Source organism: Sphingomonas sp. GV3 (genome assembly GCF_031082075.1).
GTDB lineage: Bacteria > Pseudomonadota > Alphaproteobacteria > Sphingomonadales > Sphingomonadaceae > Sphingomonas > Sphingomonas beigongshangi.
In genome coordinates, this window is sequence record NZ_JARWLE010000001.1 from 1,843,945 (window position 1) to 1,958,376 (window position 114,432).

A 114,432-nucleotide genomic window follows, 5' to 3' on the forward strand; every position below is an offset into this window, starting at 1 on the left:
ATCGCAGCTTCCGTTGTGGGAGACATCACATGGGCATGTTGGACGGCATTCTGGGTCAGGTCGCGGGCAATCCCGCCATCACCAATCTGGCGGAAAAGGTCGGCCTGTCGCCGGAACAGGTCAGCGCGGCGATCGGCGCGCTGGGCGCGGCGCATGGCCAGGAGGGCGACACCGTCGCAGCCGCGGCGGACTCGACCGGCCTGCCGCACGACGTGCTGAACCAGATCTTGGCCCATGTCGGCGGCGAGGGCGCGCTGGGCGACATCGGCCGCGTGCTGGGCAGCGGCGAAGGCGGCATCGGCGGCATGCTGGGTGGCCTGTTCGGCAAGGACTGAGGTCCTATCATCACCTGCCGCCGCGGTGATAGGGCTGCCGCCGGCGGCCCTTTCGCCGGGACGAGGACGAACGGTTGCACATCCATCATCATCACGACGGCCACGGCCATGGCGGCGGTCACGCCCACCAGGGCCATGGCCATCATCACGGCCACGGTCACGGTCACCATGGTCACAGCCACGCTCCCGCCAGCTTCGACCGCGCCTTCGCGATCGGCATCGGGCTCAACATCGCCTATGTGCTGGCGGAAGCGGGTGCAGGGCTGTGGACCGGGTCCGTCGCGCTGCTGGCGGATGCGGGACACAATCTCTCCGACGTCCTCGGCCTCGCGGTCGCCTGGGGCGGTGCGACGCTGGCGAAGCGCGGGCCGACCAAGCGCTTCACCTATGGCTTCAAGGGATCGACGATCCTCGCCGCGCTGCTCAACGCGCTGCTGCTGCTCGTGGCGCTCGGCGCGATCGCGCTGGAGGCGGTGCAGCGGATCGGTCACCCGCCGCCGCTCGCCGGGCTGACCGTATCGGCCGTCGCCGGCATCGGCATCCTGGTCAACGCCTTCACCGCCTGGCTGTTCGCGAGCGGCCGCAAAGGCGACGTCAACGTCCGTGCCGCCTATCTCCACATGCTCAGCGACGCCGCGGTATCGGCGGCGGTGGTCGTCGCGGGCGCGGTGATCTGGGCGACGGGTATCGGCTGGATCGATCCCGTCATCAGCCTCGTCATCGCCGCGCTGATCTTCTGGCAGACCTGGGGCCTGCTGCGCGAGACGGTCGAAATGTCGCTGTCCGCCGTGCCGCGCGGCATCGACTATGACGCGGTCGAGCAGGCGCTCGCCGCCCTGCCCGGGGTCACCGGCATCCACGATCTGCACATCTGGCCGATGTCGACGACGGAGCCGGTGCTCACCGCGCATCTGCTGATGCCGCTCGGCCTGCCGCACGACGATTTCCTCGCCCGGGCGCAGGCGATGCTGCACGACCGCTTCGGGATCGGGCACACGACGCTGCAGGTGGAAACGGCCGGCGACTGCGGCGGCTGCTAGTTCGCCATCCAGCAAGGCGGGATCGGGGCTGGATCGGGGGCCGGCCCCCTTCCGCAGGTGGATCAGACTTTAGTAGGCGCGCGCTACCGCGAAGGCGACGGCTTCGACCATCGCATCCTTCGCCTTGCCGGCGGGGAAGCCGGCGATCGCATCGATCGCGCGCTGACCATAATGGCGCGCGCGCGCCAATGTATCGTCCACCGCGCGCGTCTTGCGGACCAGTTCGATCGCATGCGCGAAATCGGCGTCCGACGCCCGGCGCCCTTCCACCGCGTCCTTCCAGAAGGCCCGGTCCATCGCGTCGCCGCGCGCCAGCGCGAGGATGACGGGGAGCGTCATCTTGCCCTCGCGGAAGTCGTCGCCCGCGTCCTTGCCCATCGTGCCGGCGTCCGAGACATAGTCGATCGCGTCGTCGACCAGCTGGAAGGCGATGCCGAGGTTGCGGCCATAGGCATCCAGCGCCGCCTCATCCGCCTCGGGCCGTTCCGCGACCACGGCGGCGATGCGACAGGCGGCCGCGAACAGCGCCGCGGTCTTGGCATCGATGATGTCGAGGTAGCGTTCCTCGGGCAGGTCGATGCGGCGGGCGGCGGTGAGCTGGTTGACCTCGCCCTCCGCGATCACCGCCGATGCATTCGACAGGATGCGGAGCACCTTGAGCGATTCGGCCTCGACCATCAGCTCGAAGCTGCGGCTGAACAGGAAGTCGCCGACCAGCACGCTGGCGGGGTTGCCCCAGATGATGTTCGCCGTACGCTTGCCCCGGCGCAGGTCCGATCCATCGACCACGTCGTCGTGCAGCAGCGTCGCGGTGTGGATGAACTCGACCGCGGCGGCGAGCATGTGGTGCCGCGTCCCCTCATAGCCGAGCAGCCGCGCGCTCGCGAGCGTCAGCATCGGCCGCATCCGCTTGCCGCCGCCCGCGATGAGATGGCCGGCGAGTTCCGGGATCAGCGGGATGTCGGACCGCATCCGGTCGAGGATCACCGCATTCACATGTTCCATGTCGCCCGCCACCAGCCGGAGCATCGGCTCGAGCGAGGGGGCGTGGGTGTCGAGGCGCTGGACGGTGGCGGTCATCTCCCGCGCGCTGTGGCGGTTGGCGCGCGCGAAGGCAAGCCTTGCCCGCCGCGCGACTTGCGATCATGGAGCAAGCCGCCGGGCAAATCGGCCACGCATCGGGAGGCGGCGGGTGAGCGACGAGACACTGCAGGGCTATCGCAAGAGCATCGACAACATCGATGCCGCGCTCGTCCATCTGCTCGCCGAGCGCTTCAAGGTGACGCAGGCGGTCGGCCGGTACAAGGCGACGAGCGGGCTGCCCCCGGCCGATCCCGGCCGCGAGGAACGCCAGATCGCGCGGCTGCGTCGCCTCGCCGAGGAGGCGGAACTCGATCCGGAATTCACCGAGAAGTTCCTGCGCTTCATCATCGACGAGGTGATCCGCCACCACGAGCGCCTGCGCGCGTGACGCGCGGCGGTTTCCCTGCGGGCGTGACCCGCGGTTTTTTCATCGCGGTCGAGGGCGTCGATGGGTCCGGCAAGAGCGGCGTCGTGCGCGGGCTGGTCGCCGCGCTGACGGCGCGCGCCCTACCGGTACGCGCCACGCGCGAGCCGGGCGGTACGCCGGAGGGCGAGCAACTGCGCGCGTTGCTCCTGTCGGGCGGCGGTGAGGGCTGGGCGCCGCGCGCGGAGCTGCTGCTGATGACCGCGGCGCGCGTGCAGCATGTCGAACGCATCGTGCGCCCGGCGGTGGCGGCGGGCGAGATACTGGTGTCGGACCGCTACGTCGGATCGACAATCGCCTATCAGGGCGCGGGCCGCGGCATGGACGAGGGCCTGATCCGCGATCTGCATGCGACGATGTGCGACGATCTGTGGCCGGACCTGACGCTGGTGCTGGACGTGGACGCGGCGACCGGCCTGTCGCGTTCCAGACGGCGGCTGGCGGCGGACGCACTGGACGAGGGACGGTTCGAGGCGCTCGACCTCGCCTTCCACGAGCGGATCCGGGCGTCCTTCCGTGCCCAGGCTGCGGCGGCGCCCGCGCGCCACATCGTGATAGACGCAAGCGGCGCGCCGGATGACGTACAAGCAGCGGCGATCGGCGCCGTCGCTGACTTTTTGCAGCGGTCGGTCGACCACGGCTCGTGATCTGCCGGGCCGAATATTACAAAATCAAAATCGATTGACCCTCTTTTGCCCGCGTAGCATAATCTTCGTCTCGATCGTCGAAGGAGAGACGCGTGATGTTCAAACGCAGTGTTCTGCTGGCCGCGGCACCGATGATTTTGCTGGCGGCGAAAGACGATCCGATGGCGGGCCGGGTCGCGGGCTCGCCGGCGAAATGCCTGTCGTCCATCGATGCCACCGCGCGGGCCGAGATCGTCGACGCTCGGACGATTACCTATTCGCGTACGGCGAAACGCACATGGGTCGTGCATCCACGCGGCACGTGCCTGGGATTGCAGCCCGGCCGGACGCTGGTCGTCGAGCAGCGCGGCGCGCAATTGTGCGAGGGCGACCGCTTCAGGACGGTCCAGTCGACGTCGTCCGTGCCTTCGGCCGCTTGTACCTTCGATGCGTTCGTCCCGTATGACCTGAAGGACACGCGTCGGTAAGCGACGCATCCCATGGCGGGCATGGCCCGGCGGCTGGCGCCGGCCGCGGCGATCGCCGTTGCTGCCTGCGGCGCAGCGACGGCGAACATATTCGCGGCCGACGGTGCCGATCCGCGCCGCTTCGTCGCGGCCGACTCTCCCGAGGCGCGCCGGCTGGCACCGGTCGGCGCGATCGCTTCGGAGTATGTCCTGCTCGATAAGCGCGGTTTCGGGCACGTGCCGCCGGGTGCCGGAACGGCATTCCTGGTATCGCCTTGCTATGCGATGACCAATTATCACGTCCTTTTCGGCGACCAGACCCTGACCCCCGACCCGATGAGCGCCTATACGCTCGAGGTACGCTTCGCGATCGGGGATGCGCGCGGCGTGCCCGCCGGCGCGGCGGACAAGGGCCCGATGAGGGCGCGCGGGCGGGTGCGTTATGCGGGCAGCCTTGATGGATCGGCACCGGACATCGCGCTCGTCCGGCTGGATGGCTGCCCCGGCCGGCGCCTCGGCTGGTATGAACTCGCCGCGGCCACGGGCGACGATATCGACGGTGTTGCGGTGGATCAGGCCGGCTATTCGCAGGACCGCGGCATGCGCCGGCTCAGCGTACAGCATGGATGCCATATTCGCGCCGCGGCACCGCGACAGGGGTGGCTACTGCATGATTGCGCGAGCCGCGACGGCGCGTCGGGCTCGCCGCTAATCGACCGGACGCCGGGTGGCGTGCCGCGCGTCGTGGCGATCAACGTCGGCGAACTGGCGCCTACGCGCACGATCCAGCCGGCCTTCGACAAACGCCGGGCGAACGTCGCGATCGATCTCGCCACGCTTGCCAAGATGCCGCTGGTCGCCGACGCCGTCGCCCGGGATCGCGCAGGCGCTCGCAACCCGATCACGGGGGATTAGAGTCTGATCCACCTGCGTGGAAGCGGCACCGTCCCGATCCAGCAAGGCTGGATCGTCGCGGCCGCGGAGTCTTTCTATCGTCCCGTCCAGTTGCCCGGCCGCTTCTCGACAAAGGCAGCCATGCCTTCCTTCTGGTCGGCGGTGCCGAACAGGCCGTTGAACAGGCGCCGCTCGAACTGGATACCCTGCGCCAGCCCGGTCTCGAAGGCGAGGTCGACCATCTCCTTGTTCGCCTTGACCGCCAGCGGCGCCATCGCGGCGATCGTCTGCGCGGTCTTTACCGCTTCCTCGATCAGCGCGTCGGCAGGGACGATCCGGCTGACGAGGCCGGCGCGCTCCGCCTCGGCCGCATCCATCATCCGGCCGGTGAGGCACATCTCCATCGCCTTGGCCTTGCCCACCGCGCGGGCCAGCCGCTGCGAACCGCCCATGCCGGGAGTGACGCCGAGCTTGATCTCGGGCTGGCCGAACCGGGCCGTATCCGCGGCAAGGATGAAGTCGCACATCATCGCCAGCTCGCAGCCGCCGCCGAGCGCATAGCCCGCGACCGCCGCGATGATCGGCTTGCGGGTGCGCGTCAGCGTCTCATAGCCCGCGAAATGGTTGGTGGCGTACATGTCCGCAAAGGACATGGCCTGCATTTCCTTGATGTCCGCGCCGGCGGCGAACGCCTTCGCGCTGCCGGTCAATACCGCGCAGCCCTGGCCATCGTCCGCATCGAAGGCTGCCAGCGCGGCAAGGAGGTCCGCGAGCACCTGCGCATTGAGCGCGTTCAGCGCCTCCGGCCGGTTCAGCGTGATTAGGGTGACGGGGCCGCGCTGATCGACCAGGATGGTATCGTAGGTTGCCATGCTATCCTCTTTCAATCGTGCTCCGCGGGTCGCGGCGTCGTCTCAGTCGTGCGGCGTCCAGGCTTCCGCCTCCGGAAGCGGGGCGAAGATCTGGTCGAGGACGTGGTCCGTCACACCCTCCGGCGTCGCGGGGTTCCAGCGCGGCGCGTGATCCTTGTCGACGATCACCGCGCGTACCCCCTCGAGGAAGTCGTGGCGCTGCACCATCCGTCCCGCGACGGCATATTCCTGACGCATCTCGTCGGCGAAGCTCTGCAGCCCCGCGCCCTCGTGTACCAGGCGCAGGCCGACCTTCATCGCCAGCGGCGACTTGGTGCGCACGACCGCAAGCTGCTCGCGCGCGAAGGCGCCATCGTCGGCCTCGAGCGCGGCGACGATCTCTTCCAGCACGTCCGACGCGAAGAGGCGATCGATCTCGGCCCGGTGCGCGGCGATCGTGCCCTCCCCCGACCCTGACGCCAACCGATCGAGAATCGCCCCGATCCCCGCGGGATCGGCGATGATCGCCGCCTTTGCCTCCTCGAGGCGATCCGCCGACAGAAAGTGCGTCGCGAGGCCAAGCGCCGCGCAGTCCGCGCCGTCCAGTCGATGGCCGGTGACGGCCAGAAAGGCGCCGACGCGCCCCGGCAGGCGCGAGAGATACCAGCCGCCGCCGACGTCGGGAAACAGGCCGATGCCCGATTCCGGCATGGCGAACCGCGTCCGCTCCGTCGCGACGCGATAGCGGCAGGGCATGGCGATGCCGACGCCGCCGCCCATCGTCACGCCGTCCATGAACGCTACTATCGGCTTCGCATAGGTGAACAGCGCGTGGTTGAGCCGGTATTCGAGGTGGAAGAAGGCGCGCGCCGCCTCACCATCGGTGGCGCCGCTGTCGGCGAGCAGGCGGATGTCGCCCCCGGCGCAGAAGCCGCGCGACAATTTGGGGTCGCCATCGGGCGCGGGCGCATGATCGAGCATCACCGCGGCCACGCCCGGATCGCCACGCCATGCGTCGAGCGCGTCCAGCATCGATGCGCACATCGCCACGTTGAGTGCGTGCAGCGCCCGCGGGCGGTTGAGGCGCAGGCGGCCGACTTTTCCTGCCGTGTCGATGATCACGTCCGTCATGCGGACCTTCTACCCTCGTTGTCTCGATCGTCCATACCCGAGGATGGAAAGGCTTGTGTCAACTGTTGACGCAGACCGGGCCCGGGGTCATTTCGCATGTCATGGCCATCCGTCAGTCGCGCAACATCTCGCTCACCGCCGAACTCGATCGGTTCATCGATGCCCAGCTCGCCTCTGGCGATTACGGCAACGCCAGCGAGGTGGTGCGGACCGCGCTGAAACTGCTCCGCGATCGCGGCGAATCGGGGCGCACGCCGACCCGGCGCAGCGCCTTCCCGATCGGCGGCGGCATCTGCGGTCAAATGATCCGCGAGCGCGACTGGAGCCGGACGCCGCTCGGCCCGATCGAGGACTGGTCCGACTCGCTGCGCTGCACGGTGTCCAACATCGTCAACTCACCCGTGCCGAAGGTTCTGATGTGGGGCCCGGACCATGTCATGCTCTACAACGACGGCTATATGGCCATCGCCGGGGCGCACCACCCGAAGGCACTGGGCGGACTCGTACCGGATATCTGGCCGGAGATCTGGGATTGGAACCGCGAGATCCTGCGCCGCGGCTTCGCGGGGGAGGTCATCGCCTATCACGACCAGCCGATGACGCTGACGCGCGACGGGCAGACACCCGAGCATCTGCGATTCGATCTGTTCTACACGCCTATCTTCCAGAGTGACGGGTCGATCGGCGGCGTGATGTGCACCGTGATCGACAATACGGCCCGCGTCGCCGCAGAGGCCGCGGCGACCGCCAGCGCGGCGGAACTCCGCGCCATCACCGACGCGCTGCCGGTGCTGATCTCCTATGTCGACCGCGACCAGATCTATCGCTTCGCCAATCGTTACTATGAGGATTGGATGGGCCTCGACGCCGGCCAGGTGGTCGGACGCTCGCTGCGCGAGGTGATCGGCGACGACGTCTATGCGGAGCGGCTGCCGCTGATCGAACGCGCGCTATCAGGCGAGCCGATCGTGGCGGAAGGGTTGATGCACCATCGCGACGGCACCCCGCGCCGGTCGGAGATCCGCTACCTGCCCCGCATCGACGCGGAGGGCAACGTCGCCGGATTCCACGTCCTCGTCTCCGACATCGAAGAACGGGCGCGCCGCGAGGCGGAGGTGCGCGTCAGCAACGGTCGGTTCCGCGCTGCGATGGAGGCGGTGCACGGCGTCCTGTGGACCAATACGGCGGACGGCCGGATGCAGGGCGCGCAGCCCGGCTGGCAGGCGCTGACCGGCCAGACGGAGGAGGAATATTCCGGCTATGGCTGGAGCGCGGCGGTACATCCGGACGACGCGCAGCCGACCGTGATCGCCTGGGAAGCGGCGGTGGCGGCGCGGTCGATCTTCGTGTTCGAGCATCGCGTGCGGCGACACGACGGCGCCTGGCGCAACTGCCTGATCCGCGCGCTGCCGATCAAGGATGCCGACGGCAGCATCGTCGAATGGGTCGGCGTCCATACCGACATCACCGAGCAGCGCGCCGCGGAGCAGGCGCTGCGCGATCATGCCGACGCGCTGGCGCGGCAGGTCCGCCATCGCGAGCGCGCCGAGGAACAGCTGCGCCAGCTCAACGAAAATCTGGAAGCGCGCGTGATCGCCGAGATCGGTGAGCGTCGCGCCGCGGAAGCCGCGCTGGCGCAGGCGCAAAAAATGGAGACGATCGGCAAGCTGACCGGCGGCGTCGCGCACGATTTCAACAACCTGTTGCAGGTCGTGTCGGGCAACCTCCAGCTGCTGGCCAAGGACATCGCCGGCAACGAGCGCGCCGAACGCCGCGTCGCCAATGCCATGGCGGGCGTGTCGCGCGGGTCGAAGCTCGCCGCGCAGCTGCTCGCCTTCGGGCGACGGCAGGCGCTGGAGCCCAAGGTCGTCAACGTCACCCGATTCGTGCAGGGCATGGACGACCTGCTGCGCCGCGCGATCGGCGAGGCGATCGAGGTGGAGACGGTGTTCGGCGGCGGCCTGTGGAACTGCTTCATCGATCCGGTGCAGATCGAGAATGCGCTGCTCAACCTCGCGATCAACGCGCGCGATGCGATGAGCGGCCAGGGAAAGCTGACGATCGAGCTCGCCAATGCCCATCTCGACGACGATTACGCGCGGCTGCACGACGAGGTCGAGCCGGGGCAATATGTCATGCTGGCGGTCAGCGACACGGGCACGGGCATGAGCCCGGAGATCATCGACAAGGTGTTCGAGCCGTTCTTCTCGACCAAGAGCGAGGGCAAGGGCTCGGGCCTCGGCCTGTCGATGGTCTATGGCTTCGTCAAACAGTCCGGCGGCCATGTGAAGATCTATTCGGAGGTCGGCGAGGGCACCACGATCAAGCTGTACCTGCCCCGCTCCGCCCAGTCGGAGGACGTCGAGGTCGTGACCGACATCGGCCCGGCGATCGGCGGCACCGAGACGGTACTGGTCGTGGAGGACGATGACGAGGTGCGCGCCACGGTCGTGGAGATGCTGGGCGATCTGGGTTACCGCGTGCTCAAGGCGGTGGACGCGCAAAGCGCGCTCAACGTCATCGAGAGCGGCATTCCGATCGACATCCTGTTCACCGACGTGGTGATGCCGGGCACGCTCAAGAGCCCCGAACTGGCGCGCAAGGCGAAGGAGCGGCTGCCCGACCTCGCCGTCCTCTTCACCAGCGGCTATACCGAGAATTCGATCGTGCATGGCGGCCGTCTGGATGCGGGCGTCGAATTGCTCTCCAAGCCCTATACGCGCGAGGCGCTGGCGCGGAAATTCCGCCACGTGCTCGCCAACCAGCGGCAGCGGACGCAAAGCCTGGAGGCCCGCGCGCTGGCCAGCCCTCCTGCCCCGCTGAGGCCGCAGCCCGCCGGGCGCGGCCAGGTGACGGTGCTGCTGGTCGAGGACGACGAGGTAATCCGCGGCACTACCGCCGAATTGCTGCAGCAGGGCGGCTATGTCGTCGTCGACGCCGCCAGCGCGGAAGATGCGATGACCGCGCTGCAGACGGTGCCGATCGACGTGCTCGTCACCGACGTCAACCTGCCCGGCATCTCCGGCCCGGAATTCGCCACCAAGGCACGCGCGCTGCGCAGCGGCATCGGCATCGTCTTCGCGACGGGCGACGTCGGCGCGGTGCCGGTCGAGACGGGGGCCGTCCTGCTGGCCAAGCCCTATGGCCTGGAAACGCTGCAGGCGGCGATCGCCGGGGCGATCGGCCGTCCGGCCGAGGCGGCGGCAACGCCGGTTGGCGAAGCACGGGACGCGCCGAGGCTGGAGCGCGAGGCCGACTGACCCCCCTCGTCGGTCCCGCTCAGAACCTGAAGCTGACCCACCCGGCCAGGAAGTCGCTGCTCTTGAAGCCCGCCTCCGTCAGCGCGGGGCCGGCGGCGAGGTGCTCGTAGCGCCCCGTTACCGAGACGCGCGGGCTGAGCGTCCACACGGCCTGAAGCCGCGCGACGTCGGCGACCTTGCGCGCGCGGACGTTCTGCGTGCCCGCGAAGGGCTGTCCATTGGCGCGATAGACCGCGTCGGTGACGCTGTCGCGCCAGGTGAACTGATATTCCGCCGTCACGCGCACTTGCCGGAGCGGTGAGACGGTGACGTTCGGCGCCAATGCGACGAGGTTGGAGGGGGTCAGGAAGAGGGCGTAGCTATAGTAGATGTTGTTGCCGAACGGCGCATAGGCGTCGCGCAGCTTTCCGTCGCCATAACCGCCGCCCCCGGACGCGTAATCGGCGTGGAATCCGATGCGCGGCGCCGTGGCGGCCTTGCCGAGGCGCAGCGTCTGCGCGGCGAAGACCTGCCAGGCGTCGATGCGCTGGGCGATATAGGTGCCGTATTGGTGGTTGACGGTCCAGTCGATCGTCAGCGGCCCGGCGTCGCCCCACACGCGCGTGCCGACATAATAGCGCGTCGCCGGACCGATCCGCCCGCCCCAGGCGCCGACCATGTTGCGCCGCCGCCAGAAGAAGGGATCGACATAGAGCTTCGACCCGCCGAACCAGTCCCGCGGCACGACGAAGCCCAGCGTCACGCCCGAAAAGCGCCGCGCCGGATCGCTGACATCGTCCTCCGTGCCGAGGTCGCCATAGGCGGTCGGCTTGAGGTCGAACAGGTCGGCGCGCACCGCCCTGCCGCGCGCCCAGAGCCTCAGACCGTTGAGCGTGTAGCGGATCGTGTTGTTGTCGCGCTGCGAGACGAGCAGATTGGGTCCGTCGGTGAATTCCTGCCGGCCGTAACGGGCACCAAGGGCGATGCCGGCGACATCGACATCGCCCTCGACGAAGGCCTGCTGGACGACCAGATCGTTGCGCAGGGTCGCCGCAGGCGCGCCGAGCTCGACGCCGGAGATGCCGCCATGCGCGACCTCGGCAAAGGCGCGCAGGTGCGGCCCGACGTGCAGGTCGGCGCCGGCCACGATCCGGTTGATGTCCTGCCGCTGAGCCCGCGCATCGCGCAGGTTCGGGTTGGTGGTGTGGTTGACGCGCAGGCGGAATTCGCCCGACAGCGTCAGATAGACGTCCCCGTCGCCGTCGAGCGGCAGGAACTTCAGCCTGTCGAGCGGATCGTCGCGCTTTTTCGCATCGCGATAGCCGCTCCAGTCCTCCGCCCAGCGCGACAGGTTGAAGCCGTTGGCAGTCGCGCCGTCCCCCGCCGCCGCCGCGGGATAGGACTGGGCCATCGGCGCGGCAGGATTGCGGGTCTGGCCGGCCTCGCTGGGCGCCGCGGTCTGGGCGCGCGCGGCGGTCGCGAGAACGAGCAGGGCGGTGGCGCCGCCGAGGGCGCAGGCGATACGGGACATGGAGGCTCCCTTCCGGGTCGAGGCCTGGCCCGTCCCCGATCAGGGCGACGGGCGGGCGAAGCGTGGCGGCCTATTCTGCCGCGATGGCGTCGGCGGGCAGTTGGTCGACGCGCGGCATCTCGCCGCGCATCGCCGCATCCAGCCGGTCGCGGTCGAGCGCGCCTTCCCAGCGCGACACGACGATGGTGGCGACCGCGTTGCCGATGAAGTTGGTGAGGCTGCGGCATTCGCTCATGAACCGGTCGACGCCGAGGATCAGCGCCATGCCCGCGACCGGAACGCTCGGTACGATCGACAGCGTGGCGGCGAGCGTGATGAAGCCCGCGCCGGTGACCCCGGCCGCGCCCTTCGACGACAGCATCGCGACGCCGAGCAGCAGCAATTGCTGGCCGAGGGTCAGGTCGACGTTGCACGCCTGCGCGATGAACAGCGCCGCCAGCGTCATGTAGATGTTGGTGCCGTCGAGGTTGAAGCTGTAGCCGGTCGGTACGACGAGCCCCACGATCGACTTGGGACAACCGGCGCGTTCCATCTTCTCGATCAGCGCGGGCAGCGCGCTTTCGGACGAGGAAGTGCCGAGCACGAGCAGCAGCTCCGCCTTGAGATAGGCGATTAGGCGGAAGATCGAGAAGCCCGCGAGATGCGCGGTGACGCCCAGGACCACCAGCACGAACAGCAGCGACGTGAGGTAGAAGGTGCCGACCAGCGCCGCGAGATTGGCGAGCGTGCCGACGCCATATTTGCCGATGGTGAAGGCCATCGCGCCGAACGCACCGATCGGCGCGGCCTTCATCACGATGGAGACGAGCTTGAAGAAGGCGACGGACGCCTGTTCGAGCAGCGCAAGCACCGGCTGTCCGCGCTCGCCGATCAGCGCCAGGCTGATCCCGAACAGGATCGCGACGAACAGCGTCTGCAGGATGTTACCCTCGGTCAGCGCCGAGAGGAAGGTGTCGGGAATGATGCCTGTCAGGAAGCCCGTGATCGTCGTGTCATGCGCCTTCTCGGCGAATTCGGCGACCTTCTTCGTGTCGAGCGTCGCGGGGTCGATGTTGAGCCCCGCGCCGGGCCGGACCACATTGGCGACGATCAGTCCGACGATCAGCGCCAGCGTCGAGAAGAACAGGAAGTAGAGGAACGCCTTGCCCGCGACGCGGCCGACCGAACCCAGGTCGCGCATGCCGGCGATACCGGTGACGATCGTCAGGAAGATTACCGGCGCGATCACCATCTTCACCAGCTTGATGAAGGCGTCGCCGACCGGCTTCAGCGCCTCTCCGCTCGCGGGGGCGAAATGCCCCAGCAACACGCCCGCGATGATCGCGACGAGCACCTGGGCATAGAGATGCGCATACCACGGTCGGGCAGAGGATGGGGGTCGGGCGGAGGATGGGATCGCGGGTTGTACGGCGGGATCGATCGTCATGGGCCTCTCCTCTCGCGCTGGCCGACTGTCGCGGTCGCTGCGTCTGAACCCGAAGCCTGCCACTCCACCAGACATCCGAAAAGCGCCTGTTGCATTTTGTTTTTATCGTTACTTTTCAGTTTCTTGAACAAAGCGGTCGAATGCCTTCCGGCAGATTTCGGCGCATCCTTCGTCCGCAATGTGCAGAAACTTGCCCATGATCCGGCCCCGGGTTATGCCCGATCCATGTCGTCCACCACCCGCCGGGTCGCCGCGGCCGTCGCCGCGATGCTGGTCGCGGGTCTCGTCGCCTGGGCGGCGGGCGCGATCGCCGGCAGCCGTGCCCGCGGCGCGTTCATCGCCAGCCTGTCGGCGGATGCGCGGCTGCGCCAGGCGCTGCTGACGAGCGAACTGGAGCGGTTCCAGCTGCTTCCCATCGCCTTGGCGGACGATGTCGATGTCCGCGCCGCACTGGCGGGAACGCCGGGCGCCGCGCCGCGGCTCGACGAGAAGCTGGCCATGCTGTCCCGCGAAACCGGCGCGGCCGCCATCTACCTGATCGCGCCGTCCGGGCATGCGATCGCGGCGAACAACGCGGGCACGGCGCACAGCTTCGTGGGGCAGGACTATCGCTTCCGCCGCTATTACGCCCAGGCGCAACGCACCGGCGCGGCACGGCAGTTCGCACTCGGCACGGTCAGCCGCCGTCCCGGCCTGTACCTGTCGCGCCGCACGCCGGGCGGCGGCGTGGTGGTGGTCAAGCTGGAGTTCGACCGGATCGAGCAGGCCTGGCGCGCCGCCGGCGGCGAGACGTTCGTGACCGACCGCGACGGGATCGTGCGCGTGACCAGTCATCCGGCATGGCGCTTCGCCGCGATGCGGCCGTTGCCCGCCGCACGTGCCGCCGCGGTGCTCGCCGACAGCGGCGTCACCGCGTTGCGCCCGTCCCCGGTCCGCGCCGACGATCGCGGCCGCACCCGCGTCGCGGGGATCGACGGCCCGGTCGCGCTGGTCGATGCGCCGCCCGATGCACGCGGCTGGCGCCTGCATCTCGCGATGGCCGCCGCGCCGGCGGTGCAACCCATCGTCCGCGCCGCCCAGGCGGCCGCCGCCCTGCTGACGCTGATGCTGGCGGGCATCGCCTGGACATGGCGCGCACGGGTCCGGCGGCGCGCGGAGCGCACGCTCGCGCTCGAGGCGGCGGTCAGCGAACGCACGGCGGCCCTGCGTCGCGAGATCGAGGACCGGACCGCGGCGGAGGCGCGCGCGGCCGACCTTCGCGAAAGCCTGCGCCAGGCCAATCGGTTGGCGGCGCTGGGCCAGATCACCGCGAGCGTCGCGCATGAGACGGCACAACCGGTCGCGGCCATCCGGACCTATGCCGCCTCCGGCGAACGACTGCTCGACCGCGGCGAGACCGAGGAAGTTCGCGGCAACCTGCAGGCGATCGCGCGTCTGACCGAGCGGATCGGCGCGGTGACGGCGGAACTACGCGGCTTCGCGCGCAAGGGCAGCGGCGCAATCCAGCCCGTGTCGCTGGTGGAGGTCGTCGACGGCGCGCGCCTGATCCTGAAGGAGCGGCTGCGCGCGATCCGCGTGGACGTGGCGCCCATCCCGCAGGACCTGCGCGTTCTCGCCGGCCGCGTGCGACTGGAACAGGTGCTGGTCAATCTGCTGCAGAACGCGATCGAGGCGCTGGACGGACGGCCTGACCCGCACATCGCACTGGACCTCGCCTGCGATGCGCAGACCGTCCTGCTGACTGTGCGCGACAATGGCCCCGGCATCGCGCCGGACATCGCCGGCCGCATCTTCACGCCCTTCGCGACCAGCCGCCCGACCGGACTCGGCCTGGGGCTCGTCATCGCGCAGGACATCATGACCGATCTCGGCGGCGCGCTGCACCTGACACCTCCGGACGGCAGCGGCGCGGCGTTCCGCATCACGTTGCGACGCGCGGCATGAGCGAGCCCGCCGTCCGCGTCGCGCTGGTCGAGGACGACGACGACCTGCGCGCGTCGCTGTCGCAGGCGCTGCGGCTCGCGGATGTCGCGGTGGACGCTTTTGCCGCCGCCGCGCCCGCACTCGCCGCGCTCGACGCGGACTATCCGGGCGTCGTCGTCACCGACCTGCGCATGCCGTCGGTGTCGGGACTGGAACTGTTCGCGACGCTGGCGCAGCGCGATCCGTCGCTGCCGGTCATCCTGATGACGGGTCATGGCGACGTCGCCACCGCGGTCGACGCGCTCAAGCGCGGCGCCTGGGATTTCCTGACCAAGCCGTTCGACCCCGAGCGACTGACGGCGAGCGTGGCGCGCGCCGCCCAGACGCGCGCGCTCGCGCTCGAGAACCGCCGGCTGCGCCTGGCCGCCGAGGCGGACGCCGGCGACGGGCTGATCGGCGAATCGGCCGCGATCCGGCGCCTGCGGACGATGATCCCGGCGCTGGCGGACGCGGACATCGACCTGCTGATCGAAGGCGAGACGGGGACGGGCAAGGAGATGCTTGCCCGCCTGATCCACCAGGCGGGCAAGCGGCGCCGCAAGCGTTTCGTCGCGATCGGCTGCGCTGCCCTTCCCGAGGCCCTCGTCGACGGCGAATTGTTCGCGAGCGTCGGCGCGGGCAGCGTCACCACGGCGGACGGCGGCACCCTGTTCCTCGACGACATCGACCGCGCGACGCAGCGACTGCAGGACCGGCTGGCGGCGCTCGTCGAGACCCGCACGGTGCCGGGTCGCGGGCGCGATCCGGTGCCAGTCGACCTGCGCATCATCGCCACCGCGCGCGAGGCCGGGCAGCGCGGCGACCAGGCGATCGATCCCGCCCTGCTCTATCGCCTCGCGGCGGTGCGGCTGCGCCTGCCACCGCTGCGCGAGCGGCGCGAGGACATTTCCCTGCTGTTCGCGCATCTGCTGGCGCGCGCTGCGGCGAGACTGCGCGCGCCCCTGCCCATGCTGAGCGATGCCGCACGCGCACACCTGCTCGGCCACGACTGGCCCGGTAACGTGCGGGAGCTCGCGCATTTCGCCGACCGGCTGGTGCTGGGACTCGACCCGCTCGCGGACGGCGCGCCGAGCCTGGCGTCGGCGGCGACGCTGCCGGAGCGGCTCGACGCCTTCGAGCGCGCGGCGATCGTCGAGGCGCTGGGGGCGACGGACGGGGAAGTCGGCGCGGCGATCCAGCGTCTCGGCATCCCGCGCAAGACCTTCTATTACAAGGTGCAGCGGCTGGGCATCGACCTGCCCGCATTGCGCCGGCGGCGGGCGGGCTGAGGTTCGATTCACCGACGCGGGTGCGGGCCGGCATCGCCGCGCAGCGGTTCCGTCAGAAGCCGAAGCCGCCCTGCGCGCTTTCGAAGGCGAGCAAATGCCGCTTGGCGGCGAGGCCGCCCGCGAAGCCGGTCAGCGCGCCGCCGCTGCCGACGACCCGGTGGCAGGGGATGACGATCGAAATGGGATTGCGTCCGTTCGCGGCACCGACCGCACGGACGGCGACGGGCGACCCGATCGCGGCGGCGATATCGGCATAGCTGCGCGTCGCGCCGAAGGGGATAGCGGCGAGGGCATCCCATACGCGTCGCTGGAAGGCCGTGCCCCGCGGGGCGAGCGGCAGGTCGAAGCGACGCCGCGTCCCGGCGAAATAGGCGTCGAGCTGCGCCGCGGCCTCGCGCAGCACCGGATGTGACGCATCGTCGTGTGTGTCCGGCAGCGGCACCCTCGTCGCCTCGCCCGTGTCCGGCCACAGGATCGCGACCAGACCGGCGTCCTCCGCCACCAGCGTCAGCGCGCCGACCGGGGAGGCGACGACATGACGCGCCAGCGCCGTCATCCGAGGATGTGCATCCACAGCGGCGCGCCCGCCAGGCTCGACGAGCCGCGCAGCTTTTCCAGCGCCTGCGCGACGCAACGTTCCGGCCCTTCGTGCGTGACGATCGCGACCAGGGCCTTGCCATCGGCGGTGGTGCCGCGCTGTATCAGGCTTTCGATCGAGACGCCGGCATCGCGCATCGCCGCGGCGATCTCGGCGAGCACGCCGACCCGATCCTCGACGGTGAAGCGCAGGTAGGCGCGACCACGGCGCGCGCCGCTGTCCGCCCGATCCTGCTCGATGAGCGCGGCGGCCGGCATGGCGTAGGGCGGCCCGAACTCGCCGCGCGCGATGTCGATCAGGTCGGCGACGACGGCGCTCGCGGTCGGCCCGTCGCCGGCGCCCGCGCCCTGGAAGAACAGCCTCCCGACGAAATTGCCCTCCGCCACCACCGCGTTGAGCGAGCCGGTGACATGCGCCAGCGGATGGTCGATCGGCACCAGATGCGGATGAACGCGCTGGAACAGGCCGTGCGGCCCGGATTCCGCGACGCCGACGAGGCGGACCTTGTAGCCGAGCGCGGCGGCTTCCGCGATGTCGGCGGCGATGACATGGCGGATACCGCCGGTGGCAACGTCCGCGAAGGCCGGCCGGGTGCCGAAGGCGATACTGGCGAGAATCGACAATTTGTGCGCCGCGTCGACGCCGTCGATGTCGAAGCTCGGATCGGCCTCCGCATAGCCCAGCGCCTGCGCCTCGGCGAGGACATCGGCAAAGTCGCGGCCCTCCGCCTCCATCTTGGACAGGATGAAATTGCAGGTTCCGTTGAGGATGCCGTAGACGCGGCCGATCGCATTCGCCGCCGCGCCTTCGCGCAGGCCCTTGATGACGGGAATGCCGCCCGCCACCGCCGCCTCGAACTTCAAGGGCACGCTCGCCGCTTCCGCCGCGGCGGCGAGCTCGAGGCCGTGGTGCGCGAGCATCGCCTTGTTCGCGGTGACGAAGCCACGCCCCGCGCCCAGCGTGCGCCGCGCGAGCGTCAGCGCCGGCCCATCGGAGCCCCCGATCAGCTCCACGACCACGTCCGCCCCTTCGAAGGCGGCGAGTTCGGCCGTGTCGTCCACCCAGGCGAAGCGCGACAGGTCGACGCCCCGGTCCTTTGTCCTGTCGCGCGCGGAAACCGCCACGATCTCGATCGCGCGGCCGGCGCGGCGGGCAATGAGGTCGCGATTGGCGTCGAGCAGCCGGATGACGCCGCCGCCGACGGTGCCGAGACCAGCGAGGGCGACGCGCAAGGGTTGATGATCGGTCATTGCGGCCGCCTAGCGGAAAACAACGCCAGATGTCGAGACGGCGCAACCTTGTTTCGTGGGCAACCCGGGTGCGGCGGACCTCGTCCCTTTCCGCCCTCTCTCTCCGCAAGAACGAAACCGGGTGGTGCCGCTCGCTTCCCCAATCCCGTCACCCCCGCCCGTGCGGGAATCCAGACGCGGAACGTCCGTTGGAGTCCACATGCGACGGCAGCGTTTCTGGATCCCCGCCCGCGCGGGAATGACGGCAGGGGTATTGGCGCTGGCATCGCCGGCGATGGCGAATGCCATCGTACGCGCGACGCCCGACCCCATGACAAAACCACGCGCGCCCTTGTCGGCACGGCGGCATTCGTGCCACGCTTTGCCGCATGACCGACACCCGAACCGCCCCAGAGCGGCCGATCGCCGAGCTCACCGTCCGCGGAATCCTGCTCGGCGGCCTCATCACGTTGCTGTTCACCGCCGCCAACGTCTATCTCGGGCTGAAGGTCGGGCTGACCTTCGCCACCTCGATCCCCGCCGCGGTGATCTCGATGGCGGTGCTGCGCTATCTGCCGGGTGCGACGATCCTCGAGAACAACATCGTCCAGACCGTCGCCTCGGCGGCGGGAACGCTGGCGGCGATCATCTTCGTGCTGCCCGGCCTCGTCATGATCGGATGGTGGAGCGGCTTCCCCTATCTGCTCACCGCGGGCATCACCGCGACGGGCGGCATCCTGGGCGTGATGTTCTCGGTGCCGCTGCGCCGCGCGCTCGTCGTCGACACCGACCTTCCCTATCCCGAGGGGCGCGCCGCCGCCGAGGTGCTGATGGTCGGCGCGGGCAGCCGCGCGGGCGAGGCGGAAAGCGCGCGCGGCCTGAAGCTGATCGTCGTCAACGCGATCGCCTCCGCGGGCTTCGCGATCCTGACGCAGACCCGCATCGTCGCGGCGGAAGCGGCGCACTATTTCCGCGTCGGCGCGGGCGCGACCGGGATCTCGGGCGGCCTGTCCTTCGCGCTGATCGGCGCGGGGCATCTGGTCGGCATCTCCGTCGGCATGGCGATGCTGGTCGGCGTGGTAATCGGCTGGTGGGTCGCCCTGCCCTATCTGACCGCGCTGTCCCCCGCCGCGGTCGGCGTCACCGTAGAAGCCTGGGCAGGCGGCGTGTTCCGCAGCGACGTGCGCTTCCTCGGCGCGGGCGTGATCGGCGTCGCGGCGATCTGGACGCTGCTGAAGATCATCGGTCCCGTGCTCGCCGGCATCCGCTCGTCGATCGCGGCGAGCCAGGCAAAACGCGGCGGCGCGGTCCTCGAACTCGGCGAGCGCGACCTGCCGATCGGGCTCGTCGGCATCGTCAGCCTGGCGGTGCTGGTGCCGATCGCCGGCCTGCTCTGGTCGGTGATCGCGGGCGGGCCGCTGGCCGGATCGGCGGTCGCGCTGATCGCGGGCGCGCTCGTCTTCATTCTCGTCCTCGGCCTCGTGATCGCGGCGGTATGCGGCTATATGGCGGGCCTGATCGGCGCGTCCAACAGCCCCGTCTCCGGCATCGGCATCCTCTCCGTTCTCGCCGCCAGCCTGATGCTGGTCGGCCTGTTCGGACGCGGCACGCCGCCCGAGACGACGCAGGCGCTCGTCGCCTATGCGCTGATCGTCACCGGCATCGTGTTCGGCGTCGCGACCATCTCCAACGACAATCTGCAGGACCTGAAGACCGGCCAGCTGGTCGGCGCGACGCCGTGGAAGCAGCAGGTCGCGCTCGTCTTCGGCGTGATCTTCGGCAGCCTGGTCGTGCCCCCCGTGCTCGAACTGCTCGCCACCACGCTCGGCTTCCAGGGCGCGCCCGGCGCAGGTCCCAACGCGCTCGCCGCGCCGCAGGCGGCGCTGATCTCCGCGCTGGCCAAGGGCGTTCTGGGCGGCGACCTCAACTGGGGGATGATCGGCGTCGGCGCGCTGGTCGGCGTCGCGGTGATCGCCCTCGACGAGGTGCTGGGCCGAATGGGCAAGCTGCGCCTGCCGCCGCTCGGCATCGGCCTCGGCGTCTATCTGCCGATGGCGGTAACGCTGCCGGTCGTGATCGGCGCGATCATCGGCTTCTTCTACGATCGCTGGGCGGACACCCATGTCGACGCGGAGGGTGCGAAGCGCATGGGCGTGCTGACCGCGACCGGCATGATCGTCGGCGAAAGCCTGTGGGGCGTCGCCTTCGCGGTCATCGTCTACCTGACCAATTCCGACGCGCCGCTCGCGCTGGTCGGCGACGGCTTCGCGACGATCGCGCTGGTCGGCGGCACCATCGCCTTCCTCCTGCTCGTCGCCGCGCTCTATCGCTACACGCGGCGGATGGTGACGGCCCACTGAGCGTCTTTATGCGACGAACGGTGCGGTAGCGCGCGGAACGCCTGCACGGTTTCGCCGTTCTGCCTGACGAACCCGGTGATCGCCTGCCCTCCCCCCCCCCGGACGGCGACCACCGGGTTCTATCGTATGCGTAGGATCAGGTTCGGACGTGACGTCGCAAGAAGAAGACCGTCGTCGCCTTGCCGCCATTGGGGAGGCGCTGCGCGAGGGCGTGGCCGTACCGACCGACACCTATATCACCGAAGACATCCCGCTTCTCCTCACGCTGCTGTCGAAGGTTGACCGTTTGCCACCGGTGCGTCGCCCCCGGCGCAAGGCGGATAACGCGGATGTGCCGCAGGTCAGTGACGACGACCGCCCGAACGCTCCTTGAGCGCCGGAGCGTACGCGCGCGTTATCCCCCGAACGGACGCCCGAATTATCCACCGAGCGAACGCGCGAATTATCCATAGTGAATGGTTCGTGGACTTGGTCTAAGACCGCCCGATCTATGACCGACGCATCCGCTGCTCCCGGCGCCGCACAAGACTGGCGCGACACCGTCTTCCTGCCCAAGACCGACTTCCCGATGAAGGCGGGGCTGGCCGCGAAGGAACCTGCGATCCTGGAGCGCTGGCAGCGGATCGGCCTCTACGACCGGCTGCGCGAAATCCGCAAAGGCCGCGAGCTGTTCATCCTTCACGACGGCCCGCCCTACGCCAACGGCGACATCCACATGGGCCATGCGATGAACAAGGTGCTCAAGGACATCATCGTCCGCACCCAGTCGCTGATGGGCAAGGACGCGCCCTATGTGCCCGGCTGGGACTGCCACGGCCTGCCGATCGAGTGGAAGGTCGAGGAGGCTTATCGCGCCAAGAAGCAGAACAAGGACGAGGTGCCGGTCGCACAGTTCCGGGCGGAATGCCGCGCCTATGCCGATCGCTGGGTCGACGTACAGCGCGGCCAGTTCCAGCGGCTGGGCGTCATGGGTGACTGGGCCGATCCCTATCTGACCATGAACTATGGCGCGGAAGCGGCGATCGTCGGCGAATTGCTGAAGTTCGCGGAGAGCGGCCAGCTGTACCGCGGCGCCAAGCCCGTCATGTGGTCGCCGGTCGAGAAGACCGCGCTGGCCGAGGCGGAGGTCGAGTATGAGGACATCGTCTCGACCCAGATCGACGTCGGCTTCGAGATCGACCATGCACCGGAAGCGGACATACTGGTCGGCACGACCGCGGTGATCTGGACGACGACGCCGTGGACGATCCCCGTCAACCAGGCGCTCGCCTACAATCCGGCGCTCGACTACATCCTGTTCGCCTGCGGCGGCCGGCGGTTCCTGGTCGAGGAAAACCTGATGCCCGCGTTCATGAAGCGCACGGGCATCAAGATGGAGGAATTCGTCGCGCTGGTGAAGGGCGCGGTGCTGGAGGGGGCGACCGCGCGGCATCCGATGCACGCGCTGGGCGGCTTCTTCGCCAGGCCGCGGCCGTTCCTGGCGGGCGACTTCGTGACGCGCGAGGCAGGTACCGGCCTCGTCCACATGGCGCCGGATCACGGCGAGGACGACTTCCTGCTGTGCAAGGCGCATGGCATCGACCCCGTCTTCGCGGTCGACGGCGCCGGCTTCTACCGGCCCGACTGGGCGTGGCTGGGCGGTCAGGGCAGCGTCATCAACAAGAAGTTCGTCGGCGCGGACGGTCCGATCTGCAACGATCTGCGCGAGGTCGGGGCATTGCTGTCCGCCTCCGACGATTTCGCGCACAGCTATCCGCATTCGTGGCGGTCGAAGGCGAAGGTGATCTTCCGCGCCACCCCGCAATGGTTCATCCCGATGGACCGCGCGATCCTGGGCGACGGTCCGGACACGCCGAGCAACGGCGCAACGCTGCGCGAAACGGCGCTCGACGCGATCGAGCATACCCGCTGGGTGCCGGAGCGCAGCCGCAACCGCATCCGTTCGATGGTGGAGGGGCGGCCCGACTGGGTGATCAGCCGGCAGCGCGCCTGGGGCGTGCCGATCGCGCTTTACGTCCATCGCCAGACCGGTGAGTATCTGGTCGACCCGGCGGTGAACGCGCGCATCGTCGCAGCCTTCGAGGCGGGCGGCGCGGACGCCTGGTTCACGGCGGACCATCAGGCGCTTCTTGGCCCCGACCATGATCTGGCGGAATACGAGGTGGTCGAGGACATCCTCGACGTCTGGTTCGATTCGGGATCGACGCACGTCTTCACAGTGGAGGCGCGCTATGGCGAGGACGTGCGCGCGAACCTCTATCTCGAAGGGTCAGACCAGCATCGCGGATGGTTCCAGTCGTCGCTGCTGGAAAGTTGCGGCACGCGCGGGCGCGCGCCCTATGACGCGGTGCTGACGCACGGATTCGCGCTCGACGACAAGGGGCGCAAGATGTCGAAGAGCCTCGGCAATGTCGTCGACCCACTGAAGGTGATCGGGGAAAGCGGCGCCGACATCCTGCGCATGTGGGTCGCCTCAACCGACTATTTCGACGACGTGCGGATCGGCAAGGAAGTGCTGGCGACCGCGTCGGACGCCTATCGCAAGCTGCGCAACACCTTCCGCTATCTGCTCGGCGCGCTCGACGGGTTCACCGATGCCGAGGCGGTCCCGGTCGCCAAGATGCCGGAGCTGGAGCGCTACATCTTGACGCTGCTGGGCCAGCTCGACGCCGACCTGCGCGAAGCGGCGGAAGGCTATGAGCTCAACCGCTACTTGCGTCGGCTGACCGACTTCGCCAACGAGGACCTGTCGGCCTTCTTCTTCGATATCCGCAAGGACTCGCTCTATTGCGATGCCGCGGACGATCCGAAGCGGCGTGCGTACCGCACCGTGCTCGACGTGCTCTTCCATGCGCTGGTCCGCTATGCCGCGCCGGTGCTCTGCTTCACCGCGGAAGAGGTGTGGCAGGCGCGCTTCCCGAGCGACGACCAGTCGGTGCATTTCCTGGAATGGCCGGACCTGCCCGCGGTGGCCGGGGACGAACCCCTGTCCACCGACTGGGCGGACGTCCGCGCTCTGCGCCAGACGGTGACCGAGGCGATCGAGCCGCTGCGCCGCGAAAAGACCGTGCGCTCCAGCCTGGAGGCGGAGGTGACGGTGCCTGATCTGCCACTGTCCGCCGAGGCGCTGGCCGAAACCTTCATCGTCGCCAAGGTGGCCGAGGCGGACGGCGTGTCGGTCGCGCGCACGGCCTATCACAAATGTGGGCGGTGCTGGCGGCACCTTCCGGAGGTCGGCGCGGACGGGGCGCTGTGCGACCGCTGCGCGACCGTCGTGGGAAAGGATGCCCCCTCGCATGCGTAAGCCGCCCTTGATCGGCCTCGCCGCGGCGGGATTGCTGTTCGTCGTCGACCAGCTCACCAAGATCGGCGTCACCCAGGGCCTGGGCCTCGACGCGCTGTCCGACGCGCGCGAGGTGACGCCCTTTTTCAACCTCCGCTTCGTGGCGAACCACGGCGTGTCGCTCGGCCTGCTGCATGCGGATACCGACCGGATGCGCTGGGCGCTCGTCGCGATGACCGGCGCGATCGCGGTCGCCGTGGCCATATGGATGACGCGCGAGACCCACCGTGCCGACAGGATCGCGCTGGGTGCGATCCTCGGCGGAGCGATCGGGAATATCGTCGATCGCGTCCGGCTGGGCTATGTCGTCGACTTCGCCGACCTGCATTTCGGCGACTGGCGGCCGTTCCTCGTCTTCAACGTCGCGGATGCGGCGATCACCCTTGGCGTGCTGGTGCTGCTTGTCCGCGCGCTCCTGATGCGCGACAAGCGCGACGCTGTTTCGGAGAATCCCCATGCGTAAGTTCGTTGCCGTTGCCACTGGCCTCGCCTGCGTCGCCCTTCTGTCCGGTTGCGGCAAGCGCGGCTACGACCGCGCGCGGCCCGACGAATTCGCCGTGGCGCGTCAGGCGCCGCTGGTGATCCCGCCGGATTATTCGCTGGTGCCGCCGCAGCCGGGCGCCGCGCGTCCGCAGGACAATGCCAATACCGCCCAGACGCTCGACGCGCTGTTCGGCGGCAATACGCAGCGCAGCCAGGGCGAGAATGGCGTGCTGCAGCAGGCGGGCGGCGATACGGCGGATGCCGGCATCCGCTCGTCCGTCGGCGACCCCGACACGAACGTCGTCGACAAGGGCGCGACGACCCGCGACATCGTCGCCGCGCCGCAGGGCGACGGCCAGGATGCGCGCGCCGCGGCGAAGTAAGCACCTGCTGAGCCTCTCCCCTTCGGGGGAGGGTTCTGGGGGAGAGGCGCGTCTCACCGAGACCGGCGCCCGGGTCTCCCCCACCTTGCCCCACCCTCTCAAGGGGAGGGGCGTTCCACGACGATCAGAAGCTCGTCCCGATATACGCCAACACGGTCGAACCACGCCCCAGACGCTGTGCGAAGCGGTTCTGGTTGCTGATGTCGGTCCCGACATAGCTGACACCGACCTTCAGCGGTCCACCCACCGCCTCTGCCGTCGCGGACCAGTCGAAATAATCGTCGTCGCGGCTGCCCGGGATGTTGAGCGAACCGAGCGATCCCTTCGAATAGCCCAGATGTCCCTTCAGCGTCACCGGCGTCGTCGGGATTCCGACGGACGCTTCGCCGTAGGCGTAGATGTTGCTGTCGTTGGTCGAGCGCACGTCGAAGCCCGACAGGCCCTTTTGCCCGTCCCAGGCATAAGCGACGCCCGCCTTGGTGGCGACCGGCCCGACCGTATAGGTGATCGAGGCATAGGGTTCGAAGAAGTCGGTCTTCTGCCCGCTGACGTGGCCGACGTAATAATAATAGAGCAGGCCGGCATCGACGCCGAAGCCGCCCTTCAGCGTCTTGGTGAAACCGCCGTAGAGGTCGACTTCCGCCTGGCCGTAGCCGGTTAGTGCGGGCGTGCGGCCCGAGCCGTCGATCGTCGACATGAAGGTGCCGACATAGAAGCCCGACTTGTGATTGAGGTTGAGCGTCGTCTGCAACGCGGGCCCGCTGTCGGTCTGCGTGGCGCCGCGGAAGCGATAGTCGCTGATCAACGTCGTGCCGCCCGACAGCTTGAGCGCGGGCGGTGGCGCGGTCTCGTCCTGAGCGAAGGCCGGCGCGGCGCTCGCCAGCGCAAGGCCGCCGAGCAGGATCGTGGTGAAGCGCATCGTGTCCCCTTTCGAATGGAAGATCGATGTCCCCGCCTGCATGGCCCGCCGGCTCGCGTCTGTCCGCCCCGCTGGGCGCGCACGATACTCGTCCGGGCTGTGTCGTGATGCGCTTTTATGGCGCGATGCACAACAATTTGTGAACATCATGCGACTTTTTCGTAACGCAATGTTGCCGAAAAGCCGCGCATGACGGGCAGTCGTGCCCCAAGGCGCGCGTTCCATCATGTAGAATAGGCTGGGAAAGCGGGTCGTTGCGGTGGTCCGGGAGCCGTCGTGGCAGCCGGCCCGCGATCAGGTCAGCGCGCGATAGGCCGCCAGGCCGCGTTCGAGATCGGCGATCAGGTCGCCCGGTGCCTCCAGGCCGATCTGGAGCCGTACGAGTGGGCCGGGAAACGCGCGACGCGCCACCGAGCGGATCCGCGCGACATCGACCGGGATCACGAGGCTCTCGTATCCGCCCCAGCTGTAGCCGATGCCGAACAGCGACAATGCGTCGATGAACGCGGCGCGTGCCGCCTCGTCGCCGCCGTTCAGCACGAACGAGAAGAGGCCGCTCGATCCCTTGAAGTCGCGCTGCCACAGCTCGTGGCCGGGGCAGCCAGGCAGCGCGGGATGCAGCACCTCCGCGACTTCCGGGCGCGCTTGCAGCCAACGGGCGATCTCCAGCGCGGACTGCTGATGCCGGTCGAGCCGCACCGCCATGGTGCGCAGGCCGCGGCTGCCGAGCCAGGCATCGTCGGGGCTCGTCACCTGCCCCAGCTGGTAGCTCGTGTCGCGCAGCGCGGCGTAACGGCCCTGCGAGGCGGTGACCGACCCCATCATCACGTCGGAATGACCGACGATATATTTGGTCGCGGCGAGGATCGAATAATCAACGCCATGCGCGATCGCCGGGAAAAAGAGCGGCGTCGCCCAGGTGTTGTCAAGCAGCGTCACGACCCCGCGCGCCCGGGCTGCCGCGACGATCGCGGGCACGTCCTGCACCTCGAACGTCAGGCTGCCCGGACTTTCCATGAAGATCGCGCGCGTGCGCTCGCCGATCATGTCCGCGATGCCGCCGCCGATCAGCGGGTCGTAGAAGCGTGTCGTGATCCCGAACCGCTTGAGCAGGCCGCTCGCGAGCCCCCGCGTCGGTTCGTAGGCGCTGTCGACCAGCAGCAGCTCGTCGCCCGGCGACAGCACCGCGAGCAGCGCGGCGGCGACCGCCGCGACGCCGGAGGGATAGAGGAAGGTCGCCTCCGCCCCCGGCTCCAGGCTCGTCAGGGCGTCCGCGAGGCTCCATTGCGTCGGCGTGCCGCGCCGGCCGTAATAGAGACGGTGATGCGTGTCCCCGTGGCCGTTGGCGCGCAGGTCCGCGATCGAATCGTAGAGGATGGTGGATGCGCGCCAGACCGGCGGGTTGACGATCCCGCCGGTCCATTCGGGGCGCCGCCCGGCCTGGACGACGCGGGTCGCATCGTCCAGCGGGCGGTCGGTATCATGCTCGTTCAAGGTCCCGTGCGGCTCCCATCGCCTTTGGTGTGGATCGGTCCGCGCCCCATTCCGACCAGCTGCCGTCATAGAGCGCCGCGTCGCGGCCGAGCAGGTGCAGCCCGAACGCGAGCGTGGAGGCGGTAATGCCCGACCCGCAGGTCAGCGCGATCGGCCTGTCGATATCGACGCCCGCACCCTCGAACGCGCTTTTGAGCGCGTCGCCCTGCTTCCAGGTGCCGTCCGCGTTGAACAGACCGGTGTAGGGCAGGTTGCGCGATCCCGGGATATGGCCCGCGTGCGTCGCCGGGCGCGGATCGGGTTCCTCGCCCGTGAAGCGGGCCGCGGAGCGCGCGTCGACCACCTGTTCGGCCCCGGTATCCAGGTTCGCCTTCATCTCGTCGAGCGTGCGCACGCCCTTTCGATCCTGCCAGGCGGTGAAATGGCGATGTCGCAGCGTCTCCTTGCCGGTCGCGACCTCGCGACCCTCCGCCTGCCACTTGGCGAGGCCGCCATCGAGGATCGCGACGTCGTGCGCCCCGAAGGTGCGCAGCATCCACCAGGCGCGCGCCGCCGTATGCCACGGCGAAGTGTCGTAGAGGACGATGCGGCTGCCGTCGCCGAGGCCGAGGCTCTGCATGCGGCTCGCGAACTTCTCCGCGCTCGGCAGCATCATTGGCAGATCGCTGTCGGTATCGCGCAGCTCGCCGAGGTTCATGAACACGGCGCCGGGAATGTGCGCCACTTCATATTCCGCCGCCGGATCGCGACCGAGCGCCGCGTCGACGTAGGTCGCATCGACGATGCGCAGGTCGCTCGCCCCCAGTTCGTTGGCCAGCCATTCGGTGGTCACCAATGCGTCCATGTCTCTCTCCATCCGTTACAAGCGTACAAGCGTCGGGCAGAAAACGCCTGGGGAGGAGGCCCGCGACGACATTAGTAGCCTGTGTCGCCGCTCGCGTCGAGGGATCGGAGAAAACCGTCAGCCTGGGTGCGCGTCGCCGCGCGGTCCTGTTCGCTCATCCGCGACCAGGTGCGGTACGGCATGCGCATCCGGGGATTGTCGCCGAGCCTGCCCTCGTGGCGGGCGATGAAATCCCAATACAGCGCGTTGAACGGGCAGGCGTCCGCACCGATCCGCTTCTTCACGTCGTAGCGGCAATGACCGCAATAATCGGACATGCGATCGATATAGGCCCCCGAGGACACATAGGGCTTGGTGCCGACGAGGCCGCCGTCGCCGAACTGGCTCATGCCCAGCGTATTGGGCAATTCCACCCATTCATAGGCGTCGACATAGACCTCCAGATACCAGCGATGCACCGCGGCCGGGTCGGCGCCGATCAGCAGGGCGAAATTGCCGGTGACCATCAGGCGCTGGATGTGATGCGCGTGCGCGGTGGCGAGCGTCTGGCCGATCGCCTCCCTCAGGCAATGCATGTCGGTGTCGCCCGTCCAGTACCAGCCCGGCAGCGCACGGTCGTGGCGCAGGAAATTGCGCGTCACATAGTCTGGCCCCTCGCGCCAGTAGATGCCGCGCATGAACTCGCGCCAGCCGATGATCTGGCGGATGTAGCCCTCCACCGCGTTGAGCGGCGCGCGACCGGCGCGATATTCGGCCTCCGCGCGGCGACACAGGTCGAGCGGATCGAGCAGGCCGGCGTTGATATAGGGCGACAGGATCGAGTGCCACAGATGCCGCTCTCCGGTCAGCATCGCATCCTCATAGTCGCCGAACTTCGGCAGGGCTTCCGCGAAGAAATGCGCGGCCTGCGCTTCCGCATCGGCCGCGGTGACTCCCCAGGCAAAGCCGTCGAGACTGCCCGGATGGTTGCCGAAGCGGCGCTCGACCAGCGCGATGACGTCGCGGGTGATCGCATCGGGCCGGAACGCCAGCGCTTTCGGCACGAACAGGCCACCGCCGGGCGCAGGCTTTCGGTTTTCCTTGTCGAAATTCCATTGCCCCCCTTCCGGCTTGCCGTCCGTCATCAGCAGGCCGGTGCGGCGGCGCATGTCGCGATAGAAGAATTCCATCGTCAGCTGGCTGCGTCCGTCCGCCCAGGCGGCGAAGTCGGCGTGGGTGCACAGGAACCGGTCGTCGATGCGAATGTCGACGGGCACGTCGAACCGGGTCGCCCAGCTTTCCAGCATCGCGGCGACGCGCCATTCGCCCGCTTCGGTCACGACGATTCGCGCCGCGTCGTGCCGATGCAGGGCGCGTGCGACCTCGGCGGTAAAGCTGCCGCCGTTTTCGGGGTCGTCGAGCGCGACGTAATCGACCGTCCAGCCCGCCTCGCGGAGCGCGGCGGCGTGATGGCGCATCGCGGACAGGATGTAGGCGAGCTTCTGCTTGTGATGGCGGACGTAGCCGGTCTCCTCCGCCACCTCCATCATCAGCACCACGGTCCGTGCCGGATCGGCGCCGGCCAGCGACGAAATCTGCGGACTGAGCTGGTCGCCAAGGATCGGAACGAGCGTTTTCATTGCGGCACGAAGCTCCTACATGCGCGGCCATGACCCCGATGCATCTCGGCCAGACGAGCCACCTACCCGCCTCCCCGGAAGAGGCCATCCTGGATTATGTTCCCAATCCGCGCCCCGGCACGCTCTATTGCGTCCGGTTCGTCGCGCCCGAGTTCACCTCCCTGTGCCCCGTCACCGGCCAGCCCGACTTCGCGCACCTGGTCATCGACTATGCGCCGGACGCGACGATCGTCGAATCCAAATCGCTCAAGCTGTTCCTGGGATCGTTCCGCAACCACGCCGCCTTCCATGAGGACTGCACCGTCGGCATCGGCCAGCGCCTGTTCGAAGAGATGAAGCCGACATGGCTACGCATCGGTGGCTATTGGTATCCGCGCGGCGGCATCCCCATCGACGTCTTCTGGCAGAGCGGCCAGCCGCCGGCCGCGCTCTGGCTCCCCGACCAAGGTGTCGCGCCTTATCGTGGAAGGGGTTGATCTGCCTCAACATTGTAGCTGCCGCTGCATTGCAGCAATACTGCAACTTTTGCCCCCCTCGCGTGTTCAGCTTTTCGTAAGGTTCACGGCAGGTCCGGGAGCCTTTTTGCGGTAGCGAAGGGTTTGGCATGGCGGGCAACGCGGCGACGGGCGATATCAAACATCTGGCGATGATCGGCAATTTCCTGCCGCGCCAATGTGGCCTGGCAACGTTCACGACCGACGTGTGGCAGGCGATGCACGATCGTTTTCCCGACGTGCAGGTCGACGTCTATGCGATGGACGATCACCCCGGCCGCTACGCCTATCCCCCCGCCGTCACTGCCGCGATCCCGCAGAACGAGCTTTCCTGCTATATCGAGACCGCCCGCCGTATCGAGACGAGCGGCGCGCAGGCGATCTGGGTCCAGCACGAATATGGCATCTACGGCGGGCCGGCGGGCGAGCACCTGCTGTCGCTGCTCGACCGCACCACCCTGCCCGTCATCGCGACGCTGCATACCGTGCTGGAGAAGCCGAACGCCGACGAGCGGCGTGTCATGGAGGGGCTGCTGCGCCGCTGCGCCAAGGTCGTCGTGATGGCCGAGCGCGGGCGCGAAATCCTGCGTCGCGTCTATGGCGCCAACCCGCGCCAGATCGCCATGATTCCGCACGGCGTGCCCGACCGCGCCTTCGTCGATCCCGATCAGCTCAAACCGCGGTTTGGCTGGGAAGGCCGCGAGGTCGTGCTGACCTTTGGTCTCCTCGCGCCAAACAAGGGCATCGAGACGATGATCGAGGCACTGCCCGCCGTCGCCGAGAAGCACCCCGATCTGCTCTACGTCGTGCTGGGCGCCACGCACCCCAATCTCGTCGCGCATGAGGGCGAGGCGTATCGCGATCGGCTGAAGGCCCTGGCCGCCGACCTGGGGATCAGCAAGAACGTCGCCTTCATCGACGGATTCGTCGAGCACGACGAACTGATCGAGTACCTGCAGGCGGCCGATATCTACGCGACGCCGTACCTGAACCCGGCGCAGATCACGAGCGGGACGCTGTCCTACGCGGTCGGGGTCGGCAAGGCCGTGATCTCGACGCCCTACGTCCATGCCACGGAAATCCTTGCCGACGGTCATGGCATCCTGGTCGATTTCCGCGACGTCGCCGCCTTCTCGCGCGAGATCGAGCGGCTGCTGGCCAACAGCCGCGACCGCATGCGGCTCGCGCGGCGTGCCTATGACCGGGGGCGGACGATGATCTGGCCGCGCCTCGCCGAGGCGACGCTGGCGCAGGTGGAGGCATCGGTTGCCGCCCACCCTCGCAAACTCAATCAGGCGCAGCCCAAGCTTCGTCCGCTCGCGCCGAACTTCGCCGCGGTCGAGCGGATGAGTGATGCCACGGGCATGCTCCAGCACTCGATCTATTCGGTACCCGACCGCCGCCACGGATATTGCATCGACGACAATGCGCGCGCGCTGATGCTGATGAGCGCGATCGACGACATCGATCCGGTGACGCGTGACAAGTGGACGACGGTGTATGCCTCGTTCCTGCAATATGCCTGGAACCCCGAGGCACGCCGCTTCCGCAACTTCATGAACTTCGACCGCACGTGGTGCGAGGACGTGGGCAGTGAGGATTCGAACGGCCGCACGGTTTGGGCGCTGGGGGTCACCGCGCGCGATGCCCGCGAGCCGAAGCACCGCGACTGGGCGAAGGCCATGTTCGACGCAACCGCCAGTTGCGCGCTCGACCTCGGCTCGCTGCGGGCGCAGTCGTTCGCGATGCTGGGCGCGGCGGCGATGCTGGAGGCCTCGCCGGGCCACGAACTGGCGCGGACCATCCTGGAACGTTTCCCCGATGATCAGCTCGCGCTGCTCGAAGAGGCCCGCCGTCCGGAATGGCAGTGGTTCGAGATCGTGCTCGCCTACGACAATGCGCGACTGCCGCAGGGTCTGATCCAGGCCGGCATGGCGCTGGGCCGGCAGGAGCTGGTCGCGTGCGGACTGGAGACGCTCGACTGGATCGTGGCGAAGCAGACCTCGCCCGAGGGGCGCTTCCGCGCCGTCGGTACCGAGAGCTTCCACCGTCCTTATGCGGAACCGCTGCAGTTCGATCAGCAGCCGCTGGAGGCGCAGGCTACCGTCGACGCCTGTGCCACCGCCTATGCGGCGACGGGCGACGGGCGGTGGCTGGTCGAGGCCGAGCGCGCCTATGCCTGGTATCTCGGGCAGAACGACCTCGACCTGCCGCTGGCGACGAGCGCCGATGGCGGCTGCTTCGACGGGCTGATGCCGACGGGTCTCAATCGCAACCAGGGCGCCGAGTCCATTTTGGCGCTGCAACTGGCGAATTGTGCGATTTCGGCTCTTGGAAAGTCTGCCCAAGGCGTGGCAGGGACCGGCCGCGTCGTCGCGTGATCGATCCTGCGGCGACGGCCTGTAACGACCGGTGAGGCTGTACCCCGCGATGGAGTTGTTCAACCACGAGCTGCGGCTGCACGCGGATCCCTCGCGCGTCGTCGTGCGTCCCTTCCACATCGCCTGGGGCGGCAAGGGCGGTGCGCCGAACCGGACCGAGCGTCTGGTCGGCGAAGTGCTGAAGATGATGCCGCAGCAGGCGCGCGACGAACTCGAGGTCGTGCTGAAGGATTTCGAGGCGCGCCACTGGCAGACGCGGCGCGTGTTCATGACGCGCTACGACGAGATCGCGGACCTGCTCGGTCTCGACGGCAGCGAGATCGGCGACGAGAAGCGCCAGCTGATCGGCGCCTATTTCTGTCACGAATACAGCTATGCCGCCGCGGCGCTGATGAACCCCAGCGCCGTGCCGCATTTTGACCAGTCGGGCATGCCGGCCGGATCGATGCGCATCCTCATGTCGCTGCGTTCGGTCGGCGAGGGTCACATCAGTTCGGTCGCCTTTCGCGAAGGCATCATCACCGACCAGAACCAGCTGAAGCTGGCGCCCGAGCCGCCCTTCGCCACCGCCGCGGACGTCGCGGAAGCGATGGAAGACGAGATGCCGGAAGGCCCCGTCACCGTCTATCGCCATCGCGACTCGACGCTGTCGGGCACGGTGATCTTCCCGATCACCAGCGCGCAGTCGAAGGGGCTGGAGGATCTGCGCATCGTGCATTTCCAGCACGACGACGGCAGCTTCGAGTGGATCGGCACCTACACCGCCTACAACGGGTCGGTGATCCAGTCCGAGCTTATGCGCACGCGTGATTTTCGTGCGTTCGATCTGGTGCCGATGTCCGGCCCGGCGGCGCGCAACAAGGGCATGGCGCTCTTCCCGCGCAAGGTCGGCGGCCAGTATATGATGATCGGGCGGCAGGACGGTGAAAACCTGTTCCTGCTCAAATCGGACAGTCTCGAGCATTGGGACGAGGGCGAGAAGATCCTGACGCCCGTCTATCCCTGGGAATTGGTGCAGATCGGCAATTGCGGGCCGCCGATCGAGCTCGACGAGGGCTGGCTGCTGCTGACGCACGGTGTCGGCGCTATGCGCAAATATTCGATCGGCGCGGTCCTGCTCGACAAGGACGATCCCGCCAAGGTGATCGGCCGCACCGTAGAACCCATACTGGCGGCGAAGGATCAGGATCGGGAGGGCTATGTGCCCAACGTCGTCTATTCGTGCGGCGCGATCCGCCACGGCGACACGTTGTTCCTGCCCTATGGCATCGCCGACAGCTCCGTCGGCTTTGCGTTCGTCAAGATCACGGAGATGCTCGCCGCCATGGCGTGATCGCGCCGGCGTGTCGGACCGGGTGACCAGGGGCGGATGCCGCGTCCCTGGCTCGCGCCCCGACACCGGCGCCGCGCGTCAGGCGCCCAATATCGTCCTGGCGCGCTCGCAATCCGCGTCCATCTGGCGGACGAGCGCGTCGAGATCGTCGAATTTTGCCTCTGGCCGAAGATAATCCACGAGCGCGACCTCGATCGTCTGGCCATACAGGTCGCCCGCGAAGTCGAAGAAATGGGGCTCGAGCAGTTCCTTCGGCGGATCGAACGTGGGGCGGATGCCAAGGTTCGCCGCGCCCTTCAGCATGGTTCCGTCCTGCAGTCGTCCCGTCACCGCATAGATGCCGTAGGCCGGCCGCAGATATTTGCCCATGTCCAGGTTTGCGGTCGGATAGCCGATCGTCCGGCCGAGTTTGTCGCCGTGCTGGACGACACCCTCGATCGCGAACGGCCGGGTGAGCAGCCGTGCCGCGCCGCGCATGTCGCCCGCGCGGAGTGCCTCACGGATGCGGCTGGACGAGACCGCGGCGCCCTCCAGCATGACGGGCGCGACCGTCTCGGCGGCGAATCCCAAGGCGTCACCGAAGATCGCGAGATCGGCCACGGTGCCGCGCTTGCCCCTGCCAAAGGTGAAATCCTCGCCCGTGACGACGCCCTTGACCCGAAGCAGGTCGAACAGGCGCAGCATGACGAAGTCCTCGGCCGACAGCGACGCGAGCGCGGCGTCGAAATGGAAGACGATCATCGCATCCACACCGGCGGCCGCGAACAGCCGCCCGCGCTGGTCGAGCGTGGTCAGCCTGAACGGCGGCGTCTCGGGCCGGAAGTGCCGTACGGGATGCGGATCGAACGTCGCGACCAGCGCCGGGCGGCCTTCTGCGCGCGCGCGCGCGACGGCCCGGCCGACAACCGCCTGGTGACCGAGGTGAAATCCGTCGAAATTGCCGAGCGCGACGATGCCGCCGGCCAGATGCGGCGGAATGGCCGAGCCGCCGTCAAGCCGCTCCATGACGGCGCGTCCTAGGGGAGGACGGCGGGCGACTCAATGCCCGGCGGCGCCCCCGCGGCCACCGAACGTCGGACGGGAAAGGCGCGGCCTCATTCCCGCGCCAGCGTCACGAAACTATAGGCCGGCCGTCCCTCCGACGCGGGATGATCCTCGCGCGCTACCTCACGAAAACCGGTGAAGGGGGGCACCACGGCGTCCCCCTCGAAGTCGCCATGCACCTCCGTCAGCGCGATGCGATCGGGCGCGAACAGCGCGAATATCTCCGCGCCGCCGATCACGGCGATGTCACCCTCGCCCGCCAGCGCGAGCGCCTCCTGCGTGCCGTGCGCCACCTCGGCGCCAGGCCGTACCCAGCGGCGATCGCGCGTCAGCACGATGTGCCGCCGGCCCGGCAGCGGCGCCGGAAAGCTCTCGAACGTCTTGCGGCCCATGATCATCGGCTTGCCCATCGTCATCACCTTGAAATGCCTGAGGTCGGCCGGAAGGTGCCAGGGCAGCTGGCCATCGCGGCCGATGACGCCATTGGCGGCGCGGGCGAGCACGAACAGGATCGTCATGACGTCGCCCCGCACAGCACCTGCCTCGCGGCATGCGATGCCGCGGCGTCGATCGCGCTGCTTCTCATAGGTCCTCCTGCGACCTCCATGAATCCGACGAACCGTCGTGATCGGCTAGACGGCGACATCGCCGTGGATCGGCGGGTGGGGCAGATATCCGTCGACCGCGAAATCCGCGAACCGGTATCCGTCGATCGATCCGGGATTGCGCAGAAGCCGCATCGTGGGGAATTCCCTCGGCTCCCGGCCCAGTTGCGCGCGCACCTGATCCTGATGGTTGAGATAGACGTGCACGTCGCCGCCCACCCAGACCAGCTCGCCGGGGGTCAGGCCGGCCTGCTGCGCGAGCATGTGGACCAGCGCCGCCGCGCCGAAGAAATTGAACGCGGCCCCCAGGAACAGATCGCACGACCGCTGGAAGAGCAGACAGTTGAGCTCGCCGCGCGAGGTGACGTGAAATTGATAGACCATGTGGCATGGCGGCAGCGCCATCTGGTCGAGTTCGCCGACGTTCCAGGCGTGGAACAGCATGCGGCGGCTGGACGGATTCGTCTTCAGCGTCTCGACCAGGTCGCCGATCTGATCGTGCTCCCTGCCCGACGCGTCGAGCCATCGCCGCCACTGCTTGCCATATACCGGCCCGAGGTCACCCCATGCGTGCGCGAACGCGTCATCGGCGAGTATCCGCTCCTCGAATTCGGCTTGCGTGATCGACGCGCCGGTCTCTCGTCGATAGCGCGCCAGCGGCCAATCGCTCCAGATACGGACGTTCTCGCGGAGCAGATCCTGTATGTTGGTCCCGCCGGTCAGGAACCAGAGCATCTCCTTGAGCGCGGTCTTCCAATAGACGCGCTTGGTCGTGAGAATGGGTACCTGGCCCCCGCTCAGGTCGAACCGGATGAGCGCGCCGAAGAGCGACCTGGTCCCCACCCCCGTGCGGTCCATGCGTTCGTCCCCCTTGGTGAGGACGCGATCAAGTAGAGCAAGATACTGGCTCTCCGCGTGATTCATGCACAACACTCCACCATCGACCCTCGTCCCGCCAGGCTCCCACGTGAAAAGCCGCCGGCCGGAGGCTTTGTCGCGACCGTCCGCCGGTGCCCTGCTGCCGAGGATGGCCGCCTGACCGAGCCTGGCGCGGGGACCATAGCCGGTCACGCTACGCCACGCACCTTTTCCCGCCCGCGTTTCCGCGCGACACGACGCACGGCACGCCCCGGCTACCCGCATCGATCGTCCCGTACAAAGCCGTTCTGTCGGCGGCACGCACGCGGGAATTCCGCGAACGCGATGCTCGGGTAGATCCTAGCCACGGCCCTTGTCGCAACCGCAGCATGCACCCGCCGCCGCGACGGTTTCCGCCGAAGCGGACGCACTTTGCCGTGCAGGGATCGGGATCGCGCGTCAGGGTGGACCGTGCATCCCGCCCCTGTCCTGCCCCGCATCGCCGATGTCCCGAGCGCAGCCGCGCTGTTCGCCGATCTGCGCCACGCCCCGGCGGAGCGCGCGGCGGTCGCGCTACTCGATCCGGAATGGAGGCTTCTCGCCATGCTTGATTTCGAGGGCCGCAGGGGCTCCGTGTCGCCGTCGCTGCGCGACATCGTCCGCGTCGCCTTGGTGCAGGATGCCGCCGCACTGATCCTGGCCCACAACCATCCCAGCGGTCTTCCAACGCCGAGCGCCGCGGATCTCGCCTTTACGCGTGCCCTCGCCCGCGTCTCGCAGCCCCTTGGCCTGGTGCTCGCCGATCATCTGATCCTGACCGACTCGACAACGGTCAGCTTTCGCGACCTGGGTATCCTGTAACCGAAAGCCTTACCGCCGCGGCACGCGAACGGGACGGCATACCGATCCGGTACGCTATCCCCTGCCGATCATTTTCCCCCATTCAGGACGGACACAGCGACCGATACCGCTGCGCCCGTCTTTGCGGCATTGGCGGCGGCTTCCGCGGCGGCTGCCGCGCGCGCCTGCTCCGCCTGGAGGAACGCGGCCAATGCCTGACCGTCGGAAGACGTCGGATCGATGCCGCCACTGCCCGCGCGTTTCGCCTCCGTGACGATACCGCGTCGATCCTCGGCTGCGTCGCGTTCGGCGGCCAGGCGCTGCTCCGGAGACAGATCACGGCGTTCGGTTGCGAAACTGTCTGCCCGGGTCTCGATCACCGTCTTGCAGGATGGAGCGACCGTATTCCTCGCACCTTGCGGATCGCAGCGGTCATGGCCGGCGATACGCGCCACGGCCAGCGCGCGACTGTCACCGGCCTGTGCCAGCGGCGGTCCGGCCTGTGTGCCGAGATCGCGCTGCGCTGCCGATGGCGTCGAGGCGATCGCTCGGTCGGCCGATCCGATCTGCGCGACCGCCGGCGCCCGCACCGGCGGGTCGAGCCGCATATCCGCGACGGGGTCCGGGCGCTGCCGCTCGTTGACCTGCGCGATCCCGGCCGCATCGGCGCCGGCGGGCGCATTCGGAGGGCCGCCGTCCTGCACCGCGTCGACGCGCTGACCGGCCGCCGCGGTCGGCATGATCGCCGGGAATGCCAGCACGAGCGCGAGCGCCATTCGCCACCGGTGACCGATCGACGACGGAGCGTCGTCGGCAACGCACGGACGGCCCGTCACCGGCGGGCCGTCATTGGCGGATCGTCGCGGACGCGCCGCCGGATTGCACGACCTTGATATCCATCGCATTGTTCCCCTGTTGCTGCCAATCGAGGGTATTGCGATTGCCGCTTTGCGCCGCGGTCATCACATTGTCGTTGCCGACCTGGACGAGCTTGGCGACGTTGGACGCACCGGACTGATCGAGCGTGATGACGTTGCGCGCGCCGATCTGGCTGAGCGCTGCGATATTGTTGCCGCCCGCGCCCAATTGGCGCGCAGCCGCCAGATTGTCATTGCCCCGCTGCTGAACCACGAGATCCTGTTCGCCCGGCCCGCCCTGCCAGGCGAGCGCGGTATTCGCCCGACCCGACTGATCGATCAGCGCCACCGCGCTGCCGGCGCCGGTGGTCGTCACCGCGGCGACGTTGCCGGTCCCGGCTTGATGGACCACGGTCTGGCTGCTCGCCGCGTTCTGCGTCACCTTTGCGCTCTGCACGTCGCCCACCTGCGCGATAAAGGCACTGGACGACGCGCCGATCGGGTCGGCAAGCTGTTGCGCCGAAGCACCGCCGCAGGCGACACAGGTCGCGAGGACGGCGAGCATGGTTAGTCGGACACCATTCATTTGCCTGATCCTTCTACTCCCGTCCGTCAACGCGGAAGGCAAAAGACCGGGACGTGGGCGGGGATTGCGACGAAGCCGTCGAACCCCCGCCATCCTGTCCGGTTACTTCTGGGTGACCGAAGCGACGTTGCCGTATCCGCTCTGGGCGAGCACCGAATAGTTGTTCCAGCCGATCTGGAAGATATTGGCCTTGTTGTAATCGCCGGTCTCGGTGACGACCGACGCGTTCGACGTGTCGCCGTTCGAGATGATCGCGCTGTTCCCGGTGCCGCCCTGCGTCAGCAGCGAATAGGCATTGGTCGAACCCGGCGAGAAGGTGACGTTGGCGTAGTTGCTGGTGCCAAGCTGCTGGACGGAGCTCTTACCGTTCGTGCCCGACTGGAGGACTACGGCGCGGTTCGCGCTGCTGCCGCCGGCGCCAACGCCCTGCGAGATCTGCGAATAGTTGGTCGCACCGCTCTGCTCGACCTGAACGGACTCGAGCGAACCCTGCTGCGCGACCAGCGAGATCGCGTTGTCGGTGCTCTGCAGCAGGGTGGCGTTGTTCGCATTGCCGACCTGCTCGATGTACGAGACGTTGCTGGGGAAGCCGCTCTGCGCGGCGGCCGGCGCGGCGAAGGCGAGGACGGAGGCCGAAGCCAAAACGAGAATCTTCATGGTTGTCATTCCTTAAGGTGTGAGATGATAACCATGCGGCCCCGCCGGCACGCCGGCGCGGTGCATGATCGTTGTTTCCATGGCAACGCTCCTTCACGACGGGGTTGCCGCCCCGTCGTGAAGACCCCCATTTCGTACAATCGCCGCGGGGGGGACGGCCGTACGACCGGCATCTCTCCATCCGGGAGGACGCCGGCCGACGTTCCTTATGGCGACCCCTTCTTGTTGCCGGCGTCCGGGCCGTCGTCGCCCTTCAACCGGTCACGTGTCGCCAAAACCTTGAGCGGCGGCGCCGAATTTGCCGCTTTCATCGCGGTCTCGACCTTATCGGGCGCGAACTTGCCGTCGCGCTCCGCCTTATAGGCCTCGAGAAGCGGCGCGCCCGCCTCCGGGGCCTTGAAAGCCCACAGCTTCAGGTCGACGCCTTCGAGGACCAGGCCGTAGACCGCTTTCTCGATCGCCTGACGCAGTGCGAGCTGGTCCGGCTCGTTGGTCGTGATCCCCATCTCCGCCTCGAGCAGTTCCTTGAACGCGACGTAGCGGAACGTGCTCGCGTTCAGGGACCGCGAGGCGATCGTCTTGGAGGCGGTTACCGTCGTCAGCACCTCCCCCGTCCGGACCGATACCGCGCGCAGATACACGGTCACCGTGTCCTGCCGATATTGCGTGCTCGCGCCCAGGCCCAGGAACGCCGCGCCCGCACCGCCGGTGACCGTGTTGGTGTCGTAACCGATGACGCCGCCCTCGAGCAGCACGCCGGCGAACAGCAGCGACGGCAGCGCCTGGGCATTGACGTTCGTCTCCCCCAGGTAGCGCTCGCGCATCTCGCGGATCACCTGCCGCTCGTTGAGCAGGTTCTTGAACTGCTCGCGCTCCACGACGGTGAACCACTGGCGGTTGCCCGCATCCTGGAGCGCCTTGACCAGGATCGATCCGGCGCCCTGGGTGACCGCGCGGGACAGGGTCTGCCCCTGTTCGCTCGGCTTGAACTGCCCGGTCTGGTCGCCGAAGCCATAGACCGCGACCGACAGCGGCCGCGCAGGCGGCGGCAGCTGATTCAGACGCACCTCCGTCGGCGTCTTCGCCGGGATGAAGGCGGCCGTGCTGAAGCGCGAAGGGCCGACGTTATAGGCCGCGCAACCCGACAGACCGACGGATGCGAGAAGGGCGAGAGCGGTCCGCATCTCAACTCGCCTTGACCAGCGTGGGCACGGTGATGACCGTCGTCTTGCCCGTCGTCGTGTCGGTGATGGTCAGCGTCACGCTGTCCAGCCCACGGACGAACTGGATGGTCTGCGACCCGAAGGTGATCGTACCGCTCTGCTGCGGGTTCGCGCCGAAGATCGCGTTGGTGACCTGCGTGGAAAGCGACGACAGCAGCTGCGACTGCAATTGCCGTGCGAACAGCTCCGCCTGCGACTGGTTCGACGGGTCGTTGGGATCCTGATATTTGTTCTGCCCGTTAGCTTCGGCGAACAAGTGATTTGAATTGAATGGGTTTCCGCCAAATCTCGGATTGACCGGCTGATACGTCAGGTCTTGCGCCACGGCAATCGTGGGCAATGTCAGCATCACAGCTGCCAGACTCGCCATGGTCTTACGCCAGGCCATGTATCCAAACCCCCTGATCGTTAAGTTCTTGATAACCGATTACGCCGGCACCTCCAGATTGCCAACGATTATCTGTGGTTAATCAGGGCTAGGATGTCCCTAAATGATCTCGTCTTCGACAAGTAGGTGAATCAAAAGGCATATTATCAAGCACAAAATCGCGTTCCGATAAGATCTTCTTTAGATCGTCTGCCGCCTTTCCAGAGAACAGGACTCCACGTTCACCGCTATCGCGCAAAAATAATCTTTATTTTCAACGTCAAGGCCATTTTGGACATGATTCGTTCACACGGCGGTCGCATCCAAGTCCGGTTCGGATGCCCTTGGTCTGCAGACGCACATCATGACCGTGCGGCTTGGATCCCGAAGGGCATCGGGATCGACCGCGTCCTGCCCGCGCGCCGCCGCTTCCTCCTGCGGTGCCGGGTCGCGCCGGTGCAGGCGTTCTAGGGCGCCGTACCGGAACGCGGCGCGCCGACGACCCTGTTCGTGTTCGATGGCATCGACAGGAAGGACGGCCGACGCGACGCCGGCGCGCATCCACCGTCCGATCGACGCCGCGGCATCGGTCAGTGTGCGATCGAGCAAGGCCGGATCGGCGCGGTACCGACCCTCACCCACATGGACCAGCCTCTAGCGGAGACGGCAGGCCTTGATCTGCGCGGGCTCCGGACGCGCGCCGACGGGCTGGAACGTCGCCATGTAGCCACCCGCGGATGGCATCTGCGCCTGCGACACCTGGCGATACCCGACCGCCTCGAACTCGCAGCGGAGCAGTTCGGGCGGCGTGCCGTGATTCTGGGGACGGCGGTCCGCGTCGACGACGACGACCAGGCCGTCCGGCTTTACCGACGGACGCAGCCGCCAGAGGAACTCGTAGGGCTGCGCGATCTCATGATACATGTGCACCATCAGCACGCGGTCGAAACTATGTTCCGGAAGCTTGGGATCGGCCGGCTCGCCCAGCCGGACCGAGACGTTCTCGAGATCCTCGCGCGCCACGCGGTCGGCCAGGGCATCGCGGACGCTGGCGACGATATCCTCCGCCAGCACGCGCCCCGTCTTGCCGACCCGCTGGGCAAGGCGGATGGTGTAATAGCCCTCGCCCGCACCGATGTCCGCGACGGTCATGCCGCGGCGGATCTTCGCCTTGTCCATCACCTCCGTCGCCTCGTTCAGGCGGTCGCGCGCCTCCTCGCTCGACCAGCGGGAGGAGACGATGCTGGCGACCGGCCTGTCGGCGGCGGGGAAGGGGCCGGGTTCGGCCGGATCGCGGCGGATCAACGGCTTCGACCCGTCGCAGGCGGCAAGCAGCAGCAGCGCACACAGCACGCCGTCCACCATCCCCCGCCCCCTGCGACGCGTCGCGGCCATCAGTCGACATCCTCCACATCGACCTTCTCGCCCGTCACCCGCTGCGACAGCGCCGCCGCCATGAACGGGTCGAGCGCGCCGTCGAGCACGTCGCCGGGCGCGGTGGAGGTGACGCCGGTGCGCAGGTCCTTCACCAGCTGATAGGGCTGCAGCACATAGGAGCGGATCTGGTGGCCCCAGCCGATGTCGGTCTTGGTGGCGTTCTCCGCATTGGCGACCGCCTCGCGCTTCTGCAGCTCCAGCTCGTACAGCCGCGCGCGCAGCTGGTTGTACGCCTCCGCCTTGTTCTTGTGCTGCGAACGCTGGTTCTGGCACTGCACAACGATGCCGGTCGGGATGTGGGTGATGCGCACCGCCGAATCGGTAGTGTTGATGTGCTGGCCGCCGGCGCCGGATGCACGATACGTGTCGATGCGCAGGTCGCTCTCGTTATACTCGACCTCGATATTGTCATCGATGACCGGATAGACCCAGACGCTCGAGAAGCTGGTGTGGCGCCGCGCGGCACTGTCATAGGGGCTGATCCGCACCAGGCGATGCACGCCGCTTTCGGTCTTGGCGAAGCCATAGGCGTTCTCGCCTTTGACCAGCAGCGTCGCGGACTTGATCCCGGCCTGCTCGCCCGCGTGATAGTCGATGAGCTCGACCTTCATGCCGCGGCGTTCGGCCCAGCGCGTGTACATGCGCTGGAGCATGCCCGCCCAGTCCTGGCTCTCGGTGCCGCCGGCGCCCGAATTGATCTCGATATAGGTGTCGTTCGCGTCCGCCTCGCCCGCGAGCAGCGCCTGGACCTTGTCATGCTCGGCGCGCACGGCGAGCTGGGCGAGCGCCTCGACGCCCTCGGCCTCCATCTCCGTATCGCCCTCGGCTTCGGCCATCTCGATCAGCTCGACGGTGTCGTCGAGTTCCGACTGGATCGCCTTCGTGGCGGTGATCGCCTCGTCGAGTCGGCGACGCTCGCGCATCACCTCCTGCGCGGCCTTGGGGTCGTTCCACAGCGCCTGGTCCTCGACCCGTGCGTTGAGTTCGTCGAGCCGGCGCAGCGCGCGGTCCCAATCGAGGAAGCGGCGGAGCAACGCCAGCGCGTCCTTGATGCGGTCGACATGGGATTGCGCTTCGGCGCGCATGGAAGATCTCCGGAAAATGCAAGAATGGCGGACGGGCCGCGGATATGGAAGCGGCGCTAGTAGATTCCGCCTTCCCTTTGCAAGAAGTCGCTGTCGCGCGGCGCCTGCGTCTTCGCCGCGGCGGGGGTCGCGGCGGCGGCAGGCGTGGGCCCCGCATGGCGCGCCGCACGGCGCGGCTCGCTCTCCGGCTTGAACGCTTCCCAGATCACCGCCGGCTTGGGGTCGGTGTCGGTCGGGAAGGTGCCGTAGACCGGCCGACCGCTCGCGCGATCGATCCGGACCATGCGGATGCCCGGCGCGGCGCGGAAGGGCAGCTTGTCGAGCCCCTCATAGGCCTTGACCGCGAACTCCTTGAAGATCGGCGCGGCGACGGTGCCGCCCTCCGCCGCGCCCAGGCGCCGCGGACTGTCGTAGCCGAGATAGAGACCGCCGATGAACTGCGGCGTGCCGCCGATGAACCAGACGTCGGTCGGACCGGTCGTCGTGCCCGTCTTGCCCATCATCGGCCGGTCGAGATCGCGCAAAACGGTCGCCGTCCCGCGCTGGATGACGCCTTCGGTGATGTGCACCATCTGATAGGCGGTCATCGCGTCGATCGCCTGCCGCGTCCGGTCCCGCGGGCGCGGCATCGCCTTGCCGTTCCAGTCGGGCGCGTTGCAGCCGTCGCAGGCACGCCAATTCTCCGGCCAGATCACCTTGCCGTGGCGGTCCTGCACGAAATCGATCAGGCTCGGATCATGCGCGCGCCCCTGGTTGGCGATCGTCGCATAGGCGTTGACCATGCGGCTGACGGTCGTCTCGCCCGCGCCAAGCGCGATCGCGAGATAGGGCGAATAGGTGCCGACGCCCAGCCGCTTCATCACGTCCACTACCTTGGGCATGCCCGTCGTTGCCGCGGCGCGGACCGTCATCAGGTTGCGCGACTGCTCGATGCCCCAGCGCATCGTGTGAGGACCCGCCGCGCGCATGTTGGCAAAGTTGCGGAAGCATTTCTGGCCGAGCCGTGCCCCCTGGTAGACGCAATAGGGCGCATCAAGAATAATCGTCGCGGGCGTCATCCCGTTTTCCAGCGCGGCAGAATAGACGATGGGTTTGATCGTCGACCCCGGCTGGCGCAGCGCCTGTGTCGCGCGATTGAACGCCTGGATGCGGCTGTCGAAGCCCCCCTGCATCGCGAGCACGCGGCCGGTCGCCGGCTCCTCGACGACGAAACCGCCCGAAACCTTGGGGATCGACCGGATCGCCCAGCTGCCGCCTTCGGGCGCGACCGCGATGATGTCGCCGGGCTTCAGCGCCGAGAAGCTGGTCGCCGCGCTGCCGCGCACCGGCATGAGGGCCCGCGACCGCGGCAGTTCGCCCGTCTTGCCGTCGCCGAAGCCGATCCGCCACGCGTCACCGTCGCGGGCGATGACGATCGCGGCGCGCCAATCGGCATAGTCGAGCGCGATGTTGGTGTTGATCAGCGCGCCGAGCCAATTGTCGTCCTCGATCTCGACATGACGGATCGGGCCGGACCAGCCGCGTCCGCGATCGTACCGGATCAGTCCGTCGCGCAGCGCCTGGGTCGCCAGGTCCTGCAATCGCGTGTCGAGGCTGGTGCGCACCCACAGGCCGCCCGCATAGACGCTATACGGGCCGTCCTGCGAATTCTCGCCGAACTTATCGATCAGCTGCCGGCGCACCTCCTCGACGAAATAGCCGCCGACGCGCTCGAACTTGGGCGTGCGGCGCAGGATCGTGCCGAGCGGCTCCGCCACCGCCTGATCGTGCTGCGCCTGCGTGATGAAGCCGTTCTTCAGCATTTCGCCCAACACCCAGTTGCGGCGTTCCATGGCGCGGTCTGGGTGGCGGACCGGATCGTAGTTCGACGGCCCCTTCGGCAGGATGGCGAGATAGGCGAGCTGCGCGAGATCGAGCTCGGGCAGCTCCTTGTCGAAATAGGCGTGGCTCGCCGCTTCGACCCCGAAGGCGTTCCGGCCGAGCGCGATCTGGTTGAGGTAGAGTTCCAGGATCTGCGGCTTTTGCAGCGTGTCCTCGATCCGGAAGGCGAGAATCGCCTCCTTCAGCTTGCGCGTGGGCGAATATTCGTTGCCGATCAGCAGGTTCTTGGCGACCTGCTGCGTGATCGTCGAGCCGCCGCGGGCGCGCTTGCCGCTGCCGAACTTGCGGGCGTAATCGATGACCGCGCCGGCAAGTCCGGGGTAATCGACGCCGTGATGCTCGAAGAAGGTCTTGTCCTCCGCCGCCAGGAAGGCGCGGACCAGCAGCGGCGGATATTCGCTGTAAGACAGCTCGACGCGCCGTTCCCGCGCATAGGACTGGATGGGATTGCCGTCGTTGCCGCGAACGTTCGTCGGCAGCGGCGGCTCATAGGTGCGCAACTGGGCGACGGAGGGCAGATCGCGCAGGATCGTGATCCACAACACGCCATAGCCGATCGCGGCCAGCACCGCGAGAACCGCGAGCGCCTTGACCCACCACCGCCCCCAGGCGGCTCGCACCACGCCGCGCACACCGCCTGCGTCGCGATACCGGGTCATGCGGGTGGTGCTGGGGGGATCGGACGCCATAGACTTGCGGCTCGCGTGTAGCAGGTTCACAGCCGGTTGCCAGCCGATTGCGGCGTGCCGCGCCGTGTTGCGGCCGCGAACCGCGATGCCGCATGGCCTTTAACGCACGATTCAGCGAGGCTGGATCGGGACTGTTCCGGCCCTCACCCCCACCCGGCCGCCCCTACAGCGTATCGTGGATGGGCGGCCGGGTGGGGGTGAGGGTCTGAACCGCGTCCATGCACGGGAATCGGGCCCTAGCGGCTCACCATCTGACGGGCGAAGTGTACCTCGACCGCGCGCGTCACGCTTTCCGCGATCTTCTCGCGCCCCTCGCGGCTGTCCAGGAAGGCGGCGTCGCGCGCGTTCGAGATATAGCCCGTTTCAAACAGGATCGACGGCATGTCGGGTGCCTTGAGCACCATCAGCGACGCCATGCGGTGGAAGACGTCTTTCGTCGGGATCAGGGGCTTCGCCTCGCGCCCCAGCAGCCGGGCGAAATTGGCGGACGTGTTCATCGTCTCGCGCTGGGTCAGGTCGATCAGGATCGACGACACGTCCGCACCGGCGTCGCCGAGGTTGATGCCGCTGATCACGTCCGCCTTGTTCTCCCGCGCCGCGAGCCGTGCGGCCTCCTTGTCCGATGCCACTTCCGACAGCGTGTAGACCGAGGCGCCGCTCGCCTCGCCGCTGCCGACGCTGTCGCAATGGATCGAAATGAACAGATTGGCGTGCAGCCGCCGCGCGATGCCGAACCGCTCGCGCAGGACGAGGTAGCGGTCGTCGTCGCGGGTCAGCGCGACGCGCACGCGACCACTGGCGAGCAACTGGTCGCGGATCGCCTTCGCAATGCGCAGCGTCACGTCCTTCTCGCGCAGCCCCGTCTCGGCGTTGATCGCGCCGGGATCGACACCGCCATGGCCCGCATCGATCACCACCAGCGGCCGGTCGTCCTCGCCCTCGACGCGCGGCAGCTTCACGCCGCGCGCCGGCGGCGGCACCGGCACGGACACCTTGTACTTCGGCCGCGCGGTCAGCGTGCCGAGATCGAAGGGGAAAAAGCTGAGTGGGCCCGCCGCGCTCGCGGCGGCGAATCGCGCCACGTCGACCGCCTGGAGCGACAGCGTCAGGCGCCGTCCGTCGGGATCGAAGCCGCCGTCGTCGATAACCGCCGGGCGCGCGAGGTCGAACAGCAGCCGCGTGCCGCCGGCATGCGCGATCTGGCGGATGCCGGCCACCGGCCCCCCGCCGATCGCATGCGCGCCGGGCATCGCCCCCGCGACGTCGACCGCGATCTGCCGCGTGCCCTTTAGGATGAGGCCGGTCGCATCGCCGACCGGGCCGTCGAAGCGGATGTCGATCCGGCCGTCGACCACCGACACGCTACGCACCGCGGTCGCCGCGGCGGCGGGACCGCCGACGAGCCATCCGGCGAAAAGGGCCAGGAACGCGAACACGGCACGTATTTGCCGCTTCACCCGGCCGCGGGTCCAGCGAAAAACCATCCATACCCCTTTGGCGATCCCCTTGTGATCGCGAGAAGTTCCGATAGGAGCCAAGCTCCTGCCACCGGGTTGCCCGGCAGGGTTAATTGTCCGTTGGGCACGATTTTGCCGCCGAAACCGGCAATTTACCGCCGGTTGCGATGCGGCTCTCGCAATGCTACCTAATCAAATGTACCCGTGCGTCGCGACCAAGGTCGGCGACACATCGGTCCGCCGTGCCGTTCTGGCGCGGGACATAACCAGGTTGACGCTCGCATGACGCATTTCTCCACGTTCCGACACCGCCCGGCAGTTGCCGGCGGATGCGCGGGCGTGTGGGCGGGCCGTGCCCCCCAGATTGCCGGGCGAGCAGACGCATCTTTGCCAAACACCCGCGCCGACGTGATCGGCGCGCTTCATCGTCGCGCGCCCCGCCCTGCTGCCGGCCCTGCCGCACCACCGGGACGCGCGTGGAGACTATTCAATGACCACGCGTATGCTGATCGACGCACGCCACCGGGAAGAGACCCGGGTCGCCGTCGTCAAGAACAACCGTATTGAAGAATTCGACTTCGAGAGCGCAGAGCGCAAGCAGCTCAAGGGAAACATCTATCTCGCCAAGGTGACGCGCGTCGAGCCGTCGCTGCAGGCGGCGTTCGTCGACTATGGCGGCAACCGCCACGGCTTCCTGGCGTTCAGCGAGATCCACCCCGATTATTACCAGATCCCCAAGGAGGATCGCGACGCGCTGCTGCGTGAAGAGGCGGAGCATGCCGCCGAAGAGGCCGCGCTGCGCGCCGAACATGACGGCGACGACGAGGAGTTCGAGGGCGATCACGACGCCGCGGACGACCACGGCGACGACGATCACGACGACCATGCCGACGATGCGGAGGCGACCGGCACGTCGAAGCGTCCGCGCGGCAACGGCAACGACGACCAGGTCGAAGCACTGCGCCAGCGCCGCATGAATCTGCGCCGCCGCTACAAGATCCAGGACGTGATCCGCCGCCGTCAGGTGCTGCTGGTTCAGGTCGTCAAGGAAGAGCGCGGCAACAAGGGCGCGGCGCTGACCACCTATCTGTCGCTGGCCGGCCGATATTGCGTGCTGATGCCCAATACGTCGCACGGCGGCGGTATCTCGCGGAAGATCAGCAATGCGGCCGACCGCAAGCGGCTGAAGTCGATCATGGCGGACATGCAGCTGCCGTCGTCGATGGGCTGCATCGTCCGCACGGCGGGCCTGCAGCGCACCAAGACCGAGATCAAACGCGACTTCGACTATCTGGCGCGCCTGTGGGACGGCATCCGCGAAACGACGCTGCATTCGTCGGCGCCGGCGCTGATCTATGGCGACAGCGACCTGATAAAGCGCGCGATCCGCGACATCTATAATCGCGAGATCGACGAGGTGATCGTCGAGGGCGAGGACGGCTATCGCCACGCCAAGGATTTCATGAAGCTGCTGATGCCCAGCCACGCGCGCCGGGTAAAGCAATATGCCGACGCGGTGCCGCTGTTCCAGCGCGCGCACGTCGAGGACCAGCTCGCGGCGATGTACAACCCCGTCGTGCAGCTGAAGTCGGGTGGCTATCTGGTCATCAACCCGACCGAGGCTTTGGTGTCGATCGACATCAACTCCGGCCGCTCGACGCGCGAGCACAATATCGAGCAGACCGCGACCGCGACCAACCTGGAGGCGGCCAAGGAGATCGCCCGCCAGCTGCGCCTGCGCGACATGGCAGGCCTGGTCGTCATCGACTTCATCGACATGGACAACGGCTCGAACGTCCGCAAGGTCGAGAAGGCGATGAAGGAGGCGCTGAAGGACGATCGCGCTCGCATCCAGGTCGGCCGCATCAGCAGCTTCGGCCTGATGGAAATGAGCCGCCAGCGCCTGCGTACCGGCGTGCTGGAGGCGTCGACCCGCCAGTGCCCGCATTGCGAAGGTACCGGCCTGGTCCGCACCGCCTCGTCCGCCGGCCTGTCGGCGCTGCGCCTGATCGAGGACGAGGCCGCACGCGGCCGCGGGTCGATCCTGACGCTGCGCGCCAGCCAGGAAGCCGCCGTCTACGTGCTCAACAAGAAGCGCGCCGACATCGCGGAGATCGAGGATCGCTATGGCGTGACCGTCGAGATCCTGCCGGATCGCGAAGAGGAAGGCGCGCGCATGTCCGTCGAGGCGAGCGGACCGCCGCCGACGCACGCCCCCAAGATCGAGCCGCTGGTCGAGGATCTCGACGACGACCTGCCCGAGGATATCGAGGAGGAGTTCGACGAGGAGGAAGAGGTCGAGGCGGAAGCCGAAACCCGTGCACCGCGCGAGGATCGCGCCGAGGGCGAAGACGGCGATGGCCGTCGCGGCCGTCGCCGTCGTCGTCGCGGCCGGGGCCGTGGTCGCCGCGACGAGCAGGGCGAGCAGCAGGACGATGGCGTCGGCGCCACGCCCGCGACGGGCGACGCCGAGCAGGACGCCGATGACGCCGGTGACGACGAGGCCGAGACCCTTGCCCGCGAGGACGTCGAAGACGCCGCCGTCGCCGAGGGCCAGGGCGAGAAGCGCCGCCGTCGCGGTCGTCGCGGCCGCCGTGGTGGTCGTCGGAGCGCCGAAGGCACGGTCGAGGCGAACGAGAACGCCGAGGCCGCCGAGGCCGCTGCGCCGGAACTGGAGCCGATCGTCGAGGCCGGCGATGCCGGCCCCGTGACCACCGGGCTGGACGCGCCCGCGACCGAACCGGTCGAGGATGCGCCCGCCGAGGCGCCGCGCACCCGCCGCCGCCCGCGCGCCCGCAAGGCCGCCGCGCCGGCGACCGAGCCTGCGACGACCGAGCAGCCGGTGGCCGAGCCGGCGCCCGCGACGCTCGAGGTCGGGGCCGAAGCCGAAGCGCCCGCCAAGCCGAAGCGCACCCGGAAGAAGGCCGCCCCGGCGGCCGCCGAACCCGTTGCCGACGCCCCCGCAGAGGCGGCGACGGAAGCGGCTCCCAAGCCCAAGCGCACGCGTCGCAAGGCCGCGCCCGCTGCCGTGACGGAAGAATCCTCGTCGGCAGAGGCCGTCGCCGCACCGGCCGACGCTCCGGCGGCGGAACCGGCGGCCGATGCGGCCGCGGCGGATGCGGAGGCTGCCGCCGGCGAATCCACCGACACGCCGCGCCGCGGCTGGTGGCAGCGCACCTTCGGCGGCTGACCCTTCACCGCAAGGCTGAGCGAACTAAAGGCCCTTCCGCCTCGTGGCGGGAGGGCCTTTTGCCGTCCGCGCCAGCGAAAGGACACGTGCGCGGTCGCGCACCGGCAAGCCGCAGGCGGCGCGATGACCTGCGGAAATTGTCCCATGACGCTCCCGTAAGCGACCTGTAAGCCATCGCACCTAAGGTCCGCCGTCACGCGCGGCGCGGCGCGAGCGAAGGAAATACGCATGCGGTGGCCGACCGGATCGATCCTGCCCTTTGTCCTGTTCGCGGGCATGTCCCTCACCCCGCATGCCGATGCCCGACCGCGCCACGTGCCGCTCACGCCGGCGGGCATCCGCGATGCTGTCCGACACGAGGGCGCGACGCGCGTGGTGGACCGACTCGCGGCGAACAATCTGTGGTTCGATGTCGTCGAAGCCGAGATCGACGCCGCCGCCCCAGGCTGGATCGAACTTGCGCCGCTGCTTGCCCCCGGCACGGATGCCGCGACGGCCGAGGGACTGGGGCTCAGCCTCGCCGGCGCGCTGCCGCATGCACCGGATCGCGTGCTCGCCGTCCTCGACCTCACCGGCGTATCGCCCGTGCTCCGGCCGGCGACGGTCTGCAGCGCGGGGTTCATCGAAGTTCCCGCTGCCGAGATCGCCGCCTATCGCAGCCGAACCCTCGTCGCCGTCCGGCGCGTTCGCAACGCAGCGCTCGCCCGCGCCCGGGCCGCCTGCATCGCCAGCCTGACCCGCGGCTGAAGACGCACCGCCACGACGGTCACGGCCGCCTTCGCTTTCAGCCGCGGTTCACCTCGGCTTCGCGATAGGCGCGGCGATGAGCCGTTCGCCGCGTTTCGCCGTGACCTTCCCCCGCGGCGCGCCTATGGTGGGCGCCATGCCACCGGCCGGGGACCGATAGCGCATGAAGCGCCTGCTTGCCGTCGCCGCCGCGGCGATCCTGCTCGCCGCCCAGCCTGCGGCGGCGCAGTCGATCCTGCGCGACGCGGAGACGGAGGCGATGTTCGCCGACATGTCGACGCCGCTGATCAAGGCGGCAGGCCTCAGCCCGCGCGACGTCAAGGTCGTGCTGATCAACGACGATTCGATCAACGCCTTCGTCGCCGGCGGTCAGACCGTCTACGTCCATTCCGGCCTGCTCCAGGCGGCGGACAATGCCAACCAGGTGCAGGGCGTGATCGCGCACGAACTGGGCCATATCGCCGACGGGCATGTCGTCCTCGCCGACCGCGGCATGAAGCCCGCGATGGGCATCACCCTGCTGTCGATGGTTCTCGGCCTGGCCGCGATCGCGGCGGGCAGCGGCGAGGCGGGGGCGGGCCTCATGGCGCTGGGGCAGCAGGCCGGGCTCGGCAAATATCTCGCCTTCAGCCGCACGCAGGAATCGACCGCCGACGCGGCGGGCGCCAGATATCTCAGCACCGCCGGCATCACCGGCAAGGGCATGCTGAGCTTCTTCAAGAAGCTTCAGCAGCAGGAATATCGTTATGGCGTCGAGAACATCGACCCATTCATGCAGACGCATCCCCTGTCCGGCGAGCGCATCGCGCATCTGACCGCCGATCTGCAGGCGTCGCCGGCCTGGAACACGCCCTCCGATCCCGCGCTGGAGGAACGGTTCCGCCGGGTGAAGGCGAAGCTGGAGGGCTATGTGATGCCCGCCGAGCGCACGCTGGCCGACTTCCCGGACACCGACAACACGGTCTATGCGCATTACGCACGCGCCTATGCCTATCACAAGGCCGGCTATCCCGACAAAGCCGATGCAGAATCGGCGGCGCTGCTCAAGGCGAAGCCGAACGATCCCTATTTCCTCGAGATTCGCGGACAGATCCTGCTGGAAGCGGGGCGACCCGCCGATGCTTTGGTGCCGCTGCGCCGCGCGACCGAGGGGTCGGGCAACAATCCGCTGATCGCGACGACGTTCGGCCATGCGCTGATCGCGACCGAGGACAAGATCAATTACCCCGAGGCGATCAAGGTGTTGCGCATCGCGACGCAGCGCGACGACGACAATCCCTTCGCCTGGTACCAGCTCGGCACTGCCTATGAGCTGACCGGCGACACCGCGCGCGCGGCGCTGGCTACCGCGGAGCGCGCGAGCATGACCGGCGACCATCGCACCGCCGCGCAAAGCGCGCGCTATGCGATGGCGCGCATTCCCGCCAACACCGCGGACTGGATTCGCGCGCAGGACATCGCCATGGCCGCGCAGAACGACATGGACGACAATCCGAAGAAGTATAAGCGCAAGTGAAGACCATGCATCTGCTGGGCGTCGCCGCGCTCGGCGCCCTGATCGGCGCCGGCGCGGTGTGGAGCGCCGATCGCCTCGTCGCCCCCGGCGGCGCGGACCGCCTGCGCATCGAGCGCGTCGTCCATGACTATATGCTCTCGCACCCGGAGATAATCCCCCAGGCGATGCAGGCGCTGCAGGCGCGCGAATCGGGCAAGGCGGTGGCGGCCAATCGCGACGCGATCACGACGCCGTTCGCCAGCGCCTGGGCGGGAAATCCCAAGGGCGACGTCACCCTGGTCGAATATTACGATTACAACTGCGGCTATTGCCGCGCGTCGCTGCCGATGATCGCGGACCTGATCCGCCGCGATCCCAACCTGCGCGTGGTCTATCGCGAACTGCCGATCCTGGGGCCTTCCAGCCGACCGGCGGCCCGCGCCAGCCTGGCGGCGGCACAACAGGGGAAGTTCGCCGCCTTCCACGACGCGCTCTACGCCGCCGGGCCGGTCAGCGACGCGACGATCCGCGCGGCGGCGGCGAAGACGGGCGTCAGCTTGCCGCCTGCCAGTGCACCGGCGCTCGACGGAGAGATCGCCAGGAACATGGAGACGGCGGCGAAGCTGGGCATGACCGGCACGCCGACCTGGGTAGTCGGCGACCAGATGCTCGCCGGCGCGCTGCCGGTGGAGGAGCTGGAAAAGGCGATCGCGGCGGCGCGCGGCCACTAAGGCGGGCGTCCGCGCGCTCCCCGCGCCGGCCACGGGCCGCCGACCAGGCCGACCGGGGCCGGACGTGCCCGATACCGCAACCCGGTACCCTTTCGCCCGGCCTCCCGCCGCCCTATCTCCCGGGGCAACAAGGGGGCATTGCATGGCCGAACCGATCCTCGCGCTTTCCGGCGTGTCGAAGACCTACAAGAGCGGCACCACGGCGCTGCACAGCGTCGACCTGACGATCAACAAGGGCGAGATCTTCGCGTTGCTCGGCCCCAACGGCGCGGGCAAGACGACGCTGATCAGCATCGTCTGCGGCATCGTCACGCCGTCGACCGGCAGCATCTCGGTCGGCGGCCACGATGCATTGCGTGCGTTCAAACGGGCCCGCCGGATGATCGGACTGGTACCGCAGGAACTGTCGGTCGACATGTTCGAGACCGTGCTGGCGACGGTCAGCTATTCGCGGCGGCTGTTCGGCTATGGCGCCGACCCCCAGCATGTCGAGCAGGTGCTGCGCGACCTGTCGCTGTGGGACAAGCGCGACGCCAAGGTGATGGAGCTTTCCGGCGGCATGAAGCGCCGCGTACTGATCGCCAAGGCGCTGGCGCACGAGCCTGACATCCTGTTCCTCGACGAACCGACCGCTGGCGTCGACGTCGCGCTGCGCCGCGACATGTGGAAGCTGGTTCACAAGCTACGCGCGCGCGGCGTCACGATCATCCTCACCACCCATTATATCGAGGAGGCGGAGGAGATGGCGGATCGGGTCGGCGTCATCACCGGCGGTAAGCTGCTGCTGGTCGAGGAGAAGGCGACGCTGATGCGCAAGCTCGGCAAGCGCGAGATGGACCTGACCCTCGTAGAGCCGATGACGCAGATACCGGCGGGGCTGGAACGCTGGCACCTCGCGCTGGAGAACGAGGGCAAGACGCTGCGCTACGTCTTCGACGCGACGGAGGAACATACGGGCATCCCCTCGCTGCTGCGCGCGCTGGCCGAACAGGGCATCGCGTTCAAGGACCTCGAAACGTCGAAGTCGAGCCTCGAGGACATTTTCGTCGACCTGGTGGGAGGCCGCGCGGCATGAACCTGAACGGCATCTGGGCGATCTATCGCTTCGAAATGGCGCGCGCGCTGCGCACCGTGTGGCAGAGCCTGATCACGCCGGTCCTGCTCACCAGCCTCAACTTCATCATCTTCGGCGGCGCGCTGGGCGGCCGGATCCAGGAAGTGGGCGGCGTGCCCTATGGCAGCTTCCTCGTCCCGGGCCTCATCATGTCGTCGCTGCTGGTGCAGAGCGTCAGCAACGCGTCCATCGGCATCTACTTCCCCAAGTTCACCGGCACGGTGTTCGAGCTGCTATCCGCGCCGATATCCGCGATGGAGATGGTGATCGGCTTCGTCGGTGCGGCGACCACCAAGTCGGTGGCGATCGGCCTGGTCATTCTCGCGACCGCCACCGCCTTCGTCACGGTACGTATCGACCATCCATTCGCGATGGCCGCGCTGCTGATCCTGACCAGCCTCGCCTTCTCGCTGTTCGGCTTCATCATCGGCATCTGGGCCAAGAATTTCGAACAGCTCAATTTCGTCCCGACGCTGGTGGTGACGCCGCTGACCTTCCTCGGCGGAGTCTTCTATTCGATCGACATGCTGCCGCAGCCATGGCGGACGGTCACGCTGTTCAACCCCGTCGTCTATCTGGTCAGCGCGTTCCGCTGGAGCTTCTTCGGGACGGGCGACGTGCCGGTGCTGATCAGCCTGGGCGTCACGGCGGGCTTCCTGCTGCTGTGCCTCGCGGTGGTCGGCTGGATCTTCCGCACCGGCTGGCGGCTGAAGAATTGAACCCGGCCGACGCCACGGCCCCCGGCGGACGCGCGTCCGATGCCGGGCAGCCCGGGGCGTCGGAAAGCTTCATCGGCTTCGATTCCGCTTGGACCGACAATCCGCGCGCGCCCGGCGCGATCGCGGCGCTCGTCGTCGCGAGCGACGGCACCGCGACCTTCCACCCGCCCCGCCTCTCGCGCTTCGCCGAGGCGCTCGCCTTCATCGACGAGGTCGCTACGGGCTACACGTTGATCGCGCTGGATCAGCCGACGATCGTCCGCAACGCCGCCGGCATGCGCCCGGCGGAACGCGTTGCGGCGGCGGCGATCAGCTGGCTCGGCGGCGGCGTGCAGCCCGCGAGCCGGAGCAAGACCGGCATGTTCTGCGACGCTGCGCCGATCTGGCCGTTCCTCGCGGCACTGGGCGCCGCCGACGATCCGATGGCCGCGCGTGCCGCGTCCAATGGCCGTCATGTCATGGAGGTGTTTCCCGCCCTCGCCATCCCCGCCTTCGACGCGGGCTGCGCGGCGCGCAAGGCCGCGGCCAAGTACAATCCGGCGAACCCGCGCTTCCGGCCCGACGATTGGCGCCGCGTCGCGCGCGCCGCCGCCGCGCAGTTCGACCGCTGGCAACTGGCCGAGCCGGCCTGCTGGTGCCGTGACGCCGCGGCCCTTCTCCGCCCGCGCAAGGCCGATCAGGATAGGCTCGATGCGATGCTCTGCCTCGCCATCGCGCTGCACTGGCGGCTCGCGCCCTCAGCCGAATCGATCATGATCGGCGATCTCGACGACGGCTATATCGTCGCGCCGCTCGCCCCCGCACTGCGGGATCGGCTGACCGCCGCCGCTGCGCTGCGTGGCGTCGCTATCGACGGACGGCCCGCCGCCGTATCCGGCCGCTGAAAGCGGGACGCAGAACGAGGGCGTTGAGGTCGGTCAGCGCATGCGCGGCGATCGGCAGCCACAGGGCGCCGCTGCCGAGATAGAGCACCGTCATCAGCGCCCCCCCGATCGCGGTCGCGACGACACCGACCCGGCCCTGGTAGCGATGCATCGCCGCGAAACAGGCGATCCCGAGGCCGCAGCCGATCGCCGGCACCCCCGTCAGCAGCGTGAGTGCAAGCGGTAGCGCCAGGCGAAAGAACAATTCCTCGGTCACGCCCGCGCTGATCGCGAGCGCGGTCGCCGGCAGCAGTTCGGCATCGCTCGTCGGCATGATCGCGCGCGCGTCGCCCGCGGTCCAAGGCGGGCGCCCGCGCCGCGCCCGCCACCACGTCGCGAACAGCCCGAGCACCGAGCCGCCGGCAAGCCCGGTCGCGACGGTTCCGAAACCGATATCGCCGGGCCGAAGATCGAGCGAGGCGGAAAGCGGCAGGAAGGCGGGGGGAAGCGAAAGCAGCGCATCCCATTGTCCCGCAAGGGCCAGGAACATCAGCGCCGGCAGGCCATAGCCGAGCCACAGGCCGATCGCCCAGCGACCATGCCGTGCGGCGATCGGCACAGGAACCGGCAGCCACAATCGCCCGCGCCACAGCAGGACGACTGCATAGGCGCTCACCAGCGCGGCGAGCGCCAGGATCGTCATCCGTCGAGGCGATGCTCGCCCTTCACCCACCGCACCGTGCCCGACGAGGCGCGCATCACGACGCTTTCGGTCGTCATCTTGCCCTTGCGGCGCTTGACGCCTTCGAGCAGCGACCCGTCGGTCACGCCGGTCGCCGCGAAGATGCAGTCGCCGCGCGCCAGTTCCTTGAGGTCATACTGCTTGTCGAGATCGTCGATCCCCCACTTGCGGGCACGGGCGCGCTCGTCATCGTTGCGGAACAGCAGGCGGCCCTTGAACTGACCACCGACGCAGCGCAGCGCGGCGCAGGCGAGCACGCCCTCCGGCGCGCCGCCCGATCCCATATAGACGTCGATCGTGGTTTCCGGATCGGCGGTGGCGATCACGCCGGCGACGTCGCCATCGCCGATCAGCATGACGCCGACGCCGAGCGCGCGAAGCTCCGCGATCAGGGCCTCGTGCCGCGGGCGGTCGAGCACGCAGGCGATGATGTCGGAGGGCTTGACCCCCTTGGCCGCCGCGATCGCGCGGACATTGTCCGTCGGCGATCGGTCGAGGTCGATGACGCCGTCGGGCAGGCCGGGGCCTACCGCTATCTTGTCCATATAGACATCGGGGGCGTTGAGCAGGCCGCCCTTTTCGGCGATCGCCAGCACCGCGAGGCTGTTCGGTCCGGCCTTGGCGCAGATCGTCGTGCCTTCCAGCGGATCGAGCGCGATGTCGATCTCCGGCCCCTTCCCCAGTCCGACCTTCTCGCCGATGAACAGCATCGGCGCCTCGTCGCGCTCGCCTTCGCCGATGACGACGGTACCGTCCATGTAGAGTTCGTTGAGCGCGCCGCGCATCGCCTCGACGGCGGCGGCATCCGCCGCCTTCTCGTCCCCGCGACCGACCAGCGTGGAGGCGGCGATCGCCGCTGCTTCGGTGACGCGCACCATCTCGAGGACGAGGACGCGGTCGAGGACCTGGCTGGCGGCGGTCATATCTTCCCCTTGGATGTCGATAGCTTTGCGGGCGGCGATAGGCGGGCGCGTTCATCGTGTCGAGGGCATGCGTGGCGGGACGAGGCGGTGCTGTCGTCCCATCCGGCCGACGCGCGCCTTGGCCAGTCATGGATACGCCCGCATTCCGATAAGCCAGGCGGAATGGTCGAGCGCCCACCGCTCGCCGGGCGCGGCAGGCGCCGACGTTTCACGCGACGGTCTGACCGGTCGAATCCAAGAAACACCCATTTTGAGCAATAACCATTGTGGACCTTTTTAATCTCTTTTTCATTCTTTTCCTGATACTTCCAGGACGAAAGGAATTGGGGGGAGCGTCGACACTCGCCCCGGTTTTTCCCTCCGGGCACAGGGCATCTGCACGCGGGAGGGGGGACTGCCGCCCCGTCGACGGCAGTCGGTCATCGTGCGCGATGATCGGGGTTCGGCGGAATCGGGGCGGTGCGGGGGTACCGCCCATAGCTCGGGACGTGCCTCTGTGAAAAACTTGAAGATCGCGGGTAAATTATCTGTCGCATTCGCTATCGCCATTGCCGCACTGGTCGGCCTTGGCGGTTTTTCCATCTACCGATTGTCGGTCGCCGCGGAGCGCGCCGACTATCTCGGTCGCGACCAGGCCACGAAGCTTGGCCTGGAGGACGACGTCAACACCGCAACGTCCGACTTCGGCGCCTATCAGGCGGTTCATCTGCTCGCCAACACACCCGCTCTTCAGCAGGAATATCTCAAGCGCATGAACGAGCGCGCCGCGCTCATCGACACGCGACTGAAGTGGTTGGGCGACAACGTCGTCGCCCCGGGGCCGAAGGAAAAGCTGGACGCCCTGCGGCTGCGCTGGGCCGAGTTCATGAAGACCGTGCCGGCGGGCGTCGCGCTCGTTCAGGCCGGTCGCCACGACGATGCGCTACGCCACTTCCTGAACAATCGCGACGTCTACAATCGCGGCAACACGGCGGCGAGCGAACTCATGGATGCGCAGCGGGCCAATACCGCCAGGATCGCCGAAGAGGCGCAAGCGTCGTACAACACATCGCGGATGCTCCTGATCGTCTCGATAATCGGCGTCGTCGCGCTGCTGGTCGGCTTGATGATGATGCTGATCCGATCGATCGCCGCGCCGCTGCGCACGGTCACGGAAGGGCTGACCGCCCTCGGCGCCGGCAACATGGACGTCGCGATCCCCGATGCGGATCGCACGGACGAGGTCGGCGATCTGGTCACGGCGATGAAGAACCTGCGCGACCAGCTGGCGGCGGCAGAGCGGGCCAAGGCCGAGCAGGCGACGCTGATCGTCGAAAGCGTCGGCAAGGGTCTGGAGGCGCTTGCCACGGGCGACCTGACCACGCGGATCGAAACCCAGCTGACGGGGCCGTTCGCCAAGCTGCGCGAGGACTTCAATCGCGCATTGTCCGCGATGGGCGATGCGATGACCGCGGTGACCGAGGCGACCAGCGGCATCAACAGCGGTGCCAGCGACATCCGCCAGGCGTCGGACGACCTGTCGCAGCGTACCGAGCAGCAGGCCGCCAGCCTGGAAGAGACCGCCGCCGCGATGGACGAGATCACGACCACGGTGCGCCAGACCGCCGCGGGTGCGGTGAAGGCGAACACCGCGGTGGAGGAAGCGCGCGTCGAGGCGGAACAGTCGGGCCGCATCGTCGGCAAGGCGGTCGAGGCGATGGGCGGCATCGAACGCGCGTCGAACGAGATTTCCGAGATCATCAGCGTGATCGACGGCATCGCCTTCCAGACCAACCTGCTCGCGCTCAACGCGGGGGTCGAGGCGGCGCGTGCCGGCGACGCGGGCAAGGGCTTCGCGGTCGTCGCCTCGGAGGTGCGCGCGCTCGCCCAGCGGTCCGCCGACGCCGCCAAGGACGTCAAGACCAAGATCACCGCGTCGACCGAACAGGTCGAGGCCGGCGTCCAGCTGGTCAGCGAGACGGGTGCTGCGCTCAACCGCATCATCGGGCGGATCGGGGAGATCAGCGCGCTGGTCGGCGAGATCGCCAAGGCGGCGGAGAGCCAGGCGACAGGCCTGCAGCAGGTCAACACCGCCGTCAGCGAGATGGACGGCGTGACGCAGCAGAATGCCGCGATGGTCGAGGAAGCCACCGCCGCCGCCCGCTCGCTGTCGGCCGAGGCCGACCAGCTCGCCCGGCAGGTGACGCGGTTCAGGGTCTCGAACGATCGTCAGCCGGCGCCGCCGCCGGTGGTCCACCAGCTGCAGCAGCGCGCCGCCGACGCAGGCCGCAGGATCGCTCGCGCCGCGGGTTCCGGTCGCCGGAGCGGCGGCCAGACGGCTGCCGTCGCAGTGGCACAGGACGACTGGTCGGAATTCTGACCGGCAGCAGGGGCGGCGATCCACGATGGAGCGCCGCCCCGTCCCGTTTCAGAGCGTGATCGCCGCCTTCATGCCGACCACGCCCACGTCCGCCGCCTCACGAATGCCACCTGGCTGGTGGATGTATTGTAGGTTGGGCCTGAGCTCGAGCCAGTCGGTCGGGTGGATGGCGTAATAGACCTCCGCCGCATATTCCGCATCGCGGATCGCCGTGCCCAGGACGGCCCGGTCGGCGGCCGCCGCACGGCCGTTGACGTTGGTGCGCGCAAGTCCGAATCCGAGCACGTCGCCGGGGATCCAGGGCACCAACCCCTTGTAGAACAGCCCTACCGCCACCTGATTGTCGGTCACGGACGTCTTGCGATCGGCCTGCGTGACGTTCGCGAACATCGACAGGCCGGTCAGCGCCTTGCCGTCTTTCGACCTACCGGTCAGCTGCTGCTGCATGGTGAAATAGACGCCATAGCGGCTGTCGTGCCGCAGCGGCGCGAGCCCGGTCACCGCCGCGACATTGCGGTTGAGGTCGAGCAGCACGTCGTCGCCCGCCGCCGTACCGATCCAGCCGCCGATCTTGTACGAGCCGACGTGACCATCGTCGCCACCGTGTGACCAGCCCGTTTCGATCGGGATCAATGTGCCGGTCGCCCCCTGCACATGGGCCACGAAGAAATGCGGATCGAGGTTGCGCGGATTGATCTGATAGGCACCGCCCTGCACGTAGACTCCGCGCGGCAGGTCAATCCGCACCCGCGCGCCCCATTGGCTGACGGGCCAGTTGTACCAGTAATCGCCCGCGAGATTGCCGGGCTGCGCCCCACAGAAGCTGAGGTTCATGAAGTGGCAGGAGAAGACGGCGAAGTCCTCGCCCGGGTTGGTTAGCCCGAGTTTCACCTCCACCGACGGGCCGAGCTTCTGCTCGTACCATAATTGCGTCATGCGCACCGTCTGGCCCCGTCCGTAGATCTCCTGCACCTGCTGCAGCGCGTTGATACCCGCGTCCGCCGTCAGGTTGCTGCCACGCCGCCAGGTCACGGTCGCCTGGAACGCCCCGCCCTTGAGCCCCGCCAACTTTTCCAAGTCGAGCAGCGCGCCGACGTCGAACTGGCCCGTTTCCCGGAACAGCTGCCGCTCGCCGCCGGCAATGTTATAGCCACTTTCGGAGGCGTAGCGTGCACTCAGCCCGATGCCGCGCCGGCCGAGCCGCGTGCGGATTTCCTGCCAGTCGCCGATCAGGCCCGGCGGCGGTGAACTCTGCGTGTCGCCGATCAGCGCCGACGGCGAGGTATCACGCTGCCGGCTGCGCGACACCGCCGTCTGCGGCCGATGCTGCGTGTCGCCGGTGGTCGTGTCGGGATTCTGCTGGCGCGTCTCGGGGGCGGGCGTCTGCTGCGTATCGGCGGGAGCCGGCGCCGGCGCGCCGACATCGACCTGCTGCGCCGACGCGCCGCCGCACCAGGTCGCCGCCGCCAGCGTCATGCCCGCGACCCGCCACAACCGCCTGTCCATCATGCCGCCCCTTCTCCAGCGCCTTTACGCTTGCGTCAGAAGGATAACGGACGATGCCGTAATTGGTTCGCCGGCCGGAACGATCAGTCGCGCAGCAGGTCGTTGATGCTGGTCTTGCTGCGCGTTTGCGCGTCGACGCGCTTGACGATCACCGCGCAGTAAAGGCCGAGGTTGCCGCCGGTCGAGCCGGGTACGACGACGGCATAGGGCGGCACCTCGCCGCGGAACACCTCACCCGTCTCGCGGTCGATGATCTTGGTCGACTTGCCGAGGTAGACGCCCATCGAGAGCACCGCGCCCTCACCGACGCGAACGCCCTCGGCGACTTCCGACCGCGCGCCGATGAACGCACCGTCGCCGATGATCACCGGGTCCGCCTGCAGCGGCTCGAGCACCCCGCCGATCCCCGCGCCGCCGGACAGGTGGACGTTCCTGCCGATCTGCGCACAACTGCCGACGGTCGCCCAGGTATCGACCATCGTTCCCTCGCCGACATAGGCGCCGATGTTGACGAAGCTCGGCATCAGAATCGCGCCCGGTGCCACATAGGCGCCACGGCGCACGACGCTGCCGGGCACGGCGCGAAAGCCCGCGGCGCGGAATTCCGCCTCGCTCCAGCCGGAGAATTTGCTCGGCACCTTGTCGAACCAGTGGCCCGCACCCGGGCCATTGTCGATCAGGGCATTGTCGTTGAGGCGGAAGCTCAGCAGCACTGCCTTCTTGAGCCATTGATTGACGCGCCAGCCGCCCTCTCCATCAGGCTCCGCCACGCGCGCCTCGCCGGAGTCCAGCAACGCGAGCGCGCGGTCGACCGCGCGCCGCGTATCGCCGCCCGTGCCGAAGCCCAGCTGGGTGCGATCCTCCCACGCCGCCTCGATCGTGGTTTCCAGTTCCCGGGTCATAGTGCCTCCGTGACGTGGGTGAGCCACGACGTCAGGTCGTGGACGGTGTAATCGATATGGTCGCGCGCGGCCTCGGGACCCTGTTCGGAGCCGTTGTCGACCCACACCGTGGTCATGCCGATCGCCTTGGCGGGCACGAGGTTGCGCGCCATGTCCTCCGCGAACAGCGCGCGGGTCGGATCGATGCCGAAGGCGGCGCACAGACCGGCGTAGGCGCTGGGGTGCGGCTTGGGCACCAGATCCATCGCGTGGATATCGTGGATCGCCTCGAAGCTTTCGCCCAGCCCCAGCCGGTCGAGCACCTTGAGCGCATAGGGCTTGTCGCCGTTGGTGAAGACGAGCTTGCGGCCGGGGAGTCTGGCGATCGCGGCGGCGAGCGGCGCATCCTGCTCCAGCACGTCCATCTCCACGTCGTGAACGTCGGCAAGGAAGTCGTGCGGATCGACACCGTGTTCCGCCATCAGCCCGGTCAGGGTCGTGCCATGCTGATGAAAATACGCCTTCTGGATGCGCAACGCTTCCGTCGGACCGACGCCGAGCCGGCGGGCGACATAAGCAGTCATGCGCGCGTCAATCCGCGCGAACAGATTGGCACGCGCGGGATACAGCGTGTTATCCAGATCGAAGATCCAGGTGTCGATCGAGGCGAGGCGTGCGAGCATCGCCGCGGCGTCTACGGGGCAGGCGGTCGCCGGGCAAGCGGGCCTTCGCATGAAGTTCCGTCAATGCGCTGTAAACCCCTGCACAGCCATGATAGTAGGCTGTCGACAAGCGTAAGTGGAGTGATGGGGATGCGGGCGGGGTTGCTGCGGTCGGCGGCACTGGGCGGCGCGTTGGCGCTGGGCGCCTGCGGCGGCGGTGGTGGCGGAGGGGTGAACACGATCCCGGCGCCGCCGAGCGCGACGCTGCCGACGCCGACACCCTCGCCCACCCCGGCGCCTACCCCCGCGCCGGCCCCGACGCCCTCACCGTCGCCCACGCCGACCGCGACGAATTATGATACCGCGGAATATCGCGCGACGGTCGGCGCCGTCTCGATGAACGCGCTGGCCGCCTACAACCGGGGCGCGACCGGATTGGGCGTCAATCTCGCGATCATCGACAGCGGGATCGACACGAGCAGCGCGGAATTCGGCAATCGCATCAGCGCCGCGTCGCAGGACGTCGCTGGCAATACCAGCATCAAGGATCAGGCGGGTCACGGCACCGCGGTCGCGTTCACCGCCGCGGGCCGCCGCAACGATACCGGCTCGCAGGGCGTGGCGTTCGACGCGACGCTGACCGTGTTGCGCGCCGACACGCCTGGCAGTTGCACCGCGACGACGACGGGAACGGACTCGCCGTGCAAGTTCAACACGGACGCCATCACGCGCGGCGTCGATGCCGCCCGCGTCGCCGGCGCGCGCGTCATCAACATGTCGCTCGGCGGATCGGCGATGCCGCAGAACCTGATCGATGCGATCGGTCGCGCGACCGCGCAAGGCATCATCATCGTCATCGCCGCGGGCAACGACGGCAGCGACAATCCCGACCCGTTCACCTCGGTCGCGTCCAACCCCGCGGCGCGCAATCTCGTCATCATCGCCGGGTCCGTCGGATCGAACGACGTGCTCTCCACCTTCAGCGACAAGGCCGGCACGGGCGCCACGCATTACCTGGCCGCCGTCGGCGAGCGGGTACGCGCGCCCGATCAGAACAACACGGCCTATCTGTGGTCCGGCACCTCGTTCGCCGCGCCGCAGATTTCGGGCGCGATCGCGCTCCTTGCACAGGCCTTTCCCAATCTCAGCGGTGCGCAGATCGTCGACCTGCTCTTCCGGACCGCGCGCGACGCCGGTGCGGCGGGCGTGGACAGCATCTATGGCAATGGCGTCCTCGACCTGACGCGCGCCTTCCAGCCCGTCGGCACCACCGCGCTTGCGGGGTCGAAGGTCGCCGTCTCCACGACGAGCAACGCGACGCTGTCCGCGCCGATGGGCGATGCGCAGGTCGGAACGCTCGGGGCGGTGATCCTCGACAGCTATGCGCGCGCCTTTGCGATCGACCTTGCTCATACCGTGCAGCGCGGCGCGCCGACCCCGATGCTGACCGGTGCCCTGCAGATGCCGATGCGCAGCCTGTCGCTCGCCAACGCCGGCACGACCGTGTCGTTGACGCTGGCCCCGCGGCGCGACGGATCGGTCGCGGTGCAACGCAGCCTGCTCAGCCAGGACCAGGCGGATACCGCACGGGCGATCGCCGGGTCGGTGACGCAGGCGCTGGGTCGCAACACGCAATTCGGCTTCGCCTTCTCGCAAGGGTCAAACGTGCTGAGCGCGCAGATGGCGGGCAGACGGGAGCCCGCCTTTTTGGTCGCGGGCCAGGGCGGGCTCGGCTTCGAAAGCATGGCCCATGCCGCCGGCTCGCTGCGCCAGCAGTTCGGCCCCGTCGGCATCAGCGCGGGGATCGAGAATGGCGACGTCATCGGCCGCCGCGACCCGTTGCTCGCGGGGCTGCAGGGCTATCGCCGGTCCGGATACGATCGCGCCACGCTGGGCGTCGACGCGCGCTGGCGGGGCGTGACCGCCGGTGTGGCGGCAAGCCGCCTGGCGGAGCGCGACACGCTGCTCGGCGCGCGCTTCGACGGTTCGCTCGGCGCCCCGCAGGCAAAGAGCTGGTTCGTCGACATGGACGCACGCGCCGATCTAGGCGGTGGCTGGACGATCGGCGGCAGCTGGCGTCGGGGTTGGACAACCGCGCGTATGCAGAGCGGGCTTTCCGGCACCGGACAGCTCGCCACGACGGCCTTTGCGGTGGACGCCGGCAAGGACGGCGTGTTCGGCACGGACAGCGTCGGCCTGCGGTTCGCGCAGCCGCTGCGCGTGTCGCGCGGCGGCATCGACTATCGGCTGCCGACGAATTGGGACTATGCCACGCTCACGGTCAGCGACTGGACGATGCAGCGGATGAACCTGGCACCGACCGGTCGGGAACTGGACGTGGAGGCGCGCTATCGCGTGCTGCTCGGCCTCGGCGACGTGCAGGCCAACCTGTTCTGGCGGCGCGATCCCGGCAATGTCGCCAGCCTGCCCGACGATCGCGGCGGAGCGATCCGCTACGCGATCGGTTTCTGATCGGGACCGATTGCAGCCGGCGAACGGCTCCCCATCTTGCCGATCATGACCCGCTTCGCCCTGCTCGATCTGGTGCCCGTCGTCGAAGGCGGCACCGTGTCCCAATCGCTCGCCAATGCCGCCGACCTTGCGCGCCACGCGGAATCGCTCGGCTTCAACCGCTATTGGGTGGCGGAGCATCACGGCATGCGCGGCATCGCCAGTGCGGCGACCGCGGTTGTCATCGCGCACGTCGCCGCCGCCACGCGCTCGATCCGCGTCGGCGCGGGCGGGATCATGCTGCCCAACCATGCGCCGCTAGTGATCGCGGAGCAGTTCGGCACGCTCGACGCGCTGTTCCCGGGACGTATCGACCTTGGCCTCGGTCGGGCGCCGGGCAGCGACCAGCGGGTCGCGCGCGCCATGCGCCGTACGCTCGACAGCGATCCCAACGCCTTTCCGCAGGACGTGCTGGAGCTGCAAAGCTATTTCGCCGACGACGGCCAGACCGGCATCGTCGCCACGCCCGGCGCGGGCGCGAACGTGCCCTTGTGGATCCTGGGGTCGAGCACCTTCGGGGCGCAGCTCGCCGCCGCGCTCGGCCTGCCCTATGCCTTCGCTTCGCATTTCGCGCCGGACGCGCTGGATCAGGCGCTAGCGATCTATCGCCGTGACTTCCGCCCCTCGGCCCAGCTCGCCCAGCCCTATGCGATGGCGGGGTTCAACGTCTTCGCCGCGGAGACAGACGCCGAGGCCGAGCTGCTGGCCAGTTCGCAGCAGCAGTCGTTCGTTGCGCTGCGCACGGGCAATCCGCGCCAGCTGCCGCCGCCGGTCGAGGGCTATCGCGCCAGCCTTGGGCCGCAGGGCAATCAGATCCTCGACCATGTCCTGCAATGTTCCGCGGTCGGATCCCTGGCGACGGTGGCGCGCCAGACCGCTGCGTTCATCGAACGGACGGGGGTGGACGAGATCATGGTGACGAGCGCGATCTACGACCATGCGGCGCGCAAGCGCAGCCTGGCGATCACTGCGGAGGTGATGAGCGGATTGGCGCTGGCGCCGGCGTGACCCGGCCGCCGGCCTAATTGGCGGCCGGTAGCCGCAGCCGGACGAGCAGGCCGCCCAGGTCCTCGCTTTCCTCGAGGCTGACGGTGCCGCCGTAGATTTCGGCCACGTCGCGCACGATGGCGAGGCCCAGGCCCGTGCCCGGCTTGCCCGTGTCGAGCCGCACGCCGCGATCGAAGATGCGGACGCGATCCTCTTCGGGAATGCCGGTGCCGTCGTCCTCGATCATCAGCTCGACGAAGCCGGCCTGCGCGGCGACGGTGACGAATACGCTGCCGCCCCCGTATTTCGCCGCATTCTCGATCAGATTGCCGAGCATCTCGTCGAGATCCTGGCGCTCGACATGGACCTGCAGGTCCTTTGGACCGGTTACGTCGATCCGTACGTGGCGATAGAGGCGCGCTACCGCGCGCTCGACCGATTCGAGGCTCGGCCAGACGTCGGCGCGGCTGTGCGCGGAGCCGCGGCGCCCGACCGCCCGTGCGCGCGCGAGGTGATGGTCGACCTGTCGCCGCATCGTGCGCGCCTCGCGAATGACGGTATCGGCCAGGTCGTCCGCCTGCGCCGTGGCGGCGTTCATGATGACGGTGAGCGGCGTCTTCAGGGCGTGCGCGAGGTTGCCCGCGTGCCGCCGCGCCTCCTCCGCCTGGCGCTCGTTGTGCTCGATCAGCGCGTTGAGTTCCTCCACCATCGGCGCGACTTCGATCGGCATCGCGCTGGAGACGCGGCTCGACTGGCCGGCGCGCATCCGCGCGATCTCCTCCCGCACGCGGCGCAGCGGCCACAGGCCATAAAAGGTCTGCAATGCGGCAAGCACGATCAGGCCAAGCCCGAGCAGCAGGAAGCTGCGCACCAGCGTACGCCGGAGGATCGCGATCTGGGCGTCCAGCCCCGTGCGCGCCTGCGCGACCTGAAAGCGCCAATGGACGTCGGAACCGGGCAATTGCACGTCGCGCTCCACGATGCGGAGCTTCTCGTCCGGGAACTGCGTGCTGTCGTAGACATGCTCGCTGCGATCGTCGTGGTCCGCGCCATAGGCGAGCCGGCGATCCCATAGCGAGCGCGAGGCAAAGGCTTCGCCGATCGGCCGGCGCGGCGCCGAGACCTGCCAATAGAGCCCGGAATTCGGCTCCAGAAACTGCTGGTCCGCGGTGGCATTGCGGCTGAACGCGACTTCGCCGTCAGGATCGATGTAGGCCGACACCAGTAGCGATTTCATGATGTAGGACATGTTCTGGTCGAAGTTGCGCGTCACCGCGTCGCGCAACACCTTGTCCAGCGCATAACCCCCGCCGAGCAGCAGCAATCCGATCCACGCCGCCGCGATCAGGATCATCCGTCGCGACAGCGACCCTGTCGTCCGCGCCCGGCGACGCGGCGGCTCTTCGGCGAGCGGCGGTGACTCGGACATGGAGGTGCCGTCAGGCGTCCGGGTCTTCGAGGCTGTAGCCGAGGCCGCGGATCGTCGTGATCACGTCCTGGCCCAGCTTCTTGCGGATGCGCGTCACGAACACCTCGATCGTGTTCGAATCGCGATCGAAATCCTGGTCGTAGATATGTTCGATCAGCTCGGTCCGGCTGACCACCTTGCCCTTGTGGTGGAGAAGGTAGGAGAGGAGCTTGTATTCCTGCGCGGTCAGCTTCACCGCCTCGCCGGCCTTTGTCACCTTGCCCGACCGCGTGTCGAGCCGGACGTCGCCCGCGGTCAGCTCGCTCGACGCATTGCCCGACGCGCGGCGGATCAGCGCGCGCAGGCGGGCGATCAGCTCCTCGGTCTGGAACGGCTTGGCGACATAGTCGTCGGCGCCCGCGTCGAGCCCGGCGACCTTGTCGGACCAGCTGTCGCGCGCGGTCAGGACCAGGACGGGCGTCGTCTTGCCCTCCTTGCGCCAGCGGTCGAGCACGGTCAGCCCGTCGATCTCGGGCAGGCCGAGGTCGAGGACGATCGCGTCATAGCTTTCGGTGCTGCCGAGGAAGTGGCCTTCCTCGCCATCGGTGGCGAGGTCGATGGCATAGCCCGCGCCCTCCAGCGTATTCTTCAGCTGCTGGCCGAGATTCGGTTCGTCCTCGACGATCAGAACGCGCATGTGATCCCCTGTTCCTAGCGGCCGGTGCGGCCGATGATTTGGCCGGTGCGGCCATCGACGTCGACCCAGACGACGGTTCCATCGCGCAGGAACTTCAGCGTGTAAACGCCACTCGAAAAGTCGAGGTCGAAGCCGAGATACTCATAGCCCTTCATCTGCGGCAGCACGCGCGCCTCGATCACCTTGTTGGGCAACAGGTCGCCACGCCGCCGCGCGTCATAGGCGCGCTCCTGGTCGCTGCGCCGCTGCGGATCGGGCGCCTCGGCGACCGCGGGCGCGGCCGCGAAAAAGAGGAGGGAAGCAAGCATCGACATGAGGGGTGGCATAGGCGGATGGCATTGAACAGCCTGTGAATGGGCCGGGCGAGGTAGGTTCAGGTTGGGGGTGAGCACGATCCAGCAAGATTGACACCGGAAAAGGGAAAAATTGCCGTCCGCCGTTTTGGTTGCGTGGAGCTTCGCGCGCATCCGGGACAAGCCTCCTCGATGCTCCCGTCCCCTGCATGTGCCGGGGTGGATTTCGGCGACCCGCGCTTGCCCCCCTCGCCTGCACCGCCTACCTCGCGCGGCCATGGCTGCCCCTATCCTATCCTACGAAGACCTCGGCCTGATCCAGGGCTCGGGCTGGCTGTTCCGCCATCTCGACATCCATGTCGGCGCGCGCGACCGGCTGGCGCTGATCGGCCGCAACGGGGCCGGCAAGACGACGCTGCTCAAGCTGCTCGCCGGAACCATCGACAGCGACGAGGGGCGCCGCACCATCGTGCCGGGCACCCGCGTCGTGCTGCTGGAACAGGAACCCGACCTGCGCCAGTGCCCGACGCTGGCCGATTACGTGCTGGGCGGCGCGGACGCGCCCGAGCGGCACGAGGCGGATGCGATCGCTGACCAGCTCGGCATCGACCTGTCGCGCGACTCCGCGACCGCGAGCGGCGGCGAGCGGCGCCGCGCCGCGATCGTCCGCGCACTGGCGCAGGACCCCGACGTCCTGCTGCTCGACGAGCCCACCAACCACCTCGACATCGCCGCGATCGACTGGCTGGAAGACTGGCTGAACCGCTGGCGCGGCGCGTTCGTCGTGATCAGCCACGACCGCACCTTTTTGACCCGGCTGACCAAGCAGACCTTGTGGCTGGACCGCGGCCAGATGCGGCGCAACGAAGTCGGCTTCGGCGGATTCGAAGCCTGGACGGAGGCGGTCTATGCCGAGGAACAGCGCGCCGCCGAAAAGCTCGACGCCAAGCTGAAGATCGAGGAGCATTGGCTGCAGCGCGGCGTCACCGGCCGCCGTCGCCGCAACCAGGGCCGTCTCGCCAAGCTCAAGGAGATGCGCGCCACCCGCGCCGCGATGATCGGGCCGCAGGGTGCGGCGAACCTCGTCACCGGGTCCGACGACGCGAAGACGAAGGTGGTGATCGACGCGCTCCACGTCACCAAGGGCTATGGCCCGCGCACCGTCATCCGCGACCTCAACCTGCGCGTCACGCGCGGCGACCGGATCGGCATCGTCGGCCATAACGGTGCCGGCAAGACGACGCTGCTGCGCCTGCTGACCGGCGAGCTCCAGCCCGACAGCGGCGAGGTGAAGCTCGCCAAAACGCTGGACGGCGTCGTGATCGATCAACAACGCAGCCTGATGGCGCCGGACAAGACGGTGCGCGACGTGCTCGCCGATGGCGGCGACTGGATCGACGTGCTCGGCGTGCGCAAGCATGTCCACGGCTATCTGAAGGAATTCCTGTTCGACCCAAGCCTCGCGGAGGCGAAGGTCGGCACGCTGTCGGGCGGCGAACGATCGCGCCTGCTGCTGGCGCGCGAATTCGCGCGGCGGTCAAACCTGCTGGTGCTCGACGAGCCGACCAACGACCTCGACCTCGAGACGCTCGACCTGTTGCAGGAGGTGATCGCCGATTACGACGGCACCGTCCTGATCGTCAGCCACGATCGCGACTTCCTCGACCGAACGGTGACGGTCACCCTCGGCCTGGACGGATCCGGGACGGTCGACGTCGTTGCCGGCGGCTACGAAGACTGGGAACGCAAGCGCAAGCCCAAGGCGGAGCCCAGGAAGGCGAAGGCCGAGGCGCCGCCGCCGCCGCCCCCGCCGCAGGCGCGGACCAAGCTGAGCTACAAGGATCAGCGCGACTACGACCTCTTGCCCAAGCGGATCGAGGAGATCGACCGCATCATCGCCAAAAACGAGGCGACGATGGGCGATCCGGGCCTGTATGCGCGTGACGCCACGGCCTTCGACCGGCTGGGCAAGGAGATCGCGGCACTGCGCGACGAGAAGGACGCGGCGGAGATGCGATGGCTGGAACTGGCCGAGATGGTCGAGGGTATGGGCTGAGAACGCGGTGGCGCCCCTCCCTGTCCGAGGGGCCATCCGGCGATCAGCTTTCCGCACTCCCTTCGATATCGAACAGGTGTCGATACTGGCGCGGCTGCGAGCGGAGGTACTGGTCGGGCGCCTTGACTCGCGCGCCCAGATGCGCTGCCGCGTGCCATGGCCAGCGCGGGTCGTAGAGGATCGTCCGCGCGAGCGCGATCAGGTCGGCGTCGCCCGTGCCGACGATCGCCTCCGCCTGTTCATACTCGGTGATCAGGCCGACCGCGACGACCGGGATCGACACCGCCTGCCTGACCGTGCGGGCGAGTGGCACCTGATAGCTGGGACCGACCGGGATCGCCTGCTTTGGATCGAGACCGCCGCTCGATACATGGATCGCCGCGCAGCCCCGTGCCTCCAGCGCCCGCGCGAACGCGACCGTCTGTTCGACGTCCCAGCCGCCTTCGACCCAGTCCGTCCCCGAGACGCGGACCGTCACCGGCTTTTCGGCGGGGAATGCCGCCCGCACCGCGTCGAACACCGCCAGCGGGAACCGCATCCGGTTCTCGAGGCTGCCGCCGTATTCGTCATCGCGCCTGTTCGACAGCGGCGAGAGGAACTGGTGCAGCAGGTAGCCGTGCGCGGCGTGGATCTGCACCGCATCGAGGCCGAGCCGCGCCGCGCGCCGCGCGCTCTGTGCGAAGGCTTCGACGAGTTCGTCCATGCGCGCCTGCGACAGCGCCGTCGGTGTTTTCTCGCCCGCCGAGAACGGCTGCGCGCTCGGCGCCTCCGTCTGCCAGCCACCGGCGGCATCGGGTGCGATCTGCGCGCCGCCCTTCCACGGCAATTCGGTCGACGCCTTGCGCCCGGCGTGCGCGAGCTGAATCGCGATCGGCATGGCGGAATGGCGGCGGACGGTCTCGAGCACGCGCGCCATCGCGCTCTCGGTCTCCTCGTCCCACAAGCCGACATCGCCGTAGGTGATCCGTCCTTCCGGCACGACGGCGGTCGCCTCGATCGTCAACAGCGCCGCGCCGGACAGCGCGAGCTGACCCAGATGGATCACATGCCAATCCGTCATGCGCCCCTCCTCCGCCGAATATTGGCACATGGGCGCGATGACGATCCGGTTTGCGAGGGAAAGACCCCCGACGGCGAGCGGTTCGAATAATTTGGACATGGCTGCCTCTACGTTCGATACGCGATCCGGTGCCACGGCACGCAAGCGACAAAGCCCGCCAAAGCGGACCATGGATGGTCCGCCCCCGGATGCGGGACCCCTGGAGCCGGAAACGGCATCCGCCGCTCATACCCTTCTTGCGCGGACGGCGGCTGCCGACCCTCGCCAGGCTGCGCCGAGCGGGACATGTTCGATACGCCCTTGGCATCGATCACGTGCCGCGGGGGCGTACCTTACTCCGTTTCCAGCTTCATGCCGTGCGGCGTCGGTTCCGCGTGAACTTGGTCGAGCTGGGCAAGCAGGTCGTCGAACGCACGATCGTCCGCGAGCGGCACGATGCGCCGGAAGCCGGAACCCAGGACATCCAGATCGCGCTGAGTCAGAAAGCCGACAGCCACTATCCGATCATTCGCCATCGTCATCTCCTTTCTCGCAGGAAGGGAACACCTGCCGGGGCGAAACGGCCTTCGCCCCGTCAAAAAAAGTAGCTTCGGCGCCCGCGCGACCGTGGTCCCGGTCGGCCTGTCGCGTGGGCGGATGAAATTCGCGTCATGCCGCCGCCGATGGCTCGACGCTGTCCGGACGCATTCCTAACTTGGATCGATGAGCGCAACGACGTACCGGCGGGTGGTGTATCGCAGCAGGGCGCGGGACGGCGCAGGCAACCGCGATCTGGCTGGCATCCTTACCCAGTCCCGCAGCAACAACGGCATCGATGGTCTTTCGGGTTTGCTCTGGACCGACGGCACGCACTACGTCCAGTTGCTCGAAGGGCCGCCCGAAAGCGTCGCGACGACGTTACGGCGCATCCTCGCCGATCCGCGCCATGAACAGATCCGTTTCCTCAGCGACGCGATCGTGGACGTGCGTGCTTTCGGGGACTGGACGATGGCCAATCTGCCCGGAGACAGGGAGACCGTGCCGGCCGAGCGGATGCGGATCGCGCTCGACGGTGCGCCGCCCGACGTACAGGCGCTGTTCGTGCCGCTGGCCGCCGCCTGACGCAAAGCCTCGCATCCGCGGCCGCGACGACGGCGGGCGCCGCCGATCGCCGGCGTCGGGAGTCAGAAGCTGCGGGGATCCGGGCCGATGCGCTCCTGCCGGTCGAGCGCGTCGATCGCGGCGATGTCGTCTTCATCCAGGGCCAGTCCCGCCGCCGCGACATTGTCGGCGAGATGGTCCGGGTCCGCCGCCTTGGGAATGACGGACAGGCCGTGCGCGAGATGCCACGCCAGAATGACCTGCGCCGGCGATCGGCCGTGCTTCCCCGCGACGGCCGCGATCGCCGGATCGCGCAACAGGTCGCCGCCCTGGCCGAGCGGGCTCCAGCTTTGCGTGACGATGCCATGCTTCTCGTGAAACGCGCGCTCCTCCCGCCGCTGGTGACGCGGATGGAGTTCGATCTGATTGACGGCGGGCATGACCCCGGTGGCGTCGGCGATCTGCTCGAGATGCTCGGGCAGGAAATTGGACACACCGATGGAGCGTGTCCTGCCCGCGTCGCGCAAGTCGACCAGCGCCTTCCACGCATCGACATACCGGTCTTGCGCAGGCGAGGGCCAATGGATCAGGTACAGGTCGACATGGTCGCGCCCGAGCAGCGCTAGGCTCTCGTCCAGCGCCGCCTGCGCGTCGCCCTGGCGATCGTTCCACAATTTGGTGGTGAGGAAGGCGTCCGAACCCAGCATCCCTTCGCCGACGCCGCGCTCGTTGTGGTAGATGGCGGCCGTATCGATCAGCCGAACGCCGGCATCGAGCGCGCGGCGCACCGCCGCCGCTGCCTGGGTGTCGGGGATCTGATAGGTACCGAAGCCGAGCCGCGGCATGGTGCGGCCGTCGTTGAGCTGGAAATCGTCCATGTGCGGCCAAGCGCGCCAGTCGCGCCGCGGTTCCCCCGCGCCGGACGGCGGCCACCGCCATGCCCCGTGCCGTTCTCCCCTTTCCTTCGATCGCGCGATCGGCCAAGCCCCACGCCCATGTTCGAGAAGATACTGGGCGTCCTCGCCACCTTCACCATCGGCGTGATCTCCGGCGGCGGCTATGTCGGCATCGCGCTGCTCATGGCGATCGAGAGCGCGTGCATCCCGCTGCCGTCCGAAATCATCATGCCGTTCGCCGGGTACCTCGTCTCAACGGGGCGGTTCGACCTCTATCTGGCCGCGACCGCCGGCGCGATCGGCTGCAACCTGGGGTCGATCGTCGCCTATGAGATCGGCAAGCGCGGCGGACGCACGGTGGCCGAGCGCTGGGGCCGATATCTGCTGATCGGACCGGGCGAACTCGACGCGGCGGACCGCTTCTTCGCACGCTGGGGCGGGATCGCGGTGCTGATCGGCCGGCTGCTGCCGGTGATCCGCAGCTTCATCGCCTTCCCCGCCGGCGTCGCGCGGATGCGGCTGGTGCCGTTCCACGTCTACACGTTCATTGGGTCATGGCCGTGGTGCTTCGGCCTCGCCTGGGTCGGTATGCAGCTCGGCGACAAGTGGAACAGCGACCCGCGCGTCAAGGCGGCCTTCCACCGCGCCGACCTGCTGATCGGCATCATCCTCGTCGTGCTGGTTGCCTTCTACATCTGGCACCGCATCCGCGGCCTCAGGCGCGCCTGACGCGGTCGGCAAGCCAGCCGAGCATCGGCAGCGCGAGCGTCGCCCAAAGGGCGAATCCGTACCAGGGGCGCCAGCCGAACCACTCGCTCGCGACGGTGCGCAGGTCACCGTGCGCGAAGCGATCGGCGAGCACGCCGTCCCACACTGGAAAGGGCGTCGTCGGCGGCGCGAATATCTCCGCGGACGCGATCGCGGCGTTAAGCGCGATCGACACTGCGAGTAGCGCCGCAGCGGCTCCACGCATCCAGCCGCGGGGCAGCGCCGCCCACAGCGCCGCGAGACCGATGGCGAGCGGGCCGGCCGCCGGTATGGCGAGGCGGGGTCCCGTGGTATTGCCGCCCTGCCAATAGACATAGGCGGCGTTGACGAGCAGCGCGATCGCCGCGCTAGCGAGACAGGCGACCGCCAGCGCGCGCTGGCGGGGCGACGCGGTCATCAGCGCCAGCCCTGCCGGCGCGATCACCAACAGCGGCGCGACCCAGATCAGGCCGATCTGCCGGCCGAACAGGATCAAGGCCAGCGCGCGCGGCTGGGGCCAGCCGAGCCCGAACAGGCCGCTATGCATCCCGTCCCATCCGACGACGCCCGCATAGCCCACCCGGAACGGATCGCCGAGGACGAGCGCGTTGTACGCGATCAGCGGCAGCAGGGCGGCAACACCGCTGAGCACGAAGGTCGCCGTCCACGCGATCGTGTCGACGCGCAGGCGCGCGCGCCACAAGGCGGGCACCGCGATGGGCAAGCCGGCGAGGATGGCCTGATGCTCGATCCCCACCGCCCAGCCGAGCGCGAGACCCGCCAGCGCCGCATGGATCCTGCCACCGTCGGTGCCGCGCACGATCGCCCACACGGCGATCGCGTATAAGGCCGCAACAGGCGCGTGGCCCATCACCGTCGTCGACCAGCCCCAGATCGGCGTCCCGAGCGCGAAGCCCAGGCTGGCGAACAGCGCCGCCGCCGCGCTGCCTGTCAGGATCAGGCCCATGTCGAACAGCGCCACCGCCGCCAGCGCGGTGAGCACCGCAGCGCCGCTCGCCGCCGCCAGCCGGGTCCGCAGCCGGAGCATGCGCTCGAAGTCCGGGCCAACCGGAAAGGCGCCGAAGTCGGTGCCCCGCCGGCCCGTCACCGCGTCCGCCACCGTGACCGCGGGGAGCGCCATCACCGTCATGCCCGGCGCCTTGTCGAGGTAGTAATGGCCGTCGAACATCGCCTTGTCGATCGTCAGCGTCTGATAGCGGTCGATCGCGCCGTGCTCGCCCTCGGCCAGGCTCATGGCGGCGAACATGCGCGTCGCGTTGTTGGGGTTGAGCTCCCACGATCCGAACCAGGCGCAACTGAACCAGACCAGCGCGAACAGGACGATACGGACGCCGCGCACGCTCGTGTCAGCCAAACAGCCAATGGCCGAGCATCCGGCCGAAGGGGAAGGTGAAGACCCCGGCGATCAGTAGCGCGCCCGTCACCATGGCGCGGACCGCGCCCCGATGCCGCGCGACGCGATGCGTGCGCGCCGACCACCATAGCAGCGGAACCTGCACCAAGGTGAAAGCGGAGAGCAGATGGATCGCGCTGAAGCCCCCGTGATTGGTCTGGCGGATGCCGAACGAGAGCAGCGCGGTCAGCATCATCGCGACGACCCAGATCGTGCCCAGCCGGCGGTGCCGCGAGTCCCCACGCCGCCCCAGCAGCATGACCGGCGTCAGCGCGAGCGCGACGAGGATCGTGAGAAGATGCGCCCAGACCACAGGTGGCACGCGAGGCCATTCGCCATGGCCGCGCGCGATGGCGACGAGCACGACGGCAAGCAGCATTGCGGCGGCATAGGCGAGGATGCGTTCGTAGCGGTCTGCGGCGAGCGGCGGCGATGCGGCGCGGCTGACGGAAACGGTGGTGGCCATGATACGAGTCCCCCCGGTCTCATCGATCTCGGGCGGATCCTATCGGGCCAAGCAGCCAGCGGGAAGAGCCGCCTCCCGTTCCGCCGTCATGACAGATACGGCCTCGGTGCCTTTGCGGCGCTGGCTGGGCCCATCATGTCCCGTCGTCTGGCGGCACGTCACGCCGTGTTTCACGGCCGTCCGAGACCGGTCGCAGTCGTTGCGAGAGGGACCCCGCAACGTATGTATTCCGCAGGCAACGCGCGTGGGCTGCCAGCGCGATACGCTGCGCCCCGCTCAGGGGATGCGCGCTTCTTCCGCCTTTTGCTGCTGCCGCTCGGCGCGCGCCGCCCGCGCAGCCTGCGCGAAACAGCCGGACTGGCCACTCGCGCCGACGACGGAACAGCTGCCCGTACTCGAAACGCCGACGCCGGTGTCGAGCACGCCCTGCGCACGCGCGGCCCAGCTCTGGTTCTGCGGCGTCACCTGGAATTCGCGCAGTTCCTTGGGGACGCGATATTGCTCCTGCGCGCTGCGGCGCTCGCACACGACGATCTCGTCGCCGTTGGTGTTCGTCGGACAGCGCTCGTTGCCGTAGAGGACGAGCACGCCGTTGATCGGCGCCCGCTTGGCGACCTCCCCAGGCTTTTCCGCGGGCTTCAGCATAACCGCGCCGGGCAGCGCCGGGGTGGGCGACACCTGCGTCGCGGCCGGCGCGGCCGCCGGCGCGGCTTGGGGTTGCGTCACCTGCTGCGCGAGCGCGGGCGAGCCCGCAAGCATCAGCGCCAGGATCGCGATGGACATGGTTCTTCTCCCGTCAGATCCGCTTGGCAGCGGCGATCGCGGCCTTGCAGCCGAGCCGGATCAGCCCGAACATCACCGGATAGGCCACCGCATTCTCCGCGCCCGCACCGATCGCGTGGTCGCGATGCTCCAGCTCTTCCGCCTGGAAATCGGCGATCGCGCCGGCGAGTTCGGGGTCGCTGTCGCCCAGCTCGTCGCGCTGTGCCTGATAGTGTTTGTCGATTTCCGTCTCGACCGCGGCGGTGCAGGCCATCGCCGCCTCCGGCCCCATCGCCGCGGTTACGGCACCGAGCGCGAAGCCGGCGACGTTCCAGAACGGCTGCATCAGCGTCGGGCGCACGCCGCGATCCGCGATCATCCGGTCGAAGAAGGCACGGTGGCGCTCTTCCTGCACCGCCATGTGGTGGATCGCACGGCTCGCCGGGTGGCGATCGCCCAGCACCGCAAGCTGCCCGGCATAGATGCGTGTCGCGCCATATTCCCCCGCCTGGTCGACGCGGATCATCGCCTTCACCGGCTCGCGCCGGTCGCCGGGCTTCCAGCTGGCTTTGCTCATCGGCTCTTCCTCATCAGCATCAGGATGGTGAACGCACCACCGAGCGAGAAGATCGCGTTGAAGCCGGCGAGCGAGATGCCGGCCAGCGTCCACTGCGGCGCGTCGCAGCGCACGACCGGCGCCCTCATCAGCGCGGCGAGCCGGTCCGCCGCGTTCATCCCGCGCATGTCGACCGTCGAGGTGCAGGCGGTGAAGCCGTTCCACCAATGATATTCGACACCCGCATGCGCGACGCCGATCGCGCCGGACACGGCGATCAGCAGCGCGGCGAGGATGACGAAGGCCTTGGCGACGATCCGCTGCGGCACGGCGAAGGCGAGCAGCGCGAAGGGCAGCGCGGCATAATGCGGCCAGCGCTGCCAGTGGCACATCTCGCACGGATAGAGATGGCCAAAGATCTGCGAGCCCCAGGCGCCGGCGAGCAAGGCCGCCGGGATCAGCAGCGCCAGCAGGCGCGCGAGCCGTTCGTTGCGGGTCATCGCCGGCCGGTCACTGCGCGGTCGCGGCGGGCGGCGTCTTGACGGGGCGCGGCTTGGTTGCAGCCGCGATCTGCGCCGGTCCGCCAAGCCGGGCGATCGTCTTCAGCGCGTAATAGAGCTGGAAGTCGTCGATCCCCTGCTTCTTCAGCTGCTCCGCCGTCATGCCGAAGCGCGGATCGTCCTTCGTGTCCTCTTCCAGGATCTTGTCGTCCGCCTTGACCTCGTTAATCAGGTGGCGCCGCAGGTCCGCCTCGCGGAAGACGGGGCGCGACTTGAAGTCGGGATCGCTGATCTCGGGTACCTTGATGTCCGGCACGATACCGCCTTCCTGCACGCTGCGGCCCGACGGCGTATAGTATCGCGCCGTCGTCAGGCGCAGCGCGGTCTTCGGGCCGAGCGGCAGCAGCGTCTGCACCGAACCCTTGCCGAACGTCCGCTCGCCCATGATCAGCGCGCGGTGATGATCCTGTAGCGCACCCGCGACGATCTCGGAGGCGGAGGCGGTGCCGGGATTGGTCAGCACGATCACGGGAAGGCCGTGCGCATCGTCGCCGGGCTTGGCGAAATAGCGCTCGATGTCGCTCTTCTCGCGGCCGCGCTGCGAGACGATCTCGCCATGGTCGAGGAAGGCGTCGCTGACCGCGATCGCCTGCGTCAGCAGGCCGCCGCCATTGTCGCGCAGGTCGACGACATAGCCGAGCGGGCGATGCCCCAGGCTCTTGTCGATCGCCATGATCGCCGCACGCGTGTCGGCGCCGGTGTTTTCGGAGAAGGTGTTGATGTTGATGTAGCCGACGTCGCCACGGACTTCCCACTTCACCGGCTTCTGGACGATCACCTCGCGGTTCATCGTGACGTCGATCGGCTTGTCGGTGCCGGGGCGCACGAGCGTGAGGCTGATCTTGGTGCCGGGCTTGCCGCGCATCAGGCCGATCGCCTCGTCCAGCGTCTCGCCGTAGATCAGCTTGCCGTCGATGTGCGTGATATAGTCGCCGGACTTGACCCCGGCGCGATAGGCGGGCGTGTCCTCCTGCGGCGCGACGACCTTCACCGCGCCGTCCTCCATCTGCACCGTCAGGCCGAGGCCGCCGTAATTACCCTCCGTCTGAATGCGCAGATTGTCATAGTCGAGCGCGTCGACATAGCTCGAATGCGGGTCCAGCGCGGCGAGCATGCCCTGGATCGCACCCTTGATCAGCGTCTTGTCGTCGACCTTGTCGACGTAATCGGCCTTCACGCGGTTGAACACGTCGAGAAACTGGTCGAACTCGCGATAGGTGTCGGTGTCGACGGCGGCCATCGCCTGCGTCGCGAGCGGGATCAGGCAGAGCGAGCCGACAATCGCGGTCGCGGTAAGCAGCGGACGGGCCATCGAAATTCCTGAAGGCACTGAAAAGCGTCGGTCACCCTAGCCGAGTTCTGGCCGCAATCAAAGCGCGCGCCCGGCTTAACCGCGGCTGAGCGGGCACATCAATCCAGCAGCGCGACGATATCCACGGGCCGGCCCCGGCGGCGCAACTCCACCGAGATTTCCGGCTCGTCGCCGCCGCGCGCCCGGCCGATGATCGCCCCGGCCGCGACCCGCACACCGGGCTTCACCGCCGTGGCGGCCAATCCCGTGACGAGGCTGGTCCAGCCGTCGCCGTGATCGAGGATGACGATCGTGCCATAGTCGCGGAAACGCCGGGCATAGCGCACGATGCCCGCTGCGGGCGCGACGACCGTGGCGCCGGGCTGCACGACGAAGGTCAGGCCGCGCGCGCGGACGCCGGCCGCGGACAATTCGTCGAATCCGGTGACGAGCCTTCCCCGCACCGGGAGGCGATAGACACCCGTCGGATGGGCCGGCGCGGTGGCGCCCGGGGCGAGCGGGCGCGGCAGTGGCCCGGGCAAGGCGGCGAGGTCCGAGGCGGTCGCCTGCGCATCGTCCGCCTGCGCCAGCCGGTCGACCAGATCGCGCGCGCGTTCGCCCAGCGCCAGCGCGCGATCCTCCTCGCTCATCGCGTCATGACCGAGCGTCCGGCTGCGTGCGCGATGCACCGCCTCGAGCGCGGCGAGCTGCGTTCGATCCGCCTCCAGTCGTGCCCGGCCCTCGCGCAGCGCGCCCTCGGCGAGTGCCGCCTGCGCCTGCAGCGCCCGTGTCCGGTCGATCGCGCTGCGGACCTGCACCGTCGCCGCGCGTATCGCCGGCAGGGCGCCGCCCAGTACCGCCCGGACGTGGACGAGGTCGTCGACCGATCCGGGCTGGGCGACGGCGACGATCGCCGGTCGACGCGCCAAGGCCTGCAGCGCCGCGAGCAATCGCGCCACCGGCGCCTGCCGCGCCGCCAGATCGGCCCGCTGGCGTGCGAGCAGCAGCGCGACGAGTTGCCGGCGCGCCTCGGCCGCCGCCAGGTTCGCCTCCGCCGCGGTCACGCGCGCGGCCAGCGCCGCCTCCTGCGCCCGTGCCCGATCGGCGGCGTTGCGCTCGGCGGCGGCGCTTCGGCCGAGCGCCCGCGCACGCGCGACCGCCAGCGCCGAGTCGCGTTTCGCCGCGGCCAGACGATCACGCTGCTGGTCGAGCGACTGGCCGGTGGCGACGACACTGCCGGACAGGAGCAGAGCGGCCGGAAGCCACAGGAACACGCGGCGGAACGGCATGCGCGCTGGCATCGGGCGCGGCGCTGCGCGCGCGTCGCGGTCGGCCAGCCCCATCACGCGCCGTTGCCCCGCTATCCTGCCGCCGATCGGATGAAACGCCCCCCGCCCCCCGGCCATGCCTATCCCTCCCGGTGATAGGGGTGGCCGGCTAGGATGCTGGTCGCGCGGAACAGCTGCTCTGCCAGCATCGCGCGCGCCAGCATATGTGGCCAGGTCGCGCGGCCGAACGAGACGAGGAGGTCCGCCTCGGCGCGCTCGGCATCGCCGAAGCCGTCCGCCGCGCCGATCAGGAAACGCGTCTCACGCACCCCGTCGTCGCGCCACCGGTCGAGCCTGCGCGCGAAATCGATCGATCCGAGCATGTCGCCCTTTTCGTCGAGCAGCACGCGCCGCGTCTGCGGTTCGAGCGGCGGTATCCGTCCGCCGGTATCGGGCAGTTCGGTGACGCGCGTCGGCCAGGCGATCCGCTTCAGATAGCGGTCGACCAGCTCGGCCTCGGGCGAGCGCCCGATTCGGCCGCGCGCGACGATATGGAGAAGAATGGCTAGGCCTGGGGTTGCGGCGCGGCCGGAGCCTCGCCGAACTGCCACATGCGCTCCAGATTGTAGAAGGAGCGCACTTCCGGCCGGAACAGGTGGATGATCACGTCGCCCGCGTCGAGCAGCACCCAGTCGGCCGCCGGCAGACCTTCGATGCGCACGATGCGGCCGCACTCCGCCTTGATCTTTTCGGCCAGCTTCGTCGCCATCGAGGCGACCTGCCGCGTCGAGCGGCCGCTGGCGATCACCATATAATCCGCGATCGACGACTTGCCGGCGAGCGGGATGGATACCGCTTCCACCGCTTGATCGTCTTCGAGGGAGGTCATGACAAGCCGATGCAGCGCCTCGACCTCTGCGGGATCGGACGTCGGAACGGCATGGGGGGTAATCGCCAAGTTAGCTCCTGGGTTGCTGGGCCGGTTGGCGCCGGTGCCAGTCGGGATCGGCCGCGCGGGCCGCGGTCGCGGACGTCGGGTCGGGGCGGAAGTGCAGCAGCACGAGGGCCGGCAATCTCCACGTCGTCCAATCGCTCGCCTGGTCTGCGGGCCGTTGGAAGCGTCGCAGCCAGCCCATCGCGACGCTCGCGAGGGCGTCGTCGTCATACCCCGGACGCGCAATGACCGCAATCGGCATCGTGCGCGCGATCTCGCGCCAGCCACGCCAGCGATCGAACTGCGCCAGATTGTCCGCGCCCATCAACCAGATGAAGCGCCGCTTGGGATAGCGGCGGCGGAGTTTGCGCAGCGTGTCGAGCGTGTAGCGCGTGCCGAGACGTACCTCGATGTCGCTCGCGCGGATCGGCGCGCGGCGCGCCATTTGCCGCGCCGAGGCGAGCCGCGCGGCAAAGGGCGCCATGTCCGGCGCGCCCGCCTTCAGCGGATTGCCCGGCGATACCAGCCACCAAGCCTCGTCCAGGTCGAGCGCGCGAATCGCCGCCAGCGTGATGCCGCGATGCCCGCGGTGCGCCGGGTTGAACGATCCGCCGAGCAGGCCGGTGCGGGTCAAGGTTCCAGCTGCCAATCCTCGCGGTCGTGGTGGACGCGGATGACCTCCACCGTATCGTTCTTGATGCGGTAACGGATCAGATATGGCGTGTCGAATACACGCAGGATGCGTTGGCCATCGCTATGAGGCCGGCCGCCGCGCGGAAAATCTTCCAAGAAACGTGCGCGATGCCGTGTCGCGCCGACGATCCGCAACGCCGTCGCAGGCGTGGCATCCTGCTCCAACCAGTCGCTGATGCCGCGGACATCCTCAACAGCCAGGGGTGACCAGCTTATCCGCATCGCGCCCGATGCTTCGCGATCATCGCGTCGAGCTCAGCCATCACCTGTTCGTGAGGCACGCCTTCACCGCGATCGAGCGAATCGATCCCGGCCTGAATGAACGCATCAAAGTCCGCATCGCTTTCTGCCGCACGGCGGATCGCCTGCGCCATGAAATCCCGGCTGCTGATCCCGCGACGCATCGCAACACGATCCACCAGCGCCATGGTTTCGGGATCGACATCGGTCGTTACGGGAAGAGCATCTGCCATGAGCTGAACATAGGCCGTCTCGCGACCCGGCTCAACTCAACCGCGCACCTGCCCCGTGCCCCTGCCGATCCATTTGTAGGTCGTCAGCCCCTCCAGCGCGACCGGGCCGCGCGCGTGGAGGCGACCGGTGGCGATGCCGATCTCGGCGCCCAGGCCGAACTCGCCTCCGTCCGCGAACTGCGTCGAGGCGTTCCACAGCACGATCGCCGAATCCACGCCTGACAAGAAGCGCTCGGCGACGCCTTCGTCCTCGGCGACGATCGCATCGGTGTGGTGCGACCCGTGCGCGGCGATATGCGCCATCGCCGCCGCGATCCCGTCGACGATCGCGACGGAGACGATCGCATCGAGATATTCCGTGTCCCAATCCTCCGCCGAGGCCGCCGGCAGCCCGGGGACCAAAGCCTGCGCGCGCCCGTCGCCGCGTACGACGCAGCCAGCATCGCGCAGCGCCGTGATCAGGCCGCCCGCGTCGGGGAAGGCGCGGTCGATCAGCAGCGTCTCCATCGCCCCGCAGACACCCGTGCGGCGCAGCTTGGCGTCGAGGACGATGCGTCGCGCCATGCCGGGCTCCGCCGACCCGTCGACATAGACGTGGTTGATCCCGTCGAGGTGCGCGAGCACCGGGACGCGCGCCTCCGCCTGCACGCGCGCGACCAGGCTCTTGCCGCCGCGCGGGATGATCAGGTCGATGGACCCGTCCGCGCCCAGCATCGCCCCCACGGCGGCGCGGTCGGCGATCGGCACCAGCTGCACCGCGTCAGCGGGCAGGTTCGCGTCCACGAAACCCCGAAGCATGGCGGCGTGGATCGCGGCATTGCTGTGCGTCGCCTCGCTGCCGCCGCGCAGGATCGCGGCATTGCCGGCCATCACGCACAAGGCCGCCGCGTCCGCGGTGACGTTGGGCCGCGATTCGTAGACGATGCCGATGACGCCGATCGGCACCCGTACGCGGCACAGGTCCAGGCCGTTGGGACGCGTCGTGCGATCGATCACCTGGCCGACCGGATCGGGGAGCGTCGCGACCGCCTCCACGCCCGCCGCGATCGCGGCGACGCGCCCGGCATCCAGCCGCAGCCGGTCGAGCATCGCCACCGTCAGCCCGCGCGCCTCCGCCGTCGACATGTCCTGCGCATTGGCGGCGAGGATCGCCGCCTCGTCGTCGCGCAGCGTCGCCGCCGCCGCGCGCAACCCCGCCGCCCTGGCGGACGTCGACATCCTCGCGAGCCCGGCGGCGGCGTCACGGGCGCGGCGTCCCAGATCGGCGATCAGCGATGCGGCATCGGTCATGCCTCTCGCGCTATCACGCCCTTCCCCCTTGCGCCACGCCCCGCGCCTTGCCACGCTCGCGCCATGTCGGGGGATATCGCAGCAGCAGCGGACATCATCACGGGCGCGCTCACCGCGCGCAGCGTGGAGCCGTCCGCGGGGGAAGGCCATGGCCATGGGGACGGCCTGTGCCTCAATTGCGGGACGCGGCTGATCGGCGCGCATTGCCACGCCTGCGGCCAGGCGGCGCACGTCCACCGTTCGATCGGGGCGATCGGGCATGAGATCGCGCACGGCGTCTTCCATTTCGAGGGGAAGATCTGGCGCACCCTGCCGATGCTGGTGACGCGGCCCGGCGACCTGACCCGCCGGTACATCGCCGGGGAGCGCGCGCGCTTCGTCTCGCCGCTCGCGCTATTCCTGTTCACCGTCTTCCTGATGTTCGCGACGATCAGCGCGCTCGGTGGGGACATCGCCGAAATCGTGTCGCCCGAATCGATGGGCCGCAACGTCGTCACCTTCGCCCGCGGCATCGACAAGGCGCAGTCGAAGCTCGAATCGCTTGAAAAGCGCCGCGCCAGGCAGGTCGCCGCCGGCGAGGCGACCGCGGAAACGGACCGCGACATCCGCGCGCTGCGCACCACGATCGATGCACTCAAGCGCACCCCGCCCGGCGCGAAGACGCAGGCGGGCGACGATCTCCCGTTCACCATCACCAATTTCAAGACCGGCTGGGCGAGCCTCGACCACGGGATCGACAAGGCGAACAAGAACCCCGGCCTCGCGCTCTACAAGCTGCAATCGAGTGCCTATAAGTACAGCTGGCTGCTGATCCCCCTGTCGACGCCGTTCGTCGCGCTGCTGTTCCTGTGGCGGCGGCGATTCGGGCTGTACGACCAGGCGATCTTCGTGACCTACAGCCTGGCCTTCATGATGCTGATGGTCATCGCGCTGATGCTCGCCGGCGTCGTCGGGCTGGGGGGCGGATGGATCGCCCTGGCCGTGCTGATCGTGCCGCCGCTGCACATGTACAAGCAGCTGAAGGGTGCCTATTCGCTGCGCCGCTTCTCCGCGCTGTGGCGGACGGTGGCGCTGCTCGTCTTTGCCTGGACGGCGCTACTCGCATTCGTCACGCTCCTGCTGCTCCACGGTCTGACCGACTGACGCCGCCGGGCGGCCCCGCGATCAGGGACAGGATCGCCAGCATTCCCGCGACCGCGGCGGCCAGCCAGATCGCATCCGCGCCGCACCAACGCCGCGCCGCCGCACCGGCGGCCGCGCCGGCGGTCAGCGCGGTCCAGAGCGCGAGATGCGGGAGCCAGCCCCAGGCATCCTCGCCGCGGACCAGCGCCGCGATACGCTGGCCGAGGCGGACCAACGTACCCGTCATGTACGTCAGGCCCACCGTCACCTCGCCTTCGTGCGCGAAGATGGCATTCTCCGCACCCATCGCGACCGCGAGGACGAAGGCGGCGGCGATCCCGCCGGCCCGTCCCTCGACCACCGCCGCCGTCGCCAGCAGCAGCGCGACCAGGACGAGCACGGCCGGCGCCCGGCGCGCTCCTGCCGCCTCCGCCACCACGCTGCCGCCCGTCACGCCGAGGACGAACGTCGCGACGAGGCCACCGGCGATCGCGGCGGCATGGGTCTGGCTCGCCAGCCCGATGCCGAGCTGCGTCGAATTGCCGCTCATGAACGACACGAAGAACCCACCCAGCGCGAGGAAGCCGACCGCGTCGACATAACCCGCCAGCGCGGCCAGTCCGATCGCCAGCATCCGGAGCCGCCGCGGATAGCGTCGCATCCGGCGCGCGCCGTCAGCGCAGCTTGGCGATCGACAGCCCGTCCGCCTTGGCCCGCTCCTTCACCGATTCCTCGCTACGGGTCAGCGCCTTGGCAATCGCCTTCAGCGCCATGCCCTTTTTGGCGAGCGTGTGCAGCTTCTGGACCTCGTCGGGCTTCCAGGGCTGGCGGTGTCGTTCGAAGCGTTCGGCCATGGCGGGCATGGTAACGCGGTCGTGGCGCCGCGTCACCGTCGCATGCATCCCGGGTCGACGCGGCGGTCAAGGCCGGGCTCGACGCGCTCAGCGACGCGCCTCGCGTGCCAATCGCGCGTCGAGCCCTGAGCGCCCCGTCGCCGCATAGTCGCGGCACGCGGTCGGCGACGTCAGGGGCTTCGCCCCGGCCAGCCGCTGATAAAGGTCGCTCGCACCGGGATGCCTCGTGATGATCAGGTCGCAGGGCAAGGCGGCGACCCGGGCCAGAGCCACGCGGAACGTGCGGACATAGGCTGGGTGATCGGTGAAGCGATAGGCGTCCGTCGACACCGCGCTGACGCTGTCGGCATAGGCGACGCGGCGGCAGGCGCGCCCGGCGCAGCTCGTCCACGTCCAGGACGTGCTGCCCGGCGCGTAGCCCGGCGTGCTATGGGCGGTGAGGCGGAGCGATCCGAGTGTCACGGCCTCGCCGTCGCGGATCACGCGATCGACCTCCGTCCCCGCGAAGGGCGGCAGCGTGCCGCCGCGTTGCGGATCGGTCGCGGTCGGTTGCCCGCGCTCCAGCGCATGGCGTTGCGCCGCGGTGGCCACGACGCTCGCACCCGTCGCGCGGCGCAACGCGGCGAGGCCGCCGACATGATCGGCATGCTCGTGGCTCGCCAGCAGCAGTTTGACGTCGCGCGGCGCCAGGCCGAGCCGACGGATATTGGCAAGGATCGCCGGCGCCGCCTCGGCGGTCGCGGCATCGATCACCGCGGCGCCGCGGTCCCCCGCGATCAGCAGCACCGTGATGCCGCACGTGCCGATGTCATAGACGTTGGCGAAAATCCGCACCGGCGGCGCCGGGTCGCTCCACCCGTCCTTGCCCGCACAGGCGGCGCGATGCGTCGCGAGGGGGGCCGGATGGAGCGGCGCCGGCGAAGGTAGCGACGACGAAGCCGCCGCGGCCAGCATCGGCGCCAGAACCATTGTGATCGTCACCATATTCATCCCGCCGCTCCCTCATGCCGACCATGGCCGCCGCCGCGCGTCGTACAGGTGGCAGACCGATAGGGGATCGGCGGCCGCATGACGACGGCCACGGAACGTCGCGCACGATCATGCCCCTCGGCCTAGCGCCACCGCCGATCGGCACGAGGATCGTCCGGGACGAAGCACCGTCCGACCACTCGGGAATCGCGGCATGGGGGCACACCCGACCCTATAGCTGGAATCGGCCTGACGCCGCCCCTTGCCGCCGACATTCTCCCCGGCCGGCCGTCGGGACGGCGGCGCAGACGTAGCCGGCGCTCGCGTCCCTCCGCTGCCGCTGCGCCCAGGACCGACCGGCTCAAATACCTTCGGCGCGCGCGCCGCAGGGGAAGCGCTTGGCGAGCACGCGCGCATAGCCGTCCTTCAGCGGCAGGCGCTTCTCCGCCGGCGATAGCGCGTCGAGGCCGGTCAGCATGTCGAGGATGCCCAGCGATTCGCCCTCGGGGATACAGGCGATCGGCGGTTTGCCCGCCGCGGCGCGGGCGGCACGATCCGCCTTCAGCGCGCGCGTCGCCGCATCCGCCTCCGCCTTTAACACGGGATAATCGGGATTGGTCAGCGCGGTGAAGGGATTCGCGCGCAGCGGTGCCGCCTTGGACAGGAAGGTTCCCACCGTCATCGCGGCGTCGGCGGGCGCCGCGATCAGCGCGACGGCGGCCAGAAACAGGGGCATTCGAAACGACATCGGCGACACTCCAATTCGGAATGCCGCCGACTATCGCATCCTGCCTTTAGGCGGGCTGAACCGCCCCCGCCCGTCAGGCGCCGAGCGGGCTCGGCTGGCCGAACGGGCCGCCGGGGCGGCGCGTCTTAGGAATGGACGTGCCGGCGCGCGGCACATTGGACTTGGGGCTCGGATCGGGCCGGCCGATTTCCTCGCCCGCGATCAGCTTCTTGATCTCGTCGCCCGACAGCGTCTCATATTCGAGCAACGCGCCGGCGAGGAGGTGGAGCTGGTCGACATGATCGGTCAGCACCTGCTTCGCCTTGGCCAGCCCACCCTCGACGATGCCCTTGATCTCGTCGTCGATCAGCTGCGCGGTCGCGTTCGACATGCGGACCGGCTGGCTGGAGGAATAGCCCAGGAACGACTCGCCTTCCGGCTGCGCATATTCGACCGGCCCGACCTTGTCGGACATGCCCCATTTGGTGACCATGTCGCGCGCCAGGCCCGTGGCGTACTGGATGTCGCCGCTCGCGCCGCTCGACACCTTGTCGTAGCCGAAGATGATCTCCTCGGCGACGCGGCCGCCCATGCTCACCGCCAGGTTCGCGTACATCTTGTCGCGATGATAGCTGTAGCTGTCCCGCTCCGGCAGGCGCATCACCATGCCCAGCGCGCGGCCGCGCGGGATGATCGTCGCCTTGTGGATCGGATCGGACGCCGGCTCGTGCAGCGCCACGATCGCATGGCCCGCCTCGTGATAGGCGGTCATCCGCTTTTCGTCCTCGGTCATCACCATCGAACGCCGCTCGGCGCCCATCATGACCTTGTCCTTGGCCTCCTCGAACTCGGCCATGGCGACGAGGCGCTTAGACTTGCGCGCCGCCATCAGCGCCGCCTCATTGACGAGGTTGGCGAGATCCGCGCCCGAGAAGCCCGGCGTGCCGCGCGCGATCGTGCGCGAGTCGACGTCGGGAGCCAGAGGCACCTTCTTCATGTGCACTTCGAGGATCTTGATACGGCCCTCGATATCCGGGCGGGGCACGACGACCTGGCGGTCGAAGCGGCCCGGACGCAGCAGCGCAGGGTCCAGCACATCGGGACGATTGGTGGCGGCGACGATGATGATCCCCTCGTTCGCCTCGAACCCGTCCATCTCGACCAGCAGCTGGTTCAGCGTCTGCTCGCGCTCATCGTTTCCGTTGCCGAGGCCGGCACCGCGATGGCGGCCGACCGCGTCGATCTCGTCGATGAAGACGATGCACGGCGCGCTCTTCTTGGCCTGCTCGAACATGTCGCGCACGCGGCTGGCGCCGACGCCGACGAACATCTCGACGAAATCGGAGCCGGAGATGGTGAAGAACGGCACGCCCGCCTCACCCGCGATCGCGCGGGCGAGCAGGGTCTTGCCGGTACCGGGCGATCCGACCAGCAGCGCGCCCTTGGGGATCTTGCCGCCCAGGCGCGCGAACTTGGTCGGGTCCTTCAGGAATTCGACGATCTCGGTCAGCTCGGCACGCGCCTCGTCGATACCGGCGACGTCGTCGAACGTGACCTTGCCTTCCTTCTGCGTCAGCATCCGCGCGCGGCTCTTGCCGAAGCCCATCGCGCCGCCGCCGGTGTTCTTCTGCATCTGCTTCAGCACGAAGAAGGCGATGCCGAGGAACAGCAGGAACGGCAGCGACTGGTAGAGCAGCAGCATCCACATCGACGTCCCCTCGTCCGGCTTGGCGGAGATGGTGACGTTCTTCTGGCGCAGGTGCGGGACCAGCGTCGGATCGGAGATCGGATAGGTGCGGAACTTGTCGCCGCTCGTACCGGTGCCGGTGATCACGTCGCGGCTGATCGCCACGTCCTTCACCGTACCCTCATCGACCCGGTCGAGGAACTTCGAATAGGGGATCGTGTTGCTGCCCGCCGCCGTCGTGGCGCCGCCGAACTGCGTCAGGAACAGTCCGATGGCCAGCAGGATGCCGACCCAGATCAACAGGCTTTTCATCCAGGGGCTGCCACCCCCGTTGTTGCCGTCGCCCTGTGGCTGCTTGTCGTTGTCGCTCATCCGGAAAAGCCTTTCGCGCACAAGATAGGCGCACGCAGGTTAATGACAATGGAACAGCCGCCCGTTTTGGCCGATCCGGGTGAACAGCCCGGCTCAGAGTCTGATCCACGTGCGTGGGCGGTGCCGGCCCTCCCCGATCCAGCTTTGCTGGACCGCACACTAGCGACGATACCGCAGGACGCGCGCGCCGGCCAGCGGCCGATGCGGAGGCCCGTTCAGCCCGTCCGTCGCGCGGGTGCCGGGCGGAATCGCCACTCGTCGCCGCTCGGCGCCGCGACCACGCCCGCCTGGGTGGCGCGCTTGCCGGCGGCAAGCGCATCGAGCAGCGCCTCGACGTTCGCGGCCTCGCTCCATTTCGGCGCCGACAGGCCCGCGGTCGCGATGACGTGGCCGATCGCGCGGCGGGCGAGCCGCCGTGTCAGCTCGCGCGGCAGGCCCTCGACTCGCACCCGGGCGCTGGCGCCGCTGACGCGCGCGCGCTCCGCCCAGAGCCAGTCGACGATCGCGCGCACGTCGCCGTCCGCATCGCCCAGCGCGGCGGCGGCGCGCGCCAGCTGCGGCGGCCCGAGCCACTCGTTGGAGTCGAGCAGGCGGCGGAATCGCGTGCGATCGTGCGCCGGGTCATGGTTGGCGGGATCGTCGACGAATGGAATCTCCAGCCGGCGCACGATCGCGCGCAGCTCGGCGCGCCGCCATTCCAGCACCGGCCGCACCACCACCACGCCGTCGATCACCGCGCGCGGCCGTACGCCGGCGAGGCCCGACAGTCCCGACCCGCGCGCCGCGCGCATCAGGAAGGTTTCGGCCTGGTCGTCGGCATGGTGTGCGGTCGCCAGCGCCTCGGCGCCGATCGCGCGGGCATGGTCGGCGAGCAGGCCGTAGCGCGCGCTGCGCGCCGCCGCCTGGATGCTCGCGCCCGAGATGGCGACATGCGGCGTCAGCGTCGCGTGCGGCACGCCGATCGCGGCGCAGTGCGCGGCGACCATCGCCGCTTCCGCCGCCGCCTCCGGGCGCAGCCGGTGATCGACGCTCGCCGCCGCGATCCCGCCAGGCAGACCGCCCGCCGCCGCGACTTGCGCCGCCAGCGTCAGCATCGCCATGCTGTCCGGCCCGCCGGACACGGCAAGCAGCACCGGCGCGCCGGGCACGTGGCCCAGCGCGCGGATCAGATCGTCGCGGAACCGGTCGCTCTCGGCGACGATCGGCTCACTTGCACTTGGCGGCGGTACGGCCCTTCTCGACATCGGCCTTCATCTGGGAAGAGATCTTGCCCCCGTAAACGTCCGTCAGCTCGCCGTATACCTTGCAGGCGTCGGCGGGCTTGTTCAGCTTCATCAGCGCCTGGGCAAGGTAGTAGAGGCTGTCCGGCGCGCGTTCGCCGTCGGGCATCTTCTTGTAATTGTCGTAGAACGCCATCGAGGCGAGGCTCGGCTTGCCCTCGTCCAGATAGGCGCGCCCCAACAGGTTCTGCGCATAGCTCGCACGCTTCGACTTGGGATAGTCGGCGACGACCTTCTTCAACTGCGCCTCGGCCTGGGGATATTGCTTCGCCGCCCAGAGCCGATAGCCGTACATATAGTCGTCCTCCGCCGCATTGCCGGTCGAAGGCTTGACGACGCCGGCGACCGCGCTCGTGTCGGCAGCCGCGTCGACGGGCTTCGCCGCCGCGGCACCGCGCGCGGGACGGGGCGCTGCAGGACGCGACGGTGCGGCGGCGGTATCACCGGCTAGGCTTTCGTCGGACGTCACGCTGGTCGCGGCGGGCGCCGGCGCGGCCGCCAGCGTCTTCAGCTTCGCGTCGGTCGCGCGCTTATAGGCATCGAACTGGTCCTGCAGCTGGCGCAGCTTGTAGCCGTTCTGCTCGATCTGGTCGGTCATCGACGCCATCTGCCCCTCCAGCGCGGTGACGCGGCTGGTCAGGTCGGCGACGGCGCTGGTCGCGGGCACGCCGCCCGCCTGAACCGGCGTATCGGGACGCGTCACCTCGGGCTGCAGATACTGGCCCGCGCCGCCCGGGAAGACCTTGCGCTGCACCGCGCGCATCTCGCCCTCCAGCTTGCCGACGCGCCCGTCCAGGTTGCTCTGCGCGAGCGCACCGACGGGCATCAACGCGGCGGATGCCGCGAGCGTCCAGATAATCTTACGCATGGTCCTGACGCCCCCCGGCGTGCTTGGTGGTCAACAACCCGCTCAGCATAGCGGCATCCGGGGTGCTCCCGCCAGCCCCTCCCGACGTCTGGCGCTTATGGCGCACTACCGTTGCTCGACGGGCTGGTCGCGGCCGGCGGCGGCGCGTCCGCCGCCTGCAAGTTGGCGCGCTGGGTCTCGCTCAGCGCCGCGCCTGCCTCTCGGCGGGGGCGCGACGCGGCGGCGCGGCGCGGCGTCGACGCCGTGGCCGGTGCGGCCGCCGGAGCCGCCGCAGCGGCGGCCGGCAGCGGCTGGCCCGACAGGCGCGCGGCGATCGCGGCACCGTCGATCCGCACGTCCTTGATCGGCCGCGATCCGTCGCCCAGCGGCGGCACCGCCGAACCGTTCAGCGTCACCGTCAGCTTGTCCGGCCGCCCGACGTTGATCATCGGCTGCTTCGCGTCGGCGGGGACGTCATAGGTGTCGCCCGCCTTCATCGTGTTCTGGAACAGCTTCTTGCCATCGGCGTCGTAGACGCGCAGCCACACCTCGCCGTTCGCGGTCAGGCGGACCTGCCCGCCCTGCACCGGCGCGGGCGTCGGCGTGGCCGAGGGCGCGGCTGCGGGTCCGATCGCCTGGCTGGCGATCGCCTCGCCCGACGGGGCGGCGGACTGGCGCGGCTGGAACAGGTTGGTGCCGTACCAGAGCGCGACGAGGATCAGGACCGCGAGCGCAACGCCCGCGCCGATCACCGCGACGCCGCGCGAGGGCACGCGCGCCGGATCGGCGGTCTCGTAGGGCACGTATTCCGGCTGGCGCGGCCCGAGCCGGTCGAGCTCGCGGCGCACGTCCTGCGCCACGCTGACCTCGTCCAGCCCGACGGCGCGTGCATAGGCCTTGGAAAACCCCATCGCATAGGTCGGCGCGGGAAGCTGGCCGTAGCTGCCCGTCTCCAGCGCCTCCAGATGCCGCTGCGGCACGCGGGTCCGGCCCGCGACCTCCGCCAGGCTCAAGCCGCGCGATTCACGCGCCGCGCGCAACCGGTCGCCCGCGGTGACGGGGGTCGTCGGTTTTGCATCGGGCTGGCCGCGATCGACCTCGTCCATTCTATTCTCCAAGGGAGGTGACGGTTCTTGATGGCCGTCGCTGACGGGCGGACATTCCCAGAGGGCATCAGGCATGTCAACGCGTTGGCGGAACGCTTGACCCGCCGTTCAGGCCAGATCGACGCCGTTCTCCGCCGCCCATGCCGCCAGCGCGCCGCGCATGTCGCGCGGCGGCCTGGCAAGCAGGCCGTCGACGAACGCGCCGATCGCGCTGCGATCGAGGCTGCGCACCATCGCCTTGACCGGGCCGATCGCCGCCGGCGTGATCGACAGCCGCTCGATTCCAAGGCCGATCAGCGTCATGGCCTCCAGCGGCCGCCCACCCATCTCGCCGCAGACCGCCAGCGTGACACCCGCCTCGCGCGCCGGACCGATCACCCGCCGCAGGAAGCGCAGGATCGACGGGCTCAGCCAGTCGTAGCGCTCGGCGAGCTTCGGGTTGGCACGATCGGCCGCGAACAGGAATTGCGTCAGGTCGTTCGTCCCGACCGACAGGAAATCGATTTCCGGCAACAGCAGGTCGAGCTGCTCGGCGAGCGCCGGCACCTCCAGCATCGCGCCGTAGCGGATCTCGAGCGGCAGCCGCCGGCCGCGCCCCACCAGCCAGCTGCGCTGCGCCTCGAACAGGGCCTTGGCCTCGGCGAATTCCCATGCCTCGCTGACCATCGGGAACATGACGTTGAGCGTGCGCCCCGCCGCCGCCTCGATCAGCGCGCGCGCCTGCGCCTTCATCAGGCCCTCGCGCTCCAGCGCCAGGCGCAGCGCGCGCCAGCCCATCGCCGGATTCTCCTCGTCGCCGTCGGCGTGCTGCAGATAGGGCAGCGCCTTGTCGCCGCCGATGTCGACGGTGCGAAACACCACCGGCCGCTCGCCCGCCGCGTCCAGCACCTCGCGATACAGCCGCTGCTGCCGCTCGCGCTGCGGCAGGGTGGCGGAGACGAGGAACTGGAACTCGGTGCGGAACAGGCCGATGCCGTCCGCGCCCGTCACGTCGAGCGCGGCCGCGTCGTCGCGCAGGCCGGCGTTGACCATCAGCGTGATGCGGTGCCCGTCCTTCGTCACCGGCGGGACGTCGCGCAGCGCGGCGAAGGCCGCCCGCCGCTTCTGTCGCAGCGCCAGTTTCGCGTCGAATGCCTCTTCCATCGCCGCCGATGGGCGCGCGAAGACATTGCCAGCAACTGAATCGAGCAGCAAAAGGTCGCCTTCCGCGATAAGCCGACGCACATCGCGCACCCGGCCGAGCACAGGCACGCCCATCGCCCGCGCGACGATCGTCACGTGCGCGGTCAGCGACCCTTCCTCCAGGATCACGCCCTTCAGCCGCCGCTTGTCATATTCCAGCAGTTCCGCGGGACCCAGGTTGCGCGCGATCAGGATCGTGTCCTGGCGCAGGCCCAGCTGCGCCGCGGTGCCCATCTGTCCGGACACGATGCGCAGCAACCGGTTGGACAGGTCCTCCAGGTCGTGCATCCGGTCCGCCAGCAGCGGGTCGTCGATCTGCCGCATGCGCTGGCGCGTGCGTTGCTGCACCCGTTCGATCGCCGCTTCCGCGGTGAGGCCGGAATCGATCGCCTCATTGATCCGCCGTGCCCAGCCCTCGTCATAGGCGAACATCTTGTACGTCTCGAGCACCTCGCGATGCTCCCCGTCGACGCCGAACTCCGCCTCGCGCGTCATCCGCTCGATCTGCTCGCGCATCTTATCGAATGCGGCATAGACGCGGTGCCGTTCGGCATCGATGTCCTCGGCGACGGTATGTTCGACGATGACGCGCGGCTGGTGGAAGACGGCGAGGCCCGACCCCATGCCCTCGACCAGCTTGAGGCCCATCAGCCGCACCGCCGCGGTCGACTGGACACGGTCCTTGGCGGCGCCCGCCGTATCGATCAGCCCGGCATTGGCGATCAGCTCCGACAGCACCATCGCCACGGTCTGCAGCGCCTCGATCTCGACATCCTGGTAGCGGCGCTGCTCCGAATGCTGGACCGCGAGCACGCCCACCGCGCGCTCGCGGCGGATGATCGGCACGCCGGCGAAGCTGTGGTAGCGTTCCTCGCCCGTCTCGGGCTTGTAGGCGAAGTCGGGATGGCTCGCCGCCTCGTCGAGGTTGAGCACCTCGACGCCCTCCGCGATCGTCCCGACCAGACCCTCGCCCAGCGCCAGCTTGGTGACGTGCACCGCCTCCTTCGCCAGCCCGCGGGTCGCGAACAGTTCCAGCACGCCCTCGCGCAGCAGGTAGATCGAGCAGACCTCGCTATCCATCGCCTCGGCGATGATGCCGACGACGGCGTCCAGCTTCGCCTGGGCGGGATTTCGGCCCGCCATGACATCGTGCAGGCGGGTCAGAATTTCGCGGGCGGAGGCGGCGGCCGAACTGGGCATGGTCGTCGGCTATCAGAAGCGATCGCGGCATGCCACGCAACATTCTTTTGCAGGCAATGGAACAAAAGCCTCATTTCCGATCCGATTGTTGGCGTGATCCGCCTTGTGCGCCAACGGTCGATCCGTGAAGAGGATCGAATATGAACGAATCTTCCCTCCCGCCGCCGGCCCTCGCGGTCCGCGGGCTCGCCAAGCGCTTTGATCGGCCGGTGATTGCCGACCTCGACCTGACGATCCGGGCGGGCGAGCTCTATGCGCTGCTCGGCGCCAACGGCGCGGGAAAGACGACGACGCTGCGCATGGTGACGGGGCTCGCGCGCCCCGATGCCGGAACGATCCGGATCTTCGGCATCGACGCGCGGCGCGAGCCGCTCGCCGCCAAGGCGATTACCGCCTGGCTGCCCGACGATCCGATGCTCTACGACAAGCTGACGCCGTCGGAATATCTCGCGTTCGTCGCGGGCCTGTGGCGGATGGAGCCGGGCCATGCCGCGGCGGAGGCGGAGCGTCTGCTCCACTGGCTCGACCTGTGGGACCAGCGCGATGCACGGTGCGAGGGCTTCTCACGCGGGATGAAGCAGAAGGTGGCGCTGGCCGGCGCGCTGATCCACGATCCCAAGCTCCTGATTCTCGACGAACCGCTGACCGGGCTGGACGCGGCGATGGCGCGCAGCGTCAAGGACGCGCTGCGCGCGCAGGTCGATGCGGGCAAGACCGTGATCGTCACCACGCACATCCTCGATGTCGCCGAACGGATGGCGGACCGGATCGGCATCCTCGCCGGCGGCCGCCTGATGGCGGAGGGGACGCTCGCCGACCTCCGCCACCAGGCCGGAACGGAAGGGATGACGCTGGAGGACACGTTCATCCGCCTGACGGACGGGCGCTGACGCGATGGCGCGTACCGGTTCGCTCGGCTGGCTCGTCCGCCACGAGATGCGCCTCGCCTGGCGCGGGCGTCCGCGTGGCTGGGGCGGCGCGCTGATCGTCGGCGTCCTGCTGGCGATCTATGTCCTTGGCGGGATCGCGCTCGCGATCGCCATACGCGACCTGCCGCTGCGGCCGCACCCGGTGCTCGGTCCCTGGCTATTCGGGGCGACACTGCTGATCGCATCGCTGATGACGACGCAGGCGATGCTGGCGAGCCAGCAGACGCTGTACGAGACGCGCGACCTCGACCTGCTGCTCACCGCCCCGCTGCCGCCGCGCATAGCCATCCTCGCCAAGCTGCTCGGCATCGGTGCGAGCGTCGCGACCACCAGCGCGGGGCTGCTCTTTCCCATGCTGGTGCCGATCGCGCTGCTGGGGCATCCGCGGCTGCTCGGCGCGGTCGCGCTGGTCCTGCTCGTCGCGCTCGCCGCCGCGGCGGTCGGCCTTGCGCTGACGCTCGCGCTCGCCCGAGTCGCCGGACCGCGCGCCGCCCGCACCGTCGGCCAGGTCGCGGCGGCGTTGGTCGGCGGCGGCTTCTTCCTCGCCTCGCAGGTCGCCGCGCATGCGAAGGACGGCGCGGCGCGCGGGCTGATCGGCTGGTTCGAGGCGCACGGCCTTGGCCGCGCCGGCTGGAGCGCGCTGCCGATGCATGCCGCCTTCGGCGACGGCATGGCCCTGTCGCTGGTCGCGCTGGTCGCGTTCGGCGTGTTCGCCGCGGTCGGCATCGTGCTCGAGCGCCAGTTCCTGTCGACCTACACCGACGGCGGCATGCACATGACGCGCCGCCGTGCCCCGCGCCGCGGCATGGCCGGCCTGTTCCATGCCTCGCTTCGCCGGACCGTCTTCGCCAAGGAATGGCGCCTGCTCGCGCGCGACCCGGCGCTGATCGCGCAGATCGCGATGCGGCTGATCTACATGCTGCCGCTCGTCTTCGTGGGGGTGCGCAACGGCGGCGCGACCGCGCCGGTGCTGGCGATGGCTGGCGTGCTGATCGCCAGCCAGCTCGCGGGCAGCCTCACCTGGCTTGCGGTCGCTGCGGAGGACGCGCCCGATCTCCTCGTCGTCGCGCCCGTCGACCCCGCCGCCGCACGGCGCGCGAAGCTTGCCGCCGCGTTGACCATGGCCGCGCCCTTCGCCGTGCTGCCGGCGCTGGTGATCGCGCCGACGACGGTCGCGGGGGCGATCGTGACGCTGCTCGTCACCACGCTGGCCAGCGTCGCCACGGGCTGGGTCGAGATGGCGATGGCCAAGCCGGCGACGCGCAGCCAGTTCGCGCGTCGGCAGAAGGGCTCGCTCGCCGCGACGCTGCTCGCGCTGCTGATCGCCCTGATCGGCGGCGGGATCGCGGCCGGCGCGGTATTCTTTCTGTCGCGCTGAGGGTTTCGCCGATCCGCCCTTCCGGTGCGGTGGCGGGCGGTCAGGCGTCGAAGAGACCGTCTTGGCTGCCGACGGGCGGGTTGAGGCCGAGGTGCTTCCACCCGCCCGCGTTGAGCACGCGGCCGCGCGCGGTGCGGGCCACCAGGCCGAGCTGGATGAGATAGGGTTCGATCACCTCTTCGATCGTGTCGCGCGGCTCCGACAGGCCGGCCGCCAGCGTCTCGACCCCGACCGGGCCGCCGCGATAGATGTCGGCGATCATCGTCAGATAGCGCCGGTCCATCGCGTCGAGGCCGAGCGTATCGACCTCCAACCGGTTGAGCGCGCGATCGGCGACCCCGGCGTCGACCACCGCGGCACCGGCGACGTTGGCGAAGTCGCGGACCCGGCGCAGCAGCCGGCCCGCGATACGCGGCGTGCCGCGCGCGCGTCGCGCGATCTCGGCGGCGCCGTCGGGCGCGATCCCCAGGTCGAGCAGCCCCGCCGCGCGGCTGACGACGCGGGTCAGTTCCTCGACCGTGTAGAATTGCAGCCGCACCGGGATGCCGAACCGGTCGCGCAGCGGCGTGGTCAGCAGCCCCTGGCGCGTCGTGGCCCCGACCAGCGTGAAGCGCGGCAGGTCGATGCGCACGCTGCGCGCGGAAGGCCCCTCCCCGATCATCAGGTCCAGCGCGCGATCCTCCATCGCGGGATAGAGCACCTCCTCGACCGCCGGCTGCAGGCGGTGGATCTCGTCGATGAACAGCACGTCGCCGTCCTCGAGGTTGGTGAGCAGCGCGGCGAGGTCGCCCGACTTGGCGATGACCGGTCCGGACGTGGCGCGAAAGCCGACGCCCATCTCGCGCGCGATGATCTGCGCCAGCGTCGTCTTGCCGAGGCCCGGGGGGCCGAAGAAGAGGACATGGTCCAGCGCGTCGCCGCGACCGCGCGCCGCCTCGATGAACACGCGCAGGTTCTCGCGCGCCGCCTGCTGGCCGACGAAATCGTCGAGGCTCCGCGGGCGCAGCGCCGCATCGACATCCTCGGGGCGGCGGGCGGCGGTCAGCAGGCGGTCGGCGTCGGTCACGCTTCGTTCCGTAGCGCGCAGGTGCGGCGCCGCAAAGGAAAATGACCTGTCAAGAGCATTTCGTCGCAACCGAAACGCTCGCGGAACATTTCGCCTGCCTCGAGAGTATTTTTGGCAGAGCCCGCGCACGGGCTGAACGGAGGGACCTATGGGTATCATTCTTTGGCTTATCATCGGCGGTGTCATCGGCTGGCTGGCCAGCATCATCATGCGCACCGATGCGCAGCAGGGCATCTTCCTGAACATCGTCGTCGGCATCGTCGGCGCCTTCATCGGCGGCCTGATCCTGTCGGGCGGTTCGATCAACAATGCGCCGCTGACGCTGACCTCGTTCCTGGTGTCGCTGCTCGGCGCGGTGGTCCTGCTCGGGATCGTCAACCTCGTGCGTCGCGGCAGCGTCCGCTAAGCCCTCACCCGGCTGAACGCGAAAAGGGCCGCCCGGGCAACCGGGCGGCCTTTTTCTGGTGCCTCGACATTCTCGTTCCTTCCCTGCCTCGTTCCTTCCCTGCTTTTGCAGGTGAGGGGGACCGCGCGCGAAGCGTGTAGAAGAGGGGCAGCCAAGCATAGCCGGCGCGTGGGGCTGCCCTTCACCATCCTCCCCGCGGCGCGGGGAGGGCCCTGGCCGTCACTGCAGCAGGAAGCGAACCGACAGCGTCACGGTGACGTCCTTTTCCCCGGGAGCGATCTGCGTCGGGGCGGCCTCGGCCCGTACGCGCATCATCATCATCGGCCGCACCGGGTCGCCGCCGCCGGCGTCCTGCCCGGCTTCGGAGATCGAGACGACGCGAACGACGCGGAGCCCCGCCGCCGCGGCATAGATGTCCGCCTTCGCCCGCGCCCGCTTGACCGCATCGGTGCGGGCCTCGTCCAGCGCCGCGTCGGGCTTGTCGATCGACAGCGTCGGTCCATCGATCTGGTTTGCGCCCTGCGCGACCAGCGCGTCGAGGATCGCGCCCGACCTGGCGACATCGCGGAAGCGGATCGTCACGCTGTTCGTCGCCTGATATCCGGTGATCGCCGGTGGCTGGTTGTCGGCATAGCGATATTGCGGGGAGAGGTTGACCGTCGCGGTCGCGATGTCGCGCTCCGCGACTCCGGCACGCTTCAGCGCCGTCAGTACGCGCGCCATGCGCTGGGCATTGTCCGACAGCGCCGCCGCCGCGGTCGCCGCCTGCGACACGACACCGGCGCGGATCGTCGCCAGATCGGGCACGCGCGTTGTGCGCCCTTCCGCCGACACCTCCAGCACGGCACCCGACGCCGGCACCAGAGGCTCGACCGTCTGGGCGGCGCCCTGCTGCGCGGCGGCCGGCGCACCCGCCAGCGTCGCGGCCACCACCATCGCCATCGATCCCGTCATCAGCTTCACGTGCCTGGTCTCCCTATCGTTGCGGATCCGTCCTGATCCGTGTGGAACGCTCCGTGGCGCATCCTGGATCAACCTCGGCTGAACGGGTCTTTTCCTTGCGGGGCCAACGGCTTTCAGGCATGTCCGCGACCGCTCGCCGGCGGGGCTTGAGCTTGGTGATATATTCATATAACACAGCTGTTCGCAACGCACGTGCCTGCGCAACGGCACTAAGGGGACGGGACGGGCATGAACTACGAGACGGGATCGATCGGGCACGAAGAGCGACTGGCGCTCCCCGGCGAGCCGGCACCCAGCGGGCGCCTGCGCAAGATCGTCGTGGCCGTCGTCGTCGTGCTGGCGCTCGTGCTTGCCGGCTGGCTGCTGTTCGGCCGCAAGCACGCCGCGCCGCAGACCAAGGGCCCCGAACAGGCGCCGCTCGTCACCGTCGTCGTCCCCGGCCGGCAGCTGGTCGATCGCACCGTCAATGCGACCGGGACGCTCGCTGCAAAGCGCGACCTGCCCGTCGGCGTCGCCGGCGAGGGCGGCCTCGTCACGCGCGTGCTCGTCGAACCCGGTCAGTGGGTGAAGGCGGGTCAGGTCCTCGCCACGGTCGACCGGTCGGTCCAACAGCAGACGGCGCAGAGCCTCGCGGCGCAGGTCGCCGTCGCCAAGTCGGATCAGGACATCGCACAGGCGGAGCTCGAGCGCGCGCAGGCACTCGTCGACCGCGGCTTCATTTCCAAGGCGGATCTGCAGCGCAAGGCCGCCACCCGCGACGCCGCCGCCGCGCGGGTCCGCGTCGCGCAGGCCGCGCTGCGTGAGACGCAGGCGCGCAACGGCCGCCTCGACATCCGCGCGCCCGCCGCCGGCCTGGTCCTCACCCGGCAGGTCGAGCCGGGCCAGATCGTCAGCGCGGGGTCGGGCGTGCTGTTCCGCATGGCGATGGACGGCCAGATGGAGTTGCGCGCACAGGTGGCGGAATCGGATCTGTCCGGCCTGCATGTCGGGTCGCGCGCGACGGTGACGCCGGTCGGCAGCACGCGCAGCTTCCCCGGCTCGGTATGGCAGCTGTCGCCCGTCATCGATCCGCAGACGCGACAGGGCACGGCGCGCGTCCAGATCGCCTATGACCCCGCGCTCCGCCCCGGCGGGTTCGCCACCGCGACGATCGTCGGCGGCGCGGGCCAGGCGCCCCTGCTGCCCAACTCGGCGCTGCAGAGTGACGACAAGGGCAGCTTCGTGTATATCGTCGGCAAGGACGACAAGGTCGAACGCCGCAACGTGAAGGTCGGCGAGGTGTTCGACGCCGGCATCACGATCGCCAGCGGTCTCGACGGCACCGAGCGCGTCGTCCAGTCGGCGGGCGGGTTCCTGTCGCCGGGGCAAAAGGTCAAGCCGGTGGTGCGCGCCGCCACCCTCAAGGCGAGCTGAACGTCATGAGCTTCCGCAACATCTCCGCCTGGGCGATCCGCAACCCGGTGCCCCCGATCGTCCTGTTCGTCGCACTGACGCTCGCGGGCATCGTCTCGTTCATGCAGATGAGCGTGAACAACGATCCGGACATCGATTTCCCGGTCGCGATCGTCGTGATCAGCCAGCCTGGCGCGGCGCCGACCGAGCTCGAGAACCAGGTCACGCAGAAGGTCGAATCGGCGCTGCGTAGTCTGCAGGGCGTCGACGAGATCAATTCGACGGTGACGGAGGGCCAGTCGCAGACGGTGGTCCAGCTCGCGATCGGCACCCCCATCGACCGTGCGGTCGAGGACGTGCGCAGCGCGATCCAGCAGATCCGCAGCAACCTGCCCGACGGCATCCTCGAACCGCAGGTGTTCCGCGCCAACACCACCGACAACGACCTCGCCAGCTATTCGGCGATCTCCAGCGACATGACGGTCGAACAGCTCAGCTGGTACATCGATAACACCGTCACCAAGGAACTGCTGTCGGTGCCGGGCATGGCGGCGGTTAACCGCAACGGCGGCGTCAGCCGCGAGATCCGCGTCATCCTCGATCCCGCCAAGCTGCAGAGCCAGGGACTGACCGCCAGCCAGGTCAACCAGCAGCTGCGCGCGATCAACCTCAACGCCGCAGGCGGCCGCGCCCAGATCGCGGGCGCCGAGGAGTCGCTGCGCGTGCTCGGCAACGCCAAGAACGCCTATCAGCTCGGGCAGACGCTGATCCCCGTCAGCGCGGGCCGCACCGTGCGGCTCGCCGACATCGCGCAGGTCCGCGACCTCTACGCCGAACAGCGCAGCCGCGCCGCGGTCGACGGCCGCCAGGCGATCAGCTTCGACTTCCAGCGCGCCAAGGGCGCGTCGGACGTCAGCGTGTTCAACGGCGCGGTCAAGAAGCTCGCCGACCTAGAGAAGCGCAACCCCTCCGTGCATTTCGTGCTGCGCTCGAACAGCGTCAAATACACCGAGATGCAATATGAGAGCGCGATCCACGCGATGATCGAGGGCGCGATCCTCGCCGTGCTCGTCGTCTTCCTGTTCCTGCGCGACACCCGCGCGACGCTGATCTCCGCGCTCGCCATCCCGCTGTCGGCGATCCCGACCTTCTGGTTCATGGATCTGCTCGGCTTCAACCTCAACCAGATGACGTTGCTCGCGCTCAGCCTGGTCGCGGGCGTGCTGGTCGACGATGCAATCGTGGAGATCGAGAATATCGTGCGCCACATGCGCATGGGCAAATCGGCCTATCAGGCATCGATCGACGCGGCGGACGAGATCGGCCTCGCCGTGCTGGCAACGACGATGGCGATCGTCGCGGTGTTCATGCCCGTCAGCGTCATGCCGGGCATCTCCGGCCAGTATTTCAAGAATTTCGGCCTCACCGTCGTCGTCTCGGTGCTGATGAGCCTCGCGGTGGCCCGCATGGTGACGCCGATGATCGCGGCCTATTTCCTCAAGTCCGCCGGTCCGGCCAGCCATGGCGAGGGGCGGTTGATGGACGCTTATATGGCCGTGCTGCGCTGGACGCTCGACAGCAGCCGGGCGAAGGCCAGCGCCGCGCGCGGCGGCCTGCACCGGATCACAAGCCGGCTGCGTGACCATCGCGTCTGGGTGTGCGGGATCGGCTTGCTGTCGTTCGTGCTGACGCTGGTCATGTTCGGGGTGCTGCCGATGCAGTTCAGCCCGGAACAGGACAATGACACCTCGACCGCGACGATCGAGATGGTGCCCGGCACGACGCTGGAGCAGACCGACGCGGTCGTTCGCCAGGTCGCCGACTTCCTGCGCAAGCAGCCCGACGTCGCGTCGGTCTATGCGCGCACCGGCCAGAACGGCGCGGTCAACACCGGCCGCGTCAGCGCGACGCTGAAGGACGATCGCAAGCTGAAGAGCACCGAGTTCGAGCGCAAGCTGGCGCCCGAACTCGCCAAGATCCCCGACGCGCGCGTGAGCTTCCGCTCGCAGTTCGGCTGGGGCTCGTCCGGCCGCGACATGACGGTCGTGCTCGGCGGCGACGATCCCGATCTGCTGATGAAGACCGCCAACCAGATCGTGGCGGAGATGAGCAAGCTGCCGACGCTCACCGCGCCGCGCGTGTCGGGCAACATCATGCGGCCGGAGATCGTGATCAAGCCGCGCCTCGACCTCGCCGCCAACCTTGGCGTGACGACGCAGGCGCTGTCGAGCGCGATCCGCATCGCGACTTTGGGCGACATCGACCAAAATTCGGCGCGCTTCTCGCTGTCGGACCGCCAGGTGCCGATCCGCGTCGCGCTGGACGAGGGCGCGCGCACCGAATTGTCGACGATCCAGAACCTGCCCGTCACCACGCAGAACGGCGGATCGGTGCCGCTCAGCGTCGTCGCCGACATCGGCCTCGGCGCGGGACCGACCAAGATCGACCGCGTCAATCAGCAGCGTCAGCTGACCGTCGGCGCGGACCTGGCGCCCGGCGTGCTGTCCGGCGTCGCGCAAAAGCAGATCGACGCGCTTCCCACGCTCAAGAACCTGCCGATCGGGGTCAACAAGCTGACGCTTGGCCAGGCGAAGTGGCAGGGAGAGATGATACACAACTTCATCATCGCGGTGATCAGCGGCGTCTTCCTCGTCTTCGCGGTGCTGGTACTGCTGTACCGCCGCGCGCTACCGCCGTTCGTCAACATGGGATCGCTGCTGCTCGCCCCGCTCGGGGGCCTCCTCGCGCTGTGGGCGACGGGAACGCCGGTGTCGCTGCCGGTATTTATCGGCCTGCTGATGCTGCTCGGCATCGTCGCCAAGAACTCGATCCTGCTGATCGACTTCGCGCTGGAGGAGATGGCGAAGGGCGTCGACACGCTGACCGCGATCGTCGACGCGGGGCACAAGCGCGCGCAGCCGATCGTGATGACCACGGTCGCGATGGTCGCGGGCATGGTGCCGACCGCGCTCTCGCTGGGCGGCGACGGATCGTGGCGCGCGCCGATGGGCATCGTGGTGATGGGCGGCCTCGCCCTGTCGACCCTGCTGACCCTGCTGATCGTGCCCGCGGCGTTCAGCCTGTCGGTGGGCATCGAGCGTTTCGTCGGGCCGCGCCTCGGCCGGCGACTGCTGACCTACCGCCCCGGCGACGACGGCAGTGCGGTGATCGGCCTGGCGGGCGAGCCGCAGGGTCCGCGCCTTGGCCCGGCGCCCGGCCGCATCGGCTTCGAGGGCGACCAGCCGGCGGAGTGAGGCCGGTCCGCCCCGGCCACCCCAGCCATCTCCGCGCGGGCGGGGATCCGGACGCACGACGGCCGTGGCGCCCATGGAGGGCGGTCGGCGTCTTTGGATCCCCGCCCGCGGCGGGAAGACGAACTTGCCCCCCCTTGAACATTCCCCGCGTTCGGGGATTGTTTCGGTGATGACCGCCCTCTCCCGCGCACGCACCCTGCCAGAGGCGCCGCCTCCCGCCCTGGTGCGCATGCGCGTGGTCGCGACCGCGCTGCTGGTCGCGATGGCGGCGCTATTCCTCGCCAGTCGCGCGCTCGCGCCGCTGCACCCCGGCTGGGGCTTCGTCCAGGCGTTCAGCGAGGCGGCGATGGTCGGCGGCCTCGCCGACTGGTTCGCGGTCACCGCCCTCTTCCGCCACCCGCTCGGCCTGCCGATCCCGCACACCGCGATCGTGCCGCGCAACAAGGACCGGATCGGCGACACGCTCGCGGTCTTCCTGCGCACCAATTTCCTCCAGTCTGCGGTGATCGCGCGCCGCATGCGCCGCTTCGACGTCGCGGGCGCGATCGTGCGCTGGCTGACCGATCCGCCGGAAGGCGCGGGCGGCCGCTTCCGTGCCGGTGCGTCGAAGCTGGTCGCGCAGCTGCTCGAGGGGCTCGACCCCGCGCGACTCGGCGGCATGGTCAAGGCGGGCATCGCCGGCCGGCTGCGCGAGACGGCGGTTGCTCCGATCCTCGGCCAGTTGCTCCGCGCGATGATCGCGGACAACCGCCACGCCCCCCTGCTCGATTCGGCGATCCGCTGGGCGGCGAAGGCGCTCGCCGCGAACGAGCATCTCGTCCGCCAGATGGTGCATGACCGCGCGGGCTCGATCTTGCGCTGGACCGGCCTTGACGAGACGGTGGCGGACAAGCTGATCGACGGACTCGACAGGCTGATCGCCGACATGGGCGAGCATCCGGACCATCCGATGCGCCTCAAGATCGAGGAGGGGCTCGACCGCCTCGCCTGGGACCTGCAGCACGATCCCGATACCGCCGCGCGCGTCGATGCGATGAAGGCGGAGCTGATCGACAATCCGGCGATGCAGCGCTGGCTCGACGGCCTGTGGGAACAGGCGCGCGGCCGCCTGCTCGCCATCGCCCGCGATCCCGAAAGCGCGATGCAGGGACAGCTCGGCGACGTGCTGCGCCAGCTCGGCCAGACATTGGGCAACGACCCGCGCCTGTCGCGGTCGATCAACCGCTTCGTCCGCCGCACCGTCGTCGGCATCGCCGCCGATTACGGCGACGGCATCGTGCGGCTCGTCTCCGAAACGGTGCGCGGCTGGGACGCGCAGACGATCACGCGGCGACTCGAGAATGCCGTCGGTCGCGACCTCCAGTACATCCGCATCAACGGCACGCTCGTCGGCGGACTCGTCGGCCTCGCGATCCACGGCGTCGACGTCCTCATTTGACGCACGGCGCCCGTTTTTACCGGACATGAATGCGACGAAACCGGACGAAGCGTCCGCCGCATGCATGATGCGGCTTGCCGATTCCCATGCGATGGCTCAAGAGCGTAGCCGATGAGCGCGACAGCCGATTTCAGCGAGGATGGCAGCGGCACGCTGCGCTTCTCCGGTGACCTGTTGCTGCGGTCGATCGGCGACCTTCCCGCGCGGCTCGATGCGATTTCCGGCCACGTCGCGACGATCGACCTGTCCCATGTCGGCCGGATCGATACCGTCGGCGCGTGGCTGATCCACCGTCTCGCCGCGCGCACCCAGGCGGGCGTGGAGGGGCTGGACGAGGACGGCCGCCACCTGTTCGACCAGGTCGCCGCCGCCGACCAGCCCGTCGCGCTGCGCACCGACCGGCGCGGCATCGTCGGCCAGCTCGTCGGCGAGGTCGGCGACGCCGTCATCATCGCGTTCAAGACGCTGTACGGCCTGCTCGGCTTCCTCGGTGCGACGACGCTCGCCTTCGCCGCGATCCTGCGCCATCCGTCGCGCTTCCGCTTCAACGCCACCGTCCACCGGTTCGAGGTCGTCGGCGTCCAGGCGCTCGCCATCGTCGGGTTGATGAGCTTCCTGATCGGCATCGTCATCGCGCAACAGGGCGCGGTGCAGCTTCGGCAGTTCGGCGCCGAGGTGTTCACGATCAACCTCGTCGGCCGCCTCACCCTGCGCGAGCTCGGCGTGCTGATGACCGCGATCATGGTCGCGGGCCGCTCCGGCTCCGCCTTCGCCGCGCAGCTCGGCACGATGAAGCTGACCGAGGAGATCGACGCGATGCGCACCATCGGCGTCTCACCCATGGAGGCGCTCGTGCTGCCGCGTACGATCGCCGCGGTGCTGCTGATGCCGCTGCTCGGCTTCTATTCCTCGCTGATCGCGATGATCGGCGGCGGCCTTTTGTGCTGGATCGGCCTCGATATCCCGCCCGTCACCTTCATGCAGCGCATCCGCGAGGTCGTGCCGATCACCGACCTGTACATCGGCCTGATCAAGGCGCCCGTGTTCGGCGCGATCATCGCCATCGCCGGCTGCTTCCAGGGCATGCTGGTGGAATCGGACGCGGAGCAGGTCGGTCTGCGCACCACCTCCGCGGTTGTACAGGCGATCTTCCTGGTCATCGTGCTAGACGCCTTCTTCGCGGTGTTCTTCACCTGGGTCGGATGGAACTGATGGCGCACCCCGTCGGCAAGCGCGGCGACGACGCGCCGATCATCCAGGTCCGCGGGCTGAAGAACGCGTTCGGCGATTCGATCGTCCACGACGGCCTCGACCTCGACGTGCGGCGCGGCGAGATCCTCGGCGTCGTCGGCGGATCGGGCACCGGCAAATCCGTCCTGATGCGCTCGATCATCGGCCTGCAGACGCCGGTCGAGGGCGAGATCACCGTCTTCGGTGAACCGACGATCGGCCGCGAGGAGACGGAGGCGGTCGAGATCCGCAAGCGCTGGGGTGTCCTGTTCCAGGGCGGCGCGCTCTTCTCGACGCTGACGGTCGCGGAGAATGTCGAGGTCCCGCTGCGGGAATTCTACAAGGACCTGCCGCCCGCGCTGATGGCCCAGATCGCGTCCTACAAGGTGGTGATGACCGGCCTTCCCGCCGACGCGGGGCCCAAATTCCCCGCCGAACTGTCGGGCGGCATGAAGAAGCGCGCCGGCCTCGCCCGCGCGCTCGCGCTCGATCCGGAACTGCTCTTCCTCGACGAGCCAACCGCCGGCCTCGACCCGATCGGCGCCGCCGCCTTCGACAGCCTGACGCAGTCGCTGCAAAAGACGCTGGGGCTGACGGTCTTCCTGATCACGCACGACCTCGACACGCTCTATGCGATTTGCGACCGCGTCGCGGTGCTCGCGGACAAGAAGGTGATCGCCGTCGGCACGATCGACGAGCTGCTCGCGCTCGACCACCCCTGGATCCAGGAATATTTCAAGGGACCGCGCGGCCGCGCCGCGATCGCGACCCAAGAGGCGCAGGAGCGCGCCGAGGCGCATCCGACCGAGGTAAAAGAACAGCAACTCCAGGACTCCGGTGCCGCCGCCACCGAGACCCCCGCGCAGCAGGCGAGGACCGACTGATGGAAACCCGTTCCAACCATGTGATCGTCGGCGCGGTCGTGCTGATCCTGCTCGCCGTCCTCGCGATCTTCACCGTCTGGATCGCGCGCCTGGGCGGCGCCCGCGAAAAAGAATATGACATCTTCTTCAAGCAGAGCGTCGACGGCGTCGCCAAGGGATCGACCGTCACCTATTCCGGCGTGCCCGTCGGGCAGGTCAAGCAGATCGTGCTGTGGAAGCCCGATCCCCAGTTCGTCCGCGTACGCGTGACGGTCAACGACGACACGCCGATCCTGCAGGGCACCACCGCGACGATCCAGGGCAGCTTCACCGGCACCAGCACCGTCGCGCTCGACGGCGGCCGCAAGGGAGCGCCGGAGATCAAATGCCCGGAAGAGCCCAATGCGCAGCTCTGCCCCTATGGCGTCCCCGTCATCTCGACCAAGCAAGGCGGCATCGGCGCCATCCTGAACAGCGCGCCGCAGTTGCTCGAGCGGCTCTCGACGCTGACCGAGCGGCTCACCGGGCTGCTCTCCGATCGCAACCAGGCGTCGATTGCGGGCATTCTCGACAACACCAACCGCCTGAGTGCCGCGCTCGCGGATCGCGGGCCGGAGATCGCCGCGACGCTGGCGCAGACGCGGGTCGCCATCCAGCAGGCCGGCAATGCCGCGGAATCGATCGGCAAGCTCGCCGACACGACCAACGGCGTGCTGTCCGACGACGTCAAGCCGACGCTGCAGAATCTCAACGGCGCGATCGCCTCCGCCCGCAAGAGCGCTGACACGCTCAACGAGGCGATCCAGGATGCGCGTCCGGGCCTGCAGACCTTCTCCAAACAGACGATCCCGGAAGCGAACCGGCTGGTCCGTGACCTGCGCGTCACCGCCACCGCGCTGTCGTCGATCGCCGACAAGGTCGATCAGGGCGGCGCCAGCTCGCTGATCGGGCAACAGAAGCTCCCCGACTACAAGGGCAAGTGACCGCCATGCAGACGCACCCAACACGCCCCGCGCGCCGTTCCGGCCTGCTCCTCGCGGTCGCCGCCGCGCTGCCGCTCGCCGGCTGCATCAGCTTCGGCGCGAAGCCGCCGCCCCAGCTGCTGACGCTCCAGTCGGACTATGCGCCCGCCCAGGGGGCGGTGCAGGATTCGGCCAAGGCGCGTTCGATCGTCATCCAGGTGCCGACCAGCCCGGCGGCGATCGCGACGGCGCGCGTGCCGGTGTGGACGACGCCGACTGAAGTCGCCTACGTCAAGAACGCGCAATGGTCCGAACCGCCGTCGCGGCTCTTCGCCCGCCTCCTCTCCGACGCGGTGACGACGCGCGGCAACATGGTCGTGCTGTCCAGCATCCAGTCGATCGGTGATCCCAGCGCGACGCTCGCCGGTGAGCTGCGCCAGTTCGGCTTCGATGCCGGCCAGCGCCAGGCAGTCGTCGTCTATGATGCCGCGCTGACCCGCGCGGGCAAGACGACAGTGGAAAAGCGCCGGTTCGAGGCCCGCGTCCCCGTCGCCACGATCGACGCCGCCAGCGCCGGCACCGGCCTCAGCCAGGCCGCGAACCAGGTTGCGGCGGATGTGGCGGCCTGGGTCTCGCAGGGGTAATTTAGGCCAAAGCGGTTCCATCTCCGTTTTCCTACGGATGGGCCGAGGTGCTATGGTGAGCGAGGCTGTATTCCAGCCGCTCTTTCTCATCGGTCATCGCTCCACGTCGAGACGGCTGCCGGATGGCGTGCGCCGCCCGGCAGCGGTGCATGACCGGCAGGCGGGACCCCTAAACACTGCGACCTTTGTGACCTTTGGGCATCTGGATACCCGTCGGTCGACCCATGCTTCCCGGACGGGGCTATCTGACGCCATCCGACGAAGTCCCTGCAACGGCTGAGCCGATGCCTTGGATACAGGCCCTGCCCGTATCGAGCGTCGAACTCGATCCGGATCGGCGGCATGGCGCAGCCCCCGGAGCGCCCGCCCCAGAGAAAGCGGATGCGGCGCGTCTCTCTCTGCGGCCTCGCTCAGCGTCATGTCACCAGGCCTGGCCTGCTCCGCCTCCCCTCAGGCCCTTACACCGCCAGGCGCCTCAGGGTGCGCGCCGCACGGCGGGCAGCACGTCGCACACCGCCGCGCCGCCCAATCGGCGGCATGGCGCAGCCCCCGACGGGACCGGCCCGGAGAAATCGAACGCGGCGCGTCTCTCGCTGCGGCCTCGCTCAGCGTCAGGTCACCAGGCTTGGACCCGCGCCGCCTCCCCCTCAGGCCCTTACACCGCCAGCCGTCCCAGCGTTTGATCACGTGCGTGGAAGCGGTACCGGCTCTTCAGCGTTGCTGGATCGCACATTAGGGCGCGCGCCGCACCGCGGGCAGCACGTCGCACACCGCCGCGCCGCCCAGCGACACCAGCGGCGGCGGCGGAACCTCGCGCCGGGCGACGGCGGCGGCGAAGCGAGGGTTGTCGGCGGCGCGATACTGGAAATGGGGTCGCTCCCCCGCTGGCAGGTCGCTCGCCAGGCGCACGGAGACGATCGGCACGCGCTCGCTGTCCTTGTCGTACATGCCCATGGGCGCATCGCTGCGCGGCAGGCCCGACAGATATTGCATGCCCTCGACGATGCGGCCGACGACCGTGTAATTGCGGTCCAGCCGCCGCGCCGACTGGCCGATCGGCGTGAACAGCTCCGCGCCGCTGCCCGTGCTTGGCAGGTCGTTGCGCGCGACGCCGACCATGCCGTAGCAATGCGTCAGCCACGCCGCCTTGCCGTCGGTCGCCACCGGCCAGCCGTCGGCGGTGATGCCGGAGCCCGTAGAATAGCTGTCCGGCCGCCGCATCCGCACCGCAGGCGCGAAGCTGGCGATGTCGAACTCCGCTGCGGGACTGTCCGTGATGCCGGGGGGCAGCGGCTTCTTCTCGGTCGCGTCGCCCCATTGCGTCACCCAATTCTCCTGCACGCGATAGACGCTAGTGCCGTCCCACCAGCGCGCCCTCGCCAGCGCGCGGATGTTTGCGACATGCGCGGGAGCCAGATGGGGCGCCAGGCGGATGACGACCTGCCTGCCGGTCGCGAGCGTGACGATCAGCAACTCGTCGTCCGGGATCGTCCGCCAGTCGGCCGGCAGCGGATCGGACGGCAGAGGCGCGGCCGGCGGCGGCGCGACCTGGAGCGGCGCAAGCGGAGCGGCTGCGGACAGGGCGACGGCGGCGAGCGCGGCAAGGCTGGTCATGCGGCACAGACTGGCGCGATGGCGCGCGATACGCAATCGCCTTGCGAACCGCCCCGCGAACCGCTAGGCGCGCATCCTTCCGGGAAGATGCGGAGCGGTGGCCGAGTGGTCGAAGGCGCTCGCCTGGAAAGTGAGTATACGGCAAAACCGTATCGAGGGTTCGAATCCCTCCCGCTCCGCCACCGGCTGATCCGGCCCCGCCCCGTTTTTACCGCCATCGGTGAAGGGCCCAGCGCTCGCCGCCTGCCGCGATCAATCGGTGCTCGAGCTCCGCTCGACCAAGTCGACGACCGACACGATGTGACCGGCGGCCAGTCCCATGTGGTGGCGTACGCAGGCTCGCGCGACGCTGCAGTGCAAGCAATGACTATCACCATCGGTCAGGGTGCGACATTTTTCGATATGGTAGCGAAGCATGACCTCGTGCAGCTACGCGACTGGAGCAGCCGCGAACGCCCGCATGTCATTTTCCTGTACCGCACGCTGCTGATGGTGGTTGTGCGCGATCATCGCGACCTCCACCGACTCACTACATGATCCGTAGATGAAGCCGTATCGGAACTATCGGAGATTCTCAACCGTTTGCAGCATATTTTTCAGAATGGTGCCTTTGTGCACCCATCCGCCGGACGGCCTGCTAGCGGTGAGACGGCGCTGCTCTATCCCAGTGGCCGGGCGTCATTCGGTAGGACGGCCTCCCTTTGCCCATGTCGGGGTGAAGCGGCTGTCGGCAAGCCAGCGGATCGGCTTCATCAGCGACTCGATCGCCCGCACCATGAACGCTCCGTCGATACGATCCGGCGTGTCCAGCGGCGTATGATAGGTATCGACTTCGCCGTACCCTGAAACGGTATGCGCAACGACGCCGCGGAGCGCGAGCGCGTAATTGTCCGAACGCTGGAAATAATGCTGTTCGGGATAGGGATCGGCGTCGACGAGTGCCCCATGCGCACGCAAGGCCGCGCCCAGATCCGATCGCTCGTACCCGGTCATCATCAGGCGGTCCGCCGCCAGTTTCGGCACGCGGGCACCAATCATCTCGAACTCGATGTTCGCGGCGATCTGGCTGAGCGGAACGGGGGGATGGTCGCCAAACCAGCGCGAACCGAAGCCGCCGCGTTCCTCGGATCCATAAGCGACGAACAGGATGCCGCGTCGCGGCGCCTTGCCCGCGGCCATCGCGCGCGCGATCTCGAGCAGTGCCACGGTACCCGACGCATCGTCGTTCGCCCCCGGCCAGATCGTCCCGTCTGCACCGACCCCGAGATGGTCGAGATGGGCGGTGAGCAGCAGCACGCCCGCCGCGGGATCACGCCCCGGAAGGTAGGCGATGGCATTGGTCGTCACGTCGTGGGACAGGGTGAAGGGGATCGACAGGACGGCCGTGGCGCCTTGCCGCTGCAGGCGCGCCATCGTTGCAGGGCCGACCGCGACCGTCGCGTTGCGCGCGCCAGGAACCTCGTCGGCAAAGGACATCGGCAGGCTGGGCCGGCCGCCGCTCGCTTCGGTGGCACGCCGGCTATTCGCGTCCGCCGCGACGATCGTGACGCTGGCGCCGAGGTCGGTCCGCGTTTTCGCGATGTCGGCGTTTGACGCGGCGGCATCGGGCACGACCAGCACGGACGCCTTCGTGCCGGGCGCGACGTGCCCGAGCACGGCGACCTTGCCGCCCCACACGCCGCCGGCACCGCGGAGCAGCGTGACGTCGTTTGCCGCCATACCGTCGATCAGGAGCTCTGCCGGCGCTGCCTGTACCTGGCGCAGCACCGGTATCCGCTGCAGGAAGCCGGTCATGCCGGGCGCGCGTTGCAGGCCATAGCTTTGTAGTTGCGATGCGACATAGGCGGCGGCGACCGCTTCGTCCGGTGTCGCGCTGCCGCGGCCCCGCAATTCCGGCCCTGCGAGAAAGTCGAGATGCGCCCGCACGCGCGCGGGACTGACGTCGCTTCGCGCCTGCGCGACGCCGCCCGCCGTCATCAGTACCAGCGCCAGAATGATCGCCCGCGTCATGTCATCCCCCCGATTGTCGCATTTTGCGCTGCTATGCGCTCCCCCGTGCGGCATGTCACGAGCCGGGACGGACTTGCCGTACCGCACACCCGATCGGCGGGAATGGGGAGGGTCGCTGCCACGCCGCCAGCAGCGGGCGATCGTCCAGAGAAATCGCTCTCGACGCACGAACCGGTCCATTTCGATACGGGTCGTCCGG

At 68.8% G+C, this 114,432-nt stretch carries 104 protein-coding genes and 1 tRNA gene; 44 read left to right on the top strand and 61 right to left on the bottom strand.

Features of this window, described 5'->3' with window-relative positions:
• The first annotated feature begins 29 nt into the window (after positions 1-29).
• Together RF701_RS08675 and RF701_RS08680 are read left to right on the top strand one after the other, a co-directional pair.
• Positions 30-335: a winged helix-turn-helix domain-containing protein gene (locus RF701_RS08675; protein ID WP_210359249.1), complete on the top strand. Its 306-nt coding sequence runs from the start codon at positions 30-32 to the stop codon at positions 333-335.
• 74 nt (positions 336-409) lie between these two features.
• Positions 410-1,375 (top strand): cation diffusion facilitator family transporter, encoded by a 966-nt coding sequence (locus RF701_RS08680; RefSeq protein ID WP_308814709.1) that lies wholly within the window; start codon positions 410-412, stop codon positions 1,373-1,375.
• 69 nt (positions 1,376-1,444) lie between these two features.
• Here the strand turns inward: RF701_RS08680 and RF701_RS08685 are convergent, their stop codons facing one another.
• Complete coding sequence (locus tag RF701_RS08685; RefSeq protein WP_210359248.1) at positions 1,445-2,455, bottom strand: polyprenyl synthetase family protein; 1,011 nt, start codon at positions 2,453-2,455, stop codon at positions 1,445-1,447.
• 112 nt (positions 2,456-2,567) lie between these two features.
• Between RF701_RS08685 and RF701_RS08690 the strand changes: the two genes are divergently transcribed.
• From RF701_RS08690 to RF701_RS08705, 4 genes are all read left to right on the top strand, one after another.
• A complete protein-coding gene (locus RF701_RS08690; RefSeq protein WP_203310143.1) occupies positions 2,568-2,846 on the top strand; it encodes a chorismate mutase in 279 nt (92 codons plus the stop codon).
• 23 nt (positions 2,847-2,869) lie between these two features.
• Entirely contained in the window at positions 2,870-3,529 is a 660-nt protein-coding gene (gene tmk / locus RF701_RS08695; protein WP_308814710.1) for a dTMP kinase, read from the top strand.
• Positions 3,530-3,621: 92 nt separating this feature from the next.
• Positions 3,622-3,996, top strand: coding sequence for a hypothetical protein (locus tag RF701_RS08700; protein WP_308814711.1), 375 nt, complete (start codon positions 3,622-3,624; stop codon positions 3,994-3,996).
• A 12-nt stretch (positions 3,997-4,008) separates the two neighbouring features.
• Positions 4,009-4,890 carry a serine protease gene (locus RF701_RS08705; RefSeq protein WP_210359245.1) on the top strand — a complete coding sequence of 294 codons (882 nt, stop codon included), beginning with the start codon at positions 4,009-4,011 and terminating at the stop codon, positions 4,888-4,890.
• A 74-nt stretch (positions 4,891-4,964) separates the two neighbouring features.
• Here the strand turns inward: RF701_RS08705 and RF701_RS08710 are convergent, their stop codons facing one another.
• Both RF701_RS08710 and RF701_RS08715 read right to left on the bottom strand, forming a co-directional pair.
• Positions 4,965-5,741, bottom strand: coding sequence for an enoyl-CoA hydratase (locus tag RF701_RS08710; protein WP_210359244.1), 777 nt, complete (start codon positions 5,739-5,741; stop codon positions 4,965-4,967).
• Between the two features lie 42 nt (positions 5,742-5,783).
• Complete coding sequence (locus RF701_RS08715; RefSeq protein WP_308814713.1) at positions 5,784-6,851, bottom strand: enoyl-CoA hydratase/isomerase family protein; 1,068 nt, start codon at positions 6,849-6,851, stop codon at positions 5,784-5,786.
• A 101-nt stretch (positions 6,852-6,952) separates the two neighbouring features.
• Between RF701_RS08715 and RF701_RS08720 the strand changes: the two genes are divergently transcribed.
• Positions 6,953-10,111 (top strand): type II toxin-antitoxin system ParD family antitoxin, encoded by a 3,159-nt coding sequence (locus tag RF701_RS08720; RefSeq protein WP_374758647.1) that lies wholly within the window; start codon positions 6,953-6,955, stop codon positions 10,109-10,111.
• A gap of 19 nt (positions 10,112-10,130) precedes the next feature.
• On the opposite strand, the gene RF701_RS08725 is transcribed toward RF701_RS08720, so the two are convergent.
• Together RF701_RS08725 and RF701_RS08730 are read right to left on the bottom strand one after the other, a co-directional pair.
• Positions 10,131-11,621 carry an alginate export family protein gene (locus tag RF701_RS08725; protein WP_308814715.1) on the bottom strand — a complete coding sequence of 497 codons (1,491 nt, stop codon included), beginning with the start codon at positions 11,619-11,621 and terminating at the stop codon, positions 10,131-10,133.
• A gap of 70 nt (positions 11,622-11,691) precedes the next feature.
• On the bottom strand, positions 11,692-13,047 hold the full coding sequence (locus tag RF701_RS08730; protein WP_210359240.1) for a dicarboxylate/amino acid:cation symporter: 1,356 nt from the start codon (positions 13,045-13,047) through the stop codon (positions 11,692-11,694).
• Between the two features lie 225 nt (positions 13,048-13,272).
• On the opposite strand from RF701_RS08730, the gene RF701_RS08735 reads away from it, so the two are divergent.
• Together RF701_RS08735 and RF701_RS08740 are read left to right on the top strand one after the other, a co-directional pair.
• Positions 13,273-14,991: an ATP-binding protein gene (locus RF701_RS08735; RefSeq protein WP_308814716.1), complete on the top strand. Its 1,719-nt coding sequence runs from the start codon at positions 13,273-13,275 to the stop codon at positions 14,989-14,991.
• Entirely contained in the window at positions 14,988-16,298 is a 1,311-nt protein-coding gene (locus tag RF701_RS08740; RefSeq protein ID WP_308814717.1) for a sigma-54 dependent transcriptional regulator, read from the top strand. The genes RF701_RS08735 and RF701_RS08740 overlap by 4 nt, the downstream gene beginning before the upstream one ends.
• Positions 16,299-16,350: 52 nt before the next feature.
• On the opposite strand, the gene RF701_RS08745 is transcribed toward RF701_RS08740, so the two are convergent.
• Both RF701_RS08745 and RF701_RS08750 read right to left on the bottom strand, forming a co-directional pair.
• Positions 16,351-16,854, bottom strand: coding sequence for a methylated-DNA--[protein]-cysteine S-methyltransferase (locus RF701_RS08745; protein ID WP_308815643.1), 504 nt, complete (start codon positions 16,852-16,854; stop codon positions 16,351-16,353).
• A complete protein-coding gene (locus RF701_RS08750; RefSeq protein ID WP_308814718.1) occupies positions 16,851-18,146 on the bottom strand; it encodes a homoserine dehydrogenase in 1,296 nt (431 codons plus the stop codon). Before RF701_RS08750 ends, RF701_RS08745 begins: the two co-directional genes overlap by 4 nt.
• Before the next feature lie 368 nt (positions 18,147-18,514).
• On the opposite strand from RF701_RS08750, the gene RF701_RS08755 reads away from it, so the two are divergent.
• The 5 genes from RF701_RS08755 to RF701_RS08775 all read left to right on the top strand — a co-directional run bounded on the left by RF701_RS08755 (position 18,515) and on the right by RF701_RS08775 (position 24,694).
• Positions 18,515-20,485 (top strand): OPT family oligopeptide transporter, encoded by a 1,971-nt coding sequence (locus RF701_RS08755; RefSeq protein WP_210359235.1) that lies wholly within the window; start codon positions 18,515-18,517, stop codon positions 20,483-20,485.
• Positions 20,486-20,633: 148 nt separating this feature from the next.
• Positions 20,634-20,858 carry a hypothetical protein gene (locus RF701_RS08760; protein WP_210359234.1) on the top strand — a complete coding sequence of 75 codons (225 nt, stop codon included), beginning with the start codon at positions 20,634-20,636 and terminating at the stop codon, positions 20,856-20,858.
• Positions 20,859-20,975: 117 nt separating this feature from the next.
• Positions 20,976-23,789 carry an isoleucine--tRNA ligase gene (ileS, locus tag RF701_RS08765; protein ID WP_308814719.1) on the top strand — a complete coding sequence of 938 codons (2,814 nt, stop codon included), beginning with the start codon at positions 20,976-20,978 and terminating at the stop codon, positions 23,787-23,789.
• Positions 23,782-24,291 (top strand): signal peptidase II, encoded by a 510-nt coding sequence (gene lspA / locus RF701_RS08770; protein WP_288934163.1) that lies wholly within the window; start codon positions 23,782-23,784, stop codon positions 24,289-24,291. The genes ileS and lspA overlap by 8 nt, the downstream gene beginning before the upstream one ends.
• Positions 24,284-24,694, top strand: a complete 411-nt coding sequence (locus RF701_RS08775; RefSeq protein WP_203310126.1) for a DUF3035 domain-containing protein — start codon at positions 24,284-24,286, stop codon at positions 24,692-24,694. The genes lspA and RF701_RS08775 overlap by 8 nt, the downstream gene beginning before the upstream one ends.
• A 124-nt stretch (positions 24,695-24,818) precedes the next feature.
• Here RF701_RS08775 and RF701_RS08780 read toward each other — a convergent pair whose 3' ends face one another.
• The 4 genes from RF701_RS08780 to RF701_RS08795 all read right to left on the bottom strand — a co-directional run bounded on the left by RF701_RS08780 (position 24,819) and on the right by RF701_RS08795 (position 29,570).
• Positions 24,819-25,613, bottom strand: coding sequence for a TorF family putative porin (locus RF701_RS08780; RefSeq protein ID WP_203310125.1), 795 nt, complete (start codon positions 25,611-25,613; stop codon positions 24,819-24,821).
• Between the two features lie 294 nt (positions 25,614-25,907).
• Positions 25,908-27,107: a cystathionine beta-lyase gene (gene metC / locus RF701_RS08785; RefSeq protein WP_308814720.1), complete on the bottom strand. Its 1,200-nt coding sequence runs from the start codon at positions 27,105-27,107 to the stop codon at positions 25,908-25,910.
• The gene (gene sseA, locus RF701_RS08790) at positions 27,094-27,951 is read right to left on the bottom strand and encodes a 3-mercaptopyruvate sulfurtransferase (RefSeq protein ID WP_308814721.1); all 858 of its coding nucleotides are present in this window, start codon (positions 27,949-27,951) and stop codon (positions 27,094-27,096) included. Before sseA ends, metC begins: the two co-directional genes overlap by 14 nt.
• A gap of 71 nt (positions 27,952-28,022) precedes the next feature.
• Positions 28,023-29,570: a cryptochrome/photolyase family protein gene (locus RF701_RS08795; RefSeq protein ID WP_308814722.1), complete on the bottom strand. Its 1,548-nt coding sequence runs from the start codon at positions 29,568-29,570 to the stop codon at positions 28,023-28,025.
• 29 nt (positions 29,571-29,599) lie between these two features.
• Here RF701_RS08795 and queF point away from each other — a divergent pair, with 29 nt between their 5' ends.
• The 3 genes from queF to RF701_RS08810 all read left to right on the top strand — a co-directional run bounded on the left by queF (position 29,600) and on the right by RF701_RS08810 (position 33,778).
• Positions 29,600-30,046 carry a preQ(1) synthase gene (queF, locus tag RF701_RS08800; protein ID WP_308814723.1) on the top strand — a complete coding sequence of 149 codons (447 nt, stop codon included), beginning with the start codon at positions 29,600-29,602 and terminating at the stop codon, positions 30,044-30,046.
• Between the two features lie 128 nt (positions 30,047-30,174).
• Positions 30,175-32,445, top strand: a complete 2,271-nt coding sequence (locus RF701_RS08805) for a glycosyltransferase family 4 protein (RefSeq protein WP_308814724.1) — start codon at positions 30,175-30,177, stop codon at positions 32,443-32,445.
• Positions 32,446-32,494: 49 nt separating this feature from the next.
• Positions 32,495-33,778, top strand: a complete 1,284-nt coding sequence (locus tag RF701_RS08810; protein ID WP_308815644.1) for a glycoside hydrolase family 130 protein — start codon at positions 32,495-32,497, stop codon at positions 33,776-33,778.
• A 78-nt stretch (positions 33,779-33,856) separates the two neighbouring features.
• Here RF701_RS08810 and RF701_RS08815 read toward each other — a convergent pair whose 3' ends face one another.
• From RF701_RS08815 to thyA, 3 genes are all read right to left on the bottom strand, one after another.
• Positions 33,857-34,783, bottom strand: coding sequence for a bifunctional riboflavin kinase/FAD synthetase (locus RF701_RS08815; RefSeq protein ID WP_308814725.1), 927 nt, complete (start codon positions 34,781-34,783; stop codon positions 33,857-33,859).
• An 89-nt stretch (positions 34,784-34,872) separates the two neighbouring features.
• On the bottom strand, positions 34,873-35,340 hold the full coding sequence (locus tag RF701_RS08820; protein WP_308814726.1) for a dihydrofolate reductase: 468 nt from the start codon (positions 35,338-35,340) through the stop codon (positions 34,873-34,875).
• A 114-nt stretch (positions 35,341-35,454) separates the two neighbouring features.
• The gene (thyA, locus tag RF701_RS08825) at positions 35,455-36,351 is read right to left on the bottom strand and encodes a thymidylate synthase (RefSeq protein ID WP_210359224.1); all 897 of its coding nucleotides are present in this window, start codon (positions 36,349-36,351) and stop codon (positions 35,455-35,457) included.
• A gap of 405 nt (positions 36,352-36,756) precedes the next feature.
• Here thyA and RF701_RS08830 point away from each other — a divergent pair, with 405 nt between their 5' ends.
• Complete coding sequence (locus tag RF701_RS08830; RefSeq protein ID WP_210359223.1) at positions 36,757-37,146, top strand: JAB domain-containing protein; 390 nt, start codon at positions 36,757-36,759, stop codon at positions 37,144-37,146.
• Positions 37,147-37,214: 68 nt separating this feature from the next.
• Here RF701_RS08830 and RF701_RS08835 read toward each other — a convergent pair whose 3' ends face one another.
• The 10 genes from RF701_RS08835 to RF701_RS08880 form a co-directional block, all read right to left on the bottom strand.
• Entirely contained in the window at positions 37,215-37,901 is a 687-nt protein-coding gene (locus tag RF701_RS08835) for a hypothetical protein (protein WP_308814727.1), read from the bottom strand.
• A gap of 70 nt (positions 37,902-37,971) precedes the next feature.
• Positions 37,972-38,568, bottom strand: coding sequence for a hypothetical protein (locus RF701_RS08840; RefSeq protein ID WP_203310114.1), 597 nt, complete (start codon positions 38,566-38,568; stop codon positions 37,972-37,974).
• A 102-nt stretch (positions 38,569-38,670) separates the two neighbouring features.
• The gene (locus RF701_RS08845; RefSeq protein WP_203310113.1) at positions 38,671-39,225 is read right to left on the bottom strand and encodes a hypothetical protein; all 555 of its coding nucleotides are present in this window, start codon (positions 39,223-39,225) and stop codon (positions 38,671-38,673) included.
• A 206-nt stretch (positions 39,226-39,431) separates the two neighbouring features.
• Entirely contained in the window at positions 39,432-40,409 is a 978-nt protein-coding gene (locus RF701_RS08850) for a CsgG/HfaB family protein (RefSeq protein WP_210359220.1), read from the bottom strand.
• Position 40,410: 1 nt separating this feature from the next.
• Positions 40,411-40,836 (bottom strand): curli assembly protein CsgF, encoded by a 426-nt coding sequence (locus tag RF701_RS08855; protein ID WP_246848401.1) that lies wholly within the window; start codon positions 40,834-40,836, stop codon positions 40,411-40,413.
• Between the two features lie 285 nt (positions 40,837-41,121).
• A complete protein-coding gene (locus tag RF701_RS08860; protein ID WP_210359219.1) occupies positions 41,122-41,376 on the bottom strand; it encodes a hypothetical protein in 255 nt (84 codons plus the stop codon).
• A gap of 93 nt (positions 41,377-41,469) precedes the next feature.
• Positions 41,470-42,210 carry a class I SAM-dependent methyltransferase gene (locus RF701_RS08865; protein WP_238940972.1) on the bottom strand — a complete coding sequence of 247 codons (741 nt, stop codon included), beginning with the start codon at positions 42,208-42,210 and terminating at the stop codon, positions 41,470-41,472.
• Positions 42,210-43,337: a peptide chain release factor 2 gene (gene prfB / locus RF701_RS08870; RefSeq protein WP_308814728.1), complete on the bottom strand. Its 1,128-nt coding sequence runs from the start codon at positions 43,335-43,337 to the stop codon at positions 42,210-42,212. The genes RF701_RS08865 and prfB overlap by 1 nt, the downstream gene beginning before the upstream one ends.
• 56 nt (positions 43,338-43,393) lie before the next feature.
• Complete coding sequence (locus RF701_RS08875; RefSeq protein WP_308814729.1) at positions 43,394-45,907, bottom strand: transglycosylase domain-containing protein; 2,514 nt, start codon at positions 45,905-45,907, stop codon at positions 43,394-43,396.
• Between the two features lie 236 nt (positions 45,908-46,143).
• Entirely contained in the window at positions 46,144-47,391 is a 1,248-nt protein-coding gene (locus RF701_RS08880) for an N-acetylmuramoyl-L-alanine amidase (RefSeq protein WP_210359216.1), read from the bottom strand.
• A gap of 463 nt (positions 47,392-47,854) precedes the next feature.
• Between RF701_RS08880 and RF701_RS08885 the strand changes: the two genes are divergently transcribed.
• The 7 genes from RF701_RS08885 to RF701_RS08915 all read left to right on the top strand — a co-directional run bounded on the left by RF701_RS08885 (position 47,855) and on the right by RF701_RS08915 (position 56,244).
• Positions 47,855-50,554 (top strand): ribonuclease E/G, encoded by a 2,700-nt coding sequence (locus RF701_RS08885; RefSeq protein ID WP_210359215.1) that lies wholly within the window; start codon positions 47,855-47,857, stop codon positions 50,552-50,554.
• 228 nt (positions 50,555-50,782) lie between these two features.
• A complete protein-coding gene (locus RF701_RS08890) occupies positions 50,783-51,301 on the top strand; it encodes a hypothetical protein (RefSeq protein WP_210359214.1) in 519 nt (172 codons plus the stop codon).
• 163 nt (positions 51,302-51,464) lie between these two features.
• Positions 51,465-52,817 (top strand): M48 family metalloprotease, encoded by a 1,353-nt coding sequence (locus RF701_RS08895; protein ID WP_308814730.1) that lies wholly within the window; start codon positions 51,465-51,467, stop codon positions 52,815-52,817.
• A 5-nt stretch (positions 52,818-52,822) separates the two neighbouring features.
• Positions 52,823-53,527 carry a DsbA family protein gene (locus tag RF701_RS08900; protein ID WP_210359290.1) on the top strand — a complete coding sequence of 235 codons (705 nt, stop codon included), beginning with the start codon at positions 52,823-52,825 and terminating at the stop codon, positions 53,525-53,527.
• A 142-nt stretch (positions 53,528-53,669) separates the two neighbouring features.
• Positions 53,670-54,602: an ABC transporter ATP-binding protein gene (locus tag RF701_RS08905; protein WP_203310106.1), complete on the top strand. Its 933-nt coding sequence runs from the start codon at positions 53,670-53,672 to the stop codon at positions 54,600-54,602.
• Positions 54,599-55,360 carry an ABC transporter permease gene (locus RF701_RS08910; protein WP_203310105.1) on the top strand — a complete coding sequence of 254 codons (762 nt, stop codon included), beginning with the start codon at positions 54,599-54,601 and terminating at the stop codon, positions 55,358-55,360. Before RF701_RS08905 ends, RF701_RS08910 begins: the two co-directional genes overlap by 4 nt.
• Entirely contained in the window at positions 55,357-56,244 is an 888-nt protein-coding gene (locus RF701_RS08915) for a DUF429 domain-containing protein (protein WP_308814731.1), read from the top strand. The genes RF701_RS08910 and RF701_RS08915 overlap by 4 nt, the downstream gene beginning before the upstream one ends.
• On the opposite strand, the gene RF701_RS08920 is transcribed toward RF701_RS08915, so the two are convergent.
• Both RF701_RS08920 and glpX read right to left on the bottom strand, forming a co-directional pair.
• Positions 56,207-56,926, bottom strand: coding sequence for a CPBP family intramembrane glutamic endopeptidase (locus RF701_RS08920; RefSeq protein ID WP_308814732.1), 720 nt, complete (start codon positions 56,924-56,926; stop codon positions 56,207-56,209). The genes RF701_RS08915 and RF701_RS08920 overlap by 38 nt on opposite strands.
• Positions 56,923-57,888 carry a class II fructose-bisphosphatase gene (gene glpX / locus RF701_RS08925; RefSeq protein ID WP_210359209.1) on the bottom strand — a complete coding sequence of 322 codons (966 nt, stop codon included), beginning with the start codon at positions 57,886-57,888 and terminating at the stop codon, positions 56,923-56,925. The genes RF701_RS08920 and glpX overlap by 4 nt, the downstream gene beginning before the upstream one ends.
• A 496-nt stretch (positions 57,889-58,384) precedes the next feature.
• Here glpX and RF701_RS08930 point away from each other — a divergent pair, with 496 nt between their 5' ends.
• On the top strand, positions 58,385-60,247 hold the full coding sequence (locus tag RF701_RS08930) for a methyl-accepting chemotaxis protein (protein ID WP_308814733.1): 1,863 nt from the start codon (positions 58,385-58,387) through the stop codon (positions 60,245-60,247).
• 48 nt (positions 60,248-60,295) lie between these two features.
• Here RF701_RS08930 and RF701_RS08935 read toward each other — a convergent pair whose 3' ends face one another.
• From RF701_RS08935 to RF701_RS08945, 3 genes are all read right to left on the bottom strand, one after another.
• On the bottom strand, positions 60,296-61,753 hold the full coding sequence (locus RF701_RS08935; RefSeq protein ID WP_308814734.1) for a carbohydrate porin: 1,458 nt from the start codon (positions 61,751-61,753) through the stop codon (positions 60,296-60,298).
• 83 nt (positions 61,754-61,836) lie between these two features.
• The gene (gene dapD, locus RF701_RS08940) at positions 61,837-62,655 is read right to left on the bottom strand and encodes a 2,3,4,5-tetrahydropyridine-2,6-dicarboxylate N-succinyltransferase (protein WP_308814735.1); all 819 of its coding nucleotides are present in this window, start codon (positions 62,653-62,655) and stop codon (positions 61,837-61,839) included.
• Entirely contained in the window at positions 62,652-63,317 is a 666-nt protein-coding gene (locus tag RF701_RS08945; protein WP_210359205.1) for a pyrimidine 5'-nucleotidase, read from the bottom strand. Before RF701_RS08945 ends, dapD begins: the two co-directional genes overlap by 4 nt.
• A 129-nt stretch (positions 63,318-63,446) precedes the next feature.
• Between RF701_RS08945 and RF701_RS08950 the strand changes: the two genes are divergently transcribed.
• Together RF701_RS08950 and RF701_RS08955 are read left to right on the top strand one after the other, a co-directional pair.
• Positions 63,447-65,768 carry a S8 family peptidase gene (locus RF701_RS08950; RefSeq protein ID WP_308814736.1) on the top strand — a complete coding sequence of 774 codons (2,322 nt, stop codon included), beginning with the start codon at positions 63,447-63,449 and terminating at the stop codon, positions 65,766-65,768.
• A 45-nt stretch (positions 65,769-65,813) separates the two neighbouring features.
• Positions 65,814-66,815 carry an LLM class flavin-dependent oxidoreductase gene (locus tag RF701_RS08955; RefSeq protein WP_308814737.1) on the top strand — a complete coding sequence of 334 codons (1,002 nt, stop codon included), beginning with the start codon at positions 65,814-65,816 and terminating at the stop codon, positions 66,813-66,815.
• 13 nt (positions 66,816-66,828) lie between these two features.
• Here the strand turns inward: RF701_RS08955 and RF701_RS08960 are convergent, their stop codons facing one another.
• Genes RF701_RS08960 through RF701_RS08970 form a run of 3 tightly spaced genes read right to left on the bottom strand, consistent with a single transcriptional unit; the run spans position 66,829 to position 69,213 of the window.
• On the bottom strand, positions 66,829-68,223 hold the full coding sequence (locus RF701_RS08960; protein WP_210359202.1) for a HAMP domain-containing sensor histidine kinase: 1,395 nt from the start codon (positions 68,221-68,223) through the stop codon (positions 66,829-66,831).
• A 10-nt stretch (positions 68,224-68,233) separates the two neighbouring features.
• Positions 68,234-68,899, bottom strand: coding sequence for a response regulator transcription factor (locus RF701_RS08965; RefSeq protein ID WP_115378623.1), 666 nt, complete (start codon positions 68,897-68,899; stop codon positions 68,234-68,236).
• 14 nt (positions 68,900-68,913) lie between these two features.
• Positions 68,914-69,213, bottom strand: a complete 300-nt coding sequence (locus RF701_RS08970; protein WP_238941180.1) for a PepSY domain-containing protein — start codon at positions 69,211-69,213, stop codon at positions 68,914-68,916.
• A gap of 256 nt (positions 69,214-69,469) precedes the next feature.
• Between RF701_RS08970 and RF701_RS08975 the strand changes: the two genes are divergently transcribed.
• Entirely contained in the window at positions 69,470-71,248 is a 1,779-nt protein-coding gene (locus tag RF701_RS08975; RefSeq protein WP_210359201.1) for an ABC-F family ATP-binding cassette domain-containing protein, read from the top strand.
• A gap of 43 nt (positions 71,249-71,291) precedes the next feature.
• On the opposite strand, the gene RF701_RS08980 is transcribed toward RF701_RS08975, so the two are convergent.
• Positions 71,292-72,407, bottom strand: a complete 1,116-nt coding sequence (locus tag RF701_RS08980) for an NADH:flavin oxidoreductase/NADH oxidase (RefSeq protein WP_308814738.1) — start codon at positions 72,405-72,407, stop codon at positions 71,292-71,294.
• Positions 72,408-72,640: 233 nt separating this feature from the next.
• A complete protein-coding gene (locus RF701_RS08985) occupies positions 72,641-72,823 on the bottom strand; it encodes a hypothetical protein (RefSeq protein WP_238941179.1) in 183 nt (60 codons plus the stop codon).
• Positions 72,824-73,010: 187 nt separating this feature from the next.
• Between RF701_RS08985 and RF701_RS08990 the strand changes: the two genes are divergently transcribed.
• Positions 73,011-73,409 (top strand): BLUF domain-containing protein, encoded by a 399-nt coding sequence (locus RF701_RS08990; protein ID WP_210359199.1) that lies wholly within the window; start codon positions 73,011-73,013, stop codon positions 73,407-73,409.
• 62 nt (positions 73,410-73,471) lie between these two features.
• Here the strand turns inward: RF701_RS08990 and RF701_RS08995 are convergent, their stop codons facing one another.
• Positions 73,472-74,266, bottom strand: a complete 795-nt coding sequence (locus tag RF701_RS08995) for an aldo/keto reductase (protein WP_308814739.1) — start codon at positions 74,264-74,266, stop codon at positions 73,472-73,474.
• 117 nt (positions 74,267-74,383) lie between these two features.
• Between RF701_RS08995 and RF701_RS09000 the strand changes: the two genes are divergently transcribed.
• Complete coding sequence (locus RF701_RS09000; RefSeq protein ID WP_308814740.1) at positions 74,384-75,013, top strand: DedA family protein; 630 nt, start codon at positions 74,384-74,386, stop codon at positions 75,011-75,013.
• Here RF701_RS09000 and RF701_RS09005 read toward each other — a convergent pair.
• The 13 genes from RF701_RS09005 to RF701_RS09065 form a co-directional block, all read right to left on the bottom strand.
• Entirely contained in the window at positions 75,000-76,406 is a 1,407-nt protein-coding gene (locus RF701_RS09005; protein ID WP_308814741.1) for a hypothetical protein, read from the bottom strand. The two genes, RF701_RS09000 and RF701_RS09005, sit on opposite strands and share 14 nt — an antisense overlap.
• Positions 76,399-76,911 carry a DUF2306 domain-containing protein gene (locus RF701_RS09010; protein WP_210359196.1) on the bottom strand — a complete coding sequence of 171 codons (513 nt, stop codon included), beginning with the start codon at positions 76,909-76,911 and terminating at the stop codon, positions 76,399-76,401. Before RF701_RS09010 ends, RF701_RS09005 begins: the two co-directional genes overlap by 8 nt.
• A gap of 276 nt (positions 76,912-77,187) precedes the next feature.
• Positions 77,188-77,694 (bottom strand): hypothetical protein, encoded by a 507-nt coding sequence (locus RF701_RS09015; RefSeq protein ID WP_203311341.1) that lies wholly within the window; start codon positions 77,692-77,694, stop codon positions 77,188-77,190.
• Positions 77,695-77,707: 13 nt separating this feature from the next.
• On the bottom strand, positions 77,708-78,250 hold the full coding sequence (locus RF701_RS09020) for a demethoxyubiquinone hydroxylase family protein (RefSeq protein ID WP_238941177.1): 543 nt from the start codon (positions 78,248-78,250) through the stop codon (positions 77,708-77,710).
• Positions 78,247-78,729: a disulfide bond formation protein B gene (locus tag RF701_RS09025; RefSeq protein ID WP_308814743.1), complete on the bottom strand. Its 483-nt coding sequence runs from the start codon at positions 78,727-78,729 to the stop codon at positions 78,247-78,249. The genes RF701_RS09020 and RF701_RS09025 overlap by 4 nt, the downstream gene beginning before the upstream one ends.
• A 10-nt stretch (positions 78,730-78,739) precedes the next feature.
• A complete protein-coding gene (locus tag RF701_RS09030) occupies positions 78,740-80,101 on the bottom strand; it encodes a S41 family peptidase (RefSeq protein ID WP_210359194.1) in 1,362 nt (453 codons plus the stop codon).
• Between the two features lie 98 nt (positions 80,102-80,199).
• A complete protein-coding gene (locus tag RF701_RS09035; RefSeq protein WP_308814745.1) occupies positions 80,200-81,486 on the bottom strand; it encodes a peptidoglycan DD-metalloendopeptidase family protein in 1,287 nt (428 codons plus the stop codon).
• Between the two features lie 2 nt (positions 81,487-81,488).
• Positions 81,489-81,911 carry a 23S rRNA (pseudouridine(1915)-N(3))-methyltransferase RlmH gene (locus RF701_RS09040; protein ID WP_210359287.1) on the bottom strand — a complete coding sequence of 141 codons (423 nt, stop codon included), beginning with the start codon at positions 81,909-81,911 and terminating at the stop codon, positions 81,489-81,491.
• A gap of 2 nt (positions 81,912-81,913) precedes the next feature.
• Positions 81,914-82,237, bottom strand: a complete 324-nt coding sequence (gene rsfS, locus RF701_RS09045) for a ribosome silencing factor (RefSeq protein ID WP_203311360.1) — start codon at positions 82,235-82,237, stop codon at positions 81,914-81,916.
• Positions 82,238-82,307: 70 nt separating this feature from the next.
• Entirely contained in the window at positions 82,308-82,916 is a 609-nt protein-coding gene (locus RF701_RS09050; RefSeq protein WP_308814747.1) for a nicotinate-nucleotide adenylyltransferase, read from the bottom strand.
• A complete protein-coding gene (locus RF701_RS09055) occupies positions 82,913-83,197 on the bottom strand; it encodes a type II toxin-antitoxin system RelE/ParE family toxin (protein WP_210359193.1) in 285 nt (94 codons plus the stop codon). The genes RF701_RS09050 and RF701_RS09055 overlap by 4 nt, the downstream gene beginning before the upstream one ends.
• A complete protein-coding gene (locus tag RF701_RS09060; protein WP_210359192.1) occupies positions 83,188-83,448 on the bottom strand; it encodes a CopG family ribbon-helix-helix protein in 261 nt (86 codons plus the stop codon). Before RF701_RS09060 ends, RF701_RS09055 begins: the two co-directional genes overlap by 10 nt.
• Positions 83,449-83,484: 36 nt before the next feature.
• On the bottom strand, positions 83,485-84,738 hold the full coding sequence (locus RF701_RS09065; protein WP_308814748.1) for a glutamate-5-semialdehyde dehydrogenase: 1,254 nt from the start codon (positions 84,736-84,738) through the stop codon (positions 83,485-83,487).
• 63 nt (positions 84,739-84,801) lie between these two features.
• On the opposite strand from RF701_RS09065, the gene RF701_RS09070 reads away from it, so the two are divergent.
• The gene (locus RF701_RS09070) at positions 84,802-85,881 is read left to right on the top strand and encodes a DUF3667 domain-containing protein (RefSeq protein WP_308814749.1); all 1,080 of its coding nucleotides are present in this window, start codon (positions 84,802-84,804) and stop codon (positions 85,879-85,881) included.
• On the opposite strand, the gene RF701_RS09075 is transcribed toward RF701_RS09070, so the two are convergent.
• The 9 genes from RF701_RS09075 to ptsP form a co-directional block, all read right to left on the bottom strand.
• A complete protein-coding gene (locus tag RF701_RS09075; RefSeq protein WP_210359189.1) occupies positions 85,847-86,521 on the bottom strand; it encodes a YoaK family protein in 675 nt (224 codons plus the stop codon). The genes RF701_RS09070 and RF701_RS09075 overlap by 35 nt on opposite strands.
• Positions 86,522-86,534: 13 nt before the next feature.
• A complete protein-coding gene (locus RF701_RS09080) occupies positions 86,535-86,714 on the bottom strand; it encodes a hypothetical protein (RefSeq protein WP_210359188.1) in 180 nt (59 codons plus the stop codon).
• 87 nt (positions 86,715-86,801) lie between these two features.
• Positions 86,802-87,698 carry a subclass B3 metallo-beta-lactamase gene (gene bla, locus RF701_RS09085; RefSeq protein WP_308814750.1) on the bottom strand — a complete coding sequence of 299 codons (897 nt, stop codon included), beginning with the start codon at positions 87,696-87,698 and terminating at the stop codon, positions 86,802-86,804.
• Positions 87,699-88,044: 346 nt separating this feature from the next.
• Entirely contained in the window at positions 88,045-88,419 is a 375-nt protein-coding gene (locus tag RF701_RS09090; RefSeq protein WP_288937125.1) for a hypothetical protein, read from the bottom strand.
• 85 nt (positions 88,420-88,504) lie between these two features.
• Complete coding sequence (gene ftsH / locus RF701_RS09095) at positions 88,505-90,469, bottom strand: ATP-dependent zinc metalloprotease FtsH (protein WP_203311331.1); 1,965 nt, start codon at positions 90,467-90,469, stop codon at positions 88,505-88,507.
• A gap of 215 nt (positions 90,470-90,684) precedes the next feature.
• Entirely contained in the window at positions 90,685-91,713 is a 1,029-nt protein-coding gene (tilS, locus tag RF701_RS09100; RefSeq protein WP_308814751.1) for a tRNA lysidine(34) synthetase TilS, read from the bottom strand.
• Positions 91,676-92,617 carry a tetratricopeptide repeat protein gene (locus tag RF701_RS09105; protein ID WP_210359186.1) on the bottom strand — a complete coding sequence of 314 codons (942 nt, stop codon included), beginning with the start codon at positions 92,615-92,617 and terminating at the stop codon, positions 91,676-91,678. Before RF701_RS09105 ends, tilS begins: the two co-directional genes overlap by 38 nt.
• 95 nt (positions 92,618-92,712) lie before the next feature.
• Entirely contained in the window at positions 92,713-93,702 is a 990-nt protein-coding gene (locus RF701_RS09110) for a RodZ domain-containing protein (protein ID WP_308814752.1), read from the bottom strand.
• A gap of 108 nt (positions 93,703-93,810) precedes the next feature.
• Positions 93,811-96,084: a phosphoenolpyruvate--protein phosphotransferase gene (gene ptsP, locus RF701_RS09115; protein ID WP_210359184.1), complete on the bottom strand. Its 2,274-nt coding sequence runs from the start codon at positions 96,082-96,084 to the stop codon at positions 93,811-93,813.
• Between the two features lie 140 nt (positions 96,085-96,224).
• Here ptsP and RF701_RS09120 point away from each other — a divergent pair, with 140 nt between their 5' ends.
• On the top strand, positions 96,225-96,974 hold the full coding sequence (locus RF701_RS09120) for an ABC transporter ATP-binding protein (RefSeq protein WP_210359183.1): 750 nt from the start codon (positions 96,225-96,227) through the stop codon (positions 96,972-96,974).
• Positions 96,975-96,978: 4 nt separating this feature from the next.
• Complete coding sequence (locus RF701_RS09125) at positions 96,979-98,391, top strand: hypothetical protein (RefSeq protein WP_308814753.1); 1,413 nt, start codon at positions 96,979-96,981, stop codon at positions 98,389-98,391.
• 40 nt (positions 98,392-98,431) lie between these two features.
• Here the strand turns inward: RF701_RS09125 and ruvB are convergent, their stop codons facing one another.
• Entirely contained in the window at positions 98,432-99,457 is a 1,026-nt protein-coding gene (gene ruvB / locus RF701_RS09130; RefSeq protein WP_203311324.1) for a Holliday junction branch migration DNA helicase RuvB, read from the bottom strand.
• A 148-nt stretch (positions 99,458-99,605) separates the two neighbouring features.
• Here ruvB and RF701_RS09135 point away from each other — a divergent pair, with 148 nt between their 5' ends.
• Entirely contained in the window at positions 99,606-99,863 is a 258-nt protein-coding gene (locus RF701_RS09135; protein WP_203311323.1) for a GlsB/YeaQ/YmgE family stress response membrane protein, read from the top strand.
• Positions 99,864-100,082: 219 nt separating this feature from the next.
• Here RF701_RS09135 and RF701_RS09140 read toward each other — a convergent pair whose 3' ends face one another.
• Positions 100,083-100,817, bottom strand: a complete 735-nt coding sequence (locus RF701_RS09140; protein ID WP_374758648.1) for an SIMPL domain-containing protein — start codon at positions 100,815-100,817, stop codon at positions 100,083-100,085.
• A 237-nt stretch (positions 100,818-101,054) separates the two neighbouring features.
• Here RF701_RS09140 and RF701_RS09145 point away from each other — a divergent pair, with 237 nt between their 5' ends.
• From RF701_RS09145 to RF701_RS09175, 7 genes are all read left to right on the top strand, one after another.
• Entirely contained in the window at positions 101,055-102,239 is a 1,185-nt protein-coding gene (locus RF701_RS09145; RefSeq protein WP_210359181.1) for an efflux RND transporter periplasmic adaptor subunit, read from the top strand.
• A gap of 5 nt (positions 102,240-102,244) precedes the next feature.
• Positions 102,245-105,472 carry an efflux RND transporter permease subunit gene (locus tag RF701_RS09150; protein ID WP_210359180.1) on the top strand — a complete coding sequence of 1,076 codons (3,228 nt, stop codon included), beginning with the start codon at positions 102,245-102,247 and terminating at the stop codon, positions 105,470-105,472.
• 169 nt (positions 105,473-105,641) lie between these two features.
• The gene (locus RF701_RS09155) at positions 105,642-106,910 is read left to right on the top strand and encodes a DUF445 domain-containing protein (RefSeq protein ID WP_246848394.1); all 1,269 of its coding nucleotides are present in this window, start codon (positions 105,642-105,644) and stop codon (positions 106,908-106,910) included.
• 111 nt (positions 106,911-107,021) lie between these two features.
• A complete protein-coding gene (locus RF701_RS09160) occupies positions 107,022-108,122 on the top strand; it encodes an ABC transporter permease (RefSeq protein ID WP_203311320.1) in 1,101 nt (366 codons plus the stop codon).
• A complete protein-coding gene (locus tag RF701_RS09165; protein WP_287980798.1) occupies positions 108,122-109,024 on the top strand; it encodes an ABC transporter ATP-binding protein in 903 nt (300 codons plus the stop codon). Before RF701_RS09160 ends, RF701_RS09165 begins: the two co-directional genes overlap by 1 nt.
• The gene (locus RF701_RS09170; RefSeq protein ID WP_308814754.1) at positions 109,024-109,986 is read left to right on the top strand and encodes an MlaD family protein; all 963 of its coding nucleotides are present in this window, start codon (positions 109,024-109,026) and stop codon (positions 109,984-109,986) included. Before RF701_RS09165 ends, RF701_RS09170 begins: the two co-directional genes overlap by 1 nt.
• A gap of 5 nt (positions 109,987-109,991) precedes the next feature.
• Entirely contained in the window at positions 109,992-110,609 is a 618-nt protein-coding gene (locus RF701_RS09175; protein ID WP_210359177.1) for an ABC-type transport auxiliary lipoprotein family protein, read from the top strand.
• Positions 110,610-111,341: 732 nt separating this feature from the next.
• Here RF701_RS09175 and RF701_RS09180 read toward each other — a convergent pair.
• Positions 111,342-112,223, bottom strand: a complete 882-nt coding sequence (locus tag RF701_RS09180; protein ID WP_308814755.1) for a peptidylprolyl isomerase — start codon at positions 112,221-112,223, stop codon at positions 111,342-111,344.
• Positions 112,224-112,314: 91 nt separating this feature from the next.
• Between RF701_RS09180 and RF701_RS09185 the strand changes: the two genes are divergently transcribed.
• Both RF701_RS09185 and RF701_RS09190 read left to right on the top strand, forming a co-directional pair.
• Positions 112,315-112,405 (top strand) — tRNA-Ser (locus RF701_RS09185).
• A 181-nt stretch (positions 112,406-112,586) separates the two neighbouring features.
• Positions 112,587-112,760 (top strand): hypothetical protein, encoded by a 174-nt coding sequence (locus tag RF701_RS09190; RefSeq protein WP_203311315.1) that lies wholly within the window; start codon positions 112,587-112,589, stop codon positions 112,758-112,760.
• Between the two features lie 141 nt (positions 112,761-112,901).
• Here RF701_RS09190 and RF701_RS09195 read toward each other — a convergent pair whose 3' ends face one another.
• A complete protein-coding gene (locus RF701_RS09195) occupies positions 112,902-114,233 on the bottom strand; it encodes a M28 family peptidase (protein ID WP_308814756.1) in 1,332 nt (443 codons plus the stop codon).
• Between the last annotated feature and the right edge of the window lie 199 nt (positions 114,234-114,432).

Coding starts and splice junctions, on each gene's coding strand:
- RF701_RS08995 (WP_308814739.1), bottom strand. CDS start 74,266: ATGGACGATTTCCAGCTCAACGACGGCCGCACCATGCCGCGGCTCGGC.
- RF701_RS08735 (WP_308814716.1), top strand. CDS start 13,273: ATGTCGTCCACCACCCGCCGGGTCGCCGCGGCCGTCGCCGCGATGCTG.
- RF701_RS08740 (WP_308814717.1), top strand. CDS start 14,988: ATGAGCGAGCCCGCCGTCCGCGTCGCGCTGGTCGAGGACGACGACGAC.
- RF701_RS08730 (WP_210359240.1), bottom strand. CDS start 13,047: ATGACGATCGATCCCGCCGTACAACCCGCGATCCCATCCTCCGCCCGA.
- sseA (WP_308814721.1), bottom strand. CDS start 27,951: ATGGACGCATTGGTGACCACCGAATGGCTGGCCAACGAACTGGGGGCG.
- lspA (WP_288934163.1), top strand. CDS start 23,782: ATGCGTAAGCCGCCCTTGATCGGCCTCGCCGCGGCGGGATTGCTGTTC.
- RF701_RS09105 (WP_210359186.1), bottom strand. CDS start 92,617: ATGCGTAAGATTATCTGGACGCTCGCGGCATCCGCCGCGTTGATGCCC.
- RF701_RS09135 (WP_203311323.1), top strand. CDS start 99,606: ATGGGTATCATTCTTTGGCTTATCATCGGCGGTGTCATCGGCTGGCTG.
- RF701_RS09150 (WP_210359180.1), top strand. CDS start 102,245: ATGAGCTTCCGCAACATCTCCGCCTGGGCGATCCGCAACCCGGTGCCC.
- RF701_RS09175 (WP_210359177.1), top strand. CDS start 109,992: ATGCAGACGCACCCAACACGCCCCGCGCGCCGTTCCGGCCTGCTCCTC.
- RF701_RS08725 (WP_308814715.1), bottom strand. CDS start 11,621: ATGTCCCGTATCGCCTGCGCCCTCGGCGGCGCCACCGCCCTGCTCGTT.
- RF701_RS08755 (WP_210359235.1), top strand. CDS start 18,515: ATGACCGACACCCGAACCGCCCCAGAGCGGCCGATCGCCGAGCTCACC.
- RF701_RS08775 (WP_203310126.1), top strand. CDS start 24,284: ATGCGTAAGTTCGTTGCCGTTGCCACTGGCCTCGCCTGCGTCGCCCTT.
- RF701_RS08720 (WP_374758647.1), top strand. CDS start 6,953: ATGGCCATCCGTCAGTCGCGCAACATCTCGCTCACCGCCGAACTCGAT.
- RF701_RS09125 (WP_308814753.1), top strand. CDS start 96,979: ATGGCGCGTACCGGTTCGCTCGGCTGGCTCGTCCGCCACGAGATGCGC.
- queF (WP_308814723.1), top strand. CDS start 29,600: ATGACCCCGATGCATCTCGGCCAGACGAGCCACCTACCCGCCTCCCCG.
- RF701_RS08920 (WP_308814732.1), bottom strand. CDS start 56,926: ATGACGATCCTGGCGCTCGCCGCGCTGGTGAGCGCCTATGCAGTCGTC.
- RF701_RS09030 (WP_210359194.1), bottom strand. CDS start 80,101: ATGGCCCGTCCGCTGCTTACCGCGACCGCGATTGTCGGCTCGCTCTGC.
- ftsH (WP_203311331.1), bottom strand. CDS start 90,469: ATGAGCGACAACGACAAGCAGCCACAGGGCGACGGCAACAACGGGGGT.
- RF701_RS08805 (WP_308814724.1), top strand. CDS start 30,175: ATGGCGGGCAACGCGGCGACGGGCGATATCAAACATCTGGCGATGATC.
- RF701_RS08780 (WP_203310125.1), bottom strand. CDS start 25,613: ATGCGCTTCACCACGATCCTGCTCGGCGGCCTTGCGCTGGCGAGCGCC.
- RF701_RS08960 (WP_210359202.1), bottom strand. CDS start 68,223: ATGTCCGAGTCACCGCCGCTCGCCGAAGAGCCGCCGCGTCGCCGGGCG.
- RF701_RS09165 (WP_287980798.1), top strand. CDS start 108,122: ATGGCGCACCCCGTCGGCAAGCGCGGCGACGACGCGCCGATCATCCAG.
- RF701_RS08865 (WP_238940972.1), bottom strand. CDS start 42,210: ATGGCCGCGACGCGTCGCAGGGGGCGGGGGATGGTGGACGGCGTGCTG.
- RF701_RS09120 (WP_210359183.1), top strand. CDS start 96,225: ATGAACGAATCTTCCCTCCCGCCGCCGGCCCTCGCGGTCCGCGGGCTC.
- thyA (WP_210359224.1), bottom strand. CDS start 36,351: ATGAATCACGCGGAGAGCCAGTATCTTGCTCTACTTGATCGCGTCCTC.
- RF701_RS09065 (WP_308814748.1), bottom strand. CDS start 84,738: ATGACCGATGCCGCATCGCTGATCGCCGATCTGGGACGCCGCGCCCGT.
- glpX (WP_210359209.1), bottom strand. CDS start 57,888: ATGACCGCCGCCAGCCAGGTCCTCGACCGCGTCCTCGTCCTCGAGATG.
- RF701_RS09055 (WP_210359193.1), bottom strand. CDS start 83,197: ATGCGGATAAGCTGGTCACCCCTGGCTGTTGAGGATGTCCGCGGCATC.
- RF701_RS09015 (WP_203311341.1), bottom strand. CDS start 77,694: ATGTCCATCGCGATCCTGGCGCTGATGCTTGCGGGCTCGCCCGCGCTC.
- RF701_RS09020 (WP_238941177.1), bottom strand. CDS start 78,250: ATGAGCAAAGCCAGCTGGAAGCCCGGCGACCGGCGCGAGCCGGTGAAG.
- RF701_RS08950 (WP_308814736.1), top strand. CDS start 63,447: ATGCGGGCGGGGTTGCTGCGGTCGGCGGCACTGGGCGGCGCGTTGGCG.
- RF701_RS09075 (WP_210359189.1), bottom strand. CDS start 86,521: ATGCGACGCTATCCGCGGCGGCTCCGGATGCTGGCGATCGGACTGGCC.
- RF701_RS08980 (WP_308814738.1), bottom strand. CDS start 72,407: ATGTCCAAATTATTCGAACCGCTCGCCGTCGGGGGTCTTTCCCTCGCA.
- RF701_RS09035 (WP_308814745.1), bottom strand. CDS start 81,486: ATGGCCGGGGGGCGGGGGGCGTTTCATCCGATCGGCGGCAGGATAGCG.
- RF701_RS08745 (WP_308815643.1), bottom strand. CDS start 16,854: ATGACGGCGCTGGCGCGTCATGTCGTCGCCTCCCCGGTCGGCGCGCTG.
- RF701_RS08835 (WP_308814727.1), bottom strand. CDS start 37,901: ATGGCGCTCGCGCTCGTGCTGGCATTCCCGGCGATCATGCCGACCGCG.
- RF701_RS08910 (WP_203310105.1), top strand. CDS start 54,599: ATGAACCTGAACGGCATCTGGGCGATCTATCGCTTCGAAATGGCGCGC.
- ileS (WP_308814719.1), top strand. CDS start 20,976: ATGACCGACGCATCCGCTGCTCCCGGCGCCGCACAAGACTGGCGCGAC.
- RF701_RS08750 (WP_308814718.1), bottom strand. CDS start 18,146: ATGACCGATCATCAACCCTTGCGCGTCGCCCTCGCTGGTCTCGGCACC.
- bla (WP_308814750.1), bottom strand. CDS start 87,698: ATGGTGACGATCACAATGGTTCTGGCGCCGATGCTGGCCGCGGCGGCT.
- RF701_RS08840 (WP_203310114.1), bottom strand. CDS start 38,568: ATGAATGGTGTCCGACTAACCATGCTCGCCGTCCTCGCGACCTGTGTC.
- RF701_RS09180 (WP_308814755.1), bottom strand. CDS start 112,223: ATGACCAGCCTTGCCGCGCTCGCCGCCGTCGCCCTGTCCGCAGCCGCT.
- RF701_RS08815 (WP_308814725.1), bottom strand. CDS start 34,783: ATGGAGCGGCTTGACGGCGGCTCGGCCATTCCGCCGCATCTGGCCGGC.
- RF701_RS09010 (WP_210359196.1), bottom strand. CDS start 76,911: ATGGCCACCACCGTTTCCGTCAGCCGCGCCGCATCGCCGCCGCTCGCC.
- RF701_RS08970 (WP_238941180.1), bottom strand. CDS start 69,213: ATGTCGATGCTTGCTTCCCTCCTCTTTTTCGCGGCCGCGCCCGCGGTC.
- RF701_RS08955 (WP_308814737.1), top strand. CDS start 65,814: ATGACCCGCTTCGCCCTGCTCGATCTGGTGCCCGTCGTCGAAGGCGGC.
- RF701_RS08715 (WP_308814713.1), bottom strand. CDS start 6,851: ATGACGGACGTGATCATCGACACGGCAGGAAAAGTCGGCCGCCTGCGC.
- RF701_RS08905 (WP_203310106.1), top strand. CDS start 53,670: ATGGCCGAACCGATCCTCGCGCTTTCCGGCGTGTCGAAGACCTACAAG.
- RF701_RS08685 (WP_210359248.1), bottom strand. CDS start 2,455: ATGACCGCCACCGTCCAGCGCCTCGACACCCACGCCCCCTCGCTCGAG.
- RF701_RS09090 (WP_288937125.1), bottom strand. CDS start 88,419: ATGCCCCTGTTTCTGGCCGCCGTCGCGCTGATCGCGGCGCCCGCCGAC.
- RF701_RS08895 (WP_308814730.1), top strand. CDS start 51,465: ATGAAGCGCCTGCTTGCCGTCGCCGCCGCGGCGATCCTGCTCGCCGCC.
- RF701_RS09080 (WP_210359188.1), bottom strand. CDS start 86,714: ATGGCCGAACGCTTCGAACGACACCGCCAGCCCTGGAAGCCCGACGAG.
- RF701_RS08875 (WP_308814729.1), bottom strand. CDS start 45,907: ATGGCGTCCGATCCCCCCAGCACCACCCGCATGACCCGGTATCGCGAC.
- RF701_RS09155 (WP_246848394.1), top strand. CDS start 105,642: ATGACCGCCCTCTCCCGCGCACGCACCCTGCCAGAGGCGCCGCCTCCC.
- RF701_RS08795 (WP_308814722.1), bottom strand. CDS start 29,570: ATGAAAACGCTCGTTCCGATCCTTGGCGACCAGCTCAGTCCGCAGATT.
- RF701_RS08975 (WP_210359201.1), top strand. CDS start 69,470: ATGGCTGCCCCTATCCTATCCTACGAAGACCTCGGCCTGATCCAGGGC.
- RF701_RS08845 (WP_203310113.1), bottom strand. CDS start 39,225: ATGAAGATTCTCGTTTTGGCTTCGGCCTCCGTCCTCGCCTTCGCCGCG.
- RF701_RS08900 (WP_210359290.1), top strand. CDS start 52,823: ATGCATCTGCTGGGCGTCGCCGCGCTCGGCGCCCTGATCGGCGCCGGC.
- RF701_RS08710 (WP_210359244.1), bottom strand. CDS start 5,741: ATGGCAACCTACGATACCATCCTGGTCGATCAGCGCGGCCCCGTCACC.
- RF701_RS08985 (WP_238941179.1), bottom strand. CDS start 72,823: ATGGCGAATGATCGGATAGTGGCTGTCGGCTTTCTGACTCAGCGCGAT.
- RF701_RS09110 (WP_308814752.1), bottom strand. CDS start 93,702: ATGGACGAGGTCGATCGCGGCCAGCCCGATGCAAAACCGACGACCCCC.
- RF701_RS09195 (WP_308814756.1), bottom strand. CDS start 114,233: ATGACGCGGGCGATCATTCTGGCGCTGGTACTGATGACGGCGGGCGGC.
- RF701_RS09140 (WP_374758648.1), bottom strand. CDS start 100,817: ATGACGGGATCGATGGCGATGGTGGTGGCCGCGACGCTGGCGGGTGCG.
- rsfS (WP_203311360.1), bottom strand. CDS start 82,237: ATGACCTCCCTCGAAGACGATCAAGCGGTGGAAGCGGTATCCATCCCG.
- RF701_RS08885 (WP_210359215.1), top strand. CDS start 47,855: ATGACCACGCGTATGCTGATCGACGCACGCCACCGGGAAGAGACCCGG.
- tilS (WP_308814751.1), bottom strand. CDS start 91,713: ATGTCGAGAAGGGCCGTACCGCCGCCAAGTGCAAGTGAGCCGATCGTC.
- RF701_RS08675 (WP_210359249.1), top strand. CDS start 30: ATGGGCATGTTGGACGGCATTCTGGGTCAGGTCGCGGGCAATCCCGCC.
- ptsP (WP_210359184.1), bottom strand. CDS start 96,084: ATGCCCAGTTCGGCCGCCGCCTCCGCCCGCGAAATTCTGACCCGCCTG.
- RF701_RS08965 (WP_115378623.1), bottom strand. CDS start 68,899: ATGCGCGTTCTGATCGTCGAGGACGAACCGAATCTCGGCCAGCAGCTG.
- RF701_RS09025 (WP_308814743.1), bottom strand. CDS start 78,729: ATGACCCGCAACGAACGGCTCGCGCGCCTGCTGGCGCTGCTGATCCCG.
- RF701_RS09190 (WP_203311315.1), top strand. CDS start 112,587: ATGACTATCACCATCGGTCAGGGTGCGACATTTTTCGATATGGTAGCG.
- RF701_RS09160 (WP_203311320.1), top strand. CDS start 107,022: ATGAGCGCGACAGCCGATTTCAGCGAGGATGGCAGCGGCACGCTGCGC.
- RF701_RS08810 (WP_308815644.1), top strand. CDS start 32,495: ATGGAGTTGTTCAACCACGAGCTGCGGCTGCACGCGGATCCCTCGCGC.
- RF701_RS09070 (WP_308814749.1), top strand. CDS start 84,802: ATGTCGGGGGATATCGCAGCAGCAGCGGACATCATCACGGGCGCGCTC.
- RF701_RS08855 (WP_246848401.1), bottom strand. CDS start 40,836: ATGGCCTGGCGTAAGACCATGGCGAGTCTGGCAGCTGTGATGCTGACA.
- RF701_RS08705 (WP_210359245.1), top strand. CDS start 4,009: ATGGCGGGCATGGCCCGGCGGCTGGCGCCGGCCGCGGCGATCGCCGTT.
- RF701_RS09170 (WP_308814754.1), top strand. CDS start 109,024: ATGGAAACCCGTTCCAACCATGTGATCGTCGGCGCGGTCGTGCTGATC.
- RF701_RS09145 (WP_210359181.1), top strand. CDS start 101,055: ATGAACTACGAGACGGGATCGATCGGGCACGAAGAGCGACTGGCGCTC.
- RF701_RS08935 (WP_308814734.1), bottom strand. CDS start 61,753: ATGGACAGGCGGTTGTGGCGGGTCGCGGGCATGACGCTGGCGGCGGCG.
- RF701_RS08850 (WP_210359220.1), bottom strand. CDS start 40,409: ATGCGGACCGCTCTCGCCCTTCTCGCATCCGTCGGTCTGTCGGGTTGC.
- RF701_RS08890 (WP_210359214.1), top strand. CDS start 50,783: ATGCGGTGGCCGACCGGATCGATCCTGCCCTTTGTCCTGTTCGCGGGC.
- dapD (WP_308814735.1), bottom strand. CDS start 62,655: ATGACCCGGGAACTGGAAACCACGATCGAGGCGGCGTGGGAGGATCGC.
- RF701_RS09000 (WP_308814740.1), top strand. CDS start 74,384: ATGTTCGAGAAGATACTGGGCGTCCTCGCCACCTTCACCATCGGCGTG.
- RF701_RS08820 (WP_308814726.1), bottom strand. CDS start 35,340: ATGACGATCCTGTTCGTGCTCGCCCGCGCCGCCAATGGCGTCATCGGC.
- RF701_RS08880 (WP_210359216.1), bottom strand. CDS start 47,391: ATGGTTTTTCGCTGGACCCGCGGCCGGGTGAAGCGGCAAATACGTGCC.
- RF701_RS09060 (WP_210359192.1), bottom strand. CDS start 83,448: ATGGCAGATGCTCTTCCCGTAACGACCGATGTCGATCCCGAAACCATG.
- RF701_RS08945 (WP_210359205.1), bottom strand. CDS start 63,317: ATGCTCGCACGCCTCGCCTCGATCGACACCTGGATCTTCGATCTGGAT.
- RF701_RS08990 (WP_210359199.1), top strand. CDS start 73,011: ATGAGCGCAACGACGTACCGGCGGGTGGTGTATCGCAGCAGGGCGCGG.
- RF701_RS08860 (WP_210359219.1), bottom strand. CDS start 41,376: ATGCGCGCCGGCGTCGCGTCGGCCGTCCTTCCTGTCGATGCCATCGAA.
- prfB (WP_308814728.1), bottom strand. CDS start 43,337: ATGCGCGCCGAAGCGCAATCCCATGTCGACCGCATCAAGGACGCGCTG.